Source organism: Saccharothrix luteola (genome assembly GCF_020859565.1).
GTDB lineage: Bacteria > Actinomycetota > Actinomycetes > Mycobacteriales > Pseudonocardiaceae > Actinosynnema > Actinosynnema luteola.
In genome coordinates this window covers 1-90780 of sequence record NZ_JAJHUO010000041.1, presented here as the reverse complement: position 1 = coordinate 90780, position 90780 = coordinate 1, and the positions used below count along the sequence as shown (strand labels likewise).

General features: G+C 72.6%; 88 protein-coding genes. 46 read left to right on the top strand and 42 right to left on the bottom strand.

Going from position 1 to position 90780, the window contains the following annotated elements; translation table 11 throughout:
• The first annotated feature begins 187 nt into the window (after positions 1-187).
• Genes LNK82_RS41300 through LNK82_RS41285 form a run of 4 tightly spaced genes read left to right on the top strand, consistent with a single transcriptional unit; the run spans position 188 to position 3610 of the window.
• The gene (locus tag LNK82_RS41300; protein WP_230572326.1) at positions 188-580 is read left to right on the top strand and encodes a GntR family transcriptional regulator; all 393 of its coding nucleotides are present in this window, start codon (positions 188-190) and stop codon (positions 578-580) included.
• A complete protein-coding gene (locus LNK82_RS41295) occupies positions 577-1458 on the top strand; it encodes an ABC transporter ATP-binding protein (protein WP_230572325.1) in 882 nt (293 codons plus the stop codon). Before LNK82_RS41300 ends, LNK82_RS41295 begins: the two co-directional genes overlap by 4 nt.
• On the top strand, positions 1455-2447 hold the full coding sequence (locus LNK82_RS41290; protein WP_230572324.1) for an ABC-2 membrane transporter-related protein: 993 nt from the start codon (positions 1455-1457) through the stop codon (positions 2445-2447). Before LNK82_RS41295 ends, LNK82_RS41290 begins: the two co-directional genes overlap by 4 nt.
• A gap of 23 nt (positions 2448-2470) precedes the next feature.
• Positions 2471-3610 (top strand): alpha/beta hydrolase family protein, encoded by a 1140-nt coding sequence (locus LNK82_RS41285; protein ID WP_230572323.1) that lies wholly within the window; start codon positions 2471-2473, stop codon positions 3608-3610.
• Here the strand turns inward: LNK82_RS41285 and LNK82_RS41280 are convergent.
• The gene (locus LNK82_RS41280) at positions 3574-4251 is read right to left on the bottom strand and encodes a GntR family transcriptional regulator (protein WP_230572322.1); all 678 of its coding nucleotides are present in this window, start codon (positions 4249-4251) and stop codon (positions 3574-3576) included. The two genes, LNK82_RS41285 and LNK82_RS41280, sit on opposite strands and share 37 nt — an antisense overlap.
• A 46-nt stretch (positions 4252-4297) precedes the next feature.
• Between LNK82_RS41280 and LNK82_RS41275 the strand changes: the two genes are divergently transcribed.
• The 3 genes from LNK82_RS41275 to LNK82_RS41265 are packed head-to-tail and all read left to right on the top strand — an operon-like array spanning position 4298 to position 6353.
• A complete protein-coding gene (locus tag LNK82_RS41275; RefSeq protein ID WP_230572321.1) occupies positions 4298-4714 on the top strand; it encodes a VOC family protein in 417 nt (138 codons plus the stop codon).
• Positions 4711-5388: an SDR family NAD(P)-dependent oxidoreductase gene (locus LNK82_RS41270; protein WP_230572320.1), complete on the top strand. Its 678-nt coding sequence runs from the start codon at positions 4711-4713 to the stop codon at positions 5386-5388. Before LNK82_RS41275 ends, LNK82_RS41270 begins: the two co-directional genes overlap by 4 nt.
• A gap of 8 nt (positions 5389-5396) precedes the next feature.
• Complete coding sequence (locus LNK82_RS41265) at positions 5397-6353, top strand: LLM class flavin-dependent oxidoreductase (RefSeq protein WP_230572319.1); 957 nt, start codon at positions 5397-5399, stop codon at positions 6351-6353.
• Between the two features lie 64 nt (positions 6354-6417).
• On the opposite strand, the gene LNK82_RS41260 is transcribed toward LNK82_RS41265, so the two are convergent.
• Positions 6418-7233: a helix-turn-helix domain-containing protein gene (locus LNK82_RS41260; protein ID WP_230572318.1), complete on the bottom strand. Its 816-nt coding sequence runs from the start codon at positions 7231-7233 to the stop codon at positions 6418-6420.
• Positions 7234-7308: 75 nt separating this feature from the next.
• Here LNK82_RS41260 and LNK82_RS41255 point away from each other — a divergent pair, with 75 nt between their 5' ends.
• Entirely contained in the window at positions 7309-8286 is a 978-nt protein-coding gene (locus tag LNK82_RS41255) for an aldo/keto reductase (RefSeq protein WP_230572317.1), read from the top strand.
• 17 nt (positions 8287-8303) lie between these two features.
• Here LNK82_RS41255 and LNK82_RS41250 read toward each other — a convergent pair whose 3' ends face one another.
• On the bottom strand, positions 8304-8885 hold the full coding sequence (locus tag LNK82_RS41250) for a TetR/AcrR family transcriptional regulator (RefSeq protein ID WP_230572316.1): 582 nt from the start codon (positions 8883-8885) through the stop codon (positions 8304-8306).
• A gap of 50 nt (positions 8886-8935) precedes the next feature.
• On the opposite strand from LNK82_RS41250, the gene LNK82_RS41245 reads away from it, so the two are divergent.
• The 9 genes from LNK82_RS41245 (at position 8936) to LNK82_RS41205 (ending at position 17669) form a co-directional block, all read left to right on the top strand.
• Positions 8936-9748 (top strand): class I SAM-dependent methyltransferase, encoded by an 813-nt coding sequence (locus tag LNK82_RS41245; RefSeq protein ID WP_230572315.1) that lies wholly within the window; start codon positions 8936-8938, stop codon positions 9746-9748.
• A gap of 95 nt (positions 9749-9843) precedes the next feature.
• Positions 9844-11139 (top strand): sensor histidine kinase, encoded by a 1296-nt coding sequence (locus LNK82_RS41240; RefSeq protein ID WP_230572314.1) that lies wholly within the window; start codon positions 9844-9846, stop codon positions 11137-11139.
• A complete protein-coding gene (locus LNK82_RS41235) occupies positions 11136-11822 on the top strand; it encodes a response regulator (RefSeq protein ID WP_230572313.1) in 687 nt (228 codons plus the stop codon). The genes LNK82_RS41240 and LNK82_RS41235 overlap by 4 nt, the downstream gene beginning before the upstream one ends.
• Before the next feature lie 60 nt (positions 11823-11882).
• Positions 11883-12767, top strand: a complete 885-nt coding sequence (locus LNK82_RS41230; RefSeq protein WP_230572312.1) for an ABC transporter ATP-binding protein — start codon at positions 11883-11885, stop codon at positions 12765-12767.
• Positions 12767-13882 carry an ABC transporter permease gene (locus LNK82_RS41225; RefSeq protein ID WP_230572311.1) on the top strand — a complete coding sequence of 372 codons (1116 nt, stop codon included), beginning with the start codon at positions 12767-12769 and terminating at the stop codon, positions 13880-13882. Before LNK82_RS41230 ends, LNK82_RS41225 begins: the two co-directional genes overlap by 1 nt.
• Positions 13883-14127: 245 nt before the next feature.
• Positions 14128-14718 (top strand): RNA polymerase sigma factor, encoded by a 591-nt coding sequence (locus tag LNK82_RS41220; protein ID WP_372470783.1) that lies wholly within the window; start codon positions 14128-14130, stop codon positions 14716-14718.
• Positions 14711-15793 carry a CU044_5270 family protein gene (locus tag LNK82_RS41215; RefSeq protein ID WP_230572309.1) on the top strand — a complete coding sequence of 361 codons (1083 nt, stop codon included), beginning with the start codon at positions 14711-14713 and terminating at the stop codon, positions 15791-15793. The genes LNK82_RS41220 and LNK82_RS41215 overlap by 8 nt, the downstream gene beginning before the upstream one ends.
• A 125-nt stretch (positions 15794-15918) precedes the next feature.
• Positions 15919-16425, top strand: a complete 507-nt coding sequence (locus tag LNK82_RS41210; RefSeq protein ID WP_230572308.1) for a SigE family RNA polymerase sigma factor — start codon at positions 15919-15921, stop codon at positions 16423-16425.
• Entirely contained in the window at positions 16422-17669 is a 1248-nt protein-coding gene (locus tag LNK82_RS41205; RefSeq protein WP_230572307.1) for a hypothetical protein, read from the top strand. The genes LNK82_RS41210 and LNK82_RS41205 overlap by 4 nt, the downstream gene beginning before the upstream one ends.
• 81 nt (positions 17670-17750) lie before the next feature.
• On the opposite strand, the gene LNK82_RS41200 is transcribed toward LNK82_RS41205, so the two are convergent.
• A complete protein-coding gene (locus LNK82_RS41200; protein WP_230572306.1) occupies positions 17751-18968 on the bottom strand; it encodes a pectate lyase in 1218 nt (405 codons plus the stop codon).
• A gap of 227 nt (positions 18969-19195) precedes the next feature.
• Between LNK82_RS41200 and LNK82_RS41195 the strand changes: the two genes are divergently transcribed.
• Positions 19196-20041: an SDR family oxidoreductase gene (locus LNK82_RS41195; RefSeq protein WP_230572305.1), complete on the top strand. Its 846-nt coding sequence runs from the start codon at positions 19196-19198 to the stop codon at positions 20039-20041.
• A gap of 15 nt (positions 20042-20056) precedes the next feature.
• On the opposite strand, the gene LNK82_RS41190 is transcribed toward LNK82_RS41195, so the two are convergent.
• The 12 genes from LNK82_RS41190 to LNK82_RS41135 form a co-directional block, all read right to left on the bottom strand.
• Positions 20057-20608: a GNAT family N-acetyltransferase gene (locus LNK82_RS41190; RefSeq protein ID WP_230572304.1), complete on the bottom strand. Its 552-nt coding sequence runs from the start codon at positions 20606-20608 to the stop codon at positions 20057-20059.
• Complete coding sequence (locus LNK82_RS41185) at positions 20605-22077, bottom strand: ABC transporter ATP-binding protein (protein WP_230572303.1); 1473 nt, start codon at positions 22075-22077, stop codon at positions 20605-20607. The genes LNK82_RS41190 and LNK82_RS41185 overlap by 4 nt, the downstream gene beginning before the upstream one ends.
• Positions 22074-22844, bottom strand: coding sequence for an ABC transporter permease (locus LNK82_RS41180; protein WP_230572302.1), 771 nt, complete (start codon positions 22842-22844; stop codon positions 22074-22076). Before LNK82_RS41180 ends, LNK82_RS41185 begins: the two co-directional genes overlap by 4 nt.
• Positions 22841-23785, bottom strand: coding sequence for an ABC transporter permease (locus LNK82_RS41175; RefSeq protein WP_230572301.1), 945 nt, complete (start codon positions 23783-23785; stop codon positions 22841-22843). The genes LNK82_RS41180 and LNK82_RS41175 overlap by 4 nt, the downstream gene beginning before the upstream one ends.
• Positions 23782-25317 (bottom strand): ABC transporter substrate-binding protein, encoded by a 1536-nt coding sequence (locus LNK82_RS41170; RefSeq protein WP_230572300.1) that lies wholly within the window; start codon positions 25315-25317, stop codon positions 23782-23784. Before LNK82_RS41170 ends, LNK82_RS41175 begins: the two co-directional genes overlap by 4 nt.
• A 10-nt stretch (positions 25318-25327) precedes the next feature.
• A complete protein-coding gene (locus tag LNK82_RS41165) occupies positions 25328-26140 on the bottom strand; it encodes a class I SAM-dependent methyltransferase (RefSeq protein WP_230572299.1) in 813 nt (270 codons plus the stop codon).
• Complete coding sequence (locus LNK82_RS41160; protein ID WP_230572298.1) at positions 26137-27318, bottom strand: MFS transporter; 1182 nt, start codon at positions 27316-27318, stop codon at positions 26137-26139. Before LNK82_RS41160 ends, LNK82_RS41165 begins: the two co-directional genes overlap by 4 nt.
• The gene (locus tag LNK82_RS41155; RefSeq protein ID WP_230572297.1) at positions 27315-28343 is read right to left on the bottom strand and encodes a dipeptide epimerase; all 1029 of its coding nucleotides are present in this window, start codon (positions 28341-28343) and stop codon (positions 27315-27317) included. The genes LNK82_RS41160 and LNK82_RS41155 overlap by 4 nt, the downstream gene beginning before the upstream one ends.
• Complete coding sequence (locus LNK82_RS41150; protein ID WP_372470782.1) at positions 28340-29398, bottom strand: PLP-dependent cysteine synthase family protein; 1059 nt, start codon at positions 29396-29398, stop codon at positions 28340-28342. Before LNK82_RS41150 ends, LNK82_RS41155 begins: the two co-directional genes overlap by 4 nt.
• Positions 29395-30231 carry a Rossmann-like domain-containing protein gene (locus LNK82_RS41145; RefSeq protein WP_230572296.1) on the bottom strand — a complete coding sequence of 279 codons (837 nt, stop codon included), beginning with the start codon at positions 30229-30231 and terminating at the stop codon, positions 29395-29397. The genes LNK82_RS41150 and LNK82_RS41145 overlap by 4 nt, the downstream gene beginning before the upstream one ends.
• 97 nt (positions 30232-30328) lie before the next feature.
• Positions 30329-31585: an ATP-grasp domain-containing protein gene (locus LNK82_RS41140; protein ID WP_230572295.1), complete on the bottom strand. Its 1257-nt coding sequence runs from the start codon at positions 31583-31585 to the stop codon at positions 30329-30331.
• Between the two features lie 142 nt (positions 31586-31727).
• Positions 31728-32258 (bottom strand): CGNR zinc finger domain-containing protein, encoded by a 531-nt coding sequence (locus tag LNK82_RS41135; RefSeq protein WP_230572294.1) that lies wholly within the window; start codon positions 32256-32258, stop codon positions 31728-31730.
• Between the two features lie 39 nt (positions 32259-32297).
• Here LNK82_RS41135 and LNK82_RS41130 point away from each other — a divergent pair, with 39 nt between their 5' ends.
• Positions 32298-33227 (top strand): EamA family transporter, encoded by a 930-nt coding sequence (locus LNK82_RS41130; protein WP_230572293.1) that lies wholly within the window; start codon positions 32298-32300, stop codon positions 33225-33227.
• A 43-nt stretch (positions 33228-33270) separates the two neighbouring features.
• Here the strand turns inward: LNK82_RS41130 and LNK82_RS41125 are convergent, their stop codons facing one another.
• The gene (locus LNK82_RS41125; RefSeq protein WP_230572292.1) at positions 33271-34560 is read right to left on the bottom strand and encodes an acyl-CoA dehydrogenase family protein; all 1290 of its coding nucleotides are present in this window, start codon (positions 34558-34560) and stop codon (positions 33271-33273) included.
• Positions 34561-35137: 577 nt separating this feature from the next.
• Here LNK82_RS41125 and LNK82_RS41120 point away from each other — a divergent pair.
• From LNK82_RS41120 to LNK82_RS41095, 6 genes are all read left to right on the top strand, one after another.
• The gene (locus LNK82_RS41120; RefSeq protein ID WP_230572291.1) at positions 35138-36364 is read left to right on the top strand and encodes an amino acid ABC transporter substrate-binding protein; all 1227 of its coding nucleotides are present in this window, start codon (positions 35138-35140) and stop codon (positions 36362-36364) included.
• A gap of 6 nt (positions 36365-36370) precedes the next feature.
• Positions 36371-37249 carry a branched-chain amino acid ABC transporter permease gene (locus LNK82_RS41115; RefSeq protein ID WP_230572290.1) on the top strand — a complete coding sequence of 293 codons (879 nt, stop codon included), beginning with the start codon at positions 36371-36373 and terminating at the stop codon, positions 37247-37249.
• Positions 37233-38246: a branched-chain amino acid ABC transporter permease gene (locus LNK82_RS41110; protein WP_230572289.1), complete on the top strand. Its 1014-nt coding sequence runs from the start codon at positions 37233-37235 to the stop codon at positions 38244-38246. The genes LNK82_RS41115 and LNK82_RS41110 overlap by 17 nt, the downstream gene beginning before the upstream one ends.
• Positions 38243-38974, top strand: coding sequence for an ABC transporter ATP-binding protein (locus tag LNK82_RS41105; RefSeq protein WP_230572288.1), 732 nt, complete (start codon positions 38243-38245; stop codon positions 38972-38974). The genes LNK82_RS41110 and LNK82_RS41105 overlap by 4 nt, the downstream gene beginning before the upstream one ends.
• Positions 38964-39698, top strand: a complete 735-nt coding sequence (locus LNK82_RS41100) for an ABC transporter ATP-binding protein (protein ID WP_230572287.1) — start codon at positions 38964-38966, stop codon at positions 39696-39698. Before LNK82_RS41105 ends, LNK82_RS41100 begins: the two co-directional genes overlap by 11 nt.
• Positions 39699-39850: 152 nt before the next feature.
• Positions 39851-42094, top strand: a complete 2244-nt coding sequence (locus LNK82_RS41095) for a PQQ-dependent sugar dehydrogenase (protein ID WP_230572286.1) — start codon at positions 39851-39853, stop codon at positions 42092-42094.
• On the opposite strand, the gene LNK82_RS41090 is transcribed toward LNK82_RS41095, so the two are convergent.
• The 3 genes from LNK82_RS41090 to LNK82_RS41080 form a co-directional block, all read right to left on the bottom strand.
• Positions 42091-43095 (bottom strand): tetratricopeptide repeat protein, encoded by a 1005-nt coding sequence (locus LNK82_RS41090; RefSeq protein ID WP_230572285.1) that lies wholly within the window; start codon positions 43093-43095, stop codon positions 42091-42093. The two genes, LNK82_RS41095 and LNK82_RS41090, sit on opposite strands and share 4 nt — an antisense overlap.
• Before the next feature lie 176 nt (positions 43096-43271).
• Positions 43272-43643: an RNA-binding S4 domain-containing protein gene (locus tag LNK82_RS41085; protein WP_230572284.1), complete on the bottom strand. Its 372-nt coding sequence runs from the start codon at positions 43641-43643 to the stop codon at positions 43272-43274.
• A 42-nt stretch (positions 43644-43685) separates the two neighbouring features.
• Positions 43686-45038 carry an alpha/beta fold hydrolase gene (locus LNK82_RS41080; protein WP_230572283.1) on the bottom strand — a complete coding sequence of 451 codons (1353 nt, stop codon included), beginning with the start codon at positions 45036-45038 and terminating at the stop codon, positions 43686-43688.
• Positions 45039-45142: 104 nt separating this feature from the next.
• Here LNK82_RS41080 and LNK82_RS41075 point away from each other — a divergent pair, with 104 nt between their 5' ends.
• Together LNK82_RS41075 and LNK82_RS41070 are read left to right on the top strand one after the other, a co-directional pair.
• Complete coding sequence (locus LNK82_RS41075) at positions 45143-46183, top strand: sensor histidine kinase (RefSeq protein WP_230572282.1); 1041 nt, start codon at positions 45143-45145, stop codon at positions 46181-46183.
• Positions 46180-46809 (top strand): response regulator, encoded by a 630-nt coding sequence (locus LNK82_RS41070; RefSeq protein WP_230572281.1) that lies wholly within the window; start codon positions 46180-46182, stop codon positions 46807-46809. The genes LNK82_RS41075 and LNK82_RS41070 overlap by 4 nt, the downstream gene beginning before the upstream one ends.
• Before the next feature lie 45 nt (positions 46810-46854).
• On the opposite strand, the gene LNK82_RS41065 is transcribed toward LNK82_RS41070, so the two are convergent.
• The gene (locus LNK82_RS41065; protein ID WP_230572280.1) at positions 46855-48039 is read right to left on the bottom strand and encodes a serine hydrolase domain-containing protein; all 1185 of its coding nucleotides are present in this window, start codon (positions 48037-48039) and stop codon (positions 46855-46857) included.
• A gap of 135 nt (positions 48040-48174) precedes the next feature.
• On the opposite strand from LNK82_RS41065, the gene LNK82_RS41060 reads away from it, so the two are divergent.
• Together LNK82_RS41060 and LNK82_RS41055 are read left to right on the top strand one after the other, a co-directional pair.
• A complete protein-coding gene (locus tag LNK82_RS41060; RefSeq protein ID WP_230572279.1) occupies positions 48175-49290 on the top strand; it encodes a sensor histidine kinase in 1116 nt (371 codons plus the stop codon).
• Positions 49287-49994: a response regulator gene (locus LNK82_RS41055; protein WP_230572278.1), complete on the top strand. Its 708-nt coding sequence runs from the start codon at positions 49287-49289 to the stop codon at positions 49992-49994. The genes LNK82_RS41060 and LNK82_RS41055 overlap by 4 nt, the downstream gene beginning before the upstream one ends.
• On the opposite strand, the gene LNK82_RS41050 is transcribed toward LNK82_RS41055, so the two are convergent.
• On the bottom strand, positions 49995-51113 hold the full coding sequence (locus tag LNK82_RS41050; protein ID WP_230572277.1) for a glycosyltransferase: 1119 nt from the start codon (positions 51111-51113) through the stop codon (positions 49995-49997).
• An 89-nt stretch (positions 51114-51202) separates the two neighbouring features.
• Between LNK82_RS41050 and LNK82_RS41045 the strand changes: the two genes are divergently transcribed.
• Positions 51203-51577: a hypothetical protein gene (locus tag LNK82_RS41045; RefSeq protein WP_230572276.1), complete on the top strand. Its 375-nt coding sequence runs from the start codon at positions 51203-51205 to the stop codon at positions 51575-51577.
• Here LNK82_RS41045 and LNK82_RS41040 read toward each other — a convergent pair.
• The 3 genes from LNK82_RS41040 to LNK82_RS41030 are packed head-to-tail and all read right to left on the bottom strand — an operon-like array spanning position 51574 to position 54751.
• Positions 51574-52317 carry an ABC transporter permease subunit gene (locus LNK82_RS41040; RefSeq protein WP_230572275.1) on the bottom strand — a complete coding sequence of 248 codons (744 nt, stop codon included), beginning with the start codon at positions 52315-52317 and terminating at the stop codon, positions 51574-51576. The genes LNK82_RS41045 and LNK82_RS41040 overlap by 4 nt on opposite strands.
• On the bottom strand, positions 52314-53831 hold the full coding sequence (locus LNK82_RS41035) for an ABC transporter permease subunit (protein ID WP_230572274.1): 1518 nt from the start codon (positions 53829-53831) through the stop codon (positions 52314-52316). Before LNK82_RS41035 ends, LNK82_RS41040 begins: the two co-directional genes overlap by 4 nt.
• Positions 53828-54751: an ABC transporter ATP-binding protein gene (locus tag LNK82_RS41030; RefSeq protein WP_230572273.1), complete on the bottom strand. Its 924-nt coding sequence runs from the start codon at positions 54749-54751 to the stop codon at positions 53828-53830. Before LNK82_RS41030 ends, LNK82_RS41035 begins: the two co-directional genes overlap by 4 nt.
• Positions 54752-54908: 157 nt before the next feature.
• Between LNK82_RS41030 and LNK82_RS41025 the strand changes: the two genes are divergently transcribed.
• Together LNK82_RS41025 and LNK82_RS41020 are read left to right on the top strand one after the other, a co-directional pair.
• A complete protein-coding gene (locus LNK82_RS41025; RefSeq protein WP_230572272.1) occupies positions 54909-56057 on the top strand; it encodes a sensor histidine kinase in 1149 nt (382 codons plus the stop codon).
• Positions 56054-56743: a response regulator gene (locus LNK82_RS41020; protein WP_230572271.1), complete on the top strand. Its 690-nt coding sequence runs from the start codon at positions 56054-56056 to the stop codon at positions 56741-56743. The genes LNK82_RS41025 and LNK82_RS41020 overlap by 4 nt, the downstream gene beginning before the upstream one ends.
• A 116-nt stretch (positions 56744-56859) precedes the next feature.
• Here the strand turns inward: LNK82_RS41020 and LNK82_RS41015 are convergent, their stop codons facing one another.
• Complete coding sequence (locus LNK82_RS41015) at positions 56860-57888, bottom strand: LacI family DNA-binding transcriptional regulator (RefSeq protein ID WP_230572270.1); 1029 nt, start codon at positions 57886-57888, stop codon at positions 56860-56862.
• A gap of 381 nt (positions 57889-58269) precedes the next feature.
• Here LNK82_RS41015 and LNK82_RS41010 point away from each other — a divergent pair, with 381 nt between their 5' ends.
• The 4 genes from LNK82_RS41010 to arfA all read left to right on the top strand — a co-directional run bounded on the left by LNK82_RS41010 (position 58270) and on the right by arfA (position 62989).
• A complete protein-coding gene (locus LNK82_RS41010) occupies positions 58270-59583 on the top strand; it encodes an ABC transporter substrate-binding protein (protein WP_230572269.1) in 1314 nt (437 codons plus the stop codon).
• Positions 59584-59650: 67 nt separating this feature from the next.
• Positions 59651-60616 (top strand): carbohydrate ABC transporter permease, encoded by a 966-nt coding sequence (locus LNK82_RS41005; protein ID WP_230572268.1) that lies wholly within the window; start codon positions 59651-59653, stop codon positions 60614-60616.
• Positions 60613-61479 (top strand): carbohydrate ABC transporter permease, encoded by an 867-nt coding sequence (locus tag LNK82_RS41000; protein ID WP_230572267.1) that lies wholly within the window; start codon positions 60613-60615, stop codon positions 61477-61479. Before LNK82_RS41005 ends, LNK82_RS41000 begins: the two co-directional genes overlap by 4 nt.
• A 7-nt stretch (positions 61480-61486) precedes the next feature.
• Positions 61487-62989: an arabinosylfuranosidase ArfA gene (arfA, locus tag LNK82_RS40995; protein ID WP_308257490.1), complete on the top strand. Its 1503-nt coding sequence runs from the start codon at positions 61487-61489 to the stop codon at positions 62987-62989.
• Positions 62990-63044: 55 nt separating this feature from the next.
• On the opposite strand, the gene LNK82_RS40990 is transcribed toward arfA, so the two are convergent.
• The 3 genes from LNK82_RS40990 to LNK82_RS40980 form a co-directional block, all read right to left on the bottom strand.
• Entirely contained in the window at positions 63045-65435 is a 2391-nt protein-coding gene (locus LNK82_RS40990) for an ATP-binding cassette domain-containing protein (RefSeq protein WP_230572266.1), read from the bottom strand.
• A gap of 100 nt (positions 65436-65535) precedes the next feature.
• On the bottom strand, positions 65536-65946 hold the full coding sequence (locus LNK82_RS40985; RefSeq protein WP_230572265.1) for a VOC family protein: 411 nt from the start codon (positions 65944-65946) through the stop codon (positions 65536-65538).
• Positions 65947-65956: 10 nt separating this feature from the next.
• Positions 65957-66400 (bottom strand): helix-turn-helix transcriptional regulator, encoded by a 444-nt coding sequence (locus tag LNK82_RS40980; protein ID WP_230572264.1) that lies wholly within the window; start codon positions 66398-66400, stop codon positions 65957-65959.
• An 83-nt stretch (positions 66401-66483) separates the two neighbouring features.
• Between LNK82_RS40980 and LNK82_RS40975 the strand changes: the two genes are divergently transcribed.
• Positions 66484-67008 carry an AAA family ATPase gene (locus LNK82_RS40975; protein ID WP_230572263.1) on the top strand — a complete coding sequence of 175 codons (525 nt, stop codon included), beginning with the start codon at positions 66484-66486 and terminating at the stop codon, positions 67006-67008.
• A gap of 17 nt (positions 67009-67025) precedes the next feature.
• Here the strand turns inward: LNK82_RS40975 and LNK82_RS40970 are convergent, their stop codons facing one another.
• A complete protein-coding gene (locus LNK82_RS40970; RefSeq protein ID WP_230572262.1) occupies positions 67026-68063 on the bottom strand; it encodes a sigma-70 family RNA polymerase sigma factor in 1038 nt (345 codons plus the stop codon).
• A 76-nt stretch (positions 68064-68139) separates the two neighbouring features.
• On the opposite strand from LNK82_RS40970, the gene LNK82_RS40965 reads away from it, so the two are divergent.
• The gene (locus LNK82_RS40965; protein WP_230572261.1) at positions 68140-68961 is read left to right on the top strand and encodes an alpha/beta fold hydrolase; all 822 of its coding nucleotides are present in this window, start codon (positions 68140-68142) and stop codon (positions 68959-68961) included.
• Between the two features lie 116 nt (positions 68962-69077).
• On the opposite strand, the gene LNK82_RS40960 is transcribed toward LNK82_RS40965, so the two are convergent.
• The 9 genes from LNK82_RS40960 to LNK82_RS40920 all read right to left on the bottom strand — a co-directional run bounded on the left by LNK82_RS40960 (position 69078) and on the right by LNK82_RS40920 (position 78461).
• Complete coding sequence (locus LNK82_RS40960) at positions 69078-70277, bottom strand: MFS transporter (protein WP_230572260.1); 1200 nt, start codon at positions 70275-70277, stop codon at positions 69078-69080.
• A 196-nt stretch (positions 70278-70473) separates the two neighbouring features.
• Positions 70474-70872 (bottom strand): pyridoxamine 5'-phosphate oxidase family protein, encoded by a 399-nt coding sequence (locus LNK82_RS40955; protein ID WP_230572259.1) that lies wholly within the window; start codon positions 70870-70872, stop codon positions 70474-70476.
• 20 nt (positions 70873-70892) lie between these two features.
• Positions 70893-72341: an MFS transporter gene (locus LNK82_RS40950; protein WP_230572258.1), complete on the bottom strand. Its 1449-nt coding sequence runs from the start codon at positions 72339-72341 to the stop codon at positions 70893-70895.
• 73 nt (positions 72342-72414) lie between these two features.
• Positions 72415-72903 carry a MarR family winged helix-turn-helix transcriptional regulator gene (locus LNK82_RS40945; protein ID WP_230572257.1) on the bottom strand — a complete coding sequence of 163 codons (489 nt, stop codon included), beginning with the start codon at positions 72901-72903 and terminating at the stop codon, positions 72415-72417.
• A 66-nt stretch (positions 72904-72969) separates the two neighbouring features.
• On the bottom strand, positions 72970-74310 hold the full coding sequence (locus LNK82_RS40940; RefSeq protein ID WP_230572256.1) for a glycoside hydrolase family 6 protein: 1341 nt from the start codon (positions 74308-74310) through the stop codon (positions 72970-72972).
• A 221-nt stretch (positions 74311-74531) separates the two neighbouring features.
• On the bottom strand, positions 74532-75398 hold the full coding sequence (locus LNK82_RS40935; protein ID WP_230572255.1) for a lamin tail domain-containing protein: 867 nt from the start codon (positions 75396-75398) through the stop codon (positions 74532-74534).
• A 213-nt stretch (positions 75399-75611) separates the two neighbouring features.
• Positions 75612-76262 (bottom strand): response regulator transcription factor, encoded by a 651-nt coding sequence (locus LNK82_RS40930; protein ID WP_230572254.1) that lies wholly within the window; start codon positions 76260-76262, stop codon positions 75612-75614.
• Positions 76247-77404 carry a hypothetical protein gene (locus LNK82_RS40925; protein WP_230572253.1) on the bottom strand — a complete coding sequence of 386 codons (1158 nt, stop codon included), beginning with the start codon at positions 77402-77404 and terminating at the stop codon, positions 76247-76249. The genes LNK82_RS40930 and LNK82_RS40925 overlap by 16 nt, the downstream gene beginning before the upstream one ends.
• Positions 77397-78461, bottom strand: coding sequence for a sensor histidine kinase (locus LNK82_RS40920; protein ID WP_230572252.1), 1065 nt, complete (start codon positions 78459-78461; stop codon positions 77397-77399). Before LNK82_RS40920 ends, LNK82_RS40925 begins: the two co-directional genes overlap by 8 nt.
• A 162-nt stretch (positions 78462-78623) precedes the next feature.
• Between LNK82_RS40920 and LNK82_RS40915 the strand changes: the two genes are divergently transcribed.
• From LNK82_RS40915 to LNK82_RS40890, 6 genes are all read left to right on the top strand, one after another.
• Positions 78624-81008, top strand: coding sequence for a GH92 family glycosyl hydrolase (locus LNK82_RS40915; RefSeq protein ID WP_230572251.1), 2385 nt, complete (start codon positions 78624-78626; stop codon positions 81006-81008).
• A 342-nt stretch (positions 81009-81350) separates the two neighbouring features.
• Positions 81351-81899, top strand: a complete 549-nt coding sequence (locus tag LNK82_RS40910) for a DUF1062 domain-containing protein (RefSeq protein ID WP_230572250.1) — start codon at positions 81351-81353, stop codon at positions 81897-81899.
• A 73-nt stretch (positions 81900-81972) separates the two neighbouring features.
• Complete coding sequence (locus LNK82_RS40905; protein ID WP_230572249.1) at positions 81973-82755, top strand: class I SAM-dependent methyltransferase; 783 nt, start codon at positions 81973-81975, stop codon at positions 82753-82755.
• Positions 82756-82791: 36 nt separating this feature from the next.
• Positions 82792-84192 (top strand): serine hydrolase domain-containing protein, encoded by a 1401-nt coding sequence (locus tag LNK82_RS40900; RefSeq protein WP_230572248.1) that lies wholly within the window; start codon positions 82792-82794, stop codon positions 84190-84192.
• Positions 84189-85172 (top strand): sensor histidine kinase, encoded by a 984-nt coding sequence (locus LNK82_RS40895; RefSeq protein WP_230572247.1) that lies wholly within the window; start codon positions 84189-84191, stop codon positions 85170-85172. The genes LNK82_RS40900 and LNK82_RS40895 overlap by 4 nt, the downstream gene beginning before the upstream one ends.
• Positions 85169-85825 (top strand): response regulator, encoded by a 657-nt coding sequence (locus LNK82_RS40890; protein WP_230572246.1) that lies wholly within the window; start codon positions 85169-85171, stop codon positions 85823-85825. The genes LNK82_RS40895 and LNK82_RS40890 overlap by 4 nt, the downstream gene beginning before the upstream one ends.
• Here LNK82_RS40890 and LNK82_RS40885 read toward each other — a convergent pair.
• Positions 85795-86496, bottom strand: a complete 702-nt coding sequence (locus LNK82_RS40885; RefSeq protein WP_230572245.1) for a MerR family transcriptional regulator — start codon at positions 86494-86496, stop codon at positions 85795-85797. The genes LNK82_RS40890 and LNK82_RS40885 overlap by 31 nt on opposite strands.
• Before the next feature lie 115 nt (positions 86497-86611).
• Between LNK82_RS40885 and LNK82_RS40880 the strand changes: the two genes are divergently transcribed.
• Both LNK82_RS40880 and LNK82_RS40875 read left to right on the top strand, forming a co-directional pair.
• Positions 86612-87496, top strand: coding sequence for an ABC transporter ATP-binding protein (locus LNK82_RS40880; RefSeq protein WP_230572244.1), 885 nt, complete (start codon positions 86612-86614; stop codon positions 87494-87496).
• A complete protein-coding gene (locus tag LNK82_RS40875) occupies positions 87493-88344 on the top strand; it encodes an ABC transporter permease (protein ID WP_230572243.1) in 852 nt (283 codons plus the stop codon). Before LNK82_RS40880 ends, LNK82_RS40875 begins: the two co-directional genes overlap by 4 nt.
• A gap of 5 nt (positions 88345-88349) precedes the next feature.
• Here the strand turns inward: LNK82_RS40875 and LNK82_RS40870 are convergent, their stop codons facing one another.
• Both LNK82_RS40870 and LNK82_RS40865 read right to left on the bottom strand, forming a co-directional pair.
• Positions 88350-89282, bottom strand: coding sequence for a hypothetical protein (locus LNK82_RS40870; protein ID WP_230572242.1), 933 nt, complete (start codon positions 89280-89282; stop codon positions 88350-88352).
• Between the two features lie 747 nt (positions 89283-90029).
• The coding region (locus tag LNK82_RS40865) for an IS30 family transposase (protein ID WP_230572241.1) at positions 90030-90780 on the bottom strand (751 nt) is incomplete at its 5' end.

Sequence of the window (90780 nt, the reverse complement as noted above, 5' to 3'; positions counted from 1 at the left end):
CCCCCGGGGGCGGGGGGGGGGGGCGGGGCCCCCCCCCCCCCCCCCGCGGGGGGGGGGGGCCCCCCCCCCCCCCCCCGCCGACGTGTGTCCACCCTGACCTGCGGACCGGCGCCTCGCGCCGTCGCCCGCTCGACGCGGCACCTCTCCATGTCTATAGTGCTAGGTAGCTAGATAAATGGAGGTAGTCGTGATCGAGTTCCACCTGGACGGCAGGTCGGGCCTGTCGCCGTACCAGCAACTGGTCCGCCAGGTGCGGCACGCGTTGCGGCTCGGCCTGCTGCGCGAAGGCGATCAGCTGCCGAAGGTGAAGGACGTGGTGGCGGACCTCGCGATCAACCCGAACACGGTGCTCAAGGCCTATCGCGAACTGGAGCACGACGGCTTGGTCGCCGCCCGTCCCGGGGTCGGCACGTTCGTGACGGGCACGCTGTCCGGCACCTCGCTCGCCGAGCTCGCACCGCTGCGCCAGGACCTGCGGCGCTGGCTCGCCAAGGCCCGCCGCGCCGGTCTGGACGAGGAGGGCATCGAGGCGTTGTTCCTCACCACGTTTCGCACCGCGGCCAAGGAGGACATAGCGTGAGCGTGCTGCGGACCCAGGGGTTGGGCAAGAAGTACAAGCGGCGCTGGGCGTTGGCCGGCTGCACGCTGGACGTGCCCGCCGGGCACGTGACCGGGCTGGTCGGCCCGAACGGCGCGGGCAAGTCCACGCTGCTCGCCCTCGCCGCGGGCATGCTCGAACCGTCGAGCGGCACGATCGAGGTGTGCGGCGGCGTGCCGGGCAGCGGTCCGGCCCAGCTGGCGAAGGTCGGTTTCGTCGCGCAGAACACCCCGGTCTACCCGACCCTGACCGTCGACGAGCACCTGCGCCTCGGCGCACGCCTCAACCCCGGTTGGGACGACGTGCTGGCCCGGGGCCGGATCGCGCGGATCGGGCTCGACCCGGCGCTGGCCGCGGGCAAGCTGTCCGGCGGCCAACGCGCCCAGCTCGCGCTCACCCTCGGCATCGCGAAGCGGCCCGAACTGCTGCTGCTGGACGAACCGGTCGCCTCGCTGGACCCGTTGGCGCGACGGGAGTTCCTGCGGGACCTCATGGAAGCCGTGGCCGAGCACGGGCTGAGCGTGGTGCTGTCCTCGCACCTGGTCGCCGACCTGGAACGGGTCTGCGACCACCTCGTCGTGCTGGTCGACTCCCGGATCCGGCTCGCCGGCGACGTCGACGAGCTGCTCGCCACGCACCGCAGGCTGACCGGGCTGCGCCGCGACCTCGACACGCTGCCCGGGGACCAGCGGGTGGTCACGGCGAGCCACACCGAGCGCCAGACCACCGTGCTGGTGCGCACCGACGCGCCGATCCTCGACCCCGCCTGGGACGTCGGCGAACCCGGCCTGGAGGACCTGATCCTGGCCTACCTGACCGCCCCCGGCGTCGAACGCCCCGCGCTGGGAGTCGTCCGATGACGTGGTTGGCGTGGCGGCAGCTGCGCTTCCCGGTGATCTCGGTGTACGCGGCGCTGGTGCCGGCGGGGATCGCGCTGGTGATCAGCCGCCCCGTGGGCCGTGCCTTCGGCGACCACGGGTTCACCTACCTCGCCGGGATGCTGGCCGTGCAGCTGCTGCCGGCCGTCCTCGGCGTGTTCTGGGGCGTGCCGATGATCACCAGGGAGCTGGAGACCGGCACGCACAACCTGGTGTGGAACCAGAGCGTCACCCGCACCCGGTGGCTCGCCGTGAAGCTCGGCCTCGGCGTGCCGGCCGCCGTGGTCGCGGCGGGCGTGCTCAGCCTGGTCGTCAGCTGGTGGGCCGATCCCATCGACACGGCGGCCGGGCTCGACGACGAGCGGGGCTTCAACTCGCGCGTCACGCCGCTGGTGTTCGCCGCACGGGGGATCGCGCCCATCGGTTACGCCGCGTTCGCGTTCGTGCTCGGCATCGCGGTCGCGATCCTGTTGCGCCGCACCGTGACCGCCATGGCGGTGACCCTCTTGGTGTACTTCGCCGTGCAGCTGGTGGTCCCGGTCGCGGTGCGCCCGCACGTGCTGCCGCCGATCGAGGAATCCGTCACGCTCACCGCGCGGAGCATCGCCGGCGTCCAGACGGAGGAGGGCGCGAACGGTGACGTGCCCCGGTCGTTGCGGGTGGTCGAACCCGCGGGCGCGTGGGTGCTGGCGAACGAGACGGTGGACGCGAACGGCGTCGTGGCGCGCCCGCTGCCCGCCGCGGTGGGCGACTGCCTGCCGCCCGCGTCGACGGAACCGCCCACCCTGCTCGACCTCGACCGGATCCGCGCGTGCTTCGCGCGGCTGGACGACCTCGGCTACCGGCAGCACCTGGCCTACCAGCCGCTGAGCCGGTTCTGGCCCCTGCAGTGGGTCGAACTGGCGTGCTACCTCACGTTGTCGGCGCTCGTGACGTGGTTCTGCTTCCGCCGGCTGCGCCACCTGTCCTGACCCTCTCGCCGGAAGGAATACCCATGCGTGGCCTCGCGTTCCTGATCGCCCTGACCCTCGTCCTGTCCACTACACCCGCGTCGGCGTCGGAGCCGGAACCCGCCGAGGCGACGCCGTACTTGCCCGCGCCGACCGGCCGGCACCCGGTGGGCACGACATCGCTGCACCTGACCGACACCGCACGCCTCGACCCCTGGGTGCCCACGACGAACCGGGAGCTGATGGTCTCCCTCTTCTACCCGACGGCGTCGGCGCGCGGGCCGAAGAAGCAGTACATGACGCCGGCCGAGTCCCAGGCGGCGCTCGAAGAAGGCGGCATCACCACCGTGCCGCCCGACGCGTTGAGCCACGTGCGCACCAACGCCGTGGTGGACGCCCGACCGGTCGGGCGGCGGCACGGCCTGCCGCTGGTCGTGCTGTCACCGGGCTACAAGCGGTCCCGCGCCACGCTCACCACGCTGGCGGAGGACCTGGCGAGCCACGGCTACGTCGTCGCGGTGGTCGACCACACCTACGAGAACGTCGCCACCACGTTCCCCGACGGGCGGGTCGCGCCCTGCGCCTCCTGCGAGCTCTTCCACGACCACGAGTTCTGGTTGAAGCTGGGCGAGGGCCGCGCGGCGGACGTGTCGTTCGTGCTGGACCAGCTGACCGGGCCGCTGCGCCACCACCGGGGCGCGAACCTGGTCGACGCCTCGCGGATCGCCATGGGCGGCCACTCCGTGGGCGGGGCGAGCAGCCTCGTCGCCGCACGCGCCGACGCCCGCATCCGCGCCGCGATCGACGTGGACGGCGTGATCAGCACGCCGGTCCCGGCGCCGGGGATGGCGCAGCCGGTCATGCTCTTGGGGCGGGAGGACAACTACGCGCCCGGCCGGGACGGCGTCAAGAGCTGGCAGGACACCTGGCCGATGCTGACCGGGTGGAAGCGCTGGCTGGTGGTCGCGGGCATGTCGCACCCGTCGTTCACCGACATCGGCGTGGTGCTGCCGCAGTTGGGCATCGGTCCCGGCGGCGGCGTCCCGGGCGAGCGCGGCGCGGCCATCACCCGCGCCTACGTGCGGGCGTTCTTCGACCTGCACCTGCGCGGTGAGCCGCAGCCGTTGCTGGACCGGCCCTCGGCGCGCTACCCGGAGGTCTCGGTCGTCGAGCCGTCGAGCTGACCGACGAGCACCCGCTTCGCCGAGTGGACGTGCTCCTCGGCGAAGCGGGTGACCTCGGCGGCGTCGCCCGCGTCGAGCAGGCGCACGATCTCCCGGTGCTCGTCGACGACCACGGCGCGGTAGTCGTGGTGGCCGAGGCGGATCCGGGTGAGCTGGAACAGGTGCACCTGCGACCGCACGGCGCGCCAAGCTTCGAGCAGGCGCCGGTTGTCGGCGGACCGGTAGATCGTGTCGTGGAACTCCATGTCCAGCGCGAGCAGCTCGTCGCTCGGCGCGCCCGCGGCCAGCCGTCGGGCCATGGCGTCGACCAGGTCGGTGAGGGCGGCCAGGTCGACCTGGCCGATCGCGCGGCGGCCGGCCAGCCCTTCCAGCGCGGCGCGGACCGAGTAGACCTCTTCGGCGTCCTGCGCGGTGAGATCGATGACCCTGGTGCCGCGGTGCCAGGCGCTGCGCACGAGCCCTTCGCGTTCCAGCACGGCGAGGCCCTCGCGCACCGAGCCCCGGCTGACGTCCAGCGACGCGGCCAGTTCCACCTCGCGCACCGGCGAGCCGGGCGGGAAGACGCCCGCGAAGATCGCCTCGCGGATCCGGTCGGCGGCCTCGTCCGCCAGGCCACGCCGGTCGGCCTTGCGCAGCTGCATAATGTCGAATGTTGACATTAGCCGGGCCGTTGGTCAAGGTGGAGGCATGAGACCTGGGTTCCACCTCGCTGTTCCCGTCGACGACCTGGCCAGGGCCCGTGAGTTCTACGGCGGCGTGCTCCAGCTCGAAGAGGGGCGCTCGGCCGAGAAGTGGGTGGACTGGAACTTCTACGGCCACCAGTTCGTGACGCACGTCGTGCCCGGCCCGCGCGGCGACTCCGGCCGCAACCCGGTCGACGGCCACGACGTGCCCGTGCCGCACTTCGGCCTGATCCTGCCGATCGACGAGTTCCACGTGCTGGCCGACCGGCTGCGCGCGGCGGGCACCGAGTTCGTGGTCGAGCCGTACCTGCGGTTCGCGGGCGAGCCGGGCGAGCAGTGGACGATGTTCTTCCGCGACCCGGCCGGCAACGCGCTGGAGTTCAAGGCGTTCTCCGACGAGTCGCAGGTGTTCGCCAAGTGAGCCGCGGCATCCTCGTCACCGGTGGCAGTCGCGGTATCGGCGCGGCGATCGCGCAGGCCTTCCGGGACCTCGGTGACGAGGTCGTCGCGCTGTCCTCTTCGGACGTCGACCTGGCCGACCCGGAGGCGATCGAGCGGGTGGTCGACGCCGCGGCGGACGCGCTCGGCGGCATCGACGTCCTGGTCAACAACGCGGGCCTGGTGGAGCTCGGCTCGCTGGACCTCCCGTACGCGCAGTGGCAGGCGTTGTGGCGGCGCACGTTCGCGGTGAACGTGTTCGGCGCGGCAGACATGTCGTACTGCGTCGCCCGGCACATGATCGCGCGCGGCACCCGCGGGCGGATCGTCAACGTCGGTTCTCGCGGCGCGTTCCGGGGTGAGCCCGACATGCCCGCGTACGGCGCGAGCAAGGCGGCGTTGCACTCGATGGGGCAGTCCCTGGCGGTCGCCCTCGCGCCGCACGGCATCGCGGTGGCGTCGGTGGCACCGGGGTTCGTCGGCACCGACCGGGTGGTCGACATGGTGACCGACGAGGTGCTGGCGCAGAGCCCGTTCGGCCGGGTGGCGAAGCCGGAGGAGGTGGCCGCCGCGGTGGTCTACCTCGCCTCGCCGGCGGCGGAGTGGGCCTCCGGCGCGGTGCTCGACCTCAACGGCGCTTCGTACTTGCGGACCTAGGAGTTGTGGTGAGTCGTTCCGGATCGGTCGGGCTGATCCTGCCCCGTGACCTCGCGCCGTCGCAGGTGCTGCCGTTCGCGCGGCGTGCCGACGAGCTCGGGTTCGACGAGCTGTGGGTGGTGGAGGACCTGGGTTTCCGCGGTGGGATCGGCCAGGCCGCGGCGGTGTTGGCGGTGACGGAGCGGATCCGGGTCGGCATCGGGTTGCTGCCGGTCGGCGCGCGCAACGCCGCGTTCGCCGCGATGGAGGCGGCGACGCTGGCCCAGCTGTTCCCCGGTCGGGTCGACATCGGCATCGGGCACGGCATGCCGGGGTGGATGCGGTCGGTCGGCGAGTGGCCGGCCAGCCCGTTGACGTTGATCGAGGAGTACTTGGGCGCGGTGATGGCCCTGGTGCGCGGCGAGGCGGTCGAGCTGGGTGGGTACGTCCGGCTGGACGGTGTCCGCCTGGAGCCCGCGTGCGTGCCGGACACCCCGCCGCGCGTGCTGGCCGGGGTGCGCGGTCCGCGTTCGCTGGCGGTGTCGGGGCGGGTGGCGGACGGGACGATCCTGGCCGAGCCGACGACGCCGGAGTACGCGCGGGCGGCGCTGGCGCACGTCGACGCGGGACGGCCCCACCGGCTCGTCGGCTACAACGTGGCCGCGGTGCACGCCGACGCGTCGGTGGCGATCGACGCGGTCCGGGCCGGGCTGGAGTGGATCGGCGAGCCGGACTGGGCGCCCCACCTGGCCCCGCTGCCGTTCGCGGCGGAGTTCGCGGCGCTGCGGGGTGAGTGCGGGAGCCGGGAGGAGTTCGTGCGGCGGCTGCCGGAGGAGTGGGTGCGGCAACTCGCGGTGACCGGCACGCCGGCGGACGCACGGACCCGCTTGGACGAGCTGTTCGCGGCCGGTGTGGACAGCGCCGTGCTCTTCCCGATCGGGTCGGATCCGTTGGCGGCGGTGGAGGAGCTGGCCGCGGTGCTCTAGTCGGCGGCGTGGGCGCGCACGAGGTGACGGCCGGCGGCGGTGCTCTGACCGACCGCGTCGGCGCTCACGAGGTGGCGGCGAGGGCGTGGGCGTCGAGCGCCCGCGCCGTCGCGGTGTCGGCGGGCAGGTAGGCGACCAGGCGGTGGTCCTCGTCGCCCGGCACGCTCAGGGTTTCGTAGGCCAGCCGCAGCACGCCCGCCTCCGGGTGGCGCCACCGCTCGACGCCCGTGCCGCCGGGCACCGTCCCGGCGGTGAAGCGGCGGCCGAAGTCCGCGCCCACCGTGATCGACAGCTCCTCCGCCAGCACGGCCGCCGAGCCGTCGCCCAGGTCCGCCGCCGTGCGCAGGCCCGCCGCGCGGTCGTCCGCCACGCGGTCCCAGTCCGGGAACGTCGTGCGCGCCCTGGCATCACCGAACACGAACCGCGCGAGGTTGGGCCGGTCGACGTCGAGCAGGCCGGAGGGCGCGGCCAGCCGGCGGAACCCGGCGGTCCAGGCGAGCAGGTCGCCCTGCCCGTCCGCGACGAACGCGGGCGTCGGCTCCAGCCGGTCGAGCAGCGCGAGCACGGTCGGCCGCACCGGACGCGGCTCCGGGGCCGCCGGGCACACCGCGCCGCCCGCCTTCACCAGCCGGTGCAGGTGCACGCGCTCGTGCGACGACAGGCGCAACGCGTCCGCCAACGCCCCGATGACCTGCGCCGACGGATGGCGGTCACGCCCGCGTTCCAGCCGGGTCAGGTACTCGACGCTCACCCCGGCCAACGACGCCAGCTCGGCCCGGCGCAGACCGGGCGTGCGGCGGCGCGGTCCGGTCGGCAGGCCGACCTCGGTCGGCGTGATCGCCTCCCGGCGGGCACGCAGGAACCCGCCCAACGCGTTCATGGTCGCCGAGTCTAGGCCGACGGTGGCCCTGCGGGGGCCTCCCTCCGGCCGGCCCGCCACCCCAGGCTGAGCGGCATGACCATGAAGTACCGCCTCTTCGGCCAGACCGGTTTGCGCGTGTCGGAACTCCTGCTGGGCACGATGACCCTGAGCGACCCCGGCGAGTCGCGCCGCATCGTGGACGCCTACGCCGACGCGGGCGGCAACGTGCTCGACACCGCGTCGGCCTACGGTGACGGCGAGGAGCTGCTCGGCTCGATCGTGGACCGGCGGGACCGGTTCGTCATCGGCACGAAGTACACGTTGTCGCGCGACGCCGCCGACCCCAACGCCTCGGGCAACCACCGCAAGAACCTGACGGCCTCGCTGGAGCGGAGCCTGCGCCGGCTGCGCACCGACTACGTCGACGTCTACTGGGTGCACATCTGGGACCGGCACACCCCGGTCGAGGAGACGATGCGCGCCCTGGACGACGCGGTGCGCGCGGGCAAGATCCTCTACACCGGCATCTCCGACGCGCCTGCCTGGGTCGTCTCCCGCGCCAACACGCTCGCGCAGTGGCGCGACTGGACGCCGTTCGCCGGGCTCCAGGTGCCCTACAACCTGCTCGACCGCGACGTCGAGCGCGAGCTGCTGCCGATGGCCGAGGCGCTCGGCCTGAGCGTCACCGCCTGGGCCCCGCTCGCGGCGGGCAAGCTGTCCGGGTCGTCGAACCCGAGGCGCACGGACCCGACCGCCCTGACCGAGCGCGAACGTGCGGCGGCCCGTGCCGTCCGGGAGGTCGCCGACGAGCTGGGCGCACGCCCGGCGCAGGTGGCGTTGGCGTGGACGCGCGCCAAGCACCGCTCGGTGCTGCCGCTGGTCGGCGTGAGCAGCGTCGAGCAGCTCACCGAGAACCTCGGCGCGCTCGACCTGACCCTGCCCGACGACGCGGTCCGGCGACTGGAGGCGGCGGTGGAGTTCCGGCTCGGGTTCCCCGGCGACTTCATCGCCGAGTGCGAGCCGTCCGCGTTCGTCTTCGGCGACACGGCCACCAGGGTCGAGCCACGCTGAAGAACGCCCAGGAGCGCTCAGAGAACGCCGGCGACGACCGCGCTCACGGCCTTGCGCACGACGTCGCGCTCCGGCCGTGCGCCGCGGTCGGCGAACAGCAGGTGCGCCGTGCCGATGAGGGTGGGTGCGAGGGCGTCGACCTCGGCGGTCGGCGCGACGCGGCCGAGGTCGCGTTCGGCGGCGAGGTAGGCCGCGATCATGGTCACCGCCTCCGTCAACACCGGCACGCCCGCCGGCCACGCCCGCCGCAGCCGGGCGCGCAGCTCGTCCCGGAAGGTCACCAGGGCGACGATCGCCACCGCGACCGACCCGAACAGGGAGGTCAACGCGTCGGTGAGGTTGTCGACGACCGTGCCGGAGCCCGCGGCCCCGCGCAGCGCGGCGGCCTGGGCGTCCATCCGGTCGACGCGGTCGAGCACGAACTCGGCCAGGAAGGCGTCGAAGTCCTCGAAGTGCCGGTGCAGGACGCCCTTGGCGCAGCCCGCCTCGGTGGTGACGGCCCGGCTGGTCAACGCGCTGGGGCCGTCCCGCAGCAGGATGCGGTCGGCGGCGTCGAACAGCTGCTCGCGCACGTCGCGGATGGCCACACCGGTCGGCACGGTGCTCCTCTCGGTTGACGAGTGGGCGATCGCCCACTCATAGTGGGCACATGCCCACGATACCTCCGGAACCGCACCGCGCCCGTGACATGGCCGAGTCGTTCGGCACGGATCCCGAGCGCTACGACCGCTCCCGACCTTCCTACCCCGAGGCCATGGTGGAGGCGATCGTCGCCGCCGGTCCCGGACCTCGGGTCGTCGACGTCGGCACGGGCACCGGCATCGCGGCCCGCCAGTTCCAGGCGGCCGGGTGCCAGGTGCTCGGCGTCGAGGTCGACCCCCGGATGGCCGCCTTCGCCCGGCGGCGCGGCCTCGACGTGGAAGTGGCCGGGTTCGAGGACTGGGAGCCCGCCGGCCGGGTGTTCGACGCCGTCGTCTCCGGGCAGACCTGGCACTGGGTCGACCCGGTCGCGGGCGCGGCGAAGGCGGCACGCGTGCTGCGGCCCGGCGGCCGGCTGGCCGTGTTCTGGAACGTCGCCGAACCGCCGTCCGACCTGGCCGAAGCCTTCGCCGACGTCCACCGCCGCGTGCTGCCGGTCTCCCCGCCCGCCCTCGGGTCCGCCGCGGTCGGGTACTCGCCGTTCACCGCGAAGGCGATCGACGGCATCCGGCAGGCGGGCGTGTTCGGCGAGCCCGAGGAGTGGCGGTTCGACTGGGCGCGGACCTACACCCGGGACGAGTGGCTGGACCAGCTGCCGACCTCCGGCGTGGCCGCCCGGCTCCCTGCCGCCGAGCTGGACGAGGTGCTGGCCGGCACGGGCGCCGCCGTCGACGCGGTGGGCGGCCACTTCGTCATGCGCTACACCGCCGTCGTCGTCACGGCCCGGCGGGATCAGCAACCCCACGGCGTGGTGCGCAGGTAGCCGGGTGGCTCCGATCCCGGCGGGCGCGGCGGACGCCCGTGAACCGCAGCGGTCCGGCGTGCTGGGCGAACGCAGCTCGGGTTACGTTCTCGGGCATGGCGGACGAATGGTCGCGCGAGGGCGGTCACGAGCCCGTGTGGGCGCGGTGGCGGCGTCCCGGGCCCTCCAAGGCCGAGTGGCGCGACGACGTCTGGCTGGCGCTGGCGGCGCTGGCCGGGGCGGTGGCGGTGACCGTGCTGATCAACAGCATGGGGGCGAGCCCGTGGGACCACGGACCGCCGCTGGTCGAGCAGATCGCCTGGGGCGCGGCGATGACCCTGCCGCTGGTGGCGCGACGGCGCTACCCGCTGACGGTGATGTTCGTCGTGGCCGCGCTGCTCATCGCCGTGCAGACCCGGCAGGTGGGCGACAACCTCGTGCCCTCGGTCGCGTTGTTCCTGGCGATCTTCAGCGCGGGCGCGTGGGGCAAGGACCGGGCGCGGGCTCGGTGGGCGCGGATCGCGGTGATCGTGGGCATGTTCGGCTGGCTCGGGTTCGGGCTGGTGCGGTTCCTGGTGCAGCCCATGCCGGAGTTCGAGGGCGCGGCCGGTCCGCTCGACCCGGTGCTCGCGACGGTGCTCTACGGCATCGGGTTCAACGTGCTGTTCTTCCTGTCCGCGTACTTCTTCGGCGAGATGGCGTGGGTCTCGGCACGGCGGCAGGCCGAGCTGGAGCACCGCGCCGAGCAGCTGCGCCGGTCGCAGGAGCAGAACACGCGTGGCGCGCTCGTCGCCGAACGCGTCCGCATCGCCCGCGACCTGCACGACGTCGTGGCGCACCACGTGTCGGTGATGGGCGTGCAGGCGGGCGCGGCGAGGCGGGTGCTCGACCGGGACCTCGACCTGGCCCGCGAGGCGTTGCGGACCGTCGAGGACACCGCGCGCACCGCCATCGGCGAACTGCGCGGGCTGCTCGGCGTGCTGCGCGCCGACCAGGAGGACGTGCCGGACGAGGACAAGGCGGGCGAGACGTCGTCGCCGGGCCTCGACCAGCTGCCCGAGCTGGCCGAGCTGGCGCGGTCGGCCGGGCTCGACGTGGAGCACGGCGTGTACGGCGAGCCCCGGCCGGTGCCGGAGGGCGTCGCGCTGTCGGTGTACCGGATCGTGCAGGAGTCGTTGACGAACGTGGTGAAGCACGCCGACGCGCGCAAGGCCGACGTGCGGGTGCGGTTCCTGGCGAACTCGCTGGAGGTCGAGGTGGCCGACGACGGCCGGGGTCGGCCGGGCACGTCGGGCCGGCCCGGGTTCGGCCTGGTCGGCATGCGGGAACGGGTCGCGGTGCACGGCGGAGAGCTGGAAGCCGGACCCCGCCGTGACGCCGGGTACCGGGTCCGTGCGAGGTTCCCCGCATGACGACCCCCTTGCGCGTGGTGCTCGCCGACGACCAGGACCTGGTGCGGGCGGGCTTCCGGGTGATCCTCGGCACCGAGGACGACATCGAGGTGGTCGGCGAGGCCCGTGACGGTGTCGAGGCCGTGGAGGTGGTCGGCCGGCTGCGGCCGGACGTCGTGCTGATGGACGTGCAGATGCCGGGCGTCGACGGCCTGGAGGCCACCCGGCGCATCCTCGGCCCGGCCGGCGCGGGCAACCCGATCAAGGTCGTCATCCTCACCACGTTCGACCGCGAGGACTACCTGTTCGAGGCGCTGCGCGCGGGCGCGAGTGGCTTCCTGCTCAAGAACGCCTCGCCGGAGGACCTGGTCGACTCGGTCCGGATCGTCGCCCGGGGCGACGCCCTGCTCTCGCCCGAGGTCACGCGGCGCGTCATCGCCCGGTTCACCGGACCGCCGCCGTCCACGCCCGCGCGACGCCCGGCGGAGCTGACCGACCGGGAGTTCGAGGTGCTCGAGCACCTCGCGCGCGGCGCGAGCAACTCGGAGATCGCCGGCGCGCTGTACCTGGGCGAGACGACGGTGAAGACGCACGTGTCGCGCATCCTGGCCAAGCTGGGCCTGCGCGACCGCACGCACGCCGTCGTGTTCGCCTACGAGCACGGGATCGTGGCACCGGGCCACGGGGGTCCTCCGCGAGGATGACCCCCGGAGTCGATCTCGCGCCGGACGTGCCGGACGAGTGCGCGACCTAGCGTTGCGGTCATGTTGACAGTGACGTCGGTCAGCCGGAGTTTCGGCGACCACCAGGTCCTCGACGGGGTGTCCTTCGAGGTCCGACCCGGCCGGATGACCGGGTTCCTGGGCGCGAACGGGTCCGGCAAGACCACCACCATGCGCATCGTCCTCGGCGTCCTGGCCGCGCAGGGCGGCTCGGTCGCCTGGCACGGCTCGCCGGTGACCGGCGCGGTGCGGCAGCGGTTCGGGTACATGCCCGAGGAGCGCGGCCTCTACCCGAAGATGGCCGTCGCCGAGCAGATCGCCTGGCTCGGGCAGCTGCACGGCCTCGACAAGGACACCGCGCGGCGCAACACCGAGCGGCTGCTCGACCAGCTCGAACTGGGGCACCGGGCGAAGGACAAGCTCGAAGAGCTGTCGCTGGGCAACCAGCAGCGCGCGCAGGTCGCCGCCGCGCTCGTGCACGACCCCGTCATGCTGATCCTGGACGAGCCGTTCTCCGGGCTGGACCCGATCGCGGTCGAGACGGTGCTCGGCGTGCTGCGCGAGCGGGCCGCGAACGGCGTGCCCGTGCTGTTCTCCAGCCACCAGCTGTCGGTGGTGGAACGGCTGTGCGACGACGTGGTGATCATCTCCGGCGGCCGGATCGCGGTCAGCGGCGCGCGGGACGAGCTGCGGACCCGGTACGGCACCACGAGGTTCGAGCTGGTCGTGGCGTCCGACGCGGGGTGGGTGCGCGACGTGCCGGGCGTCCGGGTGGTCGACGTGGACGGTCCGCGCGTGGTGTTCGAACCGGACGGCGACGCCGGAGTGGACCAGGTGGTCCTGGAAGCGGCCCTGCGCCGGGGTCCCGTGCGCAGCTTCACCCCCGTCGTGCCGACGCTCGGCGAGATCTTCATGGAGGCGATCTGATGACCGGCGTGGCGGAGCGGGAGCGGAACGGCGGGTCGCACGGGTTCGCCGCGGCCACCAGGCTGGTCGCCGAGCGGGAGATGAAGACCTTCCTGCGCGCCAAGGCCTTCTGGATCGGCCTCGGCGTGATCGTGGTGGGGTTGTTCGCGATGTCGATCCTGCCGACCGTGTTCGGCGGCGGCGAGACCAAGGTGGCCACGGTCGGCGCGCGGGCCGCGGAGGTGTTGACCGACACCGGTGTCGAGGTCCGCGCCGTCGCCGACGTGGCCGAGGCCGAGGCGTTGATCCGGTCGGAGGAGGTGGAGGCGGCGGTCGTGCCGGACACCACGGGCGAGTCGGCCACGGGTGTCCGGGTGGTCGCGCTGGCCGACCCGCCGACCGACGTCGTGGCCGCGCTGCGCACCGCGCCGCCGGTCGACCTGCTCGACCCGGCCGAGGTCGGCCAGGGCCGGCGGCAGCTCGTGATCATGGTGTTCGCCCTGCTGTTCCTCATGTTCGGGATGAGCGGCACGGCGATCGCGCAGAGCACGGTCACCGAGAAGCAGACGCGGATCGTGGAGATCCTGGTGTCGACGGTGCCGGTGCGCGCGCTGCTGGCGGGCAAGATCGTGGGCCACTCGCTGCTGACGATCGGCCAGGTGCTGGTGGTCGCGGTGGCCGGGCCGGTGGCGATGCGGCTCGGCGGGCACTCGGAGCTGCTGGCGCTGGTCGCGCCGGCGTTGGGCTGGTTCGTGCCGTTCCTGCTGCTCGGCTTCGTGCTGCTGGCCGCGATGTGGGCGGTGGCCGGGTCGTTGGTCAGCAGGCAGGAGGACCTGGGTTCGAGCATGGGCCTGGTGATGCTCCTGGTGATGGGGCCGTACTTCGGCGTGATGTTCTTCTCCGACAACGTCGCCGTGCTCACCGTGCTGTCGTTCCTGCCGTTCTCGTCGGCGATCGCCATGCCGGTGCGGCTGTTCGCCGGTGACGCGGCGCTGTGGGAGCCGCTGCTGGCCATGGGGTTGCTGGCGGGGACGGTGGTGCTGACCGTGCTGCTGGCGAGCCGGGTCTACTCGGGGTCGCTGCTGCACACCGGCGGCAAGCTCGCCCTGGCCAAGGCCTGGTCCAGGGAGGCGTAGCGCCCGAGGTCCTGGTGGACGAACTGCACCTGTTCGTCGACCCGACCGCGATCGGCAGGGCTGCCGGTGTTCGGCGACACCGGCACCCGGCGGCGGTTCCGGCTGGTGAACGCCCCTGATCGCGGAGGACGGCGCAGTCCTCGTCCCGAACGGGCCGAAGGCCGTACCGTGCGCCGTGACCGACCGGCCGACCGGCCCGGCGTGAACGTGACGGCGCGCTGCGGGCAACACCTGGTGTGAGGATGATGACCGAGCACGCGGGCGGTGGGGGTTGGGCTGCCGACGACCGGCCCGACCTGGCCGGACCGCACCCGTCCCGGCTCTTCGGGCAGCTGTTCGACCGGCACTCCCGGCCGCTGCACCGGTACCTGGCCCGGCGGGTCGGCGACCTCGCCGACGACCTGGTCGGCGAGACGTTCCTGATCGCCTACCAGACCCGCACGGGCTACGACCCGGGCCGCGGCACGGCGCGGTCCTGGCTCTACGGCATCGCCACGAACCTCCTCCGCCGGCACGTGCGGCAGGAGGTGCGCGGGCTGCGCGCGGCGGCACGGGCGGCCGGGTCGGCTTCGGGCGCCGAGGACCACGGGAACCGGGTGGCCGACCGGGTCGACGCCTCGTCGCTGGCCAGGCTGCTGGCCGCCGCGCTGGTCGAGCTGGACGAGGGCGACCGGGACGTGCTGCTGCTGACCAGCTGGGCCGGCCTCGACTCGAACGAGGTCGCCGAGGCGCTCGGCATCCCCGTCGGCACGGTCCGCTCCCGCCTGCACCGCGTGCGGCAGCGGCTGCGGGCCCACGCGTCGAACACCGGACACACGAGGAGCGGCGATGAGTGACGACCACATCCGCCGCGTCTGGACCGAGGACGAGCTGGACTCCGCGCTGGACGCCTTGAACGCCGACGTCCGCGCGGATGAGCCGGTGCTCGCCGCGGCCAGGGCGGAGTTGATCTCGACCATCGAACAGGGGGAGACGGACGTGACGACCACCCGTGAGCGCGCACCGCGCCGGTCCGCGCGCCGCTGGTTGGCCGGTGCGGCGGCCGTCGGCGTGCTGGTGGCCGGGGCGCTGCTCGCGCAGACGGTGTCGTTCGGCGGCCCCGCGCCGGCGACCGCCGAGGCCGTGCAGGCGCTGGACCGCGCGGCGGCACAGGCGATCGGCGCGGTGGACGAGCCCGTCGGGCCCGGCCGGTACCGCTACGTCGCCACCCACGCCTGGTGGATGGGGTCGGCATCGCCGGAAGGCAAGGAGTTCGCCTGGCTCGCCGAGCACGTGCAGGAGACGTGGACACCGCAGGACCCGCGGGACGAGTGGCTGCTGCGCCAGGACCAGACCGGCGGCCGGCAGTGGGTGATCGGCACGGAGGAGGAGGCGAAGGCGATCGGTTTGAGGACCGGGAGCCGCTGGCCGGAGGGCGAGTGGCGCGCAGCGTGCGGCGACTTCTTCGGGGAGTCGAACTGCGAGGAGCCCGGCTCCTGGCAGCGGCCGACCGCGCAGTGGCAGGCGAGCCTGCCGACCGACCCTGCCGCGCTGTACGAGCGGTTGCGGGCCGACGCGCCGGCCAACGACCGGGGTGACGCCGCGCTGCTGACCTACGCCGCCGACGCGCTGCGCAGCGGGCTGATCGGCAAGGACCTGCGTGCCGCCCTCTACCAGGCGCTCACCAGGCTGCCCGGCCTGGAGGTGACCGAGCAGCAGGCGAATTTGAGCGGACGTGTCGGCATCGCGCTCGGCGTCGACGACGGGGACCGGCGACACGACATCATCATCGACCCGGAGACGGGCCTGTTCATCGGTGAGCGGCAGGTCGTGACCGCCTGGTTCGACGAGTTCGACAGCGGCACCGTGGTGTCGTTCACCTCGGTGACGACGGGGGTCGTGGACGCCATCGGGGTGCAGCCCGCCGGCTGATCAGGCGGTTCGCGGGGCCCGTGCGCTCGGGGCGCACGGGCCCTTCGGCGTGGTCACGCAAAGTTACGGGCAACGGGGCCCGTGCGGACGCCGTATAGGGGGTGACCGAGTGGAGGAGGTGTCACGTGCACGATCGGGACCGCGAGTTCCGGGCGTACTTCGAGGCACGGGTGGCCGTCGTGCGGCGGACCGCCTTCTTGTTGTGCGGTGATTGGCACCGGGCCGAGGACCTGGCGCAAACGGCGCTGGCCAAGGTCTACGTGCACTGGGGGCGGTTGGACCGGGACGGACGGGTCGACGCGTACGTGCGCAAGGTGTTGGTCAGGGCCGTGATCGACGAGTCGCGGTGGCGGGGACGGCGGCCGGAGACGGTGGTCGAGGCGGTGCCGGAGGTGGCCGAGGCGTCGACGGGTGTCGAGGAGGCCATGGACGTGCGGCGGGCGTTGGCCGCCCTGCCGCCCAGGCAGCGGGCCGCGGTCGTGCTGCGGTACTGGGAGGACCTGCCGGTCGCGGAGGCGGCGGCGGCGCTCGGCTGTAGCGAGGGAACGGTGAAGAGCCAGGTGTCGAAAGGGCTGGACACCCTGCGGCGGGCGTTGGCGACCAAGCGGACCGTGCTGTGGGAGGGCTCGTGAGCGACGAGGTGCGGGACATGATCAGGTCGGCGTTGGCGGACGAGCCCGCGTTGGGCCTGGCGTTCGAGCGGGTGGTCGAGGACGGGCGCAAGCGGCGGGCGCGTCGGCGGTTCGGTGCGCTGACCACCGCGGTGGTGGGTGTCGTCGCGGTGGTCGCGGTCGCGGTGAGCGGGACGTTCACGCAGACCTCCGCCCCGGTCGCCGGCGTCCTGTCGACGACGCCCACGACGAGCGTGACGTCGTCCGCCGCGTCGACTCCCGGTTGCGCGGTGGAGCCGATGACGGGGGGGTTCCCCGACCTGCCGCGCGGTGGGGCGACGCCGGCGGAACTGGCCGAGTCCGGTCGGCTCACCGAGGCGTTCGGGCAGTTCGCGCTGCCGTTGCCGGCGGGGGTCGAGGCGACACCGCTGCGGTTGTGCGCCATCGCGGACAGCTGGGGCGGCCACATCGAGCTGACCGGCGACCGGAAGGTCATCGTCTACGTCAGGCCGCTCGGCGGCCAGCCGCCCGGGGAGTGCGCGCTGTCGACACCGTCCACATCGGAGGTCCGGTGCGCGGTCGAGCAGCTGCCGGACGGGTCGACGGCGAAGGTCGACGTGCTGTCGACGGCCGAGGTGGTGTTGGCCACCGTCGAGGTGTGGCGCAATGACGGGACGTACGTGAGCGTCTCGGAGGTCGGCGGTCGGGGCTCCAGAACGAGGGTGCTCGACGACGACCGGCTGACCGCCATCGCCACCGCGCCGCAGCTCAAGGTGCAGTGGGTGGGCCGTCCGGTGCCACCGGCGCCGTCGGACCGCCGTGCGGCCGAGCTCGGCCCGGTGCTGGCGGGCGCCCTCCCGCCCGGCGTGACACCCGAGCGGACCTCCGCCGGGGAGGCGCTGGAGTTCCGCATCAGCCAGGGCGCCTACCGCGCGATCGCCAACCTGACCGACTCGGCGGGCAGCGGCTGGGTGATGGTGAACCTGGAGAAGCCCGGTGGCGGCGAGGTGGGCTGCGGCAGTCGTGCGACGTGCCGCCTGGTCGACCTCCCGGATGGCCGCAAGGCGGCGCTGGACACCCTGGTGGACGGGGGCGTGACCAGGCTGTCGCTGCGCTCGAAGGCGGCGGACGGCACGTGGGTCGACGTCCAGACCTCCAACGTCGCGGACACCGGCGGCGGGTCCGGCGCGCCGACCCGTCCGACCCCGCCGCTGGCGGAGGCGGACCTGGTCCGGATCGTGGAGCTGCCGGACCTGCACTGGTGACCGGTGGTGGGGGGGGGGGGGGGGGGGGGGGGGGGGGGCCGGGGGGGGGGGGGGGCCCCCCCCCCCCCACCGCCGGTGGCACTACCGCTGGGTGATGTCGGACGGCGAGTAGAAGCAGTTCCTGCCGTCCGCGCCCTCACCGATCTTCTTGGGCTCGGAGCCCTTCGGCACGCCCTGGTACTTCTCGCAGATCACCGTGCTGCCGTAGACGGTGATGCGGGAGAAGCGGGCGGTGTCGCCCCAGTTCGTGTTGATGCCCGCCAGCACCTTGGTCGACCGCGCCGTGACGCCGTCCATGACCACGTGCCGCTGGTAGGACGTCGAGCAGTTGCCGCAGGCGCGGTAGAGCTTGCCGCTGCTGTGCACCTGGAAGTTGCGGATGGTCACGGTGCCGGCGCCGTTGTGCTGGAACACCTTGTCCGCGCCCGACTTCGCGCCGCCGCCGTCCACCAGGTAGGTCGCGGAAGCGCTGGAGCTCTTGAAGGTGGCGGCGTCCTCGCCGACGTCGTTCCACCAGACGTTGCGGATGGTGCAGGAGCCCTCGCAGTGGATGCCGTCGCCCGCAGGGGCGTCGATGATCACGTTCTGGATGGTGCCGCCGTTGGCCACGACGAACATCGGGTCCTGGCTCTCGCCCTGACCGCCGTCACCGATGCCGTAGTACCGCTTCATCCCGCCGTCGAAGAACGTGCCGGCGTTGCGGGTGGTGGGGGTGTGCACGCTGCCCGTGTCCGTGGGCCAGGGGCCGCTGCCGTCGCCGCCGCCACCGGGGTTGGTCGTCGTGGTGGTGGTCGTGGTCCGACTGGTGGTGGTCGTCGAGCGTGAGGTGGAGGGGGAGACGGACGTGCTGGTCGGGGAGCCGGTGCACGTCACCCCGTTGAGCTTGAACGAGGTCGGCGCGGGGTTCGAGCCGGACCACGTGCCGTTGAAGCCGGGGGTCGTGCTCGCGCCGGTGGCGAGGGAGCCGTTGTAGCTCGCGTTGCGGACGGTCACCGTGCTGCCCGACTGGCTGAACTCGCCGCCCCACAGCTGGTCGACGCGCTGGCCGGCCGTGAAGGTCCACTCCAGGCTCCAGCTCGACAGGGCGTCACCCAGGTTGGTGATCGTGACGTTCGCGCCGAACCCGCCGCCCCACTGGTTCGTGACGGTGTAGTCGACGCGGCACCCGACGGCCGCGTAGGCGCTCTGACCGCCGGCCACCACCATCGCCGCGGCCACCGCCGTCACCGAGGCCGCGGCCGTGATCGCCGCGAACCGACCGGTCAGCTTTCTTCTGCGCGTGCCAGTAACCGAGTTCATGCATCGCCTCCTTGCGAGCAGGGCCATTCTGGGAGCGCTCCCAGGAAGGGTAACCCTGCGCGGTCACATTTGTGTAGAAGGTTCATGCACGTGAATTGGTCGGCTTGTTCCGCGACTGTTTCGACGAATTCGCGAATAGTCGTCGAATAGGGATCGCGTGCACGAGGTGCACAGGTGCCCCGGCCCGGTGGGAGACTGCGTGAAGCCTGTCGAGAGGAACCCGGAGCATGTCCCTGATCGCCGTCACGGGTGCCACCGGGCACCTCGGTGGACGTGTCGCCCGCCGCCTCGCGGAAGCCGGGCACGCCCAACTGCTGCTCGTCCGCGACCCCGCCCGCGCGCCTCAGCTGCCCGGGGCGACCGTGGCGAAGGCCGGGTTCGCCGACGGCGACGCCGTTCGCCGAGCCCTCGACGGCATTCCGACAGTCCTGATGGTCTCGGCCTCGGAATCGCCCGACCGGGTGGACCAACACCGCGCCTTCGTCGACGCCGCCGCGGCGGCGGGGGTCGCCCACCTCGTCTACATCTCGTTCACGGGAGCCGCGCCGAACTCCACCTTCACGCTCGCCCGCGACCACTGGGCCACCGAGCAGCACGTCGAAGCCAGTGGCCTGGGGTTCACGTTCCTGCGCGACAACCTCTACGCCGACTACCTGCCCGCCATGGTCGGGGACGACGACGTGCTGCGCGGTCCCGCCGGCGACGGTCGCGTGGCCGCCGTGGCGCGGGACGACATCGCCGACGCCGCCACCGCCGTGCTCACCGACCCCGACACCCACGCGGGCCGCACCTACGACCTCACGGGTCCGGCGGCGCTCACCTTCCACGACATCGCCGACGTGCTGTCCGAAGCCACGGGCCGGACGATCACCTACCACCCGGAGACCGTCGAAGAGGCCTATCGCTCACGCGCCGCGTACGGCGCGCCCGACTGGCAGCTCGACGCCTGGGTCTCCACCTACACCGCCATCGCCAACGGCGAGCTGTCCGGCGTCCGAGACGCCGTGCCCGTTCTCACCGGCCACCCCGCCACGTCGTTGGCGGACCTGCTCCGCCGACGACGTGACGGGTGAGCGGACTCAGCGCACTCAGCGTGCCAACGGGATCTCGAAGTGGACGGTCTGGAAGCTAATCGGGTCGCCGTCACGCGCGTCGTGCACCTCCTCGGCCATGGACCTCCAGAACGGCTCGGCCCCCGCGATCCGGGTGTCGGTGTGCAGGTACAGCCGGTCGTAGCCCGGCGTCCCCGCGACGAACGCGGTGGCCAGGTCGACCAACGCCCGCGCCAACCCGGAACGGCGGTGCTCGGGCCTCACGTACACGCGGAACAACTGCGCCGTGCTGCCGTCGGGGTAGCGCGCGGCCAGCCAGGCCGGGTGAGGCGGGCTGGCGGGCGCCGTGGCCCGCACCCCGGTCGTCCCCACCACTTCGTCACCCTTGACGGCGACGAACAACGCGTGCCGGTCGGGCCGCAGGTAAGTGCCGTCGAGGTCGACCACGTCACGGTGCCACTCGGGTCGGTAGCCGTAGCCGAACTCCTGGTAGAACGTGTCCAGCATGACGCTGCGCGCGCCGTCCACGTCGGCGGGCGTCGCCAGGCGGACCTCGTAAGGCCCTACTTCGCGGTGGTACGAGGTCATGTCTTCTTCTCCTCTGTTCCTTCCATCGAGCGGCCCAGCAGGCCGATGGTCACCGGATGGGTGGGGGAGCCCAGGACGTCGCCCGCCGGCCCGTGCTCGACGACGTGCCCGCGGTGCAGCACGGCGACGCGGTCGGCCAGCCGCGCGACGACGGCCAGGTCGTGGCTGATCAGCACGACGGCGCAGGTGAGCGCGGCGAGCTGGTCGAGCAGACTCGCCTGGGTCAGGGTGTCGAGGCCGGAGGTGATCTCGTCGCACACCAGCACGTCCGGCCGGGCCAGCAGCGCCCGCACCAACGCCGCGCGTTGCAGCTCGCCGCCGGACAGCCCGGCAGGCTTGCGGGTCACGGTCGCCTCGTCCAGCCCGACGGCCGCCAGTTCCGCCAACGCCGCCGCACGCGGGTCGGCGACGCCGCCGAGCCGCACCGCGGTCCGGCTGACCTGGTCCAGCACGGTCCGGTAGGCGTCGAACGACGCACGGGCGTCCTGGAACACGTACTGCACCGCCGCCAACTGCGCCCGTGACCGGCGGCGCAACGACCGGGGCAGCGGGCGCCCGTCCAGCAGCACGTCACCGGTGAACCCCGCGTGCAGCCCGGCGACGCACCGGGCCAGCGTGGTCTTGCCGCTCCCGGACCGCCCCACGACGGCGAGGCACTCGCCCGCGCCCACGCGCACGTCCACGTCGTGCAGCACGGTCGTGGCACGGTGCCGCGCCGTCACCGCCCGCGTCCGCAACCGGACCGGCTCGACCGGCCGTTCGGCGGGCACGGTGACGCGGGGCTGCGCGGCGACCAGTGCGGCGGTGTAGGCCGACCGCGGCCGGTCGAGCACGTCGGCCACCGGCCCCGCCTCCACCACCTGGCCCGCCCGCAGCACCACGACCTCGTCCGCCAACGCGCGCACCACGTCCAGGTCGTGCGTGAGCAGCACCAGCGCCACCCCCTGCGCCACGACCGACGACAGCTCGTCCACCACCTCGGCCCGCGTGATCGGGTCCTGCCCGGTGGTCGGCTCGTCCGCGACCAGCACCGCCGGGTCGCCGACCAGCGCCTGCGCCAGCACCACCCGCTGCTGCTGGCCACCGGACAACTCGTGCGGGTACCGGCGCAGCAGCTCCACCGGCACCCGGGCCCGGCGCAACGCGTCGGCGATCAACGAGTCGCGATCACCGGGGTGCAGGGCGGCGATCTCCCGGAACACGCCACCGAGCCGCCGCACCGGGTTCAGCGCCGCCGACGGCTGCTGCGGTACGAACCCGACGCGCCCGGTCACCGTGATCCGCCCGCTCACCGACACACCCGGCGCGTGCTCGCCGAGCAGCGCCAACCCCGTGGTGGTCTTGCCGCTGCCGGACGCGCCGACCAGCGCCACCACCTGCCCCGCCGACAGCGCGAAGCTGACACCGTCGACCAAGGTGTGCGACCCGGCCACCGCGCGCAGGCCCTCCACGTGCACCACCGCCGTCACGTCCGCGCCTCCGCCCGCAACGCCCGGTCGAACACCAGGTTCAACCCCACCGACAACGCCACGATCAGCAACGCGGGCACGACCACCGCCCACGGCTGGATGAACAGCCCCACCCGGTTGCGGTCGACCATGACGGCCCAGTCGGCGGCGTCCGGAGCGACCCCGACGCCGAGGAAGCTGGCCGACGCGACCAGGTACAGCGCACCGGTCAGCCGCACGCCCAGGTCGGCGGCCAGGGTCCGCAGCATCGACCGTCCCGTGTAGACGATGGACGTCCGCCACCACGTCTCGCCCTGCAACCGCATCGCCTCCAGCGCCGGACGTCCGGCGATCTCCAGCGCGGCGGCCCGCGAGATCCGCGCCACGTCCGGGAAGTTGACCAGCGCCACGACGGCGACGAGCACCGTCAGCCCCGGCCCGGCGATCGCCGCCACCAGGATCAGCACCAGCAACGACGGCACCGCGAGCAGCAGGTCCAAGGGCCGCATCAGCACCTCGTCCACGATCCGCAGGCGGGTCATCGCGGCGAGGACGCCCCACGGCACGCCGAGCAGGTACGAGAACGCCGTCGCCACCAACGCCACCAGCACCACCGTCCGCCCGCCCGCGAGCACCTGGTGCCACACGTCCCGGCCGACGAAGTCCGTGCCCAGCGACGAGTTCTCCGCGAACGGCGCGCCACGCGTCAGCTCGTCCGGCACGAACCACGGGCCCACCAGCGCCAACGCCAGCGGCACCAGCACGAGCGACCAGCCGACGCCCCTCACGCGATCGCCACCGATCTCGGCGCGAGCCGGAACACGAGCAGGTCCGCGACCAGGTTCACCACCACCGTGGTCACCGCGAACACCACCGCGAGCCCCTGCACCACCGGCAGGTCGCGGCCCGCGACCGCGTCCACCAGGATCGTGCCGAGACCGGGGATGACGAACACCGCCTCGACCACGATCACGCCGCCGAGCAGCCAGTCGGTGGTCCGCGCCACCTGCTGCACGGCGGGCGCCAGCGCGGTCGGCAACGCGTGCGCGAACCGGACCCGCGTCACCCCGATGCCCAGCCGCCGCGCGTGCCGGACGTAGTCGGACGCCAGCGCGTCGATCATCCCGGCCCGCACGAGCCGGCTGATCGAGCACAACGGCCGCGCGACCAGCACCACCAGCGGCAGCACCAGCACGGCGGGCTGCCCGAGCAGGTCGGCGCCCACCGCCGTGGGCGGCAGCCACCGCAACTGCACCCCGAACAACGCGATCAGCACGACGGCCAGCGCGAACTCCGGGATCGAGTGCAGACCCACGGTCACCGTCGTGACCACCCGGTCCACCGGCCCGCCCTCGCGCAACGCCGCCAGCACGCCCAGCAGCACCGCCGACGGGATCAGCAGCACCAGGGCGAGCACGGCCAGCACGAGCGTCGGCCCCAGCCCGTCGTGCAGGAACTCCGCCACCGGCCGCCCGGAGATCAGCGACACGCCGAAGTCGCCGCGCGCCAACCCCCACAGCCAGTCGCCGAAACGCTCCAGCGGCGGCCGGTCCAACCCCATCGCGGCGCGGATCTGCGCGATCCGCTGCGGGTCCGGGTTGTCGCCCGCCAACGCCACCGCCGCGTCCCCCGGCAACGCCTGCACCAGCAGGAACACCACCGTGACGACGGCGAGCACCTGGACCAGGCCGATCGCCAGCCGCCGGGCCGCGTACCGGCGCAAGCTCATCCCAGCCACACCTTGTCGAACCGCGCCCAGTCGAGCGTGTTCGCGGGCGCGGTGGAGATGCCGCCCACCTTCGGCGCGGCGCCGACGATCCAGTCCGCGAAGCCCCACATCAGGTAGCCGCCCTCGGCGTGCAGGGAGCGCTGCATCTCCCGGTGCACCTCGCCGCGCTGTGCCGCGTCCACAGTGGACACCGCTTTGTCGTACAGCGCGTCGAACCCGGGCCGGGCCCACTTCGTCACGTTCGTGCCCGAACCGCTCAGCAGGCGTTGCGCGACGTGGGTCTCGATCGGCATCGCGCCGGACCGGAAGCTCGACAGCGAGCCGTTCTTGAGCGTGTCGGACCAGTAGCTGTCCTTGTTGCCGGTGACCACCTCGATGGTCAGCCCCGAGCCCTTGACCTGGTCGGCGAACACCGTGGCGGCCTCGACCATGCCGGCCGCGGCGGTGGAGGTGTCCAGCTTGACCGTGAGGCCCTCGGCGCCCGCGCGGCGGATCAGGAACTTCGCCTTGTCCAGGTCGCGCGTGCGCTGCGGGATGTCGTCGGCGTAGTACTGGTAGCCCTTGCCGAACAGGTCGTTGCCCACCTGCCCGCTGCCCGCCAGCACCGACTCGACCAGCTGAGGCCGGTCGGCGAGCAGGAACATCGCCTCGCGCAGGTCCCGGTTGTCGAACGGCGGCCGGTCCAGCTTCATCGCGAACGCCTGCACGGCGCTGTTGGGCGCGCGGTGGATCGTCATCCGGTCGCCGGCCGCGTGGCTGCGCGCGGTGGTCGGGGTCAGGTCGTGCGCGTACTCGACCTGGCCGCCGAGCAGCGCGTTCGCCCGCGCGGACTCCTCGTTGGCGATCACGAACTCCAGCTCGTCCAGGTGGGGCGCGCCCTCCCAGTACCCGTCGTGCCGCTTGAGCAGCACCGACTTGCCCGGCTCGAACGACACGAAGCGGAACGGTCCCGAGCCGACGGGCGTGGTGAAGTCCTCCGTGCCGGCGGGCACGATGTACGCGCCGAAGGCCGCCAACACGTTCGGGAACTCCACGAACGGCCGCTTGAGCGCGAACTCCACCGTGCGCTCGTCCACCGCGCGGCTGTCGGTCAGGTCGATCAGCGCGAGGCTGGACTTGGCCCGGAACGCGCGGGCGGGGTCGAGGATGCGGGCGTAGCTGGCCAGCACGTCGTCCGCGCGCACCGGCTGCCCGTTGTGGAAGGCGGCCTGCCGCAGCGTGATCCGCCAGCGGGTCAGGGTGGCGTCGGGCTCCCACTTCTCGGCGAGCCTGGGCTGCGCGGAGACGTCCGGGCCGAGGTCGGCGAGCTTGTCGTACAGCGCCTTGGACCGGGCGGCCTCCACGAACAGGTTCGCCAGGTGCGGGTCCAGCACCTCCTTGGCGCCGGCGCCCGCGAACGCCGCGCGCAGCCGGCCGCCGTTGCGCGGGGTGGACGCGGAGGAGGTCGGTTCGGCGGTGCCGCACCCGGTGAGGGCGGCGACCGAGAGGCCGGCGGTGAGGCCGAGGAAACCGCGGCGGTTGAGGGAGTGCATGTCGTTCCTTTCAGCGGCGCAGGCGCGCGACGAGGTGCAGGCGGTCTCCGGACAGGACTTCGCCCAACTCGGCGTCGGCCGTCCGCGGTTCGTCGGGTGCCCAGGGAGGTTCGGTGCGCGGCCCCGGCGAGTCGAACAGGGCGAGCACGTCGAAACCGGCGTGGTCGAGGAAGTGCCGCAGCTCCTGCGGGAACAGCAGTCGCCACGCCGAGCGCTGCACGAGCGGCTGCGCGCCGGGCCACCACCACTCCCGCCGGCGGCGCAGCAGCTGTGCGGCGTGGTCGATCCAGAGCCTGGTGTGCGAGGTGTAGGACACGCCTTCCCAGACGACCGTGCGGGTGCGGACGCCGTCGAGCAGTTCGGTGCTGCCCAGGAAGAACGCGCCGTTGCGCATCTCCGCCACCAGCAGGCCGCCCGGTTCGAGGTGGTCGCGGCAGCGGCGCAGGAACTCGTCCAGGTCGGCGTTCGTGTGGCAGTACAGCAGCGCGCTGTCCAGGCACGTGATCACGTCGAAGCGCCGGCCGAGCGCGAACGACCGCATGTCGCCGAGCACGAACTCGACCGCCGGGTGGTGCGCGCGGGCGTGCTGGACCATGCGCTCGGAGCTGTCGAGCCCGACCACCTCGTAGCCGAGCCCGGCCAGGTGTCCCGCGTCGCGGCCCGTGCCGCAGCCGACGTCCAGCAGGGTGCGCCGGGCCCCGGAGTGGTGGTCGGCACCGAACCTGGTCACGACGTCGTGCGCGAACCGGGCGGCGAGGTGGTCGGGATCGGGGAACTGCCGCTCGTAGAGGCCGGGGTTGTCCGTCAACAGGTTCTCGCTCATCGGGCCACCTCTCGTTTCACGGTGAGCGCGCCACGTCGGTGCAGCCAGGCCACGGCCGCCGCGCACCCGAGCCCGACGCCGACGCAGAGCAGTGACGCCAGCGGGGCCGACCGGCCGAACACCCAGCCGATCGCCGCGTTGCCCAGGGCCGCGGCCAGGCCGGAGACCAGGTAGAACACACCGAAGTACGTGCCGGCCAAACCCGTGCGGGCGAACGCGGGGATCAGCTCGTAGACGAACGGGTGCGCGATCATCACGCCGACCGCCAGCAGCAGCGCGGCGACCAGCACGGGCGTGATGCCGCCGAACGGGCCGACGTGGCTCACCGCCGTGGCGACGAACCCCAGCCCCATCACGGCGAGCCCGAGCGCGATGGCCCGACCGCGCGCGAGCCGGTCCAGCGCGCGGGTGAGGCGCACCTGGAACAGCAGCGTGGCCAGGGTGGACACCAGGAACAGCGCCGCGACGGCGAACGTCGAGCCGGACAGCCGCCGCGCCTCCAGCGGCAGCACCAGGTACAGCTGGTTCTGCAGCACGAACATGCCGGTGAGCGCGAAGGTGAACGCCAGGAACCGCCGGTCGGACAGGCACTCGCGCCAGTCGTCCAGCACCGTGCCCCGGTGCGGCGCCGCCGGCCGGTCGGGCAGCACGACGGCTTGCGCGACCGTGAGCGCGGCGAAGATCCCGGCCGCCACCAGCGCCGCGACCCGGAAGTCCCACAGCACCAGCAGGCCGCCCAGCAGCGGCCCGGCCAGCGCGCCCGCCTGCCCGTAGACGTTGAACAGCGCGAACGCGCCCGCCCGGTCGGACGACTCGTCGGCGATGTACGCGCGCACGGCGGGGTTGAACAACGCGCCGGCCAGTCCGCTGAGGACGGAGGCGGCCAGCAGCACCGCCACCGACTCGCCCGCCGCGAACAGCCCGAAGCCGACGGCCCGGACCGCGCAGCCCGCGATGATGACCCGCCGGGGCCCGAGCCGGTCGGCCGCCGAGCCGCCGACCAGGAACAGGCCCTGCTGGCTCAACGTCCGCACGCCGAGCACGGTGCCGATGGCGGCGACCGACAGGCCGAGGTCGCCGAGGTGCGTGGCGAGGTAGGGGATCAGCAGGTAGAAGCCGGTGTTCACGCCGAACTGGTTGACCAGCAGCAGGCGCACGGACAGCGGGAAGCGCCTCATCGGCGCACGACCCCGCCGGAGTCGGTGGCGGGCGCGACGCCGAGACCGGGCGCGCCGGCCAGGCGCAGGGTGCCGTCCTCGCCGCCGATGCCGGTCCACGGGTCGTCGGCCAGCAGCAGGTGGCCGTCCAGGTCGACCCAGCGCGCGTAGCCGGTCAGGTGCACGGCGGGCGCGATGCCCAGCGAGCTGGCCACCAGGCAGCCGAGCATCACGTCCAGGCCGCACTCGCGCGCGACGTCGACGACCTCCCGGGCGGCGGTGATCCCGCCGCACTTGGCCAGCTTGACGTTCACCCCGTCGACCAGACCCGCCAACGCCCGCACGTCGGCGACGGTGGCGGCGTCCTCGTCCGCGATCAACGGCACCGGGCACCGCTCGCGCAACCACGCCAGGTCGTCCCGGTGACCGGGCGGGATCGGCTGTTCCAGCGCGTCGACCCCGGTGAGCCGGTCGACCACCCGCACGGTCTCCTCGGCCGTCCAGCCGCCGTTCGGGTCGAGGATGAGGCGGGCGTCGGGCGCGGCTGCCCGCACGGCGGTGACCCGGGCGATGTCGTCGGCCGAGCCGACCTTGACCTTCAGCACGGTGAACCCGCGCACGGCCAGCGCTTCGGCCTCGGCGGCGGCGTCGTCCGGTGTACCGATGCCGATCGTGTACGCCGTCGGCACGTCAGTCCACTGTGGAATGCCGAGCGACACGTGCACCGGCACCCCGTCGCGCAACGCGGCCAGGTCGTGCAGCGCGGCGTCCACGGCGGCGAGCACGCCCGGCGGCAGCTCGGGCAGGCGTTCCCGGAGTTCCGCGGGGTCCGCGCAGTCGGCGACCACAGGCGCCAGCTCGCGGAGCAGGCCGGTGATCCGCTCCACGTCCAGCCCGTAGTACTGGCTGGTCACGACCTCGCCGTGGCCGCGGACCCCGTCCCACTCCACGACCACGCGCACGGCGTCGCGACGGGCCATCACCGACCGCGAGATGCGCAACGGCGACCGCAGCTCCAGGCCGTACCCGGTCCAGTCGAGCTTCACACCGGCACCCCGACAGCCTTGGGCGCGTAGACCGTCCGGCACCTCGCCCAGCTCGTGACCTCGATCCCGGCGGTGTCCGCGATCTCGACCGGCCGGTCCTCCGGTGTGCCGAGCAAGCCCCGTGCCTGGCAGAAATCGTCGTCGAAGATGGTGCCGAGGTAGCGGTGCGGGCCGTCCGGGAAGATCGTCACCACGGTCGCGCCGGGCTCGACGCGCGCCACCCACGCCGACACCAGGGCGACCGCGCCCGTGCTCCAGCCGCCGGTGACGAAGCAGTCCCGCGCCAGGCGGCGGCACGCGTCGACCACCTCGACCGGGCCGAGCCAGTGCACCTCGTCGAACTCCTCGTAGGCGACGTTGCGCGGGTGGATGCTGCTGCCCAGCCCGCGCATGACCCGTTGCCGGGCGGGCTGGCCGAAGATCGTCGAGCCGACGGTGTCCACGCCGATCAGCCGCACGTCCGGCCAGTGCCCGCGCAGGGCGGTGACGACGCCGGCGCTGTGCCCGCCCGTGCCGACGCTGCACACCAGCACGTCCGCGTGGTCGAGCTGGGCCGCGAGCTCCCGCGCCAGTCCCGCGTACCCGGCGGGGTTGTCGGGGTTGTTGTACTGGTCGGGCCAGTACGCGCCGGGCAGGCCGCGCAGCACGGCGCGCAGCCGGTCCAGCCTGGCCTGCTGCCAGCCGCCGGTCGGGTGCGGCCGGTCCACGACCTCCAGCCGCGCGCCGTGCGCGCGCAGCAACGCGCGCATCGACGGCTCCAGCTCGTGGTCGACTACCAGCACGACCGGGTGACCCAACGCCTGGCCGGCGAACGCCAACCCGAGGCCGAGCGTGCCGCTGGTCGACTCCACGACCACCGCGCCGGGGCGCAGCTCACCGCGCTCCCGTGCGGCCAGCAGCATCGCGACCGCCGACCGCGCCTTCATCCCGCCCGCGCTCAGGCACTCCAGCTTCGCCCAGAACCCGCCGTGCCGGTGGGGCAGCGGCGTGTCGATGCGGGCGACGGGGGTGTTGCCGAGCAGGTCGAACAGGTGGGGGTTGCACCGCACGGTCACCGGGCACGTCCCGGGACGCGGTAGTGGTGCAGCGTGGTCGGGCCGCCGTGCAGCCAGAAGAACGGGTACGGCTCCGCCGACACCGCCGTGACGCCCGAGCCGAGGAACCACGGCACGATCGCGCTCGCGGTCTGGGCGAACACCACCAGCGGCCGATCGGCGGCGGTGGTCGCGCGCAGCAGCGGTTCGAAGCTGCCGTTGCCGACCGTCATGCCGGAGGCCAGCACGAGGTCGCAGTCGGCGACGGCGGCGAGCGCGTCGGTCACGATCGGCTCGTCCCACTCCGTGCGACCGCCCTTGAGGTCGCAGGGCACGTACTCCAGGCCGCGGGCGCGCAGGTGGTGCAGCAGCGAGTTCACCACGCCGACGACCAGCACGCGTTGCCCCGGTGCGGCGTCGAGCAGGTCGACCACCGCGGACGCGCGGGTCATCGACTTGGCCAGCGAGTCGCCGGCGCCGATCACGACGTGCCGCGCGGCGGCGAGGTGGTGCGGGTGGGCGTGCATGAGGTACGCGTCCAGCACCGCCGTGCGGATCGCGGTGTCGGGGTGGGCGAGCAGGTCGGCGACGGTCTCGCCGACGCAGTCGGTCACGGCGGCGTCGTCCGCGTCATCGGGCTCGACCGCGCACGAGCCGACCGCGTCACCGATCCGGACGCTGATCACCGTGTTGCGGTACACCTGGTCACGTGACACGTGCCGCGCGCCCTGCCTCGTGGTGAACGCGACGCTGACCCGGGAGTCGGCCGGGTCGGGTCCCAACGCGCCGGCTCGCGCCAGGGCGGTCAGTTCGGTGACGCCCGACAGGGGGCGCCGGTCTGCCTGCGCCGTCACGCCACGCCTCCCGGCGTTCGGCCCGCGCGCCCGGTTGCGCGGTGGTCGGGGCCGTCGGTGACCGTGGCCCGGTCTGCTCGCGCGAATCCCTGCCCGGTCACGCGATGTCCTCCGCGTAGCGGACGTCCAGGGTGCCGACGACGCGTTCGGCGCGAGCGCGCGCGTTGGTGTCCGGGGAGGTGACCATGACGTGCCCGAGGTAGCTGTTGTTGCTGGTCGGCTCGCCCGCGCGGTGGCCGGCGGGCTTCGCGGCCCAGTCCACCACCTCCGGGTTCGCGGCCAGGGCCTCCACACCGTCGATCCCCGCCACGACCCCTGCCCGCGGCGGCAGCAGGAACTGGACGGCGGCGCTGCGCACACCCGTCTCCCGGGCCCGCAGGTCGGGCCGGCGGCCGACGGCCAGCTCGGCGAACACCGACGGCAGGTCGACACCGGTCACGCGGCGCACCAGCTCCGTGATCCGGTTGCCCGCCGGGCGCGGGTTGACCTCGATCAGCCGGGGGCCGTCGGCGGTCAGCTTGACCTCCGTGTGCGCGACCGCGTGGTCGAGGCCCAGCGCGTCGATCGCGCTCACGGCGGTGTCCACGGCCGCGTCCCGGTCGGCGTCGCTCACCGCGGCCGGGAACATGTGGCCGCTCTCCACGAACCACGGCCGCCCGGCCAGGCTCTTGTCGGTCACCCCGATCACGTAGGTCGTGCCGGCCACCGTCACCGTCTCCACGCTCACCTCGGGGCCGACCAGCAACTCCTCCAGCAGCACGGTCGGCACCCGCTCCTGACCCCGCGCGTTGACCGGGAACGCTTCCAGCGCCAGGTACGCCTCGCGCAGCGCGGTCTCGTCGCCCACCTCCCGCACGTGCATCCCCGCGCACAGGTCGACCGGCTTGACCACCAGCGGGTAGCCCAGCTCGGCGGCGGCCTTCGCGGTCGCGGGCCAGTCCCGCGCCAGCGCGAACCGGGGCCCCGGCACGCCCGCGGCCGAGGTGGTCGCGCGGGTGAGGTCCTTGCGGTAGGCGCGTTCGACGGCCTGCGGGTCCGCTCCGGGCAGGCCGAGGTGCGCGGCCACGGAGGCGACGGTGGAGAGGTAGTAGTCGCAGGACGAGATCACGCCGTCGAACGCCAGCACGCCGTGCACGCGTTCCACATAGGACAGCAGTGACGGCACGTCGTTGGTCTCGGCGGTGAGCACGTTGTCCGCCGCCAGCAACGGGTGCGGGTGCGCGGGCGCGGAGCGCAGGTAGTGCTGGAGGTCGCGGGTGAGGAAGGTGAACCGGTGGCCGGACTCGTGGATCGCCCGTGGGAGCAACGAACTCATCGCGCCGACCCAGCTCTCGATCATCAACAAGTGCGCCACGCGTGCTCCTCCGAAAGGGGCGTCGGACCGGGACTGAGGGAATGGTAATCATTATCAGTCCGGTGGCGAGGCCGCCAATCGAGTGATGTGGCTCACTGGGTCCGGTCGAACGTCTCCTCCGCGGTCGAAGTGCGAGAAGGGCTCAGTTGCGGCGGGCGCGGTAAGCCGCGACGGCGATCCGGTTCCCGCACGTCGTGCTGCAGTAGCGGCGCGAGCGGTTGCGCGAGAGGTCCAGCACGAGCCCGCCGCACGTCTCGTCCGCGCAGACGGAGAGGCGGCTCATCTCGTCGGCGCGGATCACGTCGACCATCGCCATGGCCGTCTCGACGGCGATCCGGTCGGCGAGCGGCGTCGCGGGGTCGGTGGCGTGCAGGTGGTAGTCGAAACCGTCGTGCCGCACCAGCCGCGGCACCGCCCGGTGCCTGGCCAGGATGTCGTTCACGATCCCGACGGCGGTGTCGCGGTCGCTGGTCAGCAGCCCCCGCAGCGGGCCGCGCAGCGCTCGCACGGCCTCCAGTTCGGCGGCGTCGTGCGTGCGTGAGCCGGTGTAGCCGTGCTCGGCGAAGAACGCGTCCAGTTGCGCCTGGTCGGTCATCGTGTCCGGCTCCTCGGCCGAGTTCACCAAGGCGACCGCGGCGACGAGCGACGCGGTCGTGTCATGGGTGAAAAGCATGTTGACAGATTACTCCCGAGGTCCATAGCGTCATGGGTCATGGCGACGATGACACATGACGTGCAGGTGGGCGGGCTGCGGGCCGGGTTGGGGTTCGCGCTGCTGTCCGCGTCGTCCTTCGGGTTGTCCGGGCCGCTGGCGCGCGGGCTCATGGACGCGGGCTGGTCCTCCGCCGCCGCGGTCGCGGTGCGCGTCCTGCTGGCCGCGGTGGTGCTGGCGCCGATCGCGGTCGTGCAGCTGCGCGGCCGGTGGCGCCTGCTGCGCCGCAACGCCCCGCTGATCACGGCCTACGGGCTGGTCGCGGTGGCGGGTTGCCAACTGGCGTTCTTCAACGCCGTCGCGCACATGGAGGTCGGGGTCGCGCTGCTGGTCGAGTACACCGCACCGGTGGCCGTGGTCGGCTGGTTGTGGCTGCGGCACGGCCAGCGGCCGACCCGGCTGACGGTGCTCGGCGGCGTGCTGGGCCTGCTCGGGCTGTTGCTGGTGCTCGACGTCGTGTCCGGCGCGCACGTCAGCGTGGTCGGCGTGCTGTGGGCGTTGGCCGCGATGGTGGGCGCGGCGGCGTACTTCGTGCTCAACGCGCGTGACGCGGAAGGGCTGCCCGGGACCGTGCTGGCCGCGGGCGGGTTGCTGCTGGGCGGCGTCGTGCTGCTGCTGGCGGGCGCGGTCGGGATCGTCCCGTTCGCGGTGTCGGGCGCGCCGGTCGCGTTCGACGGGTTCAGCGTGGCGTGGTGGCTGCCGGTGCTCGCGCTCGGCGTGGTGACGGCGGCCCTCGCGTACGTCGTCGGCATCGCCGCGACCAGGCGGCTCGGCTCGCGGCTGGCGTCGTTCGTGGCGTTGACCGAGGTCGTGATGGCGTTGCTCTTCGCGTGGCTGCTGCTCGGCGAGGCGCCGGGCCCGGTCCAGCTGGCCGGCGGGGCGTTGATCCTCGGCGGCGTGGTGGCCGTGAAGCTGGGCGAGCCGCGCTAGGGCCCCTCCGGGACGGGCGGAACGTCCCGGAGGGGCTTGGGTGCTAGTTCGACGTGGCGACCGCCGGTTGCCCGATCGGCAGGTTCGCCGGCTCGCCCGCCACGAGCGTCATCCGGTCCAGCCCGGTGCTGCTCGCGCGCAGCTTGTCGGACAGCCGGGCGGACCACTGGTCCCGGTAGGTACCCAGCGCCACCTCGGCCAGCCGCAGCCGCTGGATGTCCGACGTGCCGGCGGGGGAGTAGATGTGGTTCGCGTCGCGCAGCAGGCGCTCGACGGTGCGGCCGGGGTCGAGCCCGTACGCCGCGTGCACCTCCATCGCCGTGCGCGCGGAGTCCAAAGAGGACTCGACGTTGAGCAGCTTGGCGCTGATCAGGTCCGCGTCGCACGGGATGCCCTGGTCGAGGAGGTGCGCGGCGTAGTACGCGGCCAGCCGCGCGGTCATCAGCTGCGACTGCATCTGGCCCAGCTTCTGCTTCACGGTGGGCAGCTCGGACAGCGGCTCGCCGTAACGCCGGTGGCTGCTCGCGAACTCGACCGTCTGCTCCACGATCGCGCGGTGGATGCCGAGCGACACGGCGGTCAGGTTGGGCCGCCCGTACAGGACGCTGGACGAGTAGGCGACGGCGAGGCCGTCCCCCTCGGCGCCCAGCAGGTTCGCCGCAGGCACGCGGCAGTCGTCGAAGATCAGCTCGCCGAAGCTGAAGCCGTGCAGGCCGAGGGCGGGCCGATGCGGCGCCAGCGAGAAGCCCGGCGCGGTCGCCTCCACCAGGAACGCGGACAGGCCGCGCGAGCCCGGCCCGGTGCGGACCACCACGCCGTGCAGGTCGCCGACGTGGCTGTTGCCGACGAACACCTTGCGCCCGTTGAGGACGTACTCGTCGCCCACGCGCTCGGCGGTGGCGGCCATGCCGAGCACGTGCCCGCCCGCCTCCGGCTCGGTCACCGCGATGGTCGGCAGGCACCGGCCGTCGCTCACCCGCGGCAGCCAGTGCCGCTTCTGCTCCTCGTCGCCGAAGTGCACGATCTTCGCGACGCCCAGCTGGGACGCCTGCACCATGGCGCCCATCGCGCCGCTGACGCGGGACAGCTCCTCGATGATGATGGTCTTGGCCAGGTGGCCCAGGCCCATCCCGCCGTACCTCGGTTCGACGGTGACGCCGAGCCAGCCCTGCCGCGCGATCAGCCGGGACAACTCGACGTGGACGGCTCTGGACTCCTCCATGCCGGCCACCGCCGGCGCGACCTCCGCCTCGGCGAACGCGCGCACCTCGGCGCGCAACCGCTCGTGCTGCGGAGTGGTGAAGTAGCTGGTCGTCCGGGCGGCGAAGCTCACTGGATGTTCTCCCATGTTGGTATTTCGCCGGTTTTTCCGGCAGCACGGATTCCCGGTGTGTTGTGCGGCCTGGCTCGATTTCGCGCCCATCACACACTCGGTCGAGTGGGTCGGCAATACCGTTGTACCAGGTCGCTTCGGGCTTCCGCCGATACGTGTCGCCGGGCGTGTTAAATGCGCGTGTGAGGCGTCGACCTTGATCGCCACGGGCGGTGATCGATACAGTGTTACGGTTGCATCACTCCTGGTCACGACGCTGGCTGTGAACGGCCTAGAGGCTGCGGAATCGCGGCGCGTGGCCAGGCGTCGACCATGGTGCGCGGTGGGTAAAAGTGGTGACCGTGGGTAACGGCGTGGGCCCGATCTGCCTTTGTGGGCACGTTTCGATTTGAGGTCCGGAAGTATTGCGACATTTGCCGGACATCATGAGGGTTGCTCATGAAAAACTGCGGACGGTGGCGGTTCGACGACGCGAAACGATTATGGGTCGCGTGGAATTATTCCGGTCCTTGTCACATCACCGTGGGCTTCCTATGCTCGGAAAGCGCTTACCTCATCCCTCGACGACGGGTGGACGATGGACATCGCTCACGGGCTCCGGCTCGGCGCCCTCGGCGCGGCCGCGGCGCTGCTGGTCTCCGGGTGCTTCGGGGGCCGACCGGCCGAGGGCGGAGGGGGCGCCGACGGGCCGATCCGCGTCGGCGTCTCGTTGCCCCTCACCGGCGACTTCTCCGAACCGGGCAAGGGCGTGCAGCGCGGCTACGAGGCGTGGGCGAAGCACGTCAACGCGAACGGCGGGCTCCTCGGCCGCCAGGTGGAGCTGATCGTCCTGGACGACCAGTCCAACGCCGACCGGGTGGCCGCCGACTACGAGAAGCTGATCAACTCCGACGGCGTCGACCTCGTCTTCGGCCCGTTCTCCACCCGGCTGGTCATCCCGGCCGCGCAGGTGGCGCGCGACTACGGGTTCCTGTTCGTCGAACCGGCGGGCGCCGCGCGCGAGGTCTTCGAGCAGGGCTTCGACAACCTGTTCTACGCCGCGCCCGCCATCGCGCAGGACCACTACGACCACCTGGCCGAGGCGATCATCGCGATGCCCGAGGCCACCCGGCCGAGGACGGCGGCGTACGCGGCGATGGACGACCCGTTCGCCCAGGGCACGGCCAACGGGCTCAAGGAGAAGCTGGCCGCGGCGGGCATCCGGACCGTGGTGGACGAGGTGTACCCGCCCAACACCACCGACTTCGGCTCGATCGCGGCCAAGATCGCCGACTCGCGCGCGGACGTCGTGGTCGGCGGCACGCAGTACCAGGACGCGGTGAACCTGATCGTGGCCCTGCGGCAGCTGGACTACCAGCCGAAGCTGGCCGCGTTCTCCACCGCGCCCACCAACCCCGAGTTCCCCAAGGCGATCGGCGCGCAGACCGAGGGCATCCTGTCCCCGACCGGCTACACGCCCGAGGCGGACTACCCGTCCAACAAGGAGTTCGTGGACTTCTACACCCGCGAGCACGGCGCCGCGCCCACCGAGGACGAGGCCAACGCCTGGACCACCGGCCAGGTCGTCGCCGCCGCCGTCACGGCCGCCGGCTGCGCCGACCCGTCCGAGGCGTGCCAGCGGAAGATGATCGATTGGCTGCACGGCAACGAGGTGCGCACCGTCGTCGGTCCGCTGCGGTGGGACTCGGCCGGCCGCCCGCAGGGCGCGCACCTGATCCAGCAGTACGTGGGCGGCGAGATCCGCATCGTGCTGCCCGCCGAGGCGGAGGAAGCCGAGCTGGTCTACCCGAAGCCCGCGTGGTGAGGCCGGGTGTCCCTCGTCTTCCAGAGCCTCGTGCTCGGCTTGCTGATGGGCGGGCTCTACGCCCTGCTGGCCGCCGGCCTGACGCTCTACTTCGGCGTGATGCGCGTGGTGATGATCGCGCACTCCGCGTTCCTGGTGCTGGCGGCGTACCTGGCGTGGGCGTTCACCGCGGGCACCGGGCTGGACCCGATGCTGTCGCTGGTGGCCACGGTGCCGTTGTTCTTCGCGCTCGGCGTGGCGGTGCAGCGGCTGCTGGTGGCCCGGTTGCGACCGGCCACCGCGACGATGATGTCGGTGCTGCTCACGTTCGCGGTGGCGTTGGTGGTGGAGGGCGCGCTGGGACTGGTGTTCAGCGGCACGCACCGGCGCGTGCCGCTGTCGTACTCGGGCGCTCGGCTGGAGCTGTTCGGCGCGAGCGTGGCGCTGGTGAAGCTGATCGCGTTCGGGCTGGCGGTGGTCACGTTGGCCGGGCTGCACGTGCTGCTCAAGGTCACCCGGTTCGGCCAGGCCCTGCGGGCCACGATGCAGCACCGCGAGGCGGCGCGGCTGCTCGGCGTGGACACCGACCGGGTCGCCGGGTACGGCTTCGGGCTGGGCCTGGCCACGGCCGCCGTCGGCGGGACCGCGCTGGCGCTGGACGCCACGATCTACCCGTCGCTGCACTGGCACTGGATCGGGCCGCTGATGGCGATCATCGTGGTCGGCGGGCTCGGCAGCGTCGGCGGGGCGGCCATCGCGGCGTTGCTGCTGGGCGTCGGGCAGAACCTGCTGCAACTGCCGCTGGGCACCACGTGGGCGCAGACGTTCTTCTACGCCGCGCTGTTCGTGACGCTGATCCTGCGTCCCCAGGGGTTCTTCGGAGGCCGCCTTGCGCAGCGGTTCTGAGGTGGTGCTGAAGGCCGTCGGGCTGGTGGTGCTCGCGGCGGTCCTGGTGGCGTTCCCGAGCCTCGCCTCGGACCCGTTCGTGCTGTCGGTCGGCGTGGTGATCATCAGCTACGCGGTGCTCGCCACGGCGTGGAACTTCGTCGGCGGGTTCACCGGCTACATCTCGCTGGGCCACGCCGCGTACTCCGGTCTCGGCGGTTACGCGACCGGTCTGCTGGTGCTGCGCGCGGGCGTGAACCCGTGGGTGGCGCTGGTGGTCGGCGGGGTGGTGGTCGCGGTGCTCGCGGTGCCGATCGGCATCGCGGCGCTGCGGGTGCGCGGCGCGTCGTTCGTCATCGTGTCGATCGCGGTGGTGCTGGTCCTGCTGCTGGTGTTCCAGAGCTGGGAATCGGTGACCGGCGGCTCGGACGGGCTGCGCGTGCCGCGACCGTTCGGCGCGGACGTGCTCCGGCCCGAGCAGCACCAGCGGTTCTTCCACCTGCACGCCGTGCTGCTCGCCGTGATGCTGCTGTGCTGGTGGCTGATCGACCGGTCGCGCTTCGGCATGGGGCTCAAGGCGATCCGCGAGGACGAGGACAAGGCGCGGTCGCTCGGCGTGCCGACCGTGCGGTACAAGCTGGCGGCGTTCGTGGTGTCGGCGTTCTTCACCGCGTTGGGCGGCGGCCTGTACGCGCTGTGGTTCGGCTTCCTCGACCCGATCTTCCAGTTCTCCATCCTGGTCGGCTCGAACATGGTGCTGATGAGCCTGCTCGGCGGTGTGCGGAGCCTGTTCGGGCCGCTGGTCGGCGCGGTCGTCGTCGGGTACGCCACGGAGTTCTTCAAGGCGCAGTACGGCGACACGCAGCTGCACCTGGTCGCGATGGGCGTGCTGCTGGCGGTGGTGGTGTTGTTCCTGCCCGACGGCGTCATTCCCGCGTTGCGCGGGCTGGTGGCGCGGCTGCGGCCACGGCAGGCGTCGATCCGCGAGGTCACGCAGGAGGAGTTGGTGCGCCGGTGACGGGACTGCGGGTCGAGGGGCTCACCAAGTCGTACGGCGGGGTGCGGGCGGTGGACGAGGCTTCGGTGGAGTTCCGGCACGGCCGGGTCAACGCGTTGATCGGGCCGAACGGGTCGGGCAAGACGACGTTCTTCGACTGCGTCACCGGGATGGTCAAGCCGGACGCGGGCACGGTGACCTACCACGGCCGTGACATCACCGGACGGCCCGCGCACAAGATCGCGCACGCGGGCATCGGCCGCAGCTTCCAGCTGTGCCGCGTCTTCCCGCGCCTGACCGCCGTGGAGAACCTGCTGGCGGCGGTGCGACCCGGTTCGGTGCGGCAAGCGTTGGCGCCGGCGCGCCGGAAGTCCGATGTGGACCGTGCGCTGGGCTGGTTGACCCGGGTCGGCATCGAGCACCTGGCCGACGTGGAGGCGCGTGACCTGTCGTACGGGCAGCAGAAGCTGCTGGAGCTGGCGGGCGTGCTGATGGCGGAGCCGGAGACGATCCTGCTGGACGAGCCCGCGGGCGGCGTGAACCCGGCGTTGATCGAGCGGATCGGCGAGCTGGTGCGGTCGCTCAACGCGGAAGGCCGGACGTTCCTGATCGTGGAGCACAACATGGACGTGGTGATGAGCTTGTCCGACCACGTGGTCGTGTTCGACCGGGGCAGGCCGATCGCCTCGGGCCCGCCGGACGTGGTGCGCGCCGATCCTCTTGTGCTGGCGGCCTACCTTGGCGGCTGACCTGCTCGAACTCGTGGACGTCGAGGCCGGTTACGGCCGGGCGGCGCTGGTGCTGCGCGGGTTGACGGTGCGCGTGCCGCCGGGGTCCGTGGTGTGCCTGGTCGGTCCGAACGGCGCCGGCAAGTCCACGGTGTTGAAGGTGGCGAGCGGGCTGCTCGCGCCGCGGGCCGGGCGGATCGTGCTGGACGGTCGCGACGTCACCGGGCGCGGGCCGCAGTCGTTGCTGGCGGACGGCCTGTCGCACGTCGTGCAGGGGCACAGCGTGTTCCGCGAGATGACCGTGGGGGAGAACGTCCTGCTCGGCGCGTACACCGTGCGGGACAAGGCGGTGGTGGCCGAGCGGGTCGACTTCGTGCGGTCGCTGTTCCCGGTGGTCGGCGAGCGGTGGGGTGCGTTGGCGGGCGCGTTGTCGGGCGGTCAGCAGAAACAGGTGGAATTCGCCCGGTCGCTCATGGTCCGGCCGCGGGTCGTGCTGCTGGACGAGCCGTCGATGGGCCTGGACCCGAAATCCACCGCGATCGTGTTCGAGCAGGTGGTGCGGATGCGTGAAGCGGGCACGGCCGTGCTGCTGGTCGAGCAGAACGCCAGACGTGCGCTGGAGATCGCGGACCTGGGCTGCGTCCTGGACCTGGGCCGGGTGCACCTGAGCGGCCCCGCCGCCGACCTCCTGGCCGACCGCCGCCTGGGCGACCTGTACCTCGGCCGGGCCCGGACCGATCCGTGAACGCAATGCTCCGCACCCTTCCCCGGGCAACAGCAGTGCTTCGCAAGGGGCGCCGCCCAGGGGAACCCAGGATTCGATTCCATCCAAGGGGTACGACGATTTCGGGCCCTGTCGGGAGGTCAGCGATGGGCAAGCGCAGGTGGTGGGGGTTGGTGGCAGCCGTTGCCGTGGTGGTCTCGACCGCGGTGCCGGCGGGCGGTTCGGCGGACGAACCCATAGCCGACCCGATCCCGCAGGACCCCATCCCGTCACGGCTCGGGCTCGTGCTGGCCGAAGTGGCACGGCTACCGGCCTCCACGCCGACCCCGCCCACCACCGACACCCGCCTCAACCGGCACAACAGGATCAACTTCGTCGGTGAGGTGCCGGACGGGTCGGGGCGGCGGTACGTTCCCGACCTCAACGGGCCCCTCTACCTGCTGGACCGCGACGGCGAAACCCGGCACGTCTACCTCGACTTCGCCGCACGCTTCCCGCACTTCTTCTCCGGCCGCGGCATGGGCAGCGGGTTCGGGTTCGTCGCCTTCCACCCCGACTTCGCCCGCAACGGCAAGCTCTACACCGTCCACACCGAGGGCAGGGGCGCGATCGACACCGAGACGCCGACCTACCCCGACCAACCCAACGCCGTCGTCCAGAGCGTGGTGTCGGAGTGGACGGCCACCGACCCCTCCGCCGACGTCTTCACCGGCACGCGCCGCGAGCTGTTCCGCTACGGCTTCGCCACCTACATCCACGCCGTGCAGCAGATCGACTTCAACCCCACCGCCCGACCCGGCGACCCCGACCACGGCCTGCTCTACCTGGCCGTCGGCGACGGCGGCCTCGGCGTGACCTCCGACGTGCCCCAGGACCTCGGCAACCCGGCGGGCAAGATCCTGCGCATCGACCCGGCGGGCACGAACGGCCCCGGCGGGCGGTACGGCATCCCGGCCGCCAACCCCTTCGTCGGCCGACCCGGCGCGCTCGGCGAGATCTACGCCTACGGCATGCGCGACCCGCACCGGTTCACCTGGGACCGCGACCGTACCAACGGCCACGCGCTGTACGTCGGGCACATCGGCCAGCACTCGATCGAGGCCGTGTACGAGGTCCGCGCGGGCGACAACCTGGGCTGGAGCAGGAGGGAGGGCGCGTTCACCTACCGCCACGAGGACCAGTGCCACCTCTACCCGCTCCCGCCCGACGACGCCCGCCACGGCTACGCCTACCCGGTGGCCGCCTACGACCACGACCCGCCCGCCGGTTGGCCGTGCACGACCGACAGCGGCCACGCCATCTCCGGCGGCCAGGTCTACCGGGGCCGCGCCGTGCCGGGTCTGCGGGGCAAGTACGTCTTCGGCGACCTGGTCGACGGCCGCGTCTTCGCCACCGACGTGTCGCGGATGAGGCGCGGCGAGCCGCCCGCGCCGCTGCACGAGCTCAAGGTGTTCGACACCGACGGCACCGAGCGGCGGATGGCGGACCTCGTCGGCGACGGGCGCGTCGACCTGCGGTTCGGCACGGACGCCGCCGGCGAGCTGTACCTGCTGGCCAAGGCGGACGGCCGGATCTGGCAGGTCGTCGGCACGCGCGAGGGCCCGCGGCCCGAGGTCACGCCCGACGTGGCGCGGAACCTGGTGGCGCACTACGACTTCGAGCACCCGTTCCCCGTCGACGACGCCCGCGAGCTCGACCTCGGCGAGTCGCGGACCCTGCTCGCACTCGTCAACGGCGGCGATCGGATGCGCACCCGCGACGCCGCGTTCCCCGGCGGCGGCCACGCCCTGGAACTGCGACCGCAACCCGGCGCGAACGACGACTGGAAAGCGGGCGTGTGGGACGCGGACGGCGCCGAGTCGCTGCGGGCGTTCAACGGCGCCAAGGGGATCACCATCATGGGCTGGTTCAAGCAGACCGGTGCCAACCCCGGCCCCGGCTACGGCGCGATCGGGCTCGCGGGCCTGCTGAGCGGTGACTCCGATGGGCACGCCGTCCGCGCGCTGATCGAGGCGTTCGAGGTCGACGGCCGGCTCCGGCTGGTCGCCCTCGGCCGCCGGGTCGACGGCGGCGCGTCCCAGACCTACGCCGCCGACCTGGACTGGCAGCAGGTGCTGCCGCCGAACCGCTGGGTGCACCTGGCGGCCACGTTCGACTTCACCAGGGGCCGGATGGCGCTCTACCGCGACGGACGCCCGTTGCCCGGCTCCTACACCGTGCCCGGCGACCCCTGGCAGGTCGACGGCACCGGCGCCTCGGCCACCGACCCGCGGGGCATCAAGGTGGGCGGCAGTTTCCCGCAGGACACGGCCGAGCGGAACCCGTGCGCGTGCCGGGTGGATTCGCTGATGTTCCTGGACGTCGCCGCGTCGGCGGAGGTGGTGGCCGCGCAGTTCCGCCGGTTCACCTGGCGCTAGGACGTCGGGCGTTCGGTGGACTCCGGGCGCTGGTGCCACGCCAGCAGGTCCGCCCGCTTCGTCCTGGCCCGCGCGGCCCGCTCCGCCTGGTCCGGCCGGGCGGACAGGACGAGTTCGGCGGTCTCGAACTCGCGCAACGCCTCGGTGTCCGCCTCGTCGGAACCGAGCGAGGCCAGGCCGATGCCGCGCCACAGCCGCAGCACGCCGACCACGGGCGCGCCGGTGGCCAGCGGCTCGATCACGGCGAGGTGCCGGTCGATGCCGGGCAGGGCGTCGTGCGGGCCCTCCCGCGCCAGCACCACCTCGCACCACCGGTCGACGGCGTCGGCGGTCACGGCCGAGTCCGGCGCGTGCCGCAGCAGGAGGTCGATGCTGCGGACGAGGTGCGCCTCGGCCTCGTCCTCCCGCCCGAGGTCGTCCAACGCCTGCCGCAGGGTGTGGTGCCCGACCGCCGCCGCGATGCCGCCGGGCTCGATCCGCTCGGCCAGCGCGACGGCCTCCCGGGCGGCGTGCTCGGCGGCACGGCCCTCGCCCTGGAGCCGGAACGTGCGCGACAGCTCGGTGAGCGTGCAGACCACCGTCTCGCCGGTCCGGTCCACGCTCCGCTGGATGGCCAACGCCCCGGTGAACGCCGCGACCGCCTCGTCCAGCGCTCCCGTGCCACGCAGGGCGCACGCGCGGCAGGTGAGCACCTTCGCGTGCAGCACGCCGTTCGGCTCCGCCTGCTCGACCAGGTCGAGGGCGTTCGTCAACGTCTCGAGCGCGCGCTGCGGGTTGCCGAGCTCCACGTCCATCCGCCCGTGCCCGGCCAGGGCTTGGGCCAGCAGCACGGCGACTTCGCGGTCCCGGCGGTCGAGGCCGTCGAGCTCGTAGCCCGCGACGGCGTACAGGTCGGCGGCCTCGGGGAACCGGCCCGCGACCACCGCCGAGTCGCCCTCCCGCAGCCGCCAGCGCGCCAGCCCGACCCGTCGGTTCCGCTCGTCCCGCCGCTTCCGGTCCACCGCACCTCCCACCGCGGCGGTGCGGGCCGCCCACGCGAGAACGCCGTCCTTTCCTTGATCGCTTCGACTTGACAGCCCGTTAGACGGACTTCACCTTGTTCACCCGGATGGTCCAGGCAGGATGAACGCCATCCGGCCGACGCACGGGTCCGCCACCCGGTGGCGGACCCGCGCGCTCACAGGTGGCCGGTGCGGAACTTGTCCAGGACCCGGCGTTCACGCTTGGTCGGCCGGCCCGCGCCGCGGTCACGACGGGCGACCTGCGCGGGAGCCTCCGTCGGCGGCGGTGGCGGCGGGGTCCGGTCGATGAAGCAGCCGACCGCGTCGGCCGCGCCGACGCGTTTCTGGATCACCCGCACGACCTCCACGATCCGGGTCGTGTCACCCACTCGTGCACGCACCTCGTCACCGGGTGACACCGACGTGGCGGGCTTGGCCGGCCGGTCGTTCACGCGCACGTGCCCGCCCTTGCACGCCGCCGCGGCGTCGGATCGGGTCTTGGTCAGCCGGACCGCCCACAGCCAGCGGTCCACACGGGTGGACTCCACGCCGTACATCATGACCTGTCCGAGGCCGGGGTGGTGGAACGGTCAGGGACAGGTCGCGTTCGCGGGCGGCAGGCGGCGGTCGGTGACGTAGGCGCTCACGTGCTCGACGACGCACGGGTTCATCATCCCCGCGAACAGGTTGTGGCCCGGCCCGTCGTGGAAGATCGTGCGGCTGCCCGCGACCTGGTCCGTCACCCGCTTCGTCGGCGCGTGGTCCTGCCAGGTGCCCGCGCCGAGGAACGGCGGCAGCGGCAGCGGCGCGGGCGGGTTGGCCGTCGGTGTCGGCCAGCCCGTGCACGTCAGCGGCAGGTGCCAGGCCAGGGGGAACGACGCGCCGGTGTTCGGCGCGATCCGCCGCAGCCGCTCGACGGTGCGCGTGACCTGCCGGAAGTCGGAGTGCGGGAAGTCGAGGCACTCCTTCACCCCGCCGCCGGGCAGCCCGGGGTGCGGGTCACGGCCCGGCGGCGGCGCGAAACCGGACGCGTCACCGGCCTCGGCCGCCGTGATCGCCCGGGACACCTCGGCCCACCGGTCGGGACCGCCCCGGAGCTTGCCGAACGCGAGCGCCTGCAACTGAGTGCCGTCGTAGGCGACGCCGACCGAGAGGGCGGGGACCGGCTCGGCGTGGGCCCGGGCGACCAGCGCCTGCCAACGCCGCTCGACACCCGGCCCCGCCCAGTCCAGGAACCGCCTGGCGAACGCCTCGTTGTCCCGGGCGATGGCGTCGAGCTCCCGGTCCCAGTCACGCGCGCTGTGGTTGCCCGTGCCGTCGACGTAGACCGTGCGCACCCGGTGCGGGTACCGCCGGGCGTAGGCCTGCGCGATCACGCCGCCGTACGAGGTGCCGATGAAGTTCACCCGCCGCTCGCCGAGCGCCACCCGGATGGCCTCGACGTCACGGGCGTCGCTGCCCGAGTCCATGTGGTCGAACAGGTCGGGGTCGGTGTCGCGGCACCGGTCGCCCCGCGCGCGGTTGTCGGCGACGAGCCGGTCGAACCCGGCCTGGTCGGCGGGGAAGCGCGGCGTGCGCAGCAGCCGCCAGTCGCAGGCCAACACCGGACCGCTCAGGCCGGGGTAGCCGCGGGGGTCCCAGGTCACCACGTCCATCGACTCGCGGATCCGGTCGAAGACCTGCGGTCGGGACCGCAGGAAGGCGATCTGGTCGCCCTGCGGCCCGCCGAAGTTGACCATGACGGCGCCCTTGCGGACACCGGTGGCGGGCAGCCGGGCCAGCGTCAACGTGACGGTCCGGGCCGAGGTCACGGGCACGGGCAGGGCGGTGCACTCGGCGGCGACCGCGCCGCCGCCGGGACAGGGTTGCCAGTCGAGGGTGGCCGGTGGCCGGTCGGCGTGCGACGGCACGACGAGCAGCAGCGGCAGGAGGAGTTTGATCACGTCTCCGACGCTAGGAAGACGGGGCCGCCGGGCGCTGTTCGCGATCGTCGTCGGCGGTGTCCACCAAAGTGGACGGCCCACCCCGGCCGGCTAGGGTGGCGGCCATGGCGAGGACTGCGCTGCTGCTCGCAGTGGTGGTGGCCGACACGGGGTTGGGGTGGCTGGAGGGGACGTCGGCCGGTGGCCTGGCCGCCCACGCCGCGCTGACCGCGCTGGTCATGGCCCTCGCCGCCAGGCGACCGCTCGTGGCGTTCCCGATCGCGGTGACGATGGCGCTGGTCACGGGCGGCGCGCTGGCCCTGTTGGCGTGCACCAGCCACGAGGCCGGACGGCACGTGGCCTCACGCCGGGACCTGGTCCTGACCGTCGTCGCCGCGATCGCCTACCCCGCCGTGCTGCTGGTGCCCACGCAGCGCCTGGCGACCGAGCCGTGGCCCGCGCTGGCCCGCGTCGCGCTGCTGGTGGCGTTGCCGCTGGTCGCGGGCGTGCACCTGACCAGGCAGGCCGAGCGGCTGCGCCGGGAACGGCGGCTGCACGCGGAGCGCGAGCGGTTGCGGGAACGGCTGCGCATCGCGGTGGACATGCACGACTCGCTCGGCCGGTGGCTCAGCCTGGTCTCGGTGCAGGCGGCGGCGCTGGAGGTGGCCCCGCTCCCGGCCGAGCAGCGCCCGGTGGCGCGCAACCTCGCGCACGCCGCCCGCACCGCCGTGGACGAGCTGCACGCCGTCGTGGCCACCCTGCGCGACTCGCCCGGCCTGGACGGCGTCGACGAGGTGGTGGAGGAGTTCCGACGCGCGGGCGTCGCGGTGACCGTCGAGCGCTCGGGCGCCGCCCGGCCGCTCGCGACCGGCGACGCGGGCCACGCCGCGTACCGCGTCGTGCAGGAAGGGCTGACCAACGCGGCCCGGCACGCGCCCGGCGAGCCGGTGGTGGTGTCGCTCGACTGGCAGCCCGACGCGTTGCTGCTCGGCGTGGCCAACCCGACCCGCGGCCAGGTCCGGGACGCGCGGGGGACGGGGTTGGCGGGCCTGGCCGCACGGGTCCGGTCGGCCGGCGGCCTGCTGCGCGTGCACGAGGAGCCGGGCGGGTTCCGGGTGACCGCGATGCTGCCCGTCGTGCCGGACCGGGTGGAGGCCCTCCCGTGATCAAGGTGCTGATCGCCGACGACGAGCCGCTGATCACCGCGGGCATCCGGGCGGTGCTGGAGTCGGCGGGCGACCTCGACGTGGTCGCGGTGGCGGCCGACGGCCGCGAAGCGGTGGACGCCGCCCGCCGGCACCGCGTGGACGTGGCGCTGCTCGACCTCGCCATGCCGGTGATGGGCGGCCTGGCCGCGGCTGCGGCGTTGAGCGGACCGCGAGTGGTGGTGCTGACCGCGTTCGGCGACGAGGCCAACGTCCGGCTGGCGCTGCGGCAGGGGGTCGACGGGTTCGTGCTGAAGAACTGCGCGCCGGACGAGCTGATCCGCGCGGTGCGGGCCGTGCACGCCGGTGAGGCGTACCTGTCGCCCGCCGTGGCGCGGCACGTGCTCGGGATGGTCGCGGTGGACGGGCGCGACGAGGACGCGGCACGCCGGCTGGCCGCGCTCACGCCGCGCGAGTCGGACATCGTCGCGCTGGTCGCGGAAGGGCTGTCGAACGCCGAGGTGGGCCGCCGCGTGCACATGAGCGAGGCCACGATCAAGACGTACGTGAGCCGCATCCTGGCCAAGCTGGGTGGGCGGCCCCGGGTGGGGGGGGCGTTTTGGGGGGGGGCCGCCACGCGGACGTGAACCGGCGGTGGGGCACCACGCGGGCGCCCCACCGCCGTCCCGGGTCTACTTCGGACCGCAGAGCGCGTGGTCGACGAGGTCCTTGGTGACCTCCTGGTCCAGCTCGGGCGCGCCGGGCTCGGCCACCATCGAGTCGGTGTTGATCGACACCATCACGCTGCGCCCGCCGTCCGGCGTCACGCCGTTGCGGGTCTTGAAGCCGGGGATGTCGCCGCCGTGCGACCAGTAGCCGCCGCACGAGCTCGGGATCCGCATGAGACCGAGCCCGTACGCGGCACCCGCCCACGCCTCGTCCAACTCCGGCGCGGGCACCGTCCTCGTCATCTCGGCGAGCTGCGCGGGCCGCAGCACCTTGCCGCCGATCAGCGCCTTGAGGAACTCGTTGCCGTCCTCGGTGGTGCTGATCATGTCGCCGGCCGCGCCGCCCCAGGACGGGTTGTAATAGGTCACGTCGACCGCTCGGCCGTACCGCGGGTCCTCCGGGTCGGCTTCCAGGCCCTTCTCGGGGAACCGCTCGTACGCCGTGGCGTGCGGCCGCGGCAGGAACGGCGACGTGCCCGGCAGGTGGGTGTCGCGCAGGCTGAGCGGCTCGACGACGCGCGTGCGCACCTCGTGCTGCCAGGTGTTGCCGGTGACCCGTTGGATGATCATCCCGGCCAGGACGTAGCCGGTGTTGGAGTACTTCCACCGCTCGCCCGGCTGGAAGTCCGGCTGCCGCCGCACGGCGAGCGCGACCAGTTGCTCCGGCCGGTAGGTCCGGAACCGGGCGTTCGCGAACCCCTCCTCCAGGAACAGCTCCGGCATCTCGCCGACGTAGTCGACCAGGCCGCTGGTGTGCTGCAACAGGTGCCGCACGGTGATCTTCGCGCCGTCGTTGCCGTGGCCGGCGACGACACCGGGCAGCCACCGCTCGACGGTGTCGTCCAGGGACATCCGGCCCTCGCCGACCAGGTGCAGCACGGTCGCCGCCACGAACGTCTTGGTGAAGCTGCCGATGCGGAACTTCGCCTGCCACGGCACGGGCGTGCGCCGGTCGACGTCGCCGTGACCGCTGCGCACCCGCACGTCGCCGCGCGGGGTGTCCACTTCGACCAGCACGCCGGGCGCGCCCTGCGCCGGCAACGCGTCGGCGTGCCGCTGGAGGGTGGTGGTGCCGGTGTGGGCGTCGGCCGTGCCCGCGGTGGCGAGGACGAGCGCCGCGACCACCGCTGTCGCGCAGAGTCGTTTCATGTCACCGAACGTTAGGGGCCGCGTCGGGTCGGCGCGTCGCCCCACGACGGCATCTCGGCCTACCCCCGTGGGGGTAGCGGGGTGTCCACCCGCGGGGTGGCGACGGAGGTCCCGGCGCGCGACTACTTTGGACCGGTGTTGGCCACGATCAAGCCGATCCGGCTCGACCTGCTGCTCGCGGTGGTGCTGACGTCGTTGACGGTGGCGACCACGGTGAGCCAGACCGGCGGCGGCTCCGACTGGGCGGCGTACGTGGTGGGTGGGCTGACCGTCGCGCCGATCGCGCTGCGCCAGCTCGCGCCGGTGGCCACCATGGCGGTGATGCTGGGCGCGTTGGCGTGCTACGGCGTGGTCGGGTTCGGCGGCCTGCCCAGCGGCGGCCTCGGCGCGCTGGTGGGCATGTTCACCGTGGCCACGCTGCGGTCCCGGCTCGTGGCCGCGGTCGTGTTCCTGGCGGCGGTGGCCGTGGTCGTGCTGGCGTTCCTCGGGCTGCCCGACGTGGTCGTGTGGTCGGAGGTGGCGCAGTCGGTGCTGGTCGTGTCGGGCGCGTGGATGCTGGGGGAGGGCACGAAGCGGTGGGCCCGGCGGGCCGAGCGGTTGGCGGAGGAGGCGGCGCGGGCGGTGGCGGACGAGCGGGTGCGCATCGCGCGCGAGCTGCACGACATCGTCGCGCACCACATGTCGGTGATCTCGTTGCAGGCCGGTGTCGCGGGGTACGTGCTGGACACCGACCTGGCGACCGCGCGCAAGGCGATCACCACGGTCGGCGACACGAGCCGTGAGGCGTTGACCGAGATGCGCCGCCTGCTCGACGTGCTGCGCGTGGACCACGACGACGACTACCGGCCGCAACCCGGGTTGGCGGCGCTCGAGGAGCTGGTGGAACGTGCCCGGGGTGCGGGGTTGCCGGTCGACGTGGTGATCAGCGGCGAGGTCCGCGAGCTGCAACCGGGGCCGGACCTGTGCGCTTACCGGGTGGTGCAGGAGTCGTTGACCAACGTGCTCAAGCACGCGGGGCGGGCCGAGGCGCGGATCGACGTCGACTACGGCGAGCAGACGTTGGTGCTGAAGGTGACCGACAACGGACGGGCGGCGCGGGTCGCGTCGGGCCCGGACCACCAGCCGCACGGCATCCGCGGGATGCGGGAACGCGCCGAGCTGTACGGGGGCGTGCTCACCGCCGGCCCGACGGCGGAGGGCGGGTTCGGCGTGGTCCTGCGGCTGCCCATGGGGGAGGTGGCGGCCCGGTGACGATCCGCGTGCTCATCGCCGACGACCAGGCGCTCATCCGGGCCGGCCTGGTCGCCCTGTTCACGGCCGCGCCGGGCTTCGAGGTCGTGGGCGAGGCCGCCGACGGCGGGCAGGCCGTGGCGCTGGCCGCCCGGACCTCGCCGGACGTGATCCTGATGGACATCCGGATGCCGGTCTTGGACGGGATCGCCGCCACCCGCCAGGTCCTGGCCGCCCACCGCGACCGCGCCGCCGACCCCGACCGGGCGGAGCCGCCCCGGATCGTCGTGCTGACCACGTTCGACCTGCCCGAGTACGTCTACACCGCGTTGGGCGAGGGCGCGTCCGGTTTCCTGGTCAAGGACACCCCGCCGGAGCGGATCATCTCCGCCGTCCGCACCATCGCCGCCGGCGACATCCTGGTCGCGCCGCACATCACCCACCGGCTGATCGAGACCTACGCCCAGCACCACCGAGCCACCGCCGTCGGCGCGCCGCAACTGGCCGCCCTGACCGCCCGGGAGACCGAGGTGCTGCGCCTGGTCGGCAACGGGCTGACCAACGCCCAGATCGCCCAACGCCTGGTGCTCAGCGAGGCGACGGTGAAGACGCACGTCAAGCGGATGATGGGCAAGCTGGCCCTGTCCAGCCGCGCGCAGGCCGTCGTGGTCGCCTACGAGAGCGGGCTCATCGTGCCGACGGGCAACCGCGACCGGACCGGGTAGTCAGCCGACCAGCCGCTCCAGCAACGGCACCGCCCGCGCGGGTTCGGGCAGGTCGAGCATCTCCGCCCGCACGCGTGCCGCCGCCGGCCGGTAACCGGGATCCGCCAACACCTCCGCGACCGCGGCCCGCACGTCCTCCGGCGTGGCGGCGACGGGGTCCAGCACCCGGCCCACGCCCAGCCGCGCGCACTGCTCGGCGTTCTGCGGCTGGTCGGCGCCCAACGGCAGCAGCACGGTCGGCAGGCCGTGCGCCAGCGCCCCGACGACGCTGCCCGAGCCGCCGTGCGAGATCACCAGGTCGCAGCGCGGCAGCACCGTTTCCTGCGGCACGTAGCGCTCGACGCGCACACCCGGCCGCTGCGGGCCGAACGCGGCCGGGTCGAGGTGCCGGCCCACCGTGGCGATCACGTCCACCGGCAGGTCGCGCAACCCCGCCAGCACCCGCGAGAACAGGTCGCCGGACTCGGCGTTGAACGCCGTGCCCAGGGTGAAGTACACGGTCGGCGGGTCCGACCGGCCGATGGGACCCACCGGCGGGCGGATCGGGAAAGCCGTGTCCGGCAAGGGGAACGCCGGATCGCGGAAGCTCGGCGGGAACGGCGACAGCAGCAGCCGCCGGTGCCGCATCACCAGGTCCGGGTCGGGCGGCAGGCCGAGCCCGGCGCGCAGCTCGCCGATCGGCTCGCCGACCACCGCCGGCCGCACGAACGCGCCCGACGCGATGACCTGCACGTTCGCGTAGGGCAACCCGAGCTTCTCGGCCGCGAGCACGCTGCCGAAGTCCACTTCCTCGCACACCACCACGTCCGGCCGCCACCGCTCGAACAGCTCCAGGTACAGCGGCACCCGCTCGGCCGCGCCCCGCCGCACGAACCCGTCCCGCAGCTCCTGGTCGTCCCGCTCCCGGTCGGGCGCGAGCAGCGGCCCGACCCGCGAGGGCTCGGGCCCTCCCTCCGCACCGACTCCGATCGCGGTGAACCCGGCGGCCTCGACCGCCTCGCGCCGGTTCGGCCCGGCCGCGACCGCCACGGTGTGCCCGGCGGCGGCCACGGCCGAGGCGAACGGCACCAACGGCTGGAAGTGGCCCAACCCGCCGATGAAGGTGAACAAGACACGCATCCGGTCAGCGTATCGATCACCCGACGGCGACGTGCACGACCAGCGGTCGGCCGCCGTCAGGGTAGGAGCCGTGCCCTAGCATCCGCGCCGTGGACAAAATCCGGGTCGGGTGCTGGTCGATGTTCGTGCTCGTCATCACCCAGGCGGCGTCGACGGTGCTGTCCGGCGACGTGGCCGAGCTCATGGTCGTCGGACTGTTCTTCAACGCCGTCGCCGCGTTCTCCACCTACCTGGTCCTGCTCCGCCCCGACCGCAACCGCTGGCCGCTGGTCGCCTGGGCGGCGGGCTTCTTCGGCTGGCACGTGACCGGCCTGCTCACCCTGGCCGGCGTGGCGACGACCGGGCTGGACGCGGTGTTCACCGTCGGCGGCGACCCGCGGCTCTCGATCCTCTACCAGGTGGTCCTGACGGTCCTGGCGGGCTTCGCCGTGCACCTGCTGCTGCCCCGGCCGACCAAGGCCTAGGCGTCACGCAGCCTGAGCACCAGACCGCCGACCAGGAGCGCGCCGGCCGCCCACAGCCCGAGCACGCCCAGACCCGCCCACGGGCTGATCGGCAGGCTCCCGACGTCCGTGGTGGCCTGCACCGCCAGCCCCGCCGTCATCGGGCTGATCCGCTGCAAGCGCTTGACCCAGTCCGGATCGGACACCACCGCGGCCACGATCGGGAACAGGTACAGCAGCCCGAGCACCACCCCGATGGCCGCCGCCGCGTCACGCACCACGACGGCCACGCCCAGGCTCAGCAGCCCGACCAGCACCAGGTAGAGCACGGAGCCGACGGCCGCGCGCAGCACCGGGCCGTCCGCCAACGACAGCACCGCGACCTCCGACAGGACGCCCCGCCCCGCCAGCACCGACACGAGCACCGCCGCCGCGCCCGCCACCAGCACCAGCGCACCGAGCACGGCCGCCTTCGCCGCCAGCACGGTCGACCGGCGCGGCAGCGCGGCGAACGTCACCCGGATCATCCCCGTGCTGTACTCGCCGCCCACCGCGAGCACCGCCAGCACGGCGACCACGGCCTGGCCGAACGCGATCCCGGTCAGGCTGGTCTTCGCCGGATCACCGCACCCCGTGTCGGCGCAGGCGACCGACGCCGCCACGCTCAGCGCCGCGGTCAGCAGCACCACGGCGGCCAGCAACCACGCCGTGCCCGCCACCGTGCGCAGCTTCGTCCACTCCACGTGCAGCGCTTCCTTCACGCGTCCCTCCTCCGCAGCACGTAGAACGCCACACCCAGCGCGACCGCCGTGTAGCCGCACAGCACCGCGAACCCGCCCAGCGGGCTCAACGGGAAGTAGCCGTCGGCGGGCGCGTAGTTCGCCGTGACCTGCTGGTACTCGGGCAAGCTCTGCTGGACGGCGAACGCGGCGGCGGGCGTCACCCGCAGCAGCCAGTCCGACGGCCCGGTCGGCAGCACGGACGCGATCGCCAGGATGTACGGCAGCACGATCGCCACGATCACCACCGTCACCGCACCCGCGCTGCGCCGCAGCACCGTGCCGACGGCCAGGCTGAGCACCGCCGCCACCGCGAGCAGCGCCGCCGTGCCGACGATCACCCGCAGCTCGGTCGCGGTCGGCACGGTGAACAGGAAGAACCCCTTGTCCACCTCGACCGCCCGGACCAGCGGCACCGTGATCAGGGCCGCGGCCAGCGCGGTGACGAACGTGACCCCCGCGATCACCACCGACTTCGCCGCCAGCACCCGGCCGCGTCGCGGGCTGGCGCTGAGGCTCGTGCGGATCAGGCCCCGCCGGTACTCCGACGTCATGAACGTCGCCGCGACCACGATGACCGCGATCAGCCCGGCGAACGCGCCGACCAGCCGACCCTCGACCGTCTTGCCGAGCCCGCCCCGCCCGGCCACGACGGGCGCGATGTTGCCCGACCCGCTCACCGTGACGCCGTCGGCGGTCTCCTCGAACCCGACCGGACCCGAGCGCGGCCCGCCCAGGCCGCCGACGTCGTCACCGACCCACTTCCGGTCCGGCCAGGAACCCTGGAGTTCGATCCGGTCGAACTCGGCGGTCGCCCGCGTCGGGTAGCTCTCGCCGCTGGCACTGGCGAACGACTCGGTGATCACCTCGTGGTGCGGCGAGGTCGCGAACAGCCCGGCCCGCACGGTCGACGGCAGCCCGGCCAGGGTGACCGCGCCGACGAGGTGCCAGGTCGCGCCGTCGGGCGACTCGTGGCCGGTGATCGTGTCACCCGACCGGGTCAGGCGCAGCCAGCTCGACGTCGCGCGCAGCGTGCCCGCGACGTCGCCGGTGAAGTTGTGCTGCAACCGCACCCCGTGGCCGCCGGTCAGCATCAAGGCGGCGTACGGCGATCCCGGCGTGGTGCTCGCCTTGATGATGATCCCGCCCTTGGTCCACGGCTGCGTGTCCTCGACCGGCGCCTGACCGTCCGAAGCGGACACGGCGGTCAGCGACGTCACGCGGGCGGTGATGCTGCCGTCACCGGTGAACGCCTGGTGCGCGAACGAGAAGTTGTCGATGACCGGCTCGCCGCCCGGACCCGTCGGCGGCGTGCTGCCCGCGCACGGCCCGCCGTCCGGGCCGCTGCACGAGAAGTTGCTCGCCGCCGCGGCGAACAACCCCATCAGGAGGATCACCAGCGCCGCCGCGATCAGGCCGACCACCCAGCCGCGCACGGTGCGCAGCTTCGTCCACTCGGCGCGCAGCAACTGCCCGAAGCCGTCCGGCCCGCTCATCGCGCTCCCTCGGCCGCGTGGAACTCGACCGCGTCCCTGGTCAGCTCCATGTACGCCTCTTCGAGGGACGCGCGGTGCGCCGACACCTCGGAGAACGGCACCGCGTTCTCGCCGAGCACCGCCACCACCCGTTCACCGGACAGCCCGGTGACGGTGAGCGTGTCGGCGCCGGTCACGGCGACCGTCGCGCCCGCCCGTGCCAGCGCCGTCATCGCCGGCGTGCGGGCGCTGGTGCGCACCGTGACCCGTTCACCGGACGCGGCCTCGATCAGCTCCGCCACGCCGACGTCCGCGATGACCTTGCCCCGGCCGACGATCACCACGTGGTCGGCGGTGTCCTGCAACTCGCTCATCAGGTGGCTGGACACCAGCACCGCCCGGCCCTCGGCCGCCAGCGACCGCAGGAAACCGCGCACCCACCGGATGCCCTCGGGGTCCATGCCGTTCACCGGCTCGTCCAGCACGAGCACCGGTGGGTCGCCGAGCAGCGCCGCCGCGATGCCGAGCCGCTGCCGCATGCCCAACGAGTAGCCGCCGGCCTTGCGCCGGATCGCCGAGGTCAGGCCGACCCGTTCGGCGACCTCGTCCACCCGCCGCGCGCCGAGGCCCTGCGAGTGGGCCAGCCACAGCAGGTGGTTGCGGCCGGTGCGGCTGGGTTGCAGCGCCGAGGCGTCCAGCAGCGACCCGACCTGCCGCAACGGGTGCCGCAGCGCCCGGTACGGCCGGCCGCCGACCAGCGCGCGGCCCTCGTCGACCGAGTCGAGGCCCAGGATCACCCGCATCGTGGTGGACTTGCCCGCGCCGTTGGGCCCGACGAAGCCGGTGACCCTGCCCGGGGTGACGGTGAACGTCATCCCGTCCAGCGCCACGGTCGGCCCGTACCGCTTGCGCAGCCCGGAGACTTCGATGGTTGCTTCCATGCCGGGAAGGCTAGGAGCGCGGCCAGGGTCCGGTCGTCACGCGGGAGAGCCGTCTGCGCCCTCGCTGACGTGGGGGAGGCGCGTCCCTCCTGAGGGGGACGTCGGTGTCACCACCTGCGGTGACGCATCGGCGTGGGTCGGCGACGACAATGACCCGGTGAGCGAAGAGGGGTGGGCCCGGAGGGTGGCCGACAGCCCGCACGTGCCGGGGGCCGCCGTGGTGCTGCTGGGCGCGGGCGCGGTGGGCGAGTCGGTGGCGCGGGCGGTGACCGGCGGCGCCGACCCGCAGCTCGTCCTGGTGCTCGGGGTGCTGGCCCTGGCGACCACCGCGCCGGCGGCGTTCCTGCGCCCGAAGCCCGCCGCGGTCGCGGTGTCGGCGGCGAGCGTGCTGTCGCTCGGGTTGTTCCACAGCCTCACGGCGGCGGGCCTGGCCGCGCAGCTGATCGTGCTGTACCGGCTGGGACGGGTGGGCGGACAGGTCCTGGCGACCTGCCTGGCCGCGCCCTACCCGGTGCTCGCCCTCGTGCGCGACGCGGACGCGGTGACCGTGCTGGCGGCGTCGTCGGCGTTGGCGGCGGGGTGGATCGGGATCGCCCGGTGGGCGCGCGGCGAGGCGCTGGTGCACCGGGCCGCGCGCCAAGCCGTGGCCGGGAGCCTGCTGGAGCACACCGCGCGCGGTGAACGTGCCCGGATCGCGCGTGAGCTGCACGACGTCGTGGCGCACCACATCTCGATGATCGCGGTGCAGGCGGAGACGGCCCGGCTGACCACGCCCGGCATGCCCGCCGCCGGCGCGCAGCGGCTGTCGGAGATCGGCGACACCGCGCGGGCCGGGCTGACCGAGATGCGGCGGCTGCTGGGCGTGCTGCGGGAGGACGCGCTCGCGCCGGAGGAGGTCGCCGACCGGCGCCCGCAGCCCGGGTTGCAGCAGCTCACCGAACTGCTCGACGACGTGCGCGACACGTCCGGCGCGGGCGCGCGGCTCATCGTCTCCGGCACGCCCGCCGCGCTGGACCCCGGTGTGGAGCTGGCCGCGTACCGGATCGTCCAGGAAGCCCTCACCAACGCGCGGCGGCACGCGCCCGGCGCGGCGGTCGACGTGGAGCTGCACTACACCGAGGAGGCGTTGAGGTTGCGCATCAGGGACAACGGGCCCGGCCCGCGCGGCGCGGCGCCGTCCGGCGGGCACGGGTTGACCGGCATGCGGGAACGGGCGGCGGCCGTCGGGGGCCGGTTGCGCACGGGCACGACGGAGGTGGGCGGTTTCCTGGTCGAGGCGAGCCTCCCGGCGGGGGCGGCCGGGTGAGTGCCGACGGGGTCGTGAGCGCCGCCGGGGACGCCGTCCGGGTCGTGGTCGCCGACGACCACCAGGTGATCCGCACCGGGTACGCCGCGCTGCTCGACACGCAACCCGACTTCACCGTCGTCGGCACGGCGTCCGACGGCGACGAGGCGGTGCGGGTCTGCCGCGAGCTGTCACCGGACGTGGTGCTGATGGACGTGCGGATGCCGGGCGTGGACGGCATCGAGGCCACGCGCCGGCTCGCCGACGGGCCGCGGGTGCTGATCCTCACCACGTTCGACCTGGACGAGTACGTCTACGACGCGTTGCGCGCCGGCGCCAGCGGCTTCCTGCTCAAGGACGTGACGGCGGAGCAGCTGTTCGACGCGGTGCGGGTCGTGGCGGCCGGTGAGGCGTTGCTGGCGCCGACCGTCACCCGCCGCCTGATCAGCGAGTTCGCCAGGCTGCGCCCGGAGCCGGCCACGTCCGGGTCGGCCCTGTCCACCCTCACCCCGAGGGAGACGCAGGTGCTGCGGCTGGTCGCGGAGGGCCTGTCGAACACGGAGGTGGCCGCCCGGCTGGTGGTCACGGAGGAGACGGTGAAGACGCACGTGAGCCGGGTGCTGAACAAGCTCGGCCTGCGCGACCGCACCCAGGCGGTGGTCGCGGCCTACGAGTCGGGCCTGGTCGTGCCGCGCTCCCGCCGTTAGCCCTCTCCTCCGCCTGAGCGTTCAACTCGGGGCACCTGAACGTTCGACACGCGCGCGAGTCCTACGTTCGCGTCGCGAGTGTCCTACGTTCGGAACAGGTGAGTTGAACGTTCGGGTCACGGGTGGGGAGTGCGGCCCAGGGTGCTCTGCCGGGCGATCAGCTTGTGCGCGGCGCGCACCTCGATGCCCGGCAACGGCCCGGTGCTGTCGATGCGCGCGAGCAGCCGTTCCACCGCCGTGGTCGCTATGGTCACCTTGTCCGGCGAGATGGTGCTGATCGTCGGGTTGGAGTAGCGGCCTTCCTCGATGTCGTCGTACCCGATGAGGGCGATGTCCTCGGGCACGCGCAGCCCGCGTTCCAGCACCTCGTGCAGCGCGCCGAGCGCGACCAGGTCGCTGTAGCAGAACACGGCGTCCGGCGGGTCGGCCCGGTCGAGCAGCACGCGCATGGCACCGGAGCCGTCGGCCCGGTTGAACCGCGGTGTGTGGATTATCAGCGACTCGTCCACCGGCAACCCGGCCTCGGCGTGCGCCTGCCGGTAGCCGAGCGTGCGCAGCTGCGCCGCCTCGCCGGTCGGGTACGGCTGGTCGCCGATGGCCGCGATCCGACGTCTGCCCAGGCCGATCAGGTGCGCGGTGGCCTCCCGGGACGCCGCCACGTCGTCGATGCCGACGTGGTCGAAGGTGCCGTTGGACGACCGCTCGCCCAAGACCACCAGCGGCAACGTCGGGTCGCCGTCGTCCAGGTCCTCCTGGGCCAGCCCGAGCGGGCTGAAGATCATGCCGTCGAACAGCAGCGCCCGCGCGCCGCGCCGGATCAGCTCGCGCTCGTGCGCCGGGTCGCCGTCGGTCTGGTCGATCAGGACGTTGTAGCCGCGTTCGCGCGCCCTCGGGATGATGGCCTGCAACAGTTCCGCGAAGTACGGCGTGTCCAGGTACGGCACGACCACGGCGATCTGCCCGGACCGGCCGTTGGCCAGGTTGCGGGCCAGCACGTTGGGCCGGTAGCCCAGCTCCGCGATCGCCCGCTCCACCTTCTCGCGGGTCCGCTCGGTCACCCTGGCGTAGCCGTTGACCACGTTCGAGACCGTCCGCGCGGACACGCCCGCGAGCTCTGCTACGTCACGCAGCGTGGCGTCGCGCATCGTTCTCCTCCGTCGGACCGGCGCGGCGGCCCTACCGCTACAGCGCTGCAAAAGAGTGTGCACGCCGACCTCCGCCGCGACAAGTCCCACCGCACGGTGATCCACAACCGTCTCAAATCTCGTTTGGATTAAGTTCACGTGAGGCCTTGCAGCGCGGCAAAACGCCGTCCATAGTGCTTTGCAGCGCAGCAATACCGGTGCCACGGCGGCAACCACGGTCGGTTCCCTGAACCCGCCGGCCGTGGCGCGACACCCGGACCCACGGCCCCAGGGCGCCAGAGCGCGCCTCACGGGGTCGACGCACACCTTGTACGTCTCGCTCACGCACCGTGATCGCGGTCGCGCGTGCACTGACGCATGCCGCGACGGAAAGGCGCACTCATGCTCGGCACCACATGGTTGGCGAAACTCCGAGGGGGGCTCGCCGCCTGCGGCCTGCTCGCCGTGGCCGCGTGCGGCGGGGCCGGCGGCGACGACGGCGGACCCGTGACGGTGTCCGTCTGGGCCTGGTACCCGGAGTTCAAGGGTGTGGTCGAGGCCTTCAACGCCTCGCACACCGACATCAAGGTCGAGTGGACCAACGCCGGCACCGGGGCGGACCACTACGCCAAGCTGAAGACCGCGATCACCGCGGGCAAGGGCGCGCCGGACGTGGCGATGGTGGAGTTCCAGCAGATCCCCACGTTCATCATCCTCGACGCCCTGGCGGACATGGGCGAGCACGGTGCCAACGAGGACAAGGGCCTGTACGCCGAGTGGGCGTGGGAGCAGGCCACCGACGGCGAGAAGGTCTACGCGATCCCGGTCGACGGCGGCCCGATGGCGTTGATGTACCGCAAGGACCTGTTCGACCAGCACGGCATCGCGGTGCCGACCACGTGGGCCGAGTACGCCGAGGCGGCCGTGAAGATCAAGGCGATCGACCCGAACGCGCACATCGCGAGCTTCGGCAGCGACGGCGGCTGGCTCAACGGCCTGATGTGGCAGTCCGGCTGCCGCCCGTACGGCTACTCGCACACCACCGCCAAGGACCAGGTGAAGATCAACCTGACCGCGCCGGAGTGCGAGCGGGTGGTCGACCTGGTCGGCGACCTGGTCGACAAGGGCCTCATGGCCAAGGACCCGTTCTTCACCGCCGACGCCACCGCCGCGCTGGACTCCGGCAAGTACTGGACGTGGGCCGCGGCCGGCTGGACGCCCGGCTACCTGGCGGGCTCGCTGAAGAACACCGCGGGCAAGTGGGCGGTCGCGCCGATGCCGCAGTGGACCGCGGGCGCGGACGAGCAGGGTGACTGGGGCGGCTCCACGTTCACCGTGACCAAGCAGGCCAAGAACCCGAAGGCCGCCACCACCGTGGCGCGCGAGCTGTTCGGCAAGTCCGACGCGGCCTGGCAGATCGGCCTGGACAAGGCGTTCCTCTACCCGCTGGTCAAGGACGTCGCGGCGGACCCGGCGTTCACCGGCAAGGCCTACGACTTCTTCAACGGCCAGAAGGTGAACGAGATCTTCGTGCCGGTGTCGGAGAAGCTGGGCGACTTCCAGTTCACGCCGTTCCAGGACTTCGTGTACGGCGAGCTGAACGACCGCAGCGCCGAGGCCATGTCGGGCAGCAGGCAATGGGGCACGGTGTTGGAGGAGACGCAGAAGAACGTCGTCGCGTACGCCGAGCAGCAGGGCTTCAAAGTCAGCAAGTAGCGCTCCGGCGGTCCGCCGCGGCGAGTTCGACGCCGCGGCGGGCCCAGGCCAAGTCAGGAGGTTCACCGTGACGCGGTCCACCCCGATCGCGGCGCCCGAGGCCGACGACCCGCCGGCCGCCGCACCGGTCGAATCCCGGGCGCGGCAGCGGTCGCGCCGGGTCACCGCGCACCCGGTGGCCGGGGCGCTGTTCGTGCTGCCGTTCTTCCTCGTCGTCGTCGCGTTCCTCGTCGTGCCGCTGGGCTACGCGTTCTGGCTCAGCCTGTCCAGCAAGAGCCTCGCCCTCGGCACCCGGTTCAGCGGCCTCGACAACTACGTGCGCGCGTTCACCGACCCGTTGCTGCTGGACGGCCTGCTGCGGGTCGTCCTCTTCGGACTCGTGCAGATCCCGGTCATGCTCGGCATCGCGTTGGCGGGCGCGCTCGTGCTGGACGCCGTGACCACGAAGTTCGCGGTGGCGTTCCGGCTCATCGCGTTCATGCCCTACGCCGTGCCCGCCGTCGTCGGCGCGCTCATGTGGGGCTTCCTCTACAGCCGCACGTTCGGCCCGTTCGCCGACCTGCCGACGCTGGTGGGCGGCGACCCGATCGACTTCTTCAGCGTCTCGCTGCTGCTGGTGTCGCTGGGCAACATCGTGACGTGGGCGTGGACCGGCTACAACATGATCATCCTGTACTCGGCGTTGCAGGGCGTGCCGCGGGAGATGTACGAGGCCGCGGTGATCGACGGCGCCACGCCGGTGCAGGTCGCGTTGCGGGTCAAGGTGCCCGCGATCAAGCAGGCCATCTCGCTGGCCGCGATCTTCACCGTCATCGGCACCATGCAGTTCTTCACCGAACCGCAGATCATGGCCCGGTTCGCGCCGCAGATCTCGGCCGGGTACACGCCGAACCTCTACGCCTACAACCAGGCGTTCGCCTACTCGGACTTCCACTACTCCGCCGCGCTGTCCTTCGCGCTCGGCTTCCTGGTGTTCGTGGTGGCCTACGCGTTCGTGTTCGTCAACAACCGCCGGCGGGGGAAGCGCGCATGACCATCGGCAGAGCCGAGAATCGGCCGAAGGTGAACACCCGGCTCCCGCACCTGTTGATGGGCGTGGGCATCCTGTACTTCCTCGTCCCGCTGCTGTGGGTGCTCATCGCGGCCACCAAGAGCCAGCCGGACCTGCTCGACAGCCCCGCGCTGTGGTTCGCCGAGTTCAACCTGTTCGAGAACATCGGGCTGCTGTTCCGCGAGGACGACGGCGCGTACGGCAAGTGGTTGGTCAACACCGCGCTGTACTCGGGCCTGAGCGCGGTGGGCGCGACGGCCCTGGCCGCGGCGGCGGGCTACGGCCTGGCCCGGTTCCGGTTCCCGGGCAAGAGGCTGTTCGAGACGGCGTTGCTGGGCATGATCATGGTGCCCGCCACCGCGCTGGTGCTGCCGACCTACCTTATCCTGTCCGAAGTGGAACTCGTCGACACGATGTGGGCGGTCATCCTGCCGTCGCTGCTCAGCCCGTTCGGCGCGTACCTGATCCGCGTCTACGTGGACGAGAGCGTGCCGGTCGAGCTGATCGACTCCGCCCGCATCGACCGGGCGGGAGAGCTGCGCATCTTCTGGCAGATCGTGGTGCCGATGATGCGGCCCGCCATCGTCACCGTCTTCCTGTTCACGCTGGTCGCCACCTGGAACAACTACTTCCTGCCGCTGGTGATGCTCAGCGACTCCGACCTGTACCCGCTGACCGTCGGCCTGACCACCTGGTTCAACACCGCGCAGCAGGAGGCAGGCACCCGCATGCTGTTCAACCTCGTGGTGACCGGCTCACTGCTGGCCATCGTCCCGCTCATCGTCGCCTTCGTCCTGCTGCAGCGCTTCTGGCGCAGCGGTGCGACGGCAGGCGCCCTGAAGTAGGAGCATCGTGCTCAACGCCTCCCTTTCCCTCAACCCCGACTACGTCATCGCGCCCGTGCGACGCCGCCTCTTCGGGTCGTTCGTCGAGCACATGGGCCGCTGCGTCTACACCGGCATCTACGAACCCGGCCACCCGACCGCCGACGAGGACGGTTTCCGGGGCGACGTGCTGGAGCTGACCCGTGAGATGGGGGTCGAGCTGGTCCGCTACCCCGGCGGCAACTTCGTCTCCGGCTACCGCTGGGAGGACGGCGTCGGCCCCGCCTCGCAGCGGCCCGTGCGCCGTGAACTCGCCTGGCACAGCATCGAGACCAACGAGGTCGGTGTCGACGAGTTCGTCCGGTGGGCGCGCAAGGCCGACGTCGAGGTCATGTACGCGGTGAACCTCGGCACGCGCGGTGTCGCCGAGGCGCTCGACGTGCACGAGTACATGAACCACGACGGCGGCACGCACCTGTCCGACCTGCGCCGCGAGAACGGCTCCGAGAAGCCGCACGGCGTGAAGCTGTGGTGCCTCGGCAACGAGCTCGACGGCCCGTGGCAGCTCGGCCACAAGACCGCGCACGAGTACGGCCGGCTGGCCGCCGAGACGGCCCGCGCGCTGCGGCAGGCCGAGCCGGACCTGGAACTGGTGGCGTGCGGCAGCTCCAGCTCGTCCATGCCGACGTTCGGCGAGTGGGAGTCCACCGTGCTGGAGCTGGCGTACGACGAGGTGGACCACATCTCGCTGCACGCCTACTACGAGGTCATCGACGGCGACGTGGACAGCTTCCTCGCCTCCGCCGCGGACATGGACCACTTCATCGACAGCGTGGTGGCCACCGCGGACGCGGTCGGCGCGCGGCTCAAGAGCAAGAAGAAGATCACGCTCTCGTTCGACGAGTGGAACGTCTGGTACATGAAGCGGTTCCAGGCCGAACCGCGCACGGAGTGGGAGGTCGCGCCGCGGGTCATCGAGGACCAGTACGACGTCACCGACGCCGTGGTCGTCGGCAACCTGCTGATCTCGCTGCTGCGGCACAGCGACCGAGTGGCCGTGGCGTGCCAGGCGCAGCTGGTGAACGTGATCGCGCCGATCCGCAGCGAGCCGGGCGGCCCGGCGTGGCGGCAGACGACCTTCCACCCGTTCGCGTTGACGTCGCGGTTGGCGCGGGGCCAGGTGCTGCGGGTGGAGACGTCCTCGCCGACGTACTCGACGAAGCGCTTCGGTGACGTGCCGGTGGTCGACTCGGTCGCCACGCACGACGAGGAGACCGGCGACACGGTGGTGTTCGTGGTCAACCGGCACCGGTCCGAGCCGGTCGACCTGAAGGTCGCGCTGGCCGCGTTCGGCGACGTCGGGGTGGCCGAGGCGTGGACCGTGCACGACCCGGACGGCTCGGCCACCAACACCGAGACCGACCCGGACCGCGTCGTGCCGAAGCCGCAGACCGCCACCATCGCCGACGGCGAGCTGCACGTCGTCCTGCCGCCCGTCTCGTGGACCGCGGTGCGCCTGGCGAAGGCGTAGCACGAGCGACACCGGTCAGGCACACCGGGAACGGGGGCCTGACCGGTGCGGCGTCTCAGGCTCCGACGTAGGCGGCGAGGTGTTCGCCCGTCAGGGTGGACCGCTTGGCGACGAGGTCGGCCGGCGTGCCCTCGAAGACGATCCGGCCGCCGTCGTGGCCCGCGCCGGGACCGAGGTCGATGATCCAGTCCGCGTGCGCCATGACCGCCTGGTGGTGCTCGATGACGATGACCGACTTGCCCGAGTCGACCAGCCGGTCGAGCAGGCCGAGCAGCTGCTCCACGTCGGCCAGGTGCAAGCCGGTCGTCGGCTCGTCGAGGATGTAGACCTCGCCCTTCTCGGCCATCTGGGCGGCCAGCTTCAGCCGCTGCCGCTCACCGCCGGACAGCGTGGTCAGCGGTTGGCCCAGCGACAGGTAGCCGAGGCCGACGTCCACGAGCCGGTCGAGGATCTTGTGCGCGGCCGGCACGCGCCCGTCGCCCGTCTCGAAGAACGCCTCCGCCTCGATCGCGGACATCGCGAGCACCTCGGCGATGTTCTTGCCCCCCAACGCGTACTCCAGCACCGACGCCTGGAACCGCTTGCCCTCGCAGTCCTCGCACGTGGACTCGACGGTCGCCATCACGCCCAGTTCGGTGTAGATGACGCCGGCGCCGTTGCACGTGGGGCAGGCGCCCTCGGAGTTGGAGCTGAACAACGCCGGCTTCACGCCGTTGGCCTTGGCGAACGCCTTGCGGATCGGTTCGAGCAGACCGGTGTACGTCGCCGGGTTGCTGCGCCGCGAACCGCGGATCGCGCCCTGGTCGATCACCACGACGCCCTCGCGGCCGGCCACGGAACCGTGCACCAGGGAGCTCTTGCCGGACCCGGCGACACCCGTGAGCACGCAGAGCACGCCGAGCGGGATGTCCACGTCCACGTCGCGCAGGTTGTGGGTGCCGGCGCCGCGCACCTCCAGCGCACCCGACGGCGTCCGCACCGAGTCCTTCAACGACGCCCGGTCGTCGAGGTGCCGCCCGGTGAGGGTGTCGGTGGCGCGCAGCCCTTCGACCGTGCCCTCGAACACCACCTCACCGCCGCCCGTGCCCGCCTTCGGCCCGAGGTCGACCACGTGGTCGGCGATCGCGATCACCTCGGGCTTGTGCTCGACCACCAGCACGGTGTTGCCCTTGTCCCGCAGCCGGAGCAGCAGGGCGTTCATCCGCTCGATGTCGTGGGGGTGCAGGCCGATGGTGGGCTCGTCGAAGACGTAGGTGACGTCGGTGAGCGACGAGCCGAGGTGGCGGATCATCTTGGTGCGCTGCGCCTCGCCGCCGGACAGCGTGCCCGACGGCCGGTCCAGCGAGAGGTAGCCGAGCCCGATGTCCACGAACGAGTCCAGCGCCCGCCGCAGGTTCACGAGCAGCGGCGCCACCGACGGCTCGTCGAGGTCGCGCACCCAGTCGGCCAGGTCGCTGATCTGCATCCGGCACAGGTCCGCGATGTTGCGGCCCTTGATCTTCGACGCCAGCGCCTCCTTGGCCAGCCGCGTGCCGTCGCACTCGGGGCACGTCGTGAACGTCACCGCCCGCTCCACGAACGCGCGGATGTGCGGCTGCATCGCGTCGACGTCCTTGGACAGGTACGACTTCTGGATCTGCGGGATCAGGCCGGAGTAGGTCAGGTTGATCCCGTCGACCTTGATCTTGGTCGGCTCCTTGTGGAGCAGGTCGTGCAGTTCCCGCTTGTTGTACTTGCGGATCGGCTTGTCGGGGTCGAAGAACCCGCAGCCGCGGTAGATGCGGCCGTACCAGCCGTCCATGCTGTAGCCGGGGATGGTGAGCGCGCCGTCGTTGAGCGACTTGCTGTCGTCGTACAGCGCGGTCAGGTCGAAGTCGTTGACCGCGCCCATGCCCTCGCAGCGCGGGCACATGCCGCCGAGGCGGTTGAACGTCGCCTTCTCGGCCTTGGTCTTGCCGCCGCGCTCGACCGTGATCGCGCCGCTGGCCTTCACCGACGGCACGTTGAACGCGTACGCGTTGGGCGGGCCGATGTGCGGCGTGCCGAGCCTGCTGAACAGGATGCGCAGCATGGCGTTGGCGTCGGTGACCGTGCCGACCGTCGAGCGCGGGTTGGCGCCGAGCCGCTCCTGGTCCACGATGATCGCCGTCGTCAGGCCATCGAGCACGTCGACCTCGGGCCGGGCGAGCGTGGGCATGAAGCCCTGCACGAACGCGCTGTAGGTCTCGTTGATCATCCGCTGCGACTCGGCGGCGATCGTGCCGAACACCAGCGAGCTCTTGCCCGAGCCGGACACCCCGGTGAACACCGTCAGCCGGCGTTTCGGGATCTCGACGCTGATGTCCTTGAGGTTGTTCACGCGCGCGCCCTGCACGCGGATCAGGTCGTGGCGGTCGGCGAGGAACGGCTCGGGCGACTGCGCTTGCGTCCTGGTGGCCTTGCTCATCGTGTCTCCATCTGGTTGTGCCGGGGCGCGTGGGCGTGGGGTGCGGTCACCCCGCTCCTGCGGACGTCGGAGCGGGGCGGCACTCGGTCGGACGTGCGGGTCAGCGCAGCTGCTGGATGCGGATCAGGTTGCCCGCCGGGTCGCGGAACGCGCAGTCGCGCACGCCGTAGGGGTGCTCGGTCGGCTCCTGGACGACCTCGGCGCCGTCGGCCTGGAGCTTGTCGAACGTGCCGTCGAGGTCCTTGGTGGCCAGGTTGATCCCGGCGTAGGTGCCCTTGGCCATCATCTCGACGATGGTGCGGCGCTCCTCGTCGGTGACGCCGGGGTCGGCGGCCGGCGGGTGCAGCACGATGGACGTGTCGGGTTGGCCGACGGGACCGACCGTGATCCACCGCATGCCCTCGTAGCCGACGTCGTTGCGGACCTCGAAGCCGAGGGTGTCGCGGTAGAAGGTGAGCGCGGCGTCCGGGTCGTCCTGAGGGAGGAAGGTCTGGTGAATGCTGATGTCCATGGCGATCACGCTAGGTGGGGTCCGAAGCGGACGCTTCTCGATTCCTGACCGGTCTGGTGACCTGCTTGGCCACGCACGCGGGCATGCCGTCCGTCTCGCCGGTCGCCTCGCGCCGGTACTCGCTCGGCGGCACGCCGACCAGCTCGGTGAACCGGGTGCTGAACGTGCCGAGCGACGAGCAGCCGACCGCGAAGCAGACCTCCGTGACGCTGAGGTCGCCCCGCCGCAGCAACGCCTTCGCGCGCTCGATGCGCCGCGTCATCAGGTAGGAATACGGTGACTCACCGTAGGCGCGCCGGAACTGGCGGCTGAGGTGCCCGGCCGACATGTTCACGCCGCGGGCGAGCGCCTCCACGTCCAGCGGCTGCGCGTACTCGCGGTCCATCCGGTCGCGGACGCGTCGCAACCGGGCGAGATCGCGCAGGTGCTGCGTCGCGGCGGAGGTGCTGGTCACGTGCGCGATCGTGCCACATGACGGTGCGTGGAGCAGGCGGAAACCCGGTGTCACGCGGCCCGGGGTCGTGGCAGTCTGCCGACGTGATCACGCGTGAGCTCCTGTTGATCGGCGGCGGCGCCGGCGTGGGCAAGTCGACCGTCGGGTGGGAGGTCTCCCAGGTGCTCCAGGGGCGCGGGACGGCGCACTGCCTGGTGGAGGGCGACTTCCTGGACCAGATCCACCCGGCCCCGGCCGACGACCCGCACCGGACCGGGATCACCGAGCGCAACCTGGCCGCGGTGTGGGCCAACTACGCCGCGCTCGGCCGGCACCGGCTCGTCTACACGAACACCGTGAGCGTGCTGGAGGAGCCGATGATCCGGCGTGCCCTGGGTGAGGGGGACGTCCGTTCCACCCTCGTGCTGCTCACCGCGTCGGAGGCGACGATCCGGGAACGCCTCGCCCGCCGTGAGATCGGCTCGCAGCTCGCGCCGCACATCGAGCGGAGCCTCGCCATGGCACGCGTGCTGGACGCCGACGCGCCGCCCGGCACCGTCCGCGTCGCGACCGACGGCAGGTCCGTCGAGGAGATCGCGCACGAGGTCGTGCACGCCGCCGGCTGGTGAGGCCAGGGCGGGTGAGCTCAGGGCAGTGAGGCGGGCAGGCCGAACGCCGGGAAGTGCTCCGCGCCGACGAACGACGTGACCTCCCGGATCAGGTCGCCGCGCAGGGTCAGCACGTTGATCGCCCACGCCGCGTGCGCGCCCGCGCCGCCGTCCCACAGGTAGCAGGCGACGGCGGGCTGGCCGTTGGCGCCGGTCGTCAGGTGCCGCCACGGCGGGCAGTCGCCCATCGGCACCCGCGCCACGAAGTCGCGGACCGCCTCGATGCCGTGGTACCAGTGCGGGAACGGCGGCATCGACCAGGTGACGTCCTCGGTCAGCAGCGCGACCATGGTGTCGGCGTCGCCGCGTTCGAGCGCGCCGGCGTAGTCGGCGACGACCTGCCGCAGGCGTGCGTCGTCGATCAGCCGCAACGCCTGCTGCTGCGTGCGCGCGGGCACCTTCTCCGCGACCACCCGGCGGGCACGGGCCAGCGCGGAGTTCACCGACGTGGTCGAGGTGTTCATCATGGCGGCGATCTCGGCGGCCGAGAACCCGAGCACCTCGAACAGCAGCAACGCCGCCCGCTGGTTGCCCGGCAGGTGTTGCAGGGCCGCGACGAAGGCCAGTTCGACGGCCTCGCGCTGCGCGTAGCGCCCGGCCGGCCCGCTGTCGCCCAGGCCCTCGTCCGGGTACGGCCCGAGCCAGGCGACGTCGGTCACCGGCGGGTTGTCGAGCACCGCGCGGTCGCTGGCCGGCCCGAGGTCCACCGGCAGCGCCCGCCGGCCGCGGCTCTCCGCCGTGTCCAGGCAGGTGCGGGTGGCCACTGTGTACAGCCACGAGCGCAGCGAGCTGCGCCCCTCGAAGCGGCCGAGCCCGCGCCACGCCCGCAGCAGGGCGTCCTGGAGGGCGTCGTCGGCGTCGTGGGTGGAGCCGAGCATGCGGTAGCAGTGGGCGTGCAGCTCGCGGCGCAGCGGTTCGACCAGGCGGGTGAACGCCTCACCGTCGCCCGCCCGCGCCCGCGCCAGGTCGGGCTCCTCGACACCGGTCGCGGAACTCGTCGGAAGAACTTCGTCCACGAGCGACGATTCTGCCCCACCCGGACGGTCACTACCGGCGAACGAGCACTTCAGAGGAGTTCCAGGAGGATCCGCGATGACCAAGACCGCCACCACCGACACCCTGCGGGTGCCCGACGCGCTGCTGCACTACGAGGTACGCGGCCGCGGACCGCTGGTCGTGCTCGTCGGCGCGCCGATGGACGCCAGGTCGTTCGAGCCGCTGGCCGACCTGCTCGCCGCCGACCACACCGTGCTCACCACGGACCCGCGCGGCATCAACCGCAGCAAGGTCGACGACCCGGACCGCGACGCGACGCCGGAGCTGCGCGCCGACGACCTGGCCAGGCTCGTCCGGCACCTGGACGCGGGCCCGGCGACCGTGCTCGGTTCCAGCGGCGGCGCGGTCAGCGTGCTGGCGCTCGCGCAGGCGAACCCCGAGCTGGCGCACACCGTGATCGCCCACGAGCCGCCGCTCGACCAGCTCGTGCCGGACCGGGAGGACCTGCTCCGGCGGACCGACGAGATGGTCGCCACCTACCTGTCCGGCGACGCGCTCGGCGCGTGGCGGCAGTTCATGGCCATCGCGAACATCCAGATGCCCGACGAGGTGATCGAGCACGTGTTCGGCGGTGAGCGCGACCCGCAGGACGTCGCCGACGAGCGGTTCCAGTACGAGCACATGCTGCGGCCGACCGTCGAGTGGGTGCCCGATTCGGAGGTGCTGCGCTCGGTGCCGAGCCGGATCGTGGTCGGCATCGGCGAGGACTCGGGTGGCGAGCTGTGCGAGCGCACGTCGGAGGCGCTGGCCGCCGTTCTCGGCATCGAGCCGACCAGGTTCCCCGGCGGTCACATCGGCTTCGCCGACGACCCGGACCGGTTCGCGGTCCGGCTGCGCGAGGTGCTGGGGGAGGGCTGAGCGGGTCGGCACTCGGTTCCGCGTCCGGAGCCGAGTGCCGTTGCCGGCGGCGGGTGGCTCCGGACGAAGGACTTCGCCCAGGCCGTGACCGACCGAGTGGCGGCCGGTGCCGGTGGCTAGGCGGGCACGCGGGGGCGGCCGACCAGGACCGACAGGGCGGCCACCGCCAGCCCGGCCAGGCTCAACGCCACGCCGACCCACGCCGTGGAGGTGTAGCCCCAGCCCGCGCCGATGGCCAGGCCGCCCAGCCACGCCCCCGCGCCGTTGGCGATGTTCAACGCCGAGTGGTTGGACGACGACGCCAGCGACGGCGCGTCCGGCGAGGCGTCCATCAGCCGCACCTGCAACGCCGAGGCCAGCACCTGCGACACGAGCCCGATCAGGAACACGGTCGCGAACGCCATCACCGGCGAGGTCGCGGTCAGCGCGAACACCACGAGCACGCCCGTCACCGCGATCAGCGCGCCGAAGACCGTGCCCATCACCGAGCGGTCGACGAACCGGCCGCCGACCGTGGCGCCGATCGTCATGCCGAGCCCGAACACCGCGAGCACCCACGGCACCGCGGAGGAGGACAGCGCGGTCACCTCGGTGGTGATCGGCGAGATGTAGGAGTAGACGGCGAACATGCCGCCGAACCCGATCATGCCGGTGAGCAGCGCGAACCACACCTGAGGTCGGCGGAACGCGCTCAGCTCGGCGGCCACGCTCGCGTCCCTCGGCGCCGGTGCCCGCGGCAGCCACCGGGCCACCGCCAACGCCGTCGCGACCGCGATCACGGCCACGGCGAGGTACGCGACCCGCCACCCGATCTGCTGACCGGCGGCGGTGGCGACCGGCACGCCGACCAGGTTCGCCACGGTCAGGCCGACCATGATCCGGGCGACCGCCGTGCCACGCCGTTCCGGTGGCACGAGGGTGGTCGCGACGACGGCCGCGATGCCGAAGTACGCGCCGTGCGGCAGCCCGGCCACGAACCGCGAGGTCATCAGCAGGGCGGCGTTCGGCGCGAGGGCGGACAGGCCGTTGCCCAGCGCCAGGGCCAGCGTCAGTCCGATCAGGAGCCCCTTGCGCGGCAGCTTCGCGGCCAGCCCGGCGATGAGCGGCGCGCCGACCACCACGCCGAGCGCGTACAGGCTGATCGCGTGCCCGGCCGTGGGGATGGAGATGTCGAACGTGGCGGCCATCTGCGGCAGCAGGCCCATGGTGGCGAACTCGGTCGTCCCGATCGCGAACCCGCCCAGCGCGAGGGCGGACATCGCCGCCCCGCCGCCCTTGCCACGACGAGTCACCGCGGACTCGACGGTCGCCGTCATGCGTCGCTCCTGTCAGCTGTCCCGAGTCGACAGTGACCGCGCGACGTGGATTCGTTAGCTACCGAAACGATTTTAGCCGTTCCGGTCCGACCAGCCCGCACGCGCACCGCGTGCCACTGCTCACACGTCACCGCCGACGCGAGCGGGGACGGTCGAGGCGACGTGCGAGCGCCGCCCCGACCGACCACCGCCCCGATCAGCCGCCCGCCTGAGGCCCCACGTCCAGGGCCGTGCCGTAGAGGCGGGTCGCGCGGAACGTGATGGTCAGGCGGCGGTCCGGTTCGAGGTCCGGGCCGTCCGTCGCCTCGACCAGTTCCGCGTCGCCCTCCACCACCGCGAACGACCACACGTCCGGTCCGCTCACGTGCAGCGAGACCCTCGGGTCGGCCCGGATCTGGCAGGCCTTCAGGCGATCGGCGGTGGTCGACACGCGGATGACCCTCTCCTTCGCGTCCCACTGGTAGAGCACGGTGGACAGGTGGGGGTGGCCGCTGCGCTTCACGGTGGCGAGCACGCCGAACCGCTGCGCGTCGAGCAGGTCCACGAGTTCGTCGTCGGTCAGGGTGCGGGGCGCGGGGCCGGCGTTGACGGTCATGTCGATCTCCTCCGGAGAAGTCAGCGGGAACGCTTGCGCAGGACGAGGAGCGTGACCGCGAACGCGGCGGCCAGCAGCGAGGCGGCGACGGTGAACGCCACGTGGTACCCGGCGGTCAGCGCGACCGGCTCGGCGGCGCCCGACGCCCGCTCCTGCTCGGTCCGCGCGGCGGCCAGCGTGGACAGCACGGCCACCCCCAACGCCATGCCGACCTGCTGCGTCGTGTTGAACAGGCCGGACACCAGGCCCGCGTCGTCGGGCGTCGCGTCGGACATGCCCAGCGACGCCAACGCGGGCAGCACCAGCCCGCCGCCGGCGATCAGCAGCATGACGGGCAGCAGGTCGGTGACGTAGTCGGCGTCCACCGGGACCGTGGCCAGCTTGACCATCGCGCCCGCCAGCAGCGCCAGCCCGACCAGCAGCACCGCGCGTTCACCGAAGCGGGTGTTCAACCGGGCCGAGGCGAACAGCGACACACCGCCGATCGCGACCGCCGCCGGCAGCATCGCCAACCCGGTGGCGAGCGCGCTGTAGGCCAGCACCTCCTGCATGAAGAGCGCGACGATGATCTGGAACGCGAACATCGCCGACAGCGTGAGCACCTGCACCAGGTTCGCACCGGCCACGTTGCGCGAACGCAGGATCCGCAGCGGCATCAACGGCGTCCGCGCACGGGCCTGCCGAAACGCGAACGCCGCCAGCAACGCGGCCGACAGCGCGCCGAGACCGAGCGTGTGCGCGGCCGTCCAGCCGTGCTGCTCGACCTCGACCACGGTGTAGATGCCGAGCATCAGGCCGCTCGTGACCAGCGCCGCGCCGAGCACGTCGGCGCCGGCGGACAGGCCCGCGCCCCGGTCGGTCGGCAGCACGCGGATCGCCAGCAGCACGGTGGCCACGCCGATCGGCAGGTTGATGAAGAAGATCCAGTGCCAGCTCAGCGCGTCGGTCAGCACGCCGCCGAGCACCTGCCCGATGGACGCGCCCGCGGCGCCGGTGAAGCTGAAGACACCGATCGCCTTGGCGCGCTCAGCCGGGTCGGTGAACAGCGTGACCAGGATGCCGAGCACCACCGCCGACGCCATCGCGCTGCCCGCGCCTTGCAGGAACCGGGCCGCGATCAGCAGCTCCGGCGTGCCGGCCACGCCCGCCAGCAGCGACGCGGCGGTGAAGACCGCGTTGCCGGCCAGGAACATCGCCTTGCGCCCGATCAGGTCGCCGAGCCGGCCGGCCAGCAGCAGCAGGCCGCCGAACGCGATCAGGTAGGCGTTGACCGTCCAGCTCAGGCCGGCGGGGGAGAAGCCCAGGTCGCGCTGGATGGCGGGCATGGCGACGGTGACGATGCTGCCGTCGAGGATGGTCATCAGCATCGCGGCGGACAGCACGACCAGCGCCGACCAGCGGTTCGCCGTGGGTGTGTCGCGGGGTGCGTCGAGCGGTGTGTCGAGCGGTGTGTCGAGCGAGGACGACATCGGTCTCTCCTGTTCCGGTGGGGACAGGAGGAACCGTAGCGGATAGTTTTGTTGCAGACAATCTGTCGCGGACTTACCGCGTGCTCTCGCGGGCTCGGCGGGCCGTCTGGGGTGCCGGGATCGGGGTGGACAAATGTCCGCTGACCAGCAGGTTCAGTGCGTGCAAGAGCGCTTCTCGATCTTTGCCGGGCAGCGACTCCAACGCGGCCCGGTGCACCCCGTCGACGACCGCCTGGCTCTGCTTCGCCAGCTCGGCGCCCTTCTCGGTGACGGCGACGATCCGGGCCCGCCGGTCGGTGCTGGACGGCCGGCGCTCGGCGAGGCCGGCCTTCTCCAGCGCGTCCACCGTGACCACCATCGTGGTCTTGTCCATGTCGCCGATCTCGGCCAGCTGGATCTGCGTCCGCTCCTCCTGCAAGGCGTGGACGAGGACGCAGTGCATGCGGGCGGTCAGGCCGATCTCGGCCAACGCCGCCGCCATCCGGGTGCGCAGCACGTGACCGGTGTGGTCCAGGAGGAACGACAGGTCGGATTCGGTGCGGGCTGGGGCCATGGCGGACATGGCCCCAGTCTAGCTACCGGGACAACACCGGATTATCCGCAAGAAACCGAGTTTCACCGAACCCGGTCAGAGCGCCGGGTGGGCGTTGCGCAGCAGTTCCCGGAACTGCGCCGAGTGCCAGTGACCGGCCGGCGGCGCGTCCGGCCACGCCCCGGTCGGGTCCGGGCTGGCGTTCGGGCGACCGTCGTAGTAGGGGTCGCACTCCCGGTTGAAGAGCTCCTCGCTGTTCGGGAAGTGGATGCTCCCGCCGTCCGACTCGCCCGGCGGTTTCATCCACACGTACGCGTCGACGTTCGGCCGGGGCGCGGCGACCGGGCGTTCGCCCAGGCCCGTGCCGACCTGGTTGCACCAGTTCCAGATCCGCGCCCTGCGGTCGATCCGGCTGGTCTCGACGTAGACGTCCACGTTCGTCTCGTACCCCGGCTTGGTCGGCCGGTTCGGGCCGCCCCAGCCGTTGCGCGAGGTGTCGAGCAGCACGCCGACCTGCGCGGTGAAGCCCGCCGCGACCGCCTCGGTCCGGAAGAAGTCCACGAAGGACAGCTCGTCGATGAACGGGTTCCAGTCGACCCACCGGGTCTGCTGGATGTGCTGCCCGTTGATCACCGTCTTGACGATGAACTCCTCGCGCAGCACCGAGTAGTTGGCGGTGTTGGCGATGAAGCCGTGCACGTTCCCGAGCCGGCTGCCGCCCGAGGTCGCGGCCTTCACCAGCAGCGCCAGCGTCGGTTTGCGGTTGTCGTCCCAGCCGATGTTGCCGTGGTGGCTGATGTCGAGGTAGCTGTAGACGTTGCGGATCGCGCCGAGCTTCGCCAGCGCGTACCCGATGCCCTCGGTGTACGAGCCGGCCGCCTTGACGTACTCGCAGGCCAGGGTGGCGTCGGAGCGCGGCTGGACGTGCGTGACGAGGTACGGCAACGAGTTGGGCTCCACGACCGTGACGACCCGCAGCCGCGCGTACGCCGGGTCGGCCAGGATCGCGGCGATCGGGTCGACGAACTCCTGCTTGTAGCGCGGCAGTTCGCCCCACGCCAGCTCGCCGTTGGTGGCCAGCCGGCCGCAGTCGCGCCCGGGCAGGTTCCACAGCACGAGCTGCACCAGGGTCGCGTTCTGCCGCAGGGCCTCGTCCAGGTGGGCGCGCAGGCCCATCGTCCCGTCGGCGCCGTGCACGGACGCGATGCTGTCGAGCCACACGCCGGTCGGCTGGCCGGCGACGGCCGTGCCACCCGGTTCGGCGGCGGCGCGCGCGGACCACTCCGGGTTGACGTAGGGGCGCGCGCCGACGTACGGGTTGTCCAGGCGCGGTGACCAGTGCGGGGCGGTGCTCGCGCCGGCCGGCGCGGTGACGACGAGCCCGGCGGCGATCGCGGCCGCCGTCAGCGCGTGGCCGACGCGGATGAGGGATCTCATGTACTGCTACCTCCGGTGATCACAACGATGTGAGGGAGGCGGTGTGCTGCCCACCGTACCGTGCCGGCGCGACTACCGACTGTGATCCGGAGGAGGGTGCTTCGGTGACAGGGCTCCGGGTGGCATCGAGGACGCTCGATGCCACCCGGAGCCCTTGTTGTCCGCCGGACGTCGTGGTCAGTCGCCGTGAGCGCGGTCGTCGACGTGGGCCGGCGCGGTGGTCACGGAGTGGCCACGGCGGCGTTTCCGTACCCGAGTTGCGAAATCAGGTTGCCGTTCGTGTCCCGCAGCTTTGCGGTGTCGCCCTGATCATTCCAGATCGGGCGTCCCTTTCCGTAGGAGAAACCGCCCCACTGCGAGTGGACCTGGTTGGTGTAGATCCGGATGCGCTGGCCCGGTTGGAGAACCGTGCCGGGCGGGAAGGTGAAGTCCTGGCCCGCGTCGTCCGCGCCGAGCACCCAGTTCGAGATGTCGCCGGGCACGCTGCCCCGGTTGACGATCTCGACGTACTCGTCGGCCTGGCTGCCTTTGACCTGCCCTTTGTGCTGGACGTGGGTGATCGCGATCTCGGGCTTGCCCGCCTTGGCGAAGATGGCCACCACGTCGGCGCTGTTCGCGCCGTTCTCGGCGCTGATGAACTTGCGGACGACCTGCCCGTTCTGCTTGAAACCGCTGATGACGACGGCGTACTCGTCGCCGTCGACCGTCACGGTCTGCGGCGAGACGAACGTGGGGAGGTCGACCTCGTCCTCGGGGTTGGGCCCGACGTTGGGGGTCTCGTTGTGGTGGAAGGTGAAGCTGAAGTCGGCCTTCGTCCCGTCGTCGAACACCACCGCCACGCTGAGATCGACGTCGAACTGCGACTGCGGCATCGCCTGGATCGGGAAGTTCTCGTGGGTGAACGTGCCGAGCGTGAATTCGGCGCCGTCGAGTTCCACGTCCACCGTGCCGCCGCGGAAGACATAACCGCTCTTGCCACCGCCACCGGCGGGAATTCCCCAGGTGACGTGGTCGGTGCCCAGTCCGGAGAGATTGGGCGGTGTGACGCTGATGCTCGGCCAGGTGCCGGATGTCGTGGCGCTGCTCATGGGTTTTGATCATTCACCGGCACGGGGGTGACGGGTAATACCGCGATCAGGTGAGGGCTTTCACAAGCGTTCGTGGACGTCGACGCGTCGAACGATGCGGGTGTGCGCCGGGTGCCCGCATCCGGGTTGGTGGAGAACCCGGTCGGCCCATTTGCCGCAGAAATGCGTGTTCACCGGACAAGAGCGGCTCGTGGGCGGGCCCGGTTGCTCGGATCAGAGGTCGTCCACGCCGATCAGCCCGTCCTGGATCGCCCGCGCCACCAGCGCGGCCTTCGTCGGCGCCTCCCGCCCGATCAGCGCGTACTTGACCCGGATCCGCTCCAGGTGCGAGTTCACCGTGCTCAGCGAGATGCCGAGCCGCTGCGCCACGAACTCCTTGGACTCCGACTGGAACCACTCGACCAGCACCTCGACCTCCCGCGCCGACAACGCGGGCCGGTGGTCGGACCGGTCGCCCGCCAACGCGCCCGCCAGCGACGGCGGCGTGTACGACCGGCCCTCCGCCGCCGCACGGGTCGCCTGCACGAGGTGCTCCGCGCCCTCAGCCTTCGTCAGGTAGCACAACGCCCCCAGTTCCAGGCACTGCAACGCGATGTCGTCGTCGGCGCGCATCGAGTAGACGACGACCCGCCGACCCGCCTCGACCAGCCGGCGCAGGTCGCCGAGCACCGGCGTCGGTCCGCCCAGGTGCAGGTCGAGGATCACCACGTCGGCGTCCGCGCCCTCGCCGAGCCACGCCGAGCGCACGTCCTCGCCGCTCGCGACGACCCGGATCGGCGGCGTGCCGGAGGACAGCCAGTAGGCGACGCCCGCGCGGACCGCCGGGTGGTCGTCCACCACCACCGCGCTCAGTTCGTCCGCCATCTGGCCTCCATCCGCGTGTGCCGACCGTACGTGCCGCTTTCGACCTCGACCGGACCCGTCGCGGTTCCCACCTCGACCTCCGCGTCGGAGACCACCGCCACCCGCACCTCGCCCCCGGTGCGCAGCAGGCTCACCCGGGCCCGCTCCCGCGCCGCCGACAACGCCTCCGCCAGCGGCCCGGTCAGCTGCCGGCGCACGTCGGTCGGCACCGGCACCGGCGCGCCGCTGACCGCGAGCGACACCGCCACCCCGCGCCGTTCGGCGACGTGCACGCACGCCGTGACCTCGTGCACCAGCGGGTCGGGCACGTCGTCGTTCTCGGCGAACAACCGCCGCAGCTGCGTGGCCGCGAGCGCGCACCGCCGCCGGGTCTCGTCGGCACGCGGGTCGAGCACGCCGTCGGCGAGGTCCGCGAGCAGCGGCAGGGTGGCGCCGAGCTGCCCGGCGAACCCGGCGCGCAGGTCCTGCTCCCACTGCTCGGCCAACGCGGCGCGGGTCGCCGCGCGCTCCCGTTCGGCGGCGACCTCGACGGCCTGGGACGCGTTGCGGAGCATGAACCGGGTCATCACCAGGGCGCCGAGCTGGAGGCTGGTCGCGCTGAGCACGACCACGCCCGCGTTGCCGATGTCGGCCCGGTCCGGCGTGCCGGCCAGCAGCCACTGCCCGACGCCGAGCACGACGTGCGCCGCCTGCGCGGCGAGCAGCGCGGGGACGCGGTCCAGCAGCAACAGCAGCAGGGACCACCCGACCTGGCCCCACGACCAGTGCGCCGGCCCGAAGATCGCGTACGCCGGCAGCACGGCGGTGGCCAGCGCGGACGCCGCCATCACCGCCACCACGCCGCCCACGACCACGGCCCGCGGCGGTGGTTGGCGTCGCACGACCCAGACCGCGCACAGCAGCGTCACCGAGACGAACACCGCGAACGTGACCCGCGCGGCCGGGTGGTGGGGGTAGGTGAGCAGGGCGCCGAAGCCGAGGCTCACCTGCAGCACGGCGGTGACGCCGAGCAGGATCAGCCGCACGCCGGCGAACACGTGCCGTTCGGCCTCACGGCTGTCGTCGCCGTGATCGCCCTCGTCACGGCTCCAGGAGAGCAAGGGGTCCGCCCACCACCGCGCTCCGACCCGTTGATCAACCACCGGGCCACTCCATCCGCACCGTCGTCCGACCGGGCCGGGACGTCACCTCGGCCCGCCCGCCGACGGCCGCCATCCGCTCGACCACCGACCCGCGCAGACCCCGCCTGTGGTTTGAGACCGCGCCGACGTCGAACCCGCGCCCCGCGTCGGTCACCTCCACCTCGACCCCGCCACCGGACGCCCTCACCCGCAGCCGGGCGGCACCCGTCCCCGCGTGCCGCTCCACGTTCGTCAACGCCTCCCGCACCGCCCGCACCAGCGCCAACGCCACCGAAGCCGGCGCCAGCACGCTCTCCCACCGCGCGTCGACCTCCAGCGGGCTGCGTTCCACCACCGCCCGCAACGACGAGCCGACGTCCACCGAGCTGTCCCGCGGCACACCCGACGTGCCGGTCAGCAGGTCCAGGTCACGGCGCGCGTACCCGGCGACCTCCGCCGGGTCGGCCTCCCGCCCGTTCACCGCCACCACCAGGAACGTCGCCGACGCCGTGTCGTGCAGCAGCGCCAGGTACTCGCGCTCACGCCTGCGCCGCTCCAACGCCACCGCTTCCTGGCGCTCCAGCGCCGCGCGCCGCGTCCGCAGCTCGTCCACCCGCCGTGACGACCGGCGCAGCAGCAGCAACGCCAACCGCGCCAACACGCACTCCACCACCACCCGCAGCACCACCCCGCCGTCACCCCACACCGCGGTCAGGTAGACGGTGAGCAGCGCGGCCGTGGTCGGCACGGTGACCTTCGGCCCCCACTCCCACTGCAAGGTGATCGCGGTGGTGGTGAGCACGTTGAGCGACCACGCGCCCGTGGCGCCGAACTGCTCCTGCGCCGCGCACAGCGCCACCACCCGGACGATCGACAGCACGAAGGCGACCCGCGGCGACCGGAAGTCCGCCACCGCGCCGATCAGCACCAGGCCGAACAGCCCCAGGCCGAGCGGCAGGACGTCGGTGGGCACGGACAGCACGCCGAACACGCTGATCAGCGTCACGCCGACACCGCGCACCGGTCCGGCGAACCGCGCGAAGGCGGTCAGGAGTTCGGTCTCGACCTGACCCGGCATGCGGCGAACCCTAGCCGCACGGTCCAGGGTGGACGGCGGGTGACGTGCCCGAGAACGGCCGTGAGCGGTCCCCTGACAACAGCGGACAGAAACCGCGTCGGGGCTTCCGGCCGGCCCGCCGCGTTGGGTAGACCCGAGGGCAGTCGAAAGTGGGGGGACGCGGTGCGGGTGCTCACGGCCGGGTTGGCGATGGTGCTGGCGGCGGGGTTGGCGGTGCCGGCCACCGCGTCGGCCGAGGACGCGGTCGGGCACGTCGACCCGCTGATCGGGTCGGCGGGCGGCGGCAACACCTACCCCGGCGCGGTGCGGCCGTTCGGGATGATCTCGTGGAGCCCGACCAGCACCCGCGGCGACCAGACCAACACCGGCGCGGCCAACGGGTACGCCTACGACGCCACCAGGGTGCGCGGGTTCAGCCTCACCCACGTCAACGGCGCGGGCTGCCACCCCGGCGCGGCGGGCGACGTGCCGATCATGCCGTTCGTCGGCGAGGTCACCGGCTCGCCGACCGCCGACGTCCGCGACGAGGTCTACGCCGCCGACTTCTCCCACGCCGACGAGTCGGCCACGCCGGGCCGCTACTCGGTCGAGCTGGCCTCCGGCGCCGCGGCCGACCTGAGCGTGACCACGCGGGCGGGCGTCGGCGACTTCACCTTCCCGCGCGACCGGCCCGCCGCCCTGCTGTTCCGGGTGTCGAACTCGCTCAACGGCAGCGAGGACGCCGAGGTCACCATCGACCCGGCCACCCGCACGGTGTCCGGGTCGGTGCTGACCGGCGCGTTCTGCGGCCGTCGGGCCAACGGCGGCGCGAACAACAAGAAGACGTACTACCGGCTGTACTTCACCGCGTCGTTCGACCGCGCGTTCGCCGGCACCGGCACGTGGGTCGACGGCGCGCACCAGCCGGGCGGCCTCACCGCGAGCGGCGGCGAGGGGTACGAGACCGGCGCGGCGCGGCAGGGTCGAGGGTCGGGTGGCTACGTCACCTTCGACACCTCCCGTGACGACGACGTGCGCGTCCGGGTCGGCATCTCCTACACCAGCGCGGAGGCCGCGCGGCGCAACCTGGACCGCGAGATCCGGCCGCACGACAGCGTGGACGACGTCGCGGCCGACGCCCGCCGCGAGTGGGCGCGGCAGCTGCGCGCGGTCGAGGTCTCCGGTGGGACCGCGGCGCAGCGCACCACCTTCTACACCGCCCTCTACCACGCGTTCCTGCAACCGAACGTGACCAGCGACGTGGACGGCACCTACCTCGGCAGCGACCGGCAGGTCCACCGGCTGGAACGCGGCCAGCGCGCCCAGTACGGCAACTTCTCCGGCTGGGACCAGTACCGCGCCCACACCCAGCTCCTGGCCCTGCTCGAACCGCGGATCGCCTCCGACTACGCCCAGTCGCTGCTCAACCTGGCCCGCCAGAACGGCGGCGTGTGGGACCGCTGGGTCCACGTCAACGGGCCGACGCACGTGATGACCGGCGACCCGTCCGCGCCCGCGCTGGCGGGCATGTACGCGATGGGCGCGCGGGACTTCGACGTGCCGTCGGCGTTCGAGTCGCTGGTGCGCCAGGCCACCGTGCCGCACCCGGACGGCCTGTCCGACAAGGGGTGCCCCGGGCAGTGCGAGGGGCAGCGGCCGAACCTGGCCGAGTACCTGCGCCTGGGCTACGCGCCGCAGGACACGTGCCACTGCTGGGGCGGCGCGGCGGAGACGTTGGAGGACGCCACGGCCGACTTCGCGTTGGCCGACTGGGCGCGGCGGCTCGGGCGCGACGACGTGCGGGACGCGTTGCTGCCGCGGGCGGGCTGGTGGCGCAACACGTTCAACCCCTCGGCCGGGGGTGAGGGCGTCGGCTACCAGCAGGCGCGGAGGTCGGACGGCACGTGGGTGTCGCCGTTCAGCGCGTCGTCGGACGTCGGGTTCGCCCAGGGCACGAGTTCGACCTACACGTGGATGGTGCAGCACGACGTGTCCGGGCTCGCGGCGGCGATGGGCGGGCGTCAGCGGGCCGCCCAGCGGTTGGACGCGTTCTTCCACAAGCCGGACGGCTCGTGGGCGACCGGTGGCGACGGGTTGCGGTACGACCCGACCAACGAGCCCGGCATCCACACGCCGTGGCTGTACAACGCGTTGGGGCAGCCGTGGAAGACGCAGGAGACCGTGCGCGCCATGGCGTCCCTGGTGTACCGGACGGGACCGAACGGGCTGCCCGGCAACGACGACCTCGGCACCATGTCGGCGTGGTACGTGTTCGCGGCGCTCGGCGTGTACCCGCAGACGCCGAGTCGGGCGGAGCTGTTGCTGTCCAGTCCGATGTTCGTGAAGGCGAAGATCCGTCGGAGCGGTGGGCCGACGATCACCATCAGCGCGCCTGAGGCGTCCCCGTCGAATGTGTATGTGGGTGGGGTGACGGTGGACGGGCGCGCGCACGGCAGGTCGTGGTTGTCGGAGGAGTTCGTCGCGCGCGGTGGTGAGCTGGTTGTGGACGTGGCTGCGGTGCCGGACACGTCTTGGGGGGTTGCGGAGTTGCCGGTCGATCACGGGTGACGGGGTCGGCGGTTGAAGCCGGCCCGATGTGACATGGACCCCTTACGGGCCCGAACCCATGTCGGATCGGGCCTGGGCGCGGTTGCCGCGGGTCCGTTGTGGTGAGGGTTGGGCAAGCCGCTTCCTCGCCGGCTGCGTGCGGTGCGACTCGAGCCGTCCTCGGAAAACCGGTGGAGTGAAGGTGTGGTGCGCCGTTAGCGTGCTGGCGAGTCACGTCGTCTAGTCAAGGGCAAGCCGTTGCAGATTCTGTGAGACCTCCCAAGAGCTGATCTGTCGCGCGTCGCGCCTGGTGCGCCCGCGCTCCTTCTGCTGCGGACTTCTCACAGAACCGGTGTATTTCCTGTGCTCAAAAACTGGATGGTCGTGCCCACCCGCCTGCCGCTCGTTCGACGCCGTTGCCACGTGTGCGCGTCCGATCGCTTCCGGGCGAGTGGCAAGTTCCGCGTCAACGCCAACCACAAGGTCCTCGACGCCTGGCTCCTCCTGCTCTGCGCGGCCTGCGGGGACACCGTGAAGCTCACGGTCCTGGATCGGGTCAACGTGCGTTCCGTGCGGGCCGAGTTGTTGGACCGGTTGCACGACAACGACCTCGGGTTGGTCGCCGACCTGCTGCAGGACCCCGTCTTGCAGCGTCGCAATCGCGTCGCCCTCGACTGGGACGACGCCTGGCGTCTCGACACCGCCGGATCGGATCACCTGGACCACGAGGTGGTCGACGTGTCGGTCCGGTTCGCGGCGCGGATTCCCGTTCGGCCCGTGCGCCTGATCGCTGATGGTTTCGGGCTGGCGCGGGGTGAGGTCGAGAGGCTCGTCGTGGAGGGGAAGGTCGTGTCGGCGGTCCGGTTGGGTGGCAAGCTGTCCGGCGACTTCACGTTCACCTTCAAGCGCTGAGACTCCGGGATCGGGGCCTGTCCGGCGTGGTTGTGGCGGGCGGGCCCCGATCGACGCGGCCTAGGCTGCGGTTGTGACGGATCTCGGGGCGGAGTTGTTCGATCGGGTGGCGGCCGATTACGACCGGGCGGTGCCGTTCTTCGCCACGTTTGGCCGGCGGTTGGTCGAGTGGGTCGCGCCGGAGCCCGGTGCGCGGGTGTTGGACCTCGGTGCGGGGCGGGGTGCGGTGACTGCGGCGCTCGTGGCGGCCGGCTGTTCGGTGGTGGCGGGGGACGTGTCGTCGGCGATGTTGGATGGGTTGCGGGAGGCGTTGCCCGGGGTGGACGCGAGGGTGCTCGACGCGCGGCGCCTTGAGTTGCCCGACGCGTCGTTCGACGTGGTGCTCAGCGGCTTTCTGGTGCACGTCCTCGATGCCGATGCAGTGTTCGCGGAGGTGGCGCGGGTGCTCGAGCCCGGTGGGGCGTTCGCGTTCTCCGTGCCGGGGCCCAGCTCGGATGGTGGGTGGTGGGCGGCGTACGGGCGGATCGTGGACGAGTTCGCCCGTCGAGTCGGGGAGGTGGCGCGGCACGCACCCGTGACGTGGGAGGAGCGTGCGGGTCGGGTGGGGCTGCGGCACGTTGGGCGGACTGTGAGCGAGGTGTCGTTCCCGGTTGACGGGCCCGAGGCGTACTGGTCGTGGCTGATGTCGCACGGCAACCGGTGGTTGTACGACGCGCTGGCGCCGGGCGACCGTGACGCGTTCCGCGAACGGGTGCTTCGCAGCCTCCGCGAGGATCACCCGAGCGGTGGGAGGGACTTGATCGCAGGCGCGGAGTTCTATCACTTTCGTCAGGGGTCGGCCGAGCCCGTGGACTGATGTCCGGGCAGGGCGGCGATTCCTACGTTCGTCGGCATGAAAGCACTGTTGATCGTGGTCGCGGCCGTGGCGTTCCTGAGTCCCGCCGCCCACGCCGCGCCGAGTTCCATCGACGACTACCTGGCCGACGTCATGCACGACACCGGTCTGCCCGGCCTGTCGGTGGTGGTGACGCAGGGCGACCGCGTCGTGCACGCCGCCGGGTACGGCGAGGATTCCGAAGGGGCACCGGTCACGGCGGACACGCCGATGCGGATCGCGTCGGTCAGCAAGTCGTTCACGGCGATGGCGGTGATGACGCTGGTGGAGGACGGCCGGATAGCGCTGGACGAGCCGGTGGCCGACCAGCTGCCCGGCTTCGTGATGGCCGATCCGAGGTTCGCCGACATCACCGTCCGGCACCTGCTGAACCAGACCTCCGGCTTCTCCGACACCACGATCGACGTGACCGCGCTGGAAACCGCCACCTCGCCGGCCGACTACACGGCCAAGTTGTCGGACGGGTCGTTGGCGGCCGACCCCGGCACGCACTACGAGTACTGCAACGTGAACTACGACCTGGCCGCGCGGGTAGTGGAGGTGGCGAGCGGTCGGACCTTCGACGACTACCTGAAGCAGCACGTGTTCGGGCCGCTCGGCATGTCGCGCAGCACCGTGTCGAGGGACGACATCCGACCCGCGGACGGCTACAACTCGGTGTTCGGCGCGTGGCTGAGCAGGCCCGAGCTGCCCGGCTTCCACAGCGGCGGTGGCGGGGTGGTCACGACGGCGGCCGACATGGGCAAGTGGCTGATCAGCCAGAACGGCAACGGCGCGCAGCTCGTGTCACCCGAGGGCCTGCGCGCGATGCACACCTCGTCCACTGTGGACGAGTACGCGATGGGCTGGATCCCCGACCGGGGGCCGGACGGCGTGGAGCAGCTCGTGCACCCCGGGAACCTGTTCACCTACTCGGCCGTGCAGGCGATCGTCCCGAGCACCGGGCACGGGTTCGCGGTGCTGGTCAACAGCGCGTCGCTGCACGACCCGACCTACGACATCCTGAACGGCCTGATCGCGTTGAGCCAGGGCCGTGATCCGGCGCCCGCCGACGGCGGTCGGCAGACGTTCGAGCTGGTGCTGGGCCTGATCGCGTTGGCCGCCATCGGTCTCGGGGTGCTCGGTGTGCGGCGGTCGGCCCGGTGGGCACGACGTCGGGCGGGCGCGCCGGCGTGGCGGGTGGCGTTGCGGTTCGTGCCGCTGCTCGTGCCGGGCGCGTTGTCGGCGGCCTACCCGGACCTCATCTCGATCCTGGTCAACGGGCGCACGGTCACGTGGGCGCAGCTGACCTACTTCGCCCTGCCGTTGACGATCACGGTGGTCGTCGCGGCGCTGGCCGGCTTGGCCGTGGCCACGGCCCGGCTGCTCCGCCTGCGTGCGACGGTCCACACCGGATGACGCTCGGTAAGGTCCGCATCATGCTGAACGGCGTGGTCCTCGCGGTGCTCGCGGTCGCGGGGCTGGTCAACGGGCTGGCCACGGACGCGCTGCCGGTGTGGCGGCAGTTGCTCTACCCGGTGCTGGCCGTGCTGGTCTACCTGCACGGCCGGCACCGGCCGGTGCGCCGGGGCGGGCTGGTCGTCGGCGCGGTGGCGGCGGTCGGGCTGGTGATCGCGGTGGTGCGGGTCTGGGAAGGTGTCGGCGCGTTGGCGAGCCTGGGCCTGTTCGTGGTGCTGCCGTGGCTCGCGGGCCGGTTCCGGCGGCAGCAGGCCGAGCTGATCGAGGTGGGACGGGAGCGGATCGTGCAGCTGGAGCGGGCGCAGGAACTCGTCGCCGATCGCGCCCGGCTGCGCGAGCGGGCCCGGATCGCGGCCGACATGCACGACTCGCTCGGCCACGAGCTGACGTTGATCGCGCTGCGCGCCGGCGCGTTGGAGCTGACCGCCGACACCGAGCCCACCCGCCGGGCCGCCGCCGGTCTGCGCGAGTCGGCGGTGACGGCCACCGACCGCCTGCGGCGCACCGTCGGCGTGCTGCGGGAGGGCGCCACCCCGTTCGAGCCGCCGGACGAGACCGTGGAGGCGCTGGTGGACCGGGCAGCCGAAGCCGGCCTGCCGGTGGTCCTGGCCCGGACCGGCGACACCACCCCGCTGCCGCCCCTGCTGGACCGCGCCGTGCACCGGGTGGTGCAGGAGGCGCTGACCAACGCCGCGCGGCACGCGCCCGGCGCACCCGTCACCGTGGAGCTGGCGACGACCGACGAGGTGCTGGTCACCGTGGCCAACCCGGTCGACCGGACACCCGACGGCGACGGCGACGGCAGCGGCTTGGCCGGCCTGGCCGAGCGGGTCCGGTTGGTCGGTGGCACGCTCCGGTCGGGTGTGGCCGACGGCTGGTTCACGGTGACCGCCCGACTGCCGCGGGAGGGTGGGGCGTGATCCGCGTGCTGCTCGCCGACGACGAGGCGATGGTCCGCGCCGGCGTGCGGGCGATCCTCGACACCGACCCGGGCATCGAGGTGGTCGCCGAGGCCGCCGACGGGCGTGAGGCGGTCGAGCTGGCGCGGGCGCACCAGCCGGACGTCGTCCTGCTGGACATCCGGATGCCCCGCCTGGACGGCTTGACCGCCGCCGCGGAACTGCGCCAGGCCATGCCGGAGGTCGCGGTGGTCATGCTGACGACGTTCGACGAGGACGAGTACGTCGCGCGGGCGTTGGGCGAAGGGGCCAACGGCTTCCTGCTCAAGGCCGCCGACCCGAGGGAACTGCTGATCGGCGTGCGCGCGGCGGCCGAGGGCGCGGCCTACCTCTCACCCAGGATCGCCCACCGCGTGGTCGCCGACCTGCGCGGCGGGCGCCTCACCCGCTACGACCGGGCCCGCAAGCGGGTCGGCGCCCTGACCGGACGTGAGCGCGAGGTGTTGGCGCTGGTGGGGGAGGGCTTGTCCAACCAGGACATCGCCCGGCGCCTGACCGTCACCGAGGGCACGGTGAAGGCGCACGTCAGCGCGATCCTGCAACGCCTCGAAGTGGCCAACCGGGTCCAGGCCGCGATCCTCGCCTACGAGGCGGGGCTGACCACCGCCAGGTAGCCGTGCAGGGCGGCGGCGGCTTCGAGCATTGACCGGGCCCGCCGGCCGATCTCGGCCTCCCGGGCGGTGATCGCGGCGCGCAACGCGTCCGCGCCGCCCGAGCTGCGGAACTCGTCCATGATCGGCTTGATCGTCGGCAGCGGGTAGCGGCTCTGCCGCAGCGTGGCCACCAGGCGGGCGTCGCGGACGTCCGTCGGGCCGAACCGCCGGTGCCCGTCGGTGTCGCGCTTCGGCAGCAGCAGACCCGCCGCCTCCCACACCCGCAACGCCGACGGCCGCACACCGAGCCGTGCGGCCAACTCGCCCACCCGCAACCCGGTCCGCGGCACGGTGTCCGGCGGGTGCCCGGCCACCGCCTCCAACGCCTCCGCCGTCGCCCGCAACGCCAGCCGCTGCCCGTGCGCCGCCGCGTGCTCCGCGTCCACCCGGACCAACGCCTGGTCCGGCGCGCCGTCGTGGACCGAGCGCATGATGGCCTTGGCGGCGTCCCACCCGTACCCGCGACCCAGCGCCCGGTACGTCGTCAACGCCTGCCGGTGCCGCTCGTCGAACACCCGGTACCCCGCCGGTGAGCGTTCGGCCGGGGGCAGCACCCCGGCGTCGAGGTAGTTGCGCACCTGCTGGGCCGAGATGCCCGCGGCACGGGCCAGATCCACCGGGCGAAGACCCACCGGGAAGCACCCCACACGCGTTCGGGTTCAACGGGAATTTGAAGGTTGACCGACGCCTTCCTCGCACAAATCGAGGAAAGCCTCAACAGGGTACTTCAACGATACGGTTTAAGACATGAAAACCAACGACAACCAGCGGGAACCGTCGGTTGTGCAGACGCGCGGCCTGCGCATGCGGTACGGGCCCACCGACGTGCTCAAGGGCGTCGACCTGACCGTCGGGCCCGGCGAGGTGGTGGCGCTGCTCGGCCCCAACGGCGCGGGCAAGACCACCACCATCGAGATCCTGGAGGGCTTCCGCAAGCGGTCGGCCGGCGAGGTCCGGGTGCTCGGCGTCGACCCCGACGACGGCGACGAGGCGTGGCGCGCCCGGCTCGGCGTGGTCCTGCAGTCGTGGCGCGACCACGGCCGGTGGCGGGTGCGCGAGCTGCTCTCCTACCTGAGCCTGTGCTACGAGCCGTACCGCGGGCGGGCGTTCGACCTCGACGAGCTGATCGGGTCGGTCGGCCTGACCGACCACGCCGAGAAGAGGATCGGCACGCTGTCCGGCGGGCAGCGGCGGCGGCTGGACGTCGCCGTCGGCCTGGTCGGACAGCCCGACCTGCTGTTCCTCGACGAGCCGACGGTCGGCTTCGACCCCGAGGCCCGGCGCGGGTTCCACGAGCTGGTGCGCGGCCTGTCCGGCACCACGATCCTGCTCACCACCCACGACCTCGCCGAGGCGGAGAAGCTGGCCGACCGCATCGTGATCCTCGTGGCGGGCCGGGTGGTCGCCGACGGCACGGCGGCGGAACTGGCCGCCCGGATCGCCGGCGAGGCCGAGGTGCGGTACCGGCTGGGCGGTCAGGAGCACGTGCTGTCCGTGGCCGACTCCACCGGTTACGTGCGCGAGCTGTTCGCCGAGCACGGCAAGGCGGTGGACGACCTCGAAGTGCGGCGCGCGAGCCTGGAGGACGTGTACCTGGCGCTGGTGCGCGAGTCCGAGCTGGTGACCGCGTGAACGCCCGGGTGGTGGCCGTGCGCGCGGGGGTGCGGCGCGGTCGGATCGAGTTCGGCCACACCATGGCCAACGCGGGCGAGCTGATGGGCTGGCTGTGGCTGCCCGTGGTCGCGCTGGTGGTGATGTACGCGTTCGGCGACGGCACCGTGCCCGGCGTGGACTTCCCGCTGGGCGCGCAGGCCGTGCCGGGGATCCTCGCGATGAGCGCCGTCTTCTCCGGCCTGATGGGTCTGGCGATGACCCTCACCATGGACCGCGAGGACGGCACGTTGCTGCGGGCGAAGGCGACGCCGAACGGCGTGCTCTCGTACGTCATCGGCAAGGTACTGGGCAAGGCGGCGATGACGGTCGCCGTGCTCGTGCTCATCCTGGTGCCCGCGATGCTGCTGTTCGACGGCCTGCGACCGGGTCGCCTGTCGACCTGGGTCACCTTGGTGTGGGTGCTGGTGCTCGGCCTGCTCGCCGTCCTGCCGATCGGGGCGATCGTGGGCGCGGTGTTCGGCAACACCCAGAGCCTCGGCTTCGTCACGTTGCTGATCATGGCCTTGGTGGTGGTGTCGGGCGTGTTCTACCCGATCACCGCCCTGCCGGGGTGGGTCCAGTGGGTCGGCCAGGCGTTCCCGCTCTACTGGCTGGGGCTCGGCCTGCGGTCCGCCCTGCTGCCGGACGCGGTAGCGGTCGCCGAGATCGGCGGCTCGTGGCGGCAACCGGAGACGGTGATCGCCCTCGGCGCGTGGGCCGTGGTGGGCTTGACCCTCGCGTCCGTCGTCCTGCGCCGCATGGCCCGGCGTGAGTCGGGATCGTCCGTCGCGGCCCGTCGCGAGCAGGTCGCCCAGCGGTTCGACTGAACGGCTCAGTCGAACAACGTCGGCAACTCGCCGCGCTGCGTCGCCTCGAGCACCCGACCGACCCGCGCGCCCGGCGCGGTCGGCGCGAGCACCCGCACGACACCGGTCTGGTCGGCGGGCTGCTCGGCCGTCGCGCCGGGCAGGACCTCCGCCCAGGGCGCGGTCTCGAGGTTCGTCCGCACGAGGTCCTTGAGCGCGTTGGGATTCTCGTCGGGCACGCACACGACCTCGGTGCTCTCACCCTCCGGCGTCGTGCGCACCCCCGCCGCCACCGGCAACCCGCTCTTCGGCTTGCTGATCAACGCGGCGGAGACGTCACCGAGGCAGCGCGCCAACTCACCGATCATGGGGTCGTCGGCCAACGACTGATCCCCCGGCGGCTCGGTGACCCACTTCAGCGACTCACCGGCAGGGGAGTGCACCACCGATCCCGCCTCCACCCGCACCTGCTGGAACCCGGTCACGATCCCGGCCTCCGCCAACGGCCCGTCCGGGTCGATCTCGTTGTCCTCCCCGGTCGTCCAGATGCCCGAGCCACCACGCCGCCCACCCAACCCGGCGAGCTTGGCGTCGACCCCCGGCACGTCGACCTCCATCCTCAGCACAGCCGCCCACTTCGGCGACTGCCCCACCCGCAACGCCGTGCTGGCCTTGCCCGGGTCGAACCCGACCAGGTCGGGCAGCACCCGGCTGTGCCCGGCCAGGTCGGAGTACCCATAACCCCGCAACCCCCGAAACCGCTGGGGGTCCTTGTCGAGCAACGCCCGCACCGCCGCCACGTCCCCGTACTCGACCAGGACGGACGACTCGGCAGTGGCCCGCACCCCCGCCAGCGCACCCAGCAACCCGCTCTGGGGTTTCTCCTGCGGCACGCCGGCCTCGGCAGCGCACCCGGCCAGCAGAACGGCCACCAACGCCACGCTCGAACGCTTGTTCACCAACCGGATGCTAGATCCGAACCTCCTTCGACACTCCTGTTTTAAGCGAAGGCGCCCTTACCCCACCAACCCAGCCAACGCCCTGACCGCCAGCCCGATCACCAGCCTGGCCGCTGACCCGACCACCACCTGACCCCATCCGACCCATCCCGACCGCCACCGCTCGCACACGACCCCACAGCGCCCACCAACGCCCCGACCGCACTCACCCACCCGCGCCACCGAACCGCACCCACCCGCGAAGCACCGACGACCCACCCCTGACCCAGCCCTCCGACCGATCCCTGACCCACACCTCCGACCTGCCCATGACCCACATCGCAGACTCACCACCCGCCCTCCGAACCTCACCTGCCCTGCCGTGGTCGCCGCCGGGCCGGCCGTTTTATCCGGCTAACGTGAGAAATGCGATTGGGGTTGTCCTAGGTTGCACAGTTCGCCCAGTCGAGTGAGCCACCCACCCTGCCCCAAGCACGAAGACCACCCAGCACGAAGACCACCCAGCACGAAGACCACCGAGCCCACTCCACCAAGACCACCAAGACCACCAAACCCCGCCGCACCACAACCGCCCCGGAACCGCCCCACCGAGGCCCGATTTGACATGGGTTCGGGTGCTTTAGGCTGGTCGAAGCCGGTAGGCCTGGCGGGACGCTTTTCCCCGCCGGGCCTGCCCGGCTTTGGCCTGCCTGGGGTGCCCGTAAGGGCCCCATGTGGTGGATTCCAGCGGTCGTCGCATCACGGTGGTCAACTGCTGTCGGTGAGGAGTTTAGTGAGGCGCTCGGCTGGGGTGTCCCAGTCGAGTGTTTTGCGTGGGCGGCGGTTGAGTTGGGCGGCGACGGCGGCGAGGTGTTCGGGTGTGTGGACGGACAGGTCGCTGCCTTTGGGGAAGTACTGGCGGAGTAGGCCGTTGGTGTTCTCGTTGCTGCCGCGTTGCCAGGGGCTGTGCGGGTCGCAGAAGTAGACGGGCATGTCGGTGGCCAGGGTGAACTCGTGGTGGCGGCCCATCTCGGAGCCCTGGTCCCAGGTCAGCGAGCGGCGCAGGTGTGCGGGCAGGGTGGTCATGGTCGAGACCAGGCCGTCGCGGACGGTCTCGGCGTCGTGGCGTGCGGGCAGGTGCACGAGCAGCAGGTAGCGGGTGGCGCGTTCGACCAGGGTGCCGATCGCGGAGGTGCGGCCGCCGCCGATGATCAGGTCGCCTTCCCAGTGGCCGGGGACGGCGCGGTCCTCGACCTCGGCGGGCCGGTCGCTGATCATGACCATCGGGGCGGTGAACCGCGGGCGGCGTTGTCCGTCGGTACGGCGGGGTTTGCGGGCGGTGCGGCCGGAGCGCAGCGCGGTGGCGAGTTCGCGGCGGCCCTGGACGTAGAGGGCCTGGTAGATCGTCTCGGTACTCACGTGCGGCTCCGGCCGGTCGGGGTGGTCGCGGCGCAGGCGGCGGCTGATCTGTTCGGGGCTGAACCTCTCGGCGAGCATGTCCCGGACCAGGTTGCGCAGC

Bases quoted from the DNA above. Each gene is read 5' to 3' on its own strand.
- LNK82_RS40990 (WP_230572266.1), bottom strand. From the start codon at position 65,435: ATGAGCAAGGCCACCAGGACGCAAGCGCAGTCGCCCGAGCCGTTCCTC.
- LNK82_RS40880 (WP_230572244.1), top strand. From the start codon at position 86,612: ATGAAAACCAACGACAACCAGCGGGAACCGTCGGTTGTGCAGACGCGC.
- LNK82_RS40955 (WP_230572259.1), bottom strand. From the start codon at position 70,872: ATGACCGTCAACGCCGGCCCCGCGCCCCGCACCCTGACCGACGACGAA.
- LNK82_RS40965 (WP_230572261.1), top strand. From the start codon at position 68,140: ATGACCAAGACCGCCACCACCGACACCCTGCGGGTGCCCGACGCGCTG.
- LNK82_RS41135 (WP_230572294.1), bottom strand. From the start codon at position 32,258: ATGCTTTTCACCCATGACACGACCGCGTCGCTCGTCGCCGCGGTCGCC.
- LNK82_RS41065 (WP_230572280.1), bottom strand. From the start codon at position 48,039: ATGAAACGACTCTGCGCGACAGCGGTGGTCGCGGCGCTCGTCCTCGCC.
- LNK82_RS40920 (WP_230572252.1), bottom strand. From the start codon at position 78,461: ATGCCGGGTCAGGTCGAGACCGAACTCCTGACCGCCTTCGCGCGGTTC.
- LNK82_RS41215 (WP_230572309.1), top strand. From the start codon at position 14,711: ATGAGTGACGACCACATCCGCCGCGTCTGGACCGAGGACGAGCTGGAC.
- LNK82_RS40895 (WP_230572247.1), top strand. From the start codon at position 84,189: ATGACGCTCGGTAAGGTCCGCATCATGCTGAACGGCGTGGTCCTCGCG.
- LNK82_RS41010 (WP_230572269.1), top strand. From the start codon at position 58,270: ATGCTCGGCACCACATGGTTGGCGAAACTCCGAGGGGGGCTCGCCGCC.
- LNK82_RS41195 (WP_230572305.1), top strand. From the start codon at position 19,196: ATGTCCCTGATCGCCGTCACGGGTGCCACCGGGCACCTCGGTGGACGT.
- LNK82_RS41220 (WP_372470783.1), top strand. From the start codon at position 14,128: ATGACCGAGCACGCGGGCGGTGGGGGTTGGGCTGCCGACGACCGGCCC.
- LNK82_RS41190 (WP_230572304.1), bottom strand. From the start codon at position 20,608: ATGACCTCGTACCACCGCGAAGTAGGGCCTTACGAGGTCCGCCTGGCG.
- LNK82_RS40935 (WP_230572255.1), bottom strand. From the start codon at position 75,398: ATGAGCAGCGCCACGACATCCGGCACCTGGCCGAGCATCAGCGTCACA.
- LNK82_RS40945 (WP_230572257.1), bottom strand. From the start codon at position 72,903: ATGTCCGCCATGGCCCCAGCCCGCACCGAATCCGACCTGTCGTTCCTC.
- LNK82_RS40940 (WP_230572256.1), bottom strand. From the start codon at position 74,310: ATGAGATCCCTCATCCGCGTCGGCCACGCGCTGACGGCGGCCGCGATC.
- LNK82_RS41235 (WP_230572313.1), top strand. From the start codon at position 11,136: ATGACGACCCCCTTGCGCGTGGTGCTCGCCGACGACCAGGACCTGGTG.
- LNK82_RS41175 (WP_230572301.1), bottom strand. From the start codon at position 23,785: ATGAGCTTGCGCCGGTACGCGGCCCGGCGGCTGGCGATCGGCCTGGTC.
- LNK82_RS41200 (WP_230572306.1), bottom strand. From the start codon at position 18,968: ATGAACTCGGTTACTGGCACGCGCAGAAGAAAGCTGACCGGTCGGTTC.
- LNK82_RS41030 (WP_230572273.1), bottom strand. From the start codon at position 54,751: ATGGAAGCAACCATCGAAGTCTCCGGGCTGCGCAAGCGGTACGGGCCG.
- LNK82_RS40950 (WP_230572258.1), bottom strand. From the start codon at position 72,341: ATGTCGTCCTCGCTCGACACACCGCTCGACACACCGCTCGACGCACCC.
- LNK82_RS41285 (WP_230572323.1), top strand. From the start codon at position 2,471: ATGCGTGGCCTCGCGTTCCTGATCGCCCTGACCCTCGTCCTGTCCACT.
- LNK82_RS41165 (WP_230572299.1), bottom strand. From the start codon at position 26,140: ATGAGCGAGAACCTGTTGACGGACAACCCCGGCCTCTACGAGCGGCAG.
- LNK82_RS41255 (WP_230572317.1), top strand. From the start codon at position 7,309: ATGACCATGAAGTACCGCCTCTTCGGCCAGACCGGTTTGCGCGTGTCG.
- LNK82_RS41120 (WP_230572291.1), top strand. From the start codon at position 35,138: ATGGACATCGCTCACGGGCTCCGGCTCGGCGCCCTCGGCGCGGCCGCG.
- LNK82_RS40985 (WP_230572265.1), bottom strand. From the start codon at position 65,946: ATGGACATCAGCATTCACCAGACCTTCCTCCCTCAGGACGACCCGGAC.
- LNK82_RS41290 (WP_230572324.1), top strand. From the start codon at position 1,455: ATGACGTGGTTGGCGTGGCGGCAGCTGCGCTTCCCGGTGATCTCGGTG.
- LNK82_RS41275 (WP_230572321.1), top strand. From the start codon at position 4,298: ATGAGACCTGGGTTCCACCTCGCTGTTCCCGTCGACGACCTGGCCAGG.
- LNK82_RS41230 (WP_230572312.1), top strand. From the start codon at position 11,883: ATGTTGACAGTGACGTCGGTCAGCCGGAGTTTCGGCGACCACCAGGTC.
- LNK82_RS41160 (WP_230572298.1), bottom strand. From the start codon at position 27,318: ATGAGGCGCTTCCCGCTGTCCGTGCGCCTGCTGCTGGTCAACCAGTTC.
- LNK82_RS41225 (WP_230572311.1), top strand. From the start codon at position 12,767: ATGACCGGCGTGGCGGAGCGGGAGCGGAACGGCGGGTCGCACGGGTTC.
- LNK82_RS40900 (WP_230572248.1), top strand. From the start codon at position 82,792: ATGAAAGCACTGTTGATCGTGGTCGCGGCCGTGGCGTTCCTGAGTCCC.
- LNK82_RS41015 (WP_230572270.1), bottom strand. From the start codon at position 57,888: ATGCGCGACGCCACGCTGCGTGACGTAGCAGAGCTCGCGGGCGTGTCC.
- LNK82_RS41240 (WP_230572314.1), top strand. From the start codon at position 9,844: ATGGCGGACGAATGGTCGCGCGAGGGCGGTCACGAGCCCGTGTGGGCG.
- LNK82_RS41075 (WP_230572282.1), top strand. From the start codon at position 45,143: ATGGCGAGGACTGCGCTGCTGCTCGCAGTGGTGGTGGCCGACACGGGG.
- LNK82_RS40960 (WP_230572260.1), bottom strand. From the start codon at position 70,277: ATGACGGCGACCGTCGAGTCCGCGGTGACTCGTCGTGGCAAGGGCGGC.
- LNK82_RS40930 (WP_230572254.1), bottom strand. From the start codon at position 76,262: ATGGCGGACGAACTGAGCGCGGTGGTGGTGGACGACCACCCGGCGGTC.
- LNK82_RS41050 (WP_230572277.1), bottom strand. From the start codon at position 51,113: ATGCGTGTCTTGTTCACCTTCATCGGCGGGTTGGGCCACTTCCAGCCG.
- LNK82_RS41280 (WP_230572322.1), bottom strand. From the start codon at position 4,251: ATGCAGCTGCGCAAGGCCGACCGGCGTGGCCTGGCGGACGAGGCCGCC.
- LNK82_RS41170 (WP_230572300.1), bottom strand. From the start codon at position 25,317: ATGCACTCCCTCAACCGCCGCGGTTTCCTCGGCCTCACCGCCGGCCTC.
- LNK82_RS41260 (WP_230572318.1), bottom strand. From the start codon at position 7,233: ATGAACGCGTTGGGCGGGTTCCTGCGTGCCCGCCGGGAGGCGATCACG.
- LNK82_RS41245 (WP_230572315.1), top strand. From the start codon at position 8,936: ATGCCCACGATACCTCCGGAACCGCACCGCGCCCGTGACATGGCCGAG.
- LNK82_RS41130 (WP_230572293.1), top strand. From the start codon at position 32,298: ATGGCGACGATGACACATGACGTGCAGGTGGGCGGGCTGCGGGCCGGG.
- LNK82_RS41000 (WP_230572267.1), top strand. From the start codon at position 60,613: ATGACCATCGGCAGAGCCGAGAATCGGCCGAAGGTGAACACCCGGCTC.
- LNK82_RS41035 (WP_230572274.1), bottom strand. From the start codon at position 53,831: ATGAGCGGGCCGGACGGCTTCGGGCAGTTGCTGCGCGCCGAGTGGACG.